General features: G+C 69.8%; 109 protein-coding genes and 1 pseudogene (1 of these 110 cut by a window edge). 40 read left to right on the top strand and 70 right to left on the bottom strand.

Annotated features, from left to right (window positions below; genetic code table 11):
• The 3 genes in view from WG923_RS10770 to WG923_RS10780 are tightly spaced (at most 28 nt apart) and all read left to right on the top strand, a layout consistent with a single transcriptional unit that may run on beyond the window.
• Positions 1–509, top strand: the 3' portion of a protein-coding gene (locus WG923_RS10770) for a hydroxymethylglutaryl-CoA lyase (protein WP_340350956.1). It extends 445 nt beyond the left edge of the window; 509 of the gene's 954 nt are visible here — the last part of the coding sequence; the start codon falls outside the window, past its left edge; its stop codon occupies positions 507–509.
• Positions 502–1707, top strand: coding sequence for a CaiB/BaiF CoA transferase family protein (locus WG923_RS10775; RefSeq protein ID WP_340350957.1), 1206 nt, complete (start codon positions 502–504; stop codon positions 1705–1707). The genes WG923_RS10770 and WG923_RS10775 overlap by 8 nt, the downstream gene beginning before the upstream one ends.
• A 28-nt stretch (positions 1708–1735) precedes the next feature.
• On the top strand, positions 1736–2725 hold the full coding sequence (locus tag WG923_RS10780; protein ID WP_340350958.1) for a Bug family tripartite tricarboxylate transporter substrate binding protein: 990 nt from the start codon (positions 1736–1738) through the stop codon (positions 2723–2725).
• A gap of 566 nt (positions 2726–3291) precedes the next feature.
• On the opposite strand, the gene WG923_RS10785 is transcribed toward WG923_RS10780, so the two are convergent.
• Positions 3292–3507 (bottom strand): hypothetical protein, encoded by a 216-nt coding sequence (locus tag WG923_RS10785; protein ID WP_340350959.1) that lies wholly within the window; start codon positions 3505–3507, stop codon positions 3292–3294.
• 130 nt (positions 3508–3637) lie between these two features.
• Between WG923_RS10785 and WG923_RS10790 the strand changes: the two genes are divergently transcribed.
• On the top strand, positions 3638–3868 hold the full coding sequence (locus tag WG923_RS10790; RefSeq protein WP_340350960.1) for a hypothetical protein: 231 nt from the start codon (positions 3638–3640) through the stop codon (positions 3866–3868).
• Here WG923_RS10790 and WG923_RS10795 read toward each other — a convergent pair.
• On the bottom strand, positions 3853–7023 hold the full coding sequence (locus tag WG923_RS10795; RefSeq protein WP_340350961.1) for a PAS domain-containing protein: 3171 nt from the start codon (positions 7021–7023) through the stop codon (positions 3853–3855). The genes WG923_RS10790 and WG923_RS10795 overlap by 16 nt on opposite strands.
• A 10-nt stretch (positions 7024–7033) precedes the next feature.
• Entirely contained in the window at positions 7034–7942 is a 909-nt protein-coding gene (gene rocF / locus WG923_RS10800; protein ID WP_340350962.1) for an arginase, read from the bottom strand.
• A 143-nt stretch (positions 7943–8085) separates the two neighbouring features.
• On the opposite strand from rocF, the gene WG923_RS10805 reads away from it, so the two are divergent.
• Positions 8086–9291: a zinc-dependent alcohol dehydrogenase gene (locus tag WG923_RS10805; protein WP_340350963.1), complete on the top strand. Its 1206-nt coding sequence runs from the start codon at positions 8086–8088 to the stop codon at positions 9289–9291.
• A gap of 10 nt (positions 9292–9301) precedes the next feature.
• Positions 9302–9838: a hypothetical protein gene (locus WG923_RS10810; RefSeq protein ID WP_340350964.1), complete on the top strand. Its 537-nt coding sequence runs from the start codon at positions 9302–9304 to the stop codon at positions 9836–9838.
• A gap of 36 nt (positions 9839–9874) precedes the next feature.
• On the opposite strand, the gene WG923_RS10815 is transcribed toward WG923_RS10810, so the two are convergent.
• Positions 9875–10888 (bottom strand): asparaginase, encoded by a 1014-nt coding sequence (locus WG923_RS10815; protein ID WP_340350965.1) that lies wholly within the window; start codon positions 10886–10888, stop codon positions 9875–9877.
• 88 nt (positions 10889–10976) lie between these two features.
• Between WG923_RS10815 and WG923_RS10820 the strand changes: the two are divergent.
• Both WG923_RS10820 and WG923_RS10825 read left to right on the top strand, forming a co-directional pair.
• Positions 10977–12827 (top strand): annotated as a pseudogene (locus tag WG923_RS10820) (carboxyl transferase domain-containing protein); the annotation flags it as partial.
• Positions 12828–12996: 169 nt separating this feature from the next.
• Positions 12997–14256 (top strand): phospholipase D-like domain-containing protein, encoded by a 1260-nt coding sequence (locus WG923_RS10825; RefSeq protein WP_340350966.1) that lies wholly within the window; start codon positions 12997–12999, stop codon positions 14254–14256.
• Between the two features lie 9 nt (positions 14257–14265).
• Here WG923_RS10825 and WG923_RS10830 read toward each other — a convergent pair whose 3' ends face one another.
• The 4 genes from WG923_RS10830 to WG923_RS10845 all read right to left on the bottom strand — a co-directional run bounded on the left by WG923_RS10830 (position 14266) and on the right by WG923_RS10845 (position 16608).
• Positions 14266–14646 (bottom strand): hypothetical protein, encoded by a 381-nt coding sequence (locus WG923_RS10830; protein ID WP_340350967.1) that lies wholly within the window; start codon positions 14644–14646, stop codon positions 14266–14268.
• A gap of 34 nt (positions 14647–14680) precedes the next feature.
• The gene (locus WG923_RS10835; protein ID WP_340350968.1) at positions 14681–15025 is read right to left on the bottom strand and encodes a hypothetical protein; all 345 of its coding nucleotides are present in this window, start codon (positions 15023–15025) and stop codon (positions 14681–14683) included.
• Positions 15022–15435: a DUF1877 family protein gene (locus WG923_RS10840; protein ID WP_340350969.1), complete on the bottom strand. Its 414-nt coding sequence runs from the start codon at positions 15433–15435 to the stop codon at positions 15022–15024. The genes WG923_RS10835 and WG923_RS10840 overlap by 4 nt, the downstream gene beginning before the upstream one ends.
• Before the next feature lie 198 nt (positions 15436–15633).
• Positions 15634–16608: an AEC family transporter gene (locus WG923_RS10845; RefSeq protein WP_340350970.1), complete on the bottom strand. Its 975-nt coding sequence runs from the start codon at positions 16606–16608 to the stop codon at positions 15634–15636.
• 124 nt (positions 16609–16732) lie between these two features.
• On the opposite strand from WG923_RS10845, the gene WG923_RS10850 reads away from it, so the two are divergent.
• A complete protein-coding gene (locus WG923_RS10850; protein ID WP_340350971.1) occupies positions 16733–18817 on the top strand; it encodes an ATP-dependent helicase in 2085 nt (694 codons plus the stop codon).
• Entirely contained in the window at positions 18814–19209 is a 396-nt protein-coding gene (locus WG923_RS10855) for a hypothetical protein (protein WP_340350972.1), read from the top strand. Before WG923_RS10850 ends, WG923_RS10855 begins: the two co-directional genes overlap by 4 nt.
• Positions 19210–19267: 58 nt before the next feature.
• Here the strand turns inward: WG923_RS10855 and WG923_RS10860 are convergent, their stop codons facing one another.
• Entirely contained in the window at positions 19268–19870 is a 603-nt protein-coding gene (locus WG923_RS10860; RefSeq protein WP_340350973.1) for a Spy/CpxP family protein refolding chaperone, read from the bottom strand.
• A gap of 153 nt (positions 19871–20023) precedes the next feature.
• On the opposite strand from WG923_RS10860, the gene WG923_RS10865 reads away from it, so the two are divergent.
• The 4 genes from WG923_RS10865 (at position 20024) to WG923_RS10880 (ending at position 23555) form a co-directional block, all read left to right on the top strand.
• A complete protein-coding gene (locus WG923_RS10865) occupies positions 20024–20749 on the top strand; it encodes a response regulator (RefSeq protein WP_340350974.1) in 726 nt (241 codons plus the stop codon).
• Entirely contained in the window at positions 20749–22155 is a 1407-nt protein-coding gene (locus tag WG923_RS10870) for an ATP-binding protein (RefSeq protein WP_340350975.1), read from the top strand. Before WG923_RS10865 ends, WG923_RS10870 begins: the two co-directional genes overlap by 1 nt.
• 10 nt (positions 22156–22165) lie before the next feature.
• Positions 22166–23260, top strand: coding sequence for a phospholipase A (locus tag WG923_RS10875; RefSeq protein ID WP_340350976.1), 1095 nt, complete (start codon positions 22166–22168; stop codon positions 23258–23260).
• Between the two features lie 76 nt (positions 23261–23336).
• Positions 23337–23555 carry a CsbD family protein gene (locus WG923_RS10880; protein ID WP_340350977.1) on the top strand — a complete coding sequence of 73 codons (219 nt, stop codon included), beginning with the start codon at positions 23337–23339 and terminating at the stop codon, positions 23553–23555.
• Positions 23556–23593: 38 nt separating this feature from the next.
• Here WG923_RS10880 and WG923_RS10885 read toward each other — a convergent pair whose 3' ends face one another.
• From WG923_RS10885 to WG923_RS10925, 9 genes are all read right to left on the bottom strand, one after another.
• Complete coding sequence (locus tag WG923_RS10885; RefSeq protein ID WP_340350978.1) at positions 23594–24532, bottom strand: bestrophin family protein; 939 nt, start codon at positions 24530–24532, stop codon at positions 23594–23596.
• 92 nt (positions 24533–24624) lie between these two features.
• A complete protein-coding gene (locus WG923_RS10890) occupies positions 24625–25401 on the bottom strand; it encodes a ParA family protein (RefSeq protein ID WP_340350979.1) in 777 nt (258 codons plus the stop codon).
• 61 nt (positions 25402–25462) lie between these two features.
• The gene (locus WG923_RS10895; protein WP_340350980.1) at positions 25463–25909 is read right to left on the bottom strand and encodes a periplasmic heavy metal sensor; all 447 of its coding nucleotides are present in this window, start codon (positions 25907–25909) and stop codon (positions 25463–25465) included.
• Between the two features lies 1 nt (position 25910).
• Positions 25911–26375, bottom strand: coding sequence for an anti-sigma factor family protein (locus WG923_RS10900; RefSeq protein ID WP_340350981.1), 465 nt, complete (start codon positions 26373–26375; stop codon positions 25911–25913).
• Positions 26372–26971, bottom strand: a complete 600-nt coding sequence (locus WG923_RS10905; protein WP_340350982.1) for an RNA polymerase sigma factor — start codon at positions 26969–26971, stop codon at positions 26372–26374. The genes WG923_RS10900 and WG923_RS10905 overlap by 4 nt, the downstream gene beginning before the upstream one ends.
• 122 nt (positions 26972–27093) lie before the next feature.
• Positions 27094–27732 carry a DUF6448 family protein gene (locus WG923_RS10910; protein WP_340350983.1) on the bottom strand — a complete coding sequence of 213 codons (639 nt, stop codon included), beginning with the start codon at positions 27730–27732 and terminating at the stop codon, positions 27094–27096.
• A 163-nt stretch (positions 27733–27895) separates the two neighbouring features.
• Complete coding sequence (locus WG923_RS10915; protein ID WP_340350984.1) at positions 27896–28711, bottom strand: Crp/Fnr family transcriptional regulator; 816 nt, start codon at positions 28709–28711, stop codon at positions 27896–27898.
• Between the two features lie 57 nt (positions 28712–28768).
• Positions 28769–28942: a hypothetical protein gene (locus WG923_RS10920; protein ID WP_340350985.1), complete on the bottom strand. Its 174-nt coding sequence runs from the start codon at positions 28940–28942 to the stop codon at positions 28769–28771.
• A 177-nt stretch (positions 28943–29119) separates the two neighbouring features.
• On the bottom strand, positions 29120–29911 hold the full coding sequence (locus WG923_RS10925) for an exodeoxyribonuclease III (RefSeq protein ID WP_340350986.1): 792 nt from the start codon (positions 29909–29911) through the stop codon (positions 29120–29122).
• Positions 29912–29921: 10 nt separating this feature from the next.
• Between WG923_RS10925 and pyrE the strand changes: the two genes are divergently transcribed.
• A complete protein-coding gene (pyrE, locus tag WG923_RS10930; protein ID WP_340351065.1) occupies positions 29922–30602 on the top strand; it encodes an orotate phosphoribosyltransferase in 681 nt (226 codons plus the stop codon).
• A gap of 15 nt (positions 30603–30617) precedes the next feature.
• Complete coding sequence (locus WG923_RS10935) at positions 30618–31331, top strand: DUF4124 domain-containing protein (protein ID WP_340350987.1); 714 nt, start codon at positions 30618–30620, stop codon at positions 31329–31331.
• Positions 31332–31395: 64 nt separating this feature from the next.
• On the opposite strand, the gene gatB is transcribed toward WG923_RS10935, so the two are convergent.
• The 3 genes from gatB to gatC form a co-directional block, all read right to left on the bottom strand.
• Positions 31396–32844: an Asp-tRNA(Asn)/Glu-tRNA(Gln) amidotransferase subunit GatB gene (gene gatB, locus WG923_RS10940; protein ID WP_340350988.1), complete on the bottom strand. Its 1449-nt coding sequence runs from the start codon at positions 32842–32844 to the stop codon at positions 31396–31398.
• Between the two features lie 95 nt (positions 32845–32939).
• On the bottom strand, positions 32940–34403 hold the full coding sequence (gene gatA / locus WG923_RS10945; RefSeq protein ID WP_340350989.1) for an Asp-tRNA(Asn)/Glu-tRNA(Gln) amidotransferase subunit GatA: 1464 nt from the start codon (positions 34401–34403) through the stop codon (positions 32940–32942).
• The gene (gene gatC / locus WG923_RS10950; protein WP_340350990.1) at positions 34400–34699 is read right to left on the bottom strand and encodes an Asp-tRNA(Asn)/Glu-tRNA(Gln) amidotransferase subunit GatC; all 300 of its coding nucleotides are present in this window, start codon (positions 34697–34699) and stop codon (positions 34400–34402) included. Before gatC ends, gatA begins: the two co-directional genes overlap by 4 nt.
• 172 nt (positions 34700–34871) lie before the next feature.
• On the opposite strand from gatC, the gene WG923_RS10955 reads away from it, so the two are divergent.
• The 4 genes from WG923_RS10955 to mrdA are packed head-to-tail and all read left to right on the top strand — an operon-like array spanning position 34872 to position 39744.
• Positions 34872–35915, top strand: coding sequence for a rod shape-determining protein (locus tag WG923_RS10955; RefSeq protein ID WP_340350991.1), 1044 nt, complete (start codon positions 34872–34874; stop codon positions 35913–35915).
• 45 nt (positions 35916–35960) lie between these two features.
• Complete coding sequence (gene mreC / locus WG923_RS10960; RefSeq protein ID WP_340350992.1) at positions 35961–36881, top strand: rod shape-determining protein MreC; 921 nt, start codon at positions 35961–35963, stop codon at positions 36879–36881.
• 13 nt (positions 36882–36894) lie between these two features.
• Positions 36895–37413: a rod shape-determining protein MreD gene (gene mreD / locus WG923_RS10965; RefSeq protein WP_340350993.1), complete on the top strand. Its 519-nt coding sequence runs from the start codon at positions 36895–36897 to the stop codon at positions 37411–37413.
• A 15-nt stretch (positions 37414–37428) separates the two neighbouring features.
• A complete protein-coding gene (mrdA, locus tag WG923_RS10970) occupies positions 37429–39744 on the top strand; it encodes a penicillin-binding protein 2 (RefSeq protein WP_340350994.1) in 2316 nt (771 codons plus the stop codon).
• Here the strand turns inward: mrdA and WG923_RS10975 are convergent.
• The 3 genes from WG923_RS10975 to WG923_RS10985 are packed head-to-tail and all read right to left on the bottom strand — an operon-like array spanning position 39683 to position 41950.
• Positions 39683–40747 carry a YheT family hydrolase gene (locus WG923_RS10975; RefSeq protein ID WP_340350995.1) on the bottom strand — a complete coding sequence of 355 codons (1065 nt, stop codon included), beginning with the start codon at positions 40745–40747 and terminating at the stop codon, positions 39683–39685. The two genes, mrdA and WG923_RS10975, sit on opposite strands and share 62 nt — an antisense overlap.
• Complete coding sequence (locus WG923_RS10980; RefSeq protein WP_340350996.1) at positions 40725–41174, bottom strand: YybH family protein; 450 nt, start codon at positions 41172–41174, stop codon at positions 40725–40727. The genes WG923_RS10975 and WG923_RS10980 overlap by 23 nt, the downstream gene beginning before the upstream one ends.
• A gap of 35 nt (positions 41175–41209) precedes the next feature.
• Entirely contained in the window at positions 41210–41950 is a 741-nt protein-coding gene (locus tag WG923_RS10985; RefSeq protein ID WP_340350997.1) for a hypothetical protein, read from the bottom strand.
• Positions 41951–41996: 46 nt separating this feature from the next.
• Between WG923_RS10985 and WG923_RS10990 the strand changes: the two genes are divergently transcribed.
• Genes WG923_RS10990 through WG923_RS11000 form a run of 3 tightly spaced genes read left to right on the top strand, consistent with a single transcriptional unit; the run spans position 41997 to position 44144 of the window.
• Positions 41997–42620 carry a LemA family protein gene (locus WG923_RS10990; protein ID WP_340350998.1) on the top strand — a complete coding sequence of 208 codons (624 nt, stop codon included), beginning with the start codon at positions 41997–41999 and terminating at the stop codon, positions 42618–42620.
• Positions 42621–42633: 13 nt separating this feature from the next.
• Positions 42634–43635, top strand: coding sequence for a TPM domain-containing protein (locus WG923_RS10995; RefSeq protein WP_445322918.1), 1002 nt, complete (start codon positions 42634–42636; stop codon positions 43633–43635).
• Positions 43635–44144: a TPM domain-containing protein gene (locus WG923_RS11000; RefSeq protein WP_340351000.1), complete on the top strand. Its 510-nt coding sequence runs from the start codon at positions 43635–43637 to the stop codon at positions 44142–44144. Before WG923_RS10995 ends, WG923_RS11000 begins: the two co-directional genes overlap by 1 nt.
• A gap of 46 nt (positions 44145–44190) precedes the next feature.
• Here the strand turns inward: WG923_RS11000 and WG923_RS11005 are convergent, their stop codons facing one another.
• A complete protein-coding gene (locus WG923_RS11005) occupies positions 44191–45288 on the bottom strand; it encodes an ABC transporter substrate-binding protein (RefSeq protein WP_340351001.1) in 1098 nt (365 codons plus the stop codon).
• Positions 45289–45476: 188 nt separating this feature from the next.
• On the opposite strand from WG923_RS11005, the gene WG923_RS11010 reads away from it, so the two are divergent.
• Both WG923_RS11010 and WG923_RS11015 read left to right on the top strand, forming a co-directional pair.
• Positions 45477–46238, top strand: coding sequence for a histidine phosphatase family protein (locus WG923_RS11010; RefSeq protein ID WP_340351002.1), 762 nt, complete (start codon positions 45477–45479; stop codon positions 46236–46238).
• Positions 46235–47110: an NAD(P)H-hydrate dehydratase gene (locus WG923_RS11015; protein ID WP_340351003.1), complete on the top strand. Its 876-nt coding sequence runs from the start codon at positions 46235–46237 to the stop codon at positions 47108–47110. The genes WG923_RS11010 and WG923_RS11015 overlap by 4 nt, the downstream gene beginning before the upstream one ends.
• A gap of 61 nt (positions 47111–47171) precedes the next feature.
• Here the strand turns inward: WG923_RS11015 and WG923_RS11020 are convergent, their stop codons facing one another.
• From WG923_RS11020 to WG923_RS11070, 11 genes are all read right to left on the bottom strand, one after another.
• Entirely contained in the window at positions 47172–49124 is a 1953-nt protein-coding gene (locus WG923_RS11020) for a hypothetical protein (RefSeq protein WP_340351004.1), read from the bottom strand.
• 2 nt (positions 49125–49126) lie between these two features.
• Positions 49127–52090, bottom strand: a complete 2964-nt coding sequence (locus WG923_RS11025) for a caspase family protein (RefSeq protein WP_340351005.1) — start codon at positions 52088–52090, stop codon at positions 49127–49129.
• Positions 52091–52332: 242 nt separating this feature from the next.
• Entirely contained in the window at positions 52333–52761 is a 429-nt protein-coding gene (locus WG923_RS11030) for a F0F1 ATP synthase subunit epsilon (RefSeq protein ID WP_340351006.1), read from the bottom strand.
• 3 nt (positions 52762–52764) lie between these two features.
• Positions 52765–54174, bottom strand: coding sequence for a F0F1 ATP synthase subunit beta (atpD, locus tag WG923_RS11035; RefSeq protein WP_340351007.1), 1410 nt, complete (start codon positions 54172–54174; stop codon positions 52765–52767).
• Between the two features lie 18 nt (positions 54175–54192).
• Positions 54193–55059, bottom strand: coding sequence for a F0F1 ATP synthase subunit gamma (atpG, locus tag WG923_RS11040; RefSeq protein ID WP_340351008.1), 867 nt, complete (start codon positions 55057–55059; stop codon positions 54193–54195).
• A gap of 77 nt (positions 55060–55136) precedes the next feature.
• Positions 55137–56690 carry a F0F1 ATP synthase subunit alpha gene (gene atpA / locus WG923_RS11045; protein ID WP_340351009.1) on the bottom strand — a complete coding sequence of 518 codons (1554 nt, stop codon included), beginning with the start codon at positions 56688–56690 and terminating at the stop codon, positions 55137–55139.
• 36 nt (positions 56691–56726) lie between these two features.
• Positions 56727–57257: a F0F1 ATP synthase subunit delta gene (locus WG923_RS11050; protein ID WP_340351010.1), complete on the bottom strand. Its 531-nt coding sequence runs from the start codon at positions 57255–57257 to the stop codon at positions 56727–56729.
• A gap of 4 nt (positions 57258–57261) precedes the next feature.
• A complete protein-coding gene (locus WG923_RS11055; RefSeq protein WP_340351011.1) occupies positions 57262–57735 on the bottom strand; it encodes a F0F1 ATP synthase subunit B in 474 nt (157 codons plus the stop codon).
• Between the two features lie 68 nt (positions 57736–57803).
• The gene (gene atpE / locus WG923_RS11060; RefSeq protein WP_445322915.1) at positions 57804–58067 is read right to left on the bottom strand and encodes a F0F1 ATP synthase subunit C; all 264 of its coding nucleotides are present in this window, start codon (positions 58065–58067) and stop codon (positions 57804–57806) included.
• Between the two features lie 67 nt (positions 58068–58134).
• The gene (gene atpB, locus WG923_RS11065; protein ID WP_340351012.1) at positions 58135–59007 is read right to left on the bottom strand and encodes a F0F1 ATP synthase subunit A; all 873 of its coding nucleotides are present in this window, start codon (positions 59005–59007) and stop codon (positions 58135–58137) included.
• Between the two features lie 7 nt (positions 59008–59014).
• Positions 59015–59482 carry an ATP synthase subunit I gene (locus tag WG923_RS11070; RefSeq protein ID WP_340351013.1) on the bottom strand — a complete coding sequence of 156 codons (468 nt, stop codon included), beginning with the start codon at positions 59480–59482 and terminating at the stop codon, positions 59015–59017.
• Positions 59483–59660: 178 nt separating this feature from the next.
• On the opposite strand from WG923_RS11070, the gene WG923_RS11075 reads away from it, so the two are divergent.
• The 9 genes from WG923_RS11075 to WG923_RS11115 all read left to right on the top strand — a co-directional run bounded on the left by WG923_RS11075 (position 59661) and on the right by WG923_RS11115 (position 67292).
• A complete protein-coding gene (locus WG923_RS11075; protein WP_340351014.1) occupies positions 59661–60107 on the top strand; it encodes a CopD family protein in 447 nt (148 codons plus the stop codon).
• Entirely contained in the window at positions 60098–61231 is a 1134-nt protein-coding gene (locus tag WG923_RS11080; protein WP_340351015.1) for an MBL fold metallo-hydrolase, read from the top strand. The genes WG923_RS11075 and WG923_RS11080 overlap by 10 nt, the downstream gene beginning before the upstream one ends.
• Before the next feature lie 10 nt (positions 61232–61241).
• Positions 61242–62129, top strand: coding sequence for a D-amino acid aminotransferase (locus WG923_RS11085; protein ID WP_340351016.1), 888 nt, complete (start codon positions 61242–61244; stop codon positions 62127–62129).
• Positions 62130–62435 (top strand): YbeD family protein, encoded by a 306-nt coding sequence (locus tag WG923_RS11090; RefSeq protein WP_340351017.1) that lies wholly within the window; start codon positions 62130–62132, stop codon positions 62433–62435. It begins immediately after the preceding gene.
• Positions 62436–62710: 275 nt separating this feature from the next.
• Entirely contained in the window at positions 62711–63478 is a 768-nt protein-coding gene (lipB, locus tag WG923_RS11095) for a lipoyl(octanoyl) transferase LipB (RefSeq protein ID WP_340351018.1), read from the top strand.
• Positions 63479–63493: 15 nt separating this feature from the next.
• On the top strand, positions 63494–64480 hold the full coding sequence (gene lipA, locus WG923_RS11100; RefSeq protein WP_340351019.1) for a lipoyl synthase: 987 nt from the start codon (positions 63494–63496) through the stop codon (positions 64478–64480).
• Between the two features lie 102 nt (positions 64481–64582).
• A complete protein-coding gene (locus tag WG923_RS11105) occupies positions 64583–65986 on the top strand; it encodes a YncE family protein (protein WP_340351020.1) in 1404 nt (467 codons plus the stop codon).
• 91 nt (positions 65987–66077) lie between these two features.
• Positions 66078–66383 (top strand): DUF305 domain-containing protein, encoded by a 306-nt coding sequence (locus WG923_RS11110; protein WP_340351021.1) that lies wholly within the window; start codon positions 66078–66080, stop codon positions 66381–66383.
• Positions 66384–66470: 87 nt separating this feature from the next.
• Positions 66471–67292, top strand: a complete 822-nt coding sequence (locus tag WG923_RS11115) for a DMT family transporter (RefSeq protein WP_340351022.1) — start codon at positions 66471–66473, stop codon at positions 67290–67292.
• Here the strand turns inward: WG923_RS11115 and WG923_RS11120 are convergent.
• From WG923_RS11120 to WG923_RS11220, 21 genes are all read right to left on the bottom strand, one after another.
• Positions 67289–67918 carry a phosphatase PAP2 family protein gene (locus WG923_RS11120; RefSeq protein WP_340351023.1) on the bottom strand — a complete coding sequence of 210 codons (630 nt, stop codon included), beginning with the start codon at positions 67916–67918 and terminating at the stop codon, positions 67289–67291. The two genes, WG923_RS11115 and WG923_RS11120, sit on opposite strands and share 4 nt — an antisense overlap.
• A 75-nt stretch (positions 67919–67993) precedes the next feature.
• Positions 67994–68698 (bottom strand): ABC transporter ATP-binding protein, encoded by a 705-nt coding sequence (locus WG923_RS11125; protein WP_340351067.1) that lies wholly within the window; start codon positions 68696–68698, stop codon positions 67994–67996.
• A 10-nt stretch (positions 68699–68708) separates the two neighbouring features.
• A complete protein-coding gene (locus tag WG923_RS11130) occupies positions 68709–69452 on the bottom strand; it encodes an ABC transporter ATP-binding protein (RefSeq protein WP_340351024.1) in 744 nt (247 codons plus the stop codon).
• Positions 69449–70474, bottom strand: a complete 1026-nt coding sequence (locus tag WG923_RS11135; RefSeq protein ID WP_340351025.1) for a branched-chain amino acid ABC transporter permease — start codon at positions 70472–70474, stop codon at positions 69449–69451. Before WG923_RS11135 ends, WG923_RS11130 begins: the two co-directional genes overlap by 4 nt.
• A gap of 10 nt (positions 70475–70484) precedes the next feature.
• Entirely contained in the window at positions 70485–71369 is an 885-nt protein-coding gene (locus WG923_RS11140) for a branched-chain amino acid ABC transporter permease (RefSeq protein WP_340351026.1), read from the bottom strand.
• A 13-nt stretch (positions 71370–71382) separates the two neighbouring features.
• A complete protein-coding gene (locus tag WG923_RS11145) occupies positions 71383–72639 on the bottom strand; it encodes an ABC transporter substrate-binding protein (protein WP_340351027.1) in 1257 nt (418 codons plus the stop codon).
• The gene (locus WG923_RS11150; RefSeq protein WP_340351028.1) at positions 72608–73852 is read right to left on the bottom strand and encodes an FAD binding domain-containing protein; all 1245 of its coding nucleotides are present in this window, start codon (positions 73850–73852) and stop codon (positions 72608–72610) included. The genes WG923_RS11145 and WG923_RS11150 overlap by 32 nt, the downstream gene beginning before the upstream one ends.
• A gap of 144 nt (positions 73853–73996) precedes the next feature.
• Positions 73997–76405 carry a xanthine dehydrogenase family protein molybdopterin-binding subunit gene (locus tag WG923_RS11155; protein ID WP_340351029.1) on the bottom strand — a complete coding sequence of 803 codons (2409 nt, stop codon included), beginning with the start codon at positions 76403–76405 and terminating at the stop codon, positions 73997–73999.
• 91 nt (positions 76406–76496) lie between these two features.
• Positions 76497–76997: a (2Fe-2S)-binding protein gene (locus WG923_RS11160; protein WP_340351030.1), complete on the bottom strand. Its 501-nt coding sequence runs from the start codon at positions 76995–76997 to the stop codon at positions 76497–76499.
• 22 nt (positions 76998–77019) lie between these two features.
• The gene (locus WG923_RS11165) at positions 77020–77895 is read right to left on the bottom strand and encodes an FAD binding domain-containing protein (protein WP_340351031.1); all 876 of its coding nucleotides are present in this window, start codon (positions 77893–77895) and stop codon (positions 77020–77022) included.
• Positions 77892–78554: a CoxG family protein gene (locus WG923_RS11170; protein WP_340351032.1), complete on the bottom strand. Its 663-nt coding sequence runs from the start codon at positions 78552–78554 to the stop codon at positions 77892–77894. Before WG923_RS11170 ends, WG923_RS11165 begins: the two co-directional genes overlap by 4 nt.
• Before the next feature lie 16 nt (positions 78555–78570).
• Positions 78571–79284, bottom strand: a complete 714-nt coding sequence (locus WG923_RS11175; RefSeq protein ID WP_340351033.1) for an ABC transporter ATP-binding protein — start codon at positions 79282–79284, stop codon at positions 78571–78573.
• Positions 79274–80014, bottom strand: a complete 741-nt coding sequence (locus tag WG923_RS11180) for an ABC transporter ATP-binding protein (RefSeq protein WP_340351034.1) — start codon at positions 80012–80014, stop codon at positions 79274–79276. Before WG923_RS11180 ends, WG923_RS11175 begins: the two co-directional genes overlap by 11 nt.
• Positions 80011–81012: a branched-chain amino acid ABC transporter permease gene (locus tag WG923_RS11185; RefSeq protein WP_340351035.1), complete on the bottom strand. Its 1002-nt coding sequence runs from the start codon at positions 81010–81012 to the stop codon at positions 80011–80013. The genes WG923_RS11180 and WG923_RS11185 overlap by 4 nt, the downstream gene beginning before the upstream one ends.
• On the bottom strand, positions 81009–81869 hold the full coding sequence (locus WG923_RS11190; RefSeq protein ID WP_340351036.1) for a branched-chain amino acid ABC transporter permease: 861 nt from the start codon (positions 81867–81869) through the stop codon (positions 81009–81011). The genes WG923_RS11185 and WG923_RS11190 overlap by 4 nt, the downstream gene beginning before the upstream one ends.
• A gap of 92 nt (positions 81870–81961) precedes the next feature.
• On the bottom strand, positions 81962–83209 hold the full coding sequence (locus WG923_RS11195; protein WP_340351037.1) for an ABC transporter substrate-binding protein: 1248 nt from the start codon (positions 83207–83209) through the stop codon (positions 81962–81964).
• A 132-nt stretch (positions 83210–83341) separates the two neighbouring features.
• Positions 83342–83794: a VOC family protein gene (locus WG923_RS11200; RefSeq protein WP_340351038.1), complete on the bottom strand. Its 453-nt coding sequence runs from the start codon at positions 83792–83794 to the stop codon at positions 83342–83344.
• A gap of 230 nt (positions 83795–84024) precedes the next feature.
• On the bottom strand, positions 84025–85788 hold the full coding sequence (gene ptsP / locus WG923_RS11205; protein WP_340351039.1) for a phosphoenolpyruvate--protein phosphotransferase: 1764 nt from the start codon (positions 85786–85788) through the stop codon (positions 84025–84027).
• Positions 85789–85867: 79 nt separating this feature from the next.
• On the bottom strand, positions 85868–86137 hold the full coding sequence (locus WG923_RS11210) for an HPr family phosphocarrier protein (RefSeq protein ID WP_340351040.1): 270 nt from the start codon (positions 86135–86137) through the stop codon (positions 85868–85870).
• Positions 86106–86561, bottom strand: a complete 456-nt coding sequence (locus tag WG923_RS11215) for a PTS sugar transporter subunit IIA (protein ID WP_340351041.1) — start codon at positions 86559–86561, stop codon at positions 86106–86108. The genes WG923_RS11210 and WG923_RS11215 overlap by 32 nt, the downstream gene beginning before the upstream one ends.
• The gene (locus tag WG923_RS11220; protein ID WP_340351042.1) at positions 86558–87778 is read right to left on the bottom strand and encodes an MFS transporter; all 1221 of its coding nucleotides are present in this window, start codon (positions 87776–87778) and stop codon (positions 86558–86560) included. Before WG923_RS11220 ends, WG923_RS11215 begins: the two co-directional genes overlap by 4 nt.
• Before the next feature lie 75 nt (positions 87779–87853).
• Between WG923_RS11220 and WG923_RS11225 the strand changes: the two genes are divergently transcribed.
• From WG923_RS11225 to WG923_RS11235, 3 genes are read left to right on the top strand one after another with little or no spacing between them, the layout of a single operon-like run.
• The gene (locus WG923_RS11225) at positions 87854–89089 is read left to right on the top strand and encodes a CaiB/BaiF CoA transferase family protein (protein WP_340351043.1); all 1236 of its coding nucleotides are present in this window, start codon (positions 87854–87856) and stop codon (positions 89087–89089) included.
• Positions 89089–89826 carry an alpha/beta hydrolase gene (locus tag WG923_RS11230; protein WP_340351044.1) on the top strand — a complete coding sequence of 246 codons (738 nt, stop codon included), beginning with the start codon at positions 89089–89091 and terminating at the stop codon, positions 89824–89826. The genes WG923_RS11225 and WG923_RS11230 overlap by 1 nt, the downstream gene beginning before the upstream one ends.
• Before the next feature lie 43 nt (positions 89827–89869).
• On the top strand, positions 89870–90373 hold the full coding sequence (locus tag WG923_RS11235) for a TlpA family protein disulfide reductase (protein WP_340351045.1): 504 nt from the start codon (positions 89870–89872) through the stop codon (positions 90371–90373).
• A 111-nt stretch (positions 90374–90484) separates the two neighbouring features.
• Here the strand turns inward: WG923_RS11235 and WG923_RS11240 are convergent, their stop codons facing one another.
• Positions 90485–90937, bottom strand: coding sequence for a c-type cytochrome (locus tag WG923_RS11240; protein WP_340351046.1), 453 nt, complete (start codon positions 90935–90937; stop codon positions 90485–90487).
• A 125-nt stretch (positions 90938–91062) separates the two neighbouring features.
• Here WG923_RS11240 and WG923_RS11245 point away from each other — a divergent pair, with 125 nt between their 5' ends.
• Together WG923_RS11245 and WG923_RS11250 are read left to right on the top strand one after the other, a co-directional pair.
• Complete coding sequence (locus tag WG923_RS11245; RefSeq protein ID WP_340351047.1) at positions 91063–91758, top strand: cytochrome b/b6 domain-containing protein; 696 nt, start codon at positions 91063–91065, stop codon at positions 91756–91758.
• A gap of 79 nt (positions 91759–91837) precedes the next feature.
• Positions 91838–92353 (top strand): GNAT family N-acetyltransferase, encoded by a 516-nt coding sequence (locus WG923_RS11250; RefSeq protein ID WP_445322916.1) that lies wholly within the window; start codon positions 91838–91840, stop codon positions 92351–92353.
• Between the two features lie 136 nt (positions 92354–92489).
• Here the strand turns inward: WG923_RS11250 and WG923_RS11255 are convergent, their stop codons facing one another.
• From WG923_RS11255 to rplC, 11 genes are all read right to left on the bottom strand, one after another.
• The gene (locus WG923_RS11255; protein WP_340351049.1) at positions 92490–92996 is read right to left on the bottom strand and encodes a peroxiredoxin; all 507 of its coding nucleotides are present in this window, start codon (positions 92994–92996) and stop codon (positions 92490–92492) included.
• 182 nt (positions 92997–93178) lie between these two features.
• Positions 93179–93448, bottom strand: coding sequence for a 30S ribosomal protein S17 (rpsQ, locus tag WG923_RS11260; protein WP_340351050.1), 270 nt, complete (start codon positions 93446–93448; stop codon positions 93179–93181).
• Between the two features lie 5 nt (positions 93449–93453).
• Complete coding sequence (gene rpmC / locus WG923_RS11265; RefSeq protein WP_340351051.1) at positions 93454–93666, bottom strand: 50S ribosomal protein L29; 213 nt, start codon at positions 93664–93666, stop codon at positions 93454–93456.
• A gap of 13 nt (positions 93667–93679) precedes the next feature.
• Positions 93680–94096 carry a 50S ribosomal protein L16 gene (gene rplP / locus WG923_RS11270; RefSeq protein WP_340351052.1) on the bottom strand — a complete coding sequence of 139 codons (417 nt, stop codon included), beginning with the start codon at positions 94094–94096 and terminating at the stop codon, positions 93680–93682.
• A gap of 23 nt (positions 94097–94119) precedes the next feature.
• Positions 94120–95031 carry a 30S ribosomal protein S3 gene (gene rpsC / locus WG923_RS11275; protein ID WP_340351053.1) on the bottom strand — a complete coding sequence of 304 codons (912 nt, stop codon included), beginning with the start codon at positions 95029–95031 and terminating at the stop codon, positions 94120–94122.
• Between the two features lie 8 nt (positions 95032–95039).
• Positions 95040–95372: a 50S ribosomal protein L22 gene (gene rplV, locus WG923_RS11280; RefSeq protein ID WP_340351054.1), complete on the bottom strand. Its 333-nt coding sequence runs from the start codon at positions 95370–95372 to the stop codon at positions 95040–95042.
• Positions 95373–95381: 9 nt separating this feature from the next.
• The gene (gene rpsS, locus WG923_RS11285) at positions 95382–95660 is read right to left on the bottom strand and encodes a 30S ribosomal protein S19 (RefSeq protein WP_340351055.1); all 279 of its coding nucleotides are present in this window, start codon (positions 95658–95660) and stop codon (positions 95382–95384) included.
• 12 nt (positions 95661–95672) lie between these two features.
• A complete protein-coding gene (gene rplB / locus WG923_RS11290; RefSeq protein ID WP_340351056.1) occupies positions 95673–96497 on the bottom strand; it encodes a 50S ribosomal protein L2 in 825 nt (274 codons plus the stop codon).
• A 2-nt stretch (positions 96498–96499) separates the two neighbouring features.
• Positions 96500–96817, bottom strand: coding sequence for a 50S ribosomal protein L23 (gene rplW / locus WG923_RS11295; RefSeq protein ID WP_340351057.1), 318 nt, complete (start codon positions 96815–96817; stop codon positions 96500–96502).
• On the bottom strand, positions 96814–97434 hold the full coding sequence (gene rplD, locus WG923_RS11300; protein ID WP_340351058.1) for a 50S ribosomal protein L4: 621 nt from the start codon (positions 97432–97434) through the stop codon (positions 96814–96816). Before rplD ends, rplW begins: the two co-directional genes overlap by 4 nt.
• The gene (gene rplC / locus WG923_RS11305; protein WP_340351059.1) at positions 97435–98136 is read right to left on the bottom strand and encodes a 50S ribosomal protein L3; all 702 of its coding nucleotides are present in this window, start codon (positions 98134–98136) and stop codon (positions 97435–97437) included. It abuts the gene before it with no gap.
• A gap of 283 nt (positions 98137–98419) precedes the next feature.
• Here rplC and WG923_RS11310 point away from each other — a divergent pair, with 283 nt between their 5' ends.
• Positions 98420–98623 carry a hypothetical protein gene (locus tag WG923_RS11310; RefSeq protein ID WP_340351060.1) on the top strand — a complete coding sequence of 68 codons (204 nt, stop codon included), beginning with the start codon at positions 98420–98422 and terminating at the stop codon, positions 98621–98623.
• Positions 98624–98707: 84 nt separating this feature from the next.
• Here the strand turns inward: WG923_RS11310 and rpsJ are convergent, their stop codons facing one another.
• Positions 98708–99019, bottom strand: a complete 312-nt coding sequence (rpsJ, locus tag WG923_RS11315; RefSeq protein WP_145895499.1) for a 30S ribosomal protein S10 — start codon at positions 99017–99019, stop codon at positions 98708–98710.
• Positions 99020–99022 lie beyond the last annotated feature (3 nt).

A 99022-nucleotide genomic window follows, 5' to 3' on the forward strand; every position in this document is an offset into this window, starting at 1 on the left:
TGGGCATCAGCACCGCCTTCGGCTGCACGCTGCAGGGCCGCGTCGCGCCGGAGGAAGTCGTGCGGCTGGTGCAGGCCGTGCTCGACGCCGGGGTGGACGCGGTGAGCCTGGCCGACACGGTGGGCTACGCCGATCCGGCGATGGTGTCGCGCCTGTTCGAGCGCGTGCTGCGCGTGGCCGGCGACAGGCTGGTGTGCGGCCATTTCCACGACACGCGCGGCCTGGGTCTCGCCAACGTCTTCGCCGCGCTGCAACTGGGCATCGCGCGCTTCGACGCCTGCACCGCCGGCATCGGCGGCTGCCCGCACGCGCCGGGCGCGAGCGGCAACGTCGCCACCGAGGACCTCACGTACATGCTGCACAGCATGGGCATAGCAACCGGCCTCGACTTCGAGCGGCTGCTCGCGCTGCGCGCGCGCGTCGCGCAGTGGCTCGCCGGCGAGCCCACCCACGGCACGATCTTCAGGACGGGCCTGCCGAAACCCATGATGGAGGCCCTGCATGCCTGAGACCCAGCCCGCCACGCCGCAGCCGCTGAACGGCCTGCGCGTCGTCGAATTCACCCACATGGTCATGGGTCCCACCTGCGGCATGGTGCTGGCGGACCTGGGGGCCGAGGTGATCAAGGTCGAGCCGATCGACGGCGACCGCACGCGGCGGCTGCTCGGCGCCGGCGCCGGCTTCTTCCCCATGTTCAACCGCAACAAGAAGAGCATCGCCATCGACCTGCACCAGACTGAGGGCGCGGCGCTGGCGCGCCGGCTGTGCGCCAGCGCCGACGTGGTGGCGGAGAACTTCAAGCCCGGCACGATGGGCAAGTACGGCCTCGACTACGCGTCGCTGAGCGCCTCCCATCCGAAACTGATCTACGCCACCTGCAAGGGCTTCCTGCCCGGTCCCTACGACCACCGCACCGCGCTCGACGAAGTGGTGCAGATGATGGGCGGCCTGGCCTACATGACCGGCCGCCCCGGCGATCCGCTGCGCGCCGGCACCAGCGTCAACGACATCATGGGCGGCCTGTTCGCCGCCATCGGCGTGCTGGGCGCGCTGATCCAGCGCGGCATCACCGGCCGCGGCATGGAAGTGCAGTCGGCCCTGTACGAGAACAACGTGTTCCTCATGGGCCAGCACATGCTGCAGTACGCCGTCACTGGCAAGCCCGCCGCGCCGCTGCCCGCACGCGACAACCCCTGGGCCGTGTACGACGTCTTCACGGTCAAGGACGGCGAGCAGATCTTCCTGGCGGCGGTGAGCGATGCGCAGTGGCTCAAGTTCTGCGACGTGCTCGGCTTCCCCGACCTGAAGTCCGAGCCGGAGTACGCCACCAACAACCAGCGCGTGGTCCAGCGCCCGCAGCTGCTGGCCACCCTGCGCGAGCGCCTGCGGGAGCGCAGCGCCGCCGAGCTTGCAGCGCGGATGGAGCAGGCCGGCTTGCCCTTCGCGCCCATCCGCCGGCCCGAAGACCTGTACGATGACGAGCACTTGCTGGCCACCGGCGGGTTGGCCGATGTCCGGCTGCCCGATGGCGCGAAGGCCGGCGAGACCGTCAAGACCACCCTGCTGCCCTTCACCCTGGGCGGGGAACGCCTCGGCGTGCGGCTCGATCCGCCCGTGCTCGGGGCCCACAGCCAGGAACTGCTTCGCTCCGTCGGCCTGGCCGACGCCGAGATCGAGGCACTGAAGGCGCACGCGGTGGTGGCTTGACAAGACAGATGCGTTTCCAGGAGACAAATTGAGCCATACCCCTTCCTTCCCCTTCACCCGCCGCAACGTGCTGGCGGCCGGCGCGGCGTTCGCCGCCGGCGCGCTGCCGCTGGCCACGCTGGCCCAGTCCGGCACCGTGAAATTCATCCTGCCCAACGCCACGGGTTCCGGCGTCGACGCGATCACGCGCGCCGCCGCGCCGGCATTGTCGAAGGCGCTCAACGCCAACGTCGTGGTCGACAACCAGCCGGGCGCCGGCGGCGTGGTCGGCCTGCAGGCGCTGGCGCGCTCGGCGCCGGACGGCAACACGCTGTCGGTGGTGTCGAACAACGTCGTGATCTTCCCCAGCGTGCTGAAGTCGCTGCCCTTCGACATGCCCGGCGACTTCACGCCGATCGCCGTCGTGGGCGCCACGCCGATGGTGCTGGTGGCCAACCCGCAGAAGGTTGCGGCCACCAACGCGCGCGATTTCTTCGCGCTGCTGAAGTCCAGGCCGGGTGAATTCAACTTCGGCTCCGGCGGCAACGGCACCATCCTGCACCTGGCCGCGGAGCTGGTGCTCGAGGCGGCCGGCGTGAAGGCCCGGCACATCCCGTACAAGGGCGTCGGCCCGATGGTGACGGACCTGATGGGCGGGCAGATCGACTTCGCAGTCGCGGCGCTGCCCAGCGTGCAGGGCCAGATCAAGGCGGGTGCGCTGCGCCCGATCGGCATGCTGACGTCCCAGCGCACGCCGGCGGCGCCGGAGGTGCCGACCTTCGCCGAGCAGGGCCTCGCCAACTTCTCGGTCGAAGCCTGGTTCGCCGTGATCGGCCCCAAGGGCATGAGCGCCGCGAGCGTGAAGAAGGCGCACGACGCCGTCGTGGCCGCGTTCAACGATCCGGCGGTGAAGGACGCGATGGCCAAGCAGGGCAACAGCATCCACGTCAGCACGCCGGAGCAGGCGCATGCGGCCTTCCGCAGCGAACTTTCGAAGTACGCCGCGCTGGTGAAGAAGGTGGGCCTGGAGCCGCAGTAAGGCCGTCGCGCCCGCGAGGCAGGTCGGTGCAGACGGGGCCGCAAGCCGTCATCCCCGCGCACGCGGCCGATGGGTTGATCTGGACCGGCAAGCGCTTATGAGCCGTGCTCGGTGGACGTCGCGCCGCCCGGGCCGGACCAGCCCGTGTCTGTCCGTCTCAGCGACTGTCCCCCGGCGCGGATGGGAACCGTTGCCCGTGCTGGCGCCGCGCCCGCGCCTCCTCCTTGATGTCGCTGAGCCGGACAGCCACGGACTGGTCCTGCAGCGTGTCGACCGCAAGGGTGTGGCTTCGCTTGGCGCCGTCCCCGCCGCTCGAGCGAGCTCACCGACGGACGCTGCGCTCGCACCCGCGCGGGGGAGGACCAGGGCGTGACCGTCCGACTCGGCGACATCAAGGAGGAGGCGCGGGCGCAGTGCCAGCACGAGCAACGGTTCCCATCCGCGCCGGGGGACAGTCGGCGAGGCGGACGGTCACGTCCTGGTCCGGGTCGCAGGCAACGGGAGAACTGTGGCTTCCGTCGGCCGGTCGCCCCGAAATCGGACGGTTGGTTGGAAGGGTACGCCCCTCAGCGGGCGCCGGGATGCTCCAGGTTGCCCGGCTTGGCGGGCGTCGTCTGGACTTCGATGGCGGGCGAGACGGCCTGCGAAGCGGCGGCGGACTCGCCGCCCGGCTTGCGCAGGCGCAGCCGCCTCAGGTCGTCGTGCAGCAGTTCCTTGCGTTTCCACTCCGGCAAGGATTCGTCCGTCCAGGTGCCGTTGGAAATCTTCACGTGGGTGGTCATGACGGGTACTGCTCTGCTGACGCGCCGAACGTATCGCCGTCCGCGTCCGGATCGCGTCGGCCGCGGCCCCGTCACGACCGGGAAAGCGTCCTACAAACGCTGGTCCGATTCACATCTAATGTGTGTCGCCATGAGCGAGCCCGCAGACGCAGACCCCGACAAGGACGCGCCCGCCCTGCAACCTGCGCCCGTCGGCAGGCACGGGAATTCGGGGGAAGGGGCGGCCAGCGTGCTGCGGGCGCTGCGCCAGGGCCCGGGCCAGCGGACCAACGCGGCGCCGGAGCGCGAGCGCCAGCCCAAGGACGACGCACCCGGCGCGCCGGAATCCTCCCGCCACGGCAGCCCTCATCCGCGCGCCTGAACGATCGTCGCGAACTCCTCGAAGGCCCGCTCCAGCTCGTCGAGCAGCTTGCCCAGCTCCTGCGCCGGCGCCTTCGCCGCGCGCTCCTCCAGTGCCGCCGCGATCGCGGCATAGCGCTCCGCCGACACCATGAGACCGCCGCCCTTGGCCGAATGCGCCAGCAGCCCGAAGGCCTGCCGGTTGCCCGATGACAAGGTCGCGCGCAGCTTCGCCATGAGCGCGGGCGTGGCCTGCCGGAAGGTCCCGAGCGCCACCTGCTGCAGTTCCGCGTCGCCGCCGAAGCGCGTGTCGAGGTCGCCGGGCGAGAACAGCGGCAGGTCTGCCAGCCGCGACGTCTGCCCGCTCGCCCAGCGCGCCAGCACCCCGCGCAGCAGCCGGATGTCGATCGGCTTGGTCAGGTAGTCGTTCATGCCGGCGTCGAGGCAGCGCTCGCGGTCGCCCTTGATCGCGTTGGCGGTCATCGCCACGATCGTCGCCGTGCAGCCGGCCGCGCGCAGCCGCCGCGTGGCCTCGTAGCCGTCCATCTCCGGCATCTGGCAGTCCATCAGGATGATGTCGAAGGGCTCGGCGCTGGCCATCTGGTAGGCCTCGATGCCGTTGCTGGCGAGGCGCACGTTCTCGTACCCCAGCTTGCGCAGCATGCCGAAGGCGACCACCTGGTTGGTGGTGTTGTCCTCGGCGATCAGGATGCTCGTGTCCGACGAGGGGGGCGGCAGGTCCTGCCACACCGAGGCGGGCGCGGCCTCCTGCGCGACCCGCACCGGCAGCGTGACGACGAAGCGCGAACCGTGGCCCGGCGCGCTGCGCACGCGCACCGCCCCGCCCATGAGGTGCACCAGCTGCTGCACGATCGCCAGCCCGAGGCCGGTGCCGCCGAACTTGCGCGTGGTGGCCGAATCGGCCTGCATGAAGCGCTTGAACAGCTGCGGCTGCACCTCCGGCGGGATGCCGATGCCGGTGTCGGCCACGGTGAATTCCAGCAGGTAGGCCGCCGGCTCGGTGGTGGCGCGCAGGTCCAGCGCGATCGAGCCGGCGTGGGTGAACTTCAGCGCGTTCCCCAGCAGGTTGACCAGCACCTGGCGGATGCGCGTCGGGTCGCCCTGCACGAACTGCGGCACGCCCGGCTCCATCCGCACGCGGAACAGCAGGCTCTTCTCGGTGGCGCGCAGCCGGTACAGCGTGGCCAGGTCCTCGACCAGCTCGTGCAGGTCGAAGGCCACGCTCTCGATCTCCATCTGCCCCGCCTCGATCTTCGAGAAGTCGAGGATGTCGTTGACCAGCGCCAGCAGCGAATGCGCGCTGCGGTCGACGAGGTCCGCATGACGGCGCACCTCGGCCGACAGCGGCTCGTCCAGCAGCAGCTTGGTCATGCCGATGATGCCGTTCAGGGGCGTGCGGATCTCGTGGCTCATGGTGGCCAGGAACTGGCTCTTGGCCCGGCTGGCCGCATCGGCCGCATCGCGCGCTTCGCGCAGGTCGTGCTCGGCCTGCTTGGCCTGCGTGATGTCGCGGTTGGTGCCCACCATGCGCAGCGGCATGCCCTCGGGCGAGCGGTCGGCCACGCGGCCCTCGCTGTGGATCCACAGCAGCGTGCCGTCGCGCCGGTGCACCCGGTGTTCCACCGCATAGCGCGCGGAGCGGCCGCCCAGCACGAGTTCCAGCCCTTCCTGGATGCGCGCCAGGTCCTCCGGCGGCACGAGGTCCAGCAGTTCCTGCGCCGTGCAGTGGGTCTCGCGGGGTTCGCCGCCCAGCATGGCGGACCAGGTCGCCGAGAGATAGATGCGCTCGGCCGGCACGTCGAGGTCCCACAGCGCGAGGCCCGAGCCTTCCAGTGCCCGGTGCAGCCGCTCCTGGCTCTGCTCCAGCGCCACGCGCGCGCGCTGGCTTTCCGTCACGTCCTGCAACGCGCCCACCAGCAGCGCGGGCCGGTGGTCGCGGTACTCCACCTGGCCGATCGAACGCACCCAGACCTGCCGCCCGCGCGCCGTGCGCATGGGCAGCTGCACGTCCCACGGTTCGCCGGTGGCGATGGCATGTTCCGCGGTGCTGCGGATGACGCGCTGCGCATCCGGCGCGAAGTAGCGCAGGTGTTCGTCGCCCACCGGCACGTAATCGGGCGGCAGCTCGTAGATGCGCCGCGTCTGCGACGTCCACAGCAGCTCGCGCGTGTGCAGGTCCAGCCGCCAGCCGCCGACCCCGGCGATCTGCTCGGCGCGTGCCAGGAAGTCGTTGCTCGCCTCGAGCTGCCGGCGCGTGGCGACTTCGTCGCTCACGTCGATCACCGAGCCCACGTAACCCCCGGGCGAGCCGCCCGGCAGGGCGATGGCGCGGCCGCGCGCGCTGACGTGCAGCACCTGGCCGTCGGCGCGCAGCACGCGGAACATGCGGTCGAAATTGCGGCCGCTCGCCGCCACTTCCTGCCAGCTGGCCAGCAGGCCCGGGCGGTCGTCCGGATGGATGGCGCGCACCCAGCCCTCGCCCAGCGACTCCTGCAGGGACAGCCCGAAGATCTGCTGCCACTGCGGGTTGGTGTAGATGCAGTGGCCCTGCGCGTCGGTGTGGAAGATGCCCACCGGGCAACTCTCCGACAGCTCGCGGAACATCTGCTCGCTCGACGAGTGCAGCGCGCGGTGAGCGGCCTGCCGCAGCAGCAGGGCGTGCATGGTGGCCGCAGCCAGTTCCTGCAGCGCGGTGCGCTGGCCCGGTGCCAGCGCGGGGCGCGCCACGGTGTCCAGGACGCACAGCGTGCCGATCACGTGGCCGTCAGGCGTCGTTAAGGGAGCCCCGGCGTAGAACACGAAGTGTGGCTCCGAGCAGACGCAGCTCTTGCCCGCCGTGCGCGCGTCGATGCGCGCATCGGGGATCTCGACGTACGCGCGCGCCGCGAGCACCGTGGTGCACAGGGCCTCGGCGCGCGGCAACTCGCCCAGGCCGCCCGGCACGCCGACCTGCGCCTTGACGTACTGGCGGTCGGCATCGAGCAGGGTGACGAGCGCCATGGGCGTGCCGCAGGCCGCGGCGGCGCTGCGCGCGAGGCTGTCCAGGAGGGCTTCGGCGGGGGTGTCCAGGATGCCCAGGCGGCGCAGCGCCGCGAGGCGTGCGGCTTCGTCGGTTTCGCTGGGGAGCGCGGTCGGCGCGGGCTGGGCTGGATCCACCCGCCGAACTCTACCGTGCCAGGGTCGATGCGCCAAACAGGCTCTGGATGAATTCCACGGCCAGTTCGGCGGTCCGGTTGCGCACGTCGAGGGCCGGATTGATCTCCACCACGTCGATGGAACCGAGCCGGCCGGTGTCCGCGATCATCTCCATGCAAAGCTGCATCTCGCGGTAGGTAGGCCCGCCGCGCACGCCGGTGCCCACGCCGGGGGCCTCCATGGGATCGAGGCAGTCGAGGTCGAAGCTCACGTGCACGTGCGTGTTGTCGTCGACGTCCTGCAGCACCTCCGTCATCGTGTAGCGCATGCCGTGCTCGTCGATGTGGCGCATGTCGAAGACCTGCAACCCGAGTTCGCGGATCGCCTTCTTCTCGTCGGCGTCGACGCTGCGGATGCCCACGAAATCGATGTTGCCGGCATCCAGCGCCGCGCGCTCGCCGCTCCAGCCCACCAGGTCCGCGGGCCCGTGACCGAGCAGGCAGGCGACCGGCATGCCGTGGATGTTGCCGCTGGGGCTGATCGCTTCCGTGTTGACGTCGGTGTGCGCATCGAGCCAGATCACGCGCAGGTTCTTCTGCTCCTGCCGGCACTGGCGCGCCACGGCGCTGATGGAGCCGATGGCCAGGCAGTGGTCGCCGCCCATGAGCAGCGGCACGTGGCCCATGGCGAGCGCGGTGGACACGGCGTCGAACACGGCGCGGTTCCACGCGGTCACCTCCGGCAGGTGCCGGATGCCCTGGACCGGCGTCAGCCACGGGTTGGGCGGGCCCGCGAGGTTGCCGCGGTCGATCACCTCGCAGCCGTGCGCGCGCAGCGTTTCGGCGAGGCCGGCGACGCGCAGGGCGTCGGGCCCCATGCCCGCGCCGCGCACGCTGGCCCCGACGTCGGTCGGGGCACCGATGAGGCTGACAGTGGTCATCGTTGGAAGCTTGTGCAGCGGGCATTGTGTCGCAAGCACGGCGCAGCGGGGCCGCTTGCAACGGGATGCTTCCAGTGCCCCAATGGCTGGGTTCGAATCGGGAGAATGGTTTGCTCCGAACGAAAACACCCAGGAGCAGACGAATGCTGGCGATGCAATACCGCGGGCCCTACCGCGTGCGGGCGACACAGAAAGCGGAACCCCTGATCGAACATCCCAACGATGCGATCGTGCGCGTGCTGCGCTCGTGCATCTGCGGCTCCGACCTGCACCTCTATCACGGGCTGGTGCCGGACACGCGGGTCGGGCACACGTTCGGCCACGAATTCGTCGGCGTCGTCGAGGAGGTCGGCCCGTCGGTGCGCAGCCTGCAGAAGGGCGACCACGTGCTGGTGCCCTTCAACATCTTCTGCGGCACCTGCTTCTTCTGCCAGAAGGAGCTGTTCTCCAACTGCCACAACGTCAACCCCGAGGCCACGGCCATCGGCGCCATCTACGGCTATTCGCACAGCGCCGGCGGCTACGACGGCGGCCAGGCCGAGTACGTGCGCGTGCCGCTGGCGGACATCGGGCCGCTGAAGATCCCCGCCGACCTCACGCTCGACGACGCGGTGATCCTGACGGATGCCTGCCCCACCGGCTACCAGGCCGCGGAAATGGGCGAGGTCGCGGAAGGCGACACCGTGGTGGTGTTCGGCTGCGGGCCGGTCGGCCTGTTCGCCGCGAAGTCCGCCTGGCTCATGGGCGCGGGCCGCGTGATCATGGTCGACCACGTCGACTACCGGCTGGAGTTCGCGCGCCAGTGGGTGCCCTGCGAGGTCGTGAACCTGAAGGAAGTGAAGGACATGGCGGAGCACCTCAAGGGCATGACCGACTGGCTCGGCGCCGACGTGTGCATCGACGCCGTGGGCGCCGAGGCCGTGGGCAGCATGCTGCAGCAGCTGTCGGGGCGGTACCTGAAGCTGCAGGCCGGCGCGGCCACCGTGCTGCACTGGGCGATCAACTCGGTGCGCAAGGGCGGCAACGTCTCCATCGTCGGCGTGTACGGGCCGACCGGCAACATGGTCCCGATCGGCAACGCGCTGAACAAGGGCCTGACGATCCGTGCCAACCAGGCGGCCGTCAAGCGCCACCTGCCGCGCCTGATCGAGCACGTCCAGGCCGGGCGCCTGAAGCCCAGCGAGATCATCACGCACCGCTTCCCGCTGGAGGAGGTGGCCGACGCGTACCACATCTTCTCGAGCAAGCTGGACAACTGCATCAAGCCGGTGCTGATCCCGCCCGGCGCGCGCGAATACGAGCGGCAGCTGGCGGCCACGCAGGTGCAGGCCCAGGCGCACGTTCATTGAGGAGGCGGGCATGAGCAACCATCCGGAAGACATGACGGTCCACGTCGAGAAGACGACGCCCGAGGAGCACCAGCGCCGGCCGCCGGAAGGCATCCCCGGCTGGGGCGCCGACCTCGACCCGCAGGCGCGCCCCGCGTATCCCATGGAGCGCACGCCGCCACGCTTCATCCACAAGCACTGGGACGACCTCGAGCACCAGCCGCGGACGGTGAAGGTGCTCCACTCCACCGAGCGCCCCGGGCTCACCCCCGTGTTCGGTACCGCGCAGCCGCCCTCCGGCGTGTCGGGGATGATCCGCTCCGGCGCCTTCCGCTACAGCGAGAACGACCTGCGCCACTGGCTGATGCTGCTGTTCGCGGACCGCGTGAACGTGGTCGAAGGCATCATCGACGACCTGGCGCACGGCTACGTGCCGAACTTCTTCACCGAGATGGGCGGCCCGGCCGAGTGGCGCTACAACCGCAACGGCTTCCTGCGCAAGGCAGCGATCTTCGGCGGCGTGGCCGCGCTGCTGCTGTACGCGAACAGCCGGCGCAAGCGGCGCTGAGATAGCTGTCCTTCCCGCGCAGGCGCGAATCCAGGCTCACCCCCGGCCGGCCAGCCGGAACACCGCGCAGCGCTCCCCCACCGGGGCGCCGCGGATGCTCGCGATCGTCTCGGAGCGCCAGGGCCGCAGCGCCTCGCGCTGCTGCGCGTCCAGCCATCCGAGCTGGTCGAGCGCCTCGACGGTCGCGGCGAACAGGGCGACCTTGTTGCCGTCGCTGATCTTGATCGCCAGCGCCTGCGCGCGGCTGCGGCTCGCCACGACCTGCACGCCATCGGCGCCCACCTTGGTCACCCAGTCGCCGCCGCCCAGGCGCATGAAGGCGAGGTCGTTGCGGCCCGTGCCGGAGACGAGCTCCGGATGCGCCGTCATCGCCTCGGCCAGCAGCGCGAAGCTCTCGCCGAAGCGGGTGTCGCGCCCGCCCGTGCCCAGCCGGGCGAAGCCGCGCGCCAGGTGCGACAGCGGCATCGCATAATTGGGCGCCGAGCAGCCGTCGATGCCCATGGCGAGCTGGTGCTCCTGCAGGCCCACCGCCTCGGCCACGGTGCAGCGGATCGCCTGCTGCAGCGGATGCGAAGGCTCCAGGTAGGTGTCCAGGGGCTGCCCGTGCTGGACGCACCACGCGAGAAAGCCGCTGTGCTTGCCGCTGCAGTTGTGGTGGCGCTCGTCGTAGCTCCCCGGCGCCGGTGGCGGCCAGGTGCCCAGCTCCGCGTAGTAGGGCACGTGGCAGCCGCATTGCAGGCGCTTGTAGCCGACGCCGGTCTTGGCCAGGATCTGGTCCACCTGCTCCACGTGCATCGGCTCGCCGCTGTGGCTGGCGCACAGCAGGGCCAGGTTGCCGCTGCTCAGGCCGAAGTGGCGCACGCCGCCGCCCTGCACGAAGGGCAGCGCCTGCAGCGGCTTGAGCGTGGACCGCGTGAACGTGGTCCAGTGCGGGTCCCCCGCGTGGGCAACCACCTGCCCGTGCGCTCCCGTGACGGCGATCGCGCCGAAGTGCACGCATTCGCGCGTGCCGCCGCGGAAGGTTTCGACCAGGGGGATCAGCGATGCCATGGGGCCATTGTGCGCGCCGCCGCTGTCGCGTGAGGGATGCCGCCCGGGCCATCGCCCACCGCACAATCCCGCCATGACCGAACTCCGTTCCCCCTTGCAGGCCCAGGTGGCGCAGTGGCTGGTCGCGCCCGGCGACGCGGTGCGCGCGGGCGACGTGCTCGTGATCCTCGAGGCGATGAAGATGGAGCACGAGGTGCGGGCGCCGGCGGAAGGCAAGGTGCGGGAGTGCCTGTTCGCGCCAGGGGAGACGGTGAACGAGCGGGAAGTGCTCCTGGTCCTGGACGCCCTTGCCACGCCCGTTCCGGCAGTTCCTCCCTCCCCCTCCGGGGGAGGGCCGGGGTGGGGGCGCTCCGGAGCGCCTTCCTCCGCCGCTCCTTCCTCCCCCGCCGCACCCCGCCCCGACCTCCAGCGCGTCCTCGATCGCCACGCCCTCACCCTCGACACCGCCCGCCCCGAGGCCGTCGCGAAGCGCCACGCCCTGGGCCTGCGCACCGCGCGCGAGAACATCGCCCACCTGTGCGACGACGGCAGCTTCAGCGAATACGGCGCGCTGGCCGTCGCGGCGCAGGGACAACGGCGCAGCGCGGACGATCTCGCGCGCAACACGCCGGCCGACGGCATGGTCACCGGCATCGGCCGCATCAACGGGGCACTGTTTCCACCCGAGCGCTCGCAGGCCGTCGTCATGGCCTACGACGCCACCGTGCTGGCCGGAACGCAAGGTTTCCGCAACCACCAGAAGACCGACCGGCTGCTCGGCATCGCGCTGAAGCACCGGCTGCCGGTGGTGCTGTTCGCCGAAGGCGGCGGCGGCCGGCCCGGCGACGTCGACATGCCGATCGTGGCGGGCCTGCACGTGCCCACCTTCGCGAGCTTCGCGCGCCTGAACGGGCAGGTGCCGGTCGTCGGCATCGTCGCCGGCCGCTGCTTCGCCGGCAACGCCGCCCTGCTCGGATGCTGCGACGCGATCATCGCGACCAGCGCCAGCAACATCGGCATGGGTGGCCCGGCGATGGTGGAAGGCGGCGGCCTCGGCGCCTTCCGCCCGGAGGAGATCGGCCCCGCGCCCGTGCAGCACGGCAACGGCGTGATCGACGTGCTGGTCGAGGACGAGGCCGAAGCGGTCGCGGCGGCGCGCCGCTACCTGGCCTATTTCCAGGGCAGCGTGGCGCGGTACGAGGCGCCCGATGCGCTGGCGCTGCGCGACGTCGTGCCGGAGAACCGGCTGCGCGTGTACGACAGCCGCGCGGCGCTGCTGGGCCTGGTCGATGCGGGTTCGCTGATGGAACTGCGCACCGGCTTCGGCGTCGGCATCCACACCGCGCTCGGTCGCATCGAGGGCCGCCCCGTGGGCCTGATCGCCAGCAATCCGCTGCACCTGGGCGGCGCGATCGACCCCGACGCGGCGGACAAGGCCGCGCGCTTCCTGCAACTGTGCAACGCACATGGCCTGCCGGTGGTGAGCCTGGTCGACACGCCCGGCTTCATGGTGGGCCCGGCGATCGAGGAGCGCGCCCAGGTGCGGCATGTCAGCCGCATGTTCATCGCCGCGGCCCACCTGCGCGTGCCGCTGTTCGGGATCGTGCTGCGCAAGGGCTACGGCCTGGGCGCGATGGCCATGGTGGCCGGCGGCTTCCACGCGCCGGAGTTCACCGTTTCGTGGCCCAGCGGCGAGTTCGGCGGGATGGGGCTGGAAGGCGCGGTGCGCCTGGGCTACCGCAAGGAGCTGGAAGCGGTGCCCGAAGGGGCCGAACGCGAGGCGCTGTTCGAGCAACTGGTCGCGCAGAAGTACGCCGAAGGCCAGGCGATGAACATGGCCGCCACGCTGGAGATCGATGCGGTGATCGATCCGGCGCAAACGCGGGCGTGGCTCCTGCGCGGGCTGGCGGCGGCGCGGGTGGCGGATGCGGCCCGGCCGCGGGTGATCGACGCGTGGTGACGCCGGGCGCGGGCCGCGTTTTCGCTCCCGCTCCTGCACACCAAAGTTCACGCATGCTCCCTTCGTCGGAAGGACACGCCGTCAAACCTGCAAGGTCCTGCCCATCCGTCGTCGGGCCGGTCCCCCGCGATGTGCGCGGCATGGCTAGCATCGGCCCTTTGGTCCCCGCATGTTCGTCGCCCTCGGTGTCTTCCTCGCGCTGCTCGCCGCCCTGCTCTATGTCAACCTGAGCGCGGGCGAGCGCCGCGTCACGCACGAGATCGCCCACCTGTACCCGGTGGACGACCCGCAGTTCTTCCGCGCGATGGGCATGCTGCTGGGGCCCGACATCGTGCCCGGCAACCGCGTGCAGGCCCTCAACAACGGCGACGAGATCTTTCCGTCCATGCTGCAGGCGATCCGCGGCGCCCGCAGCACGATCCTGTTCGAGACCTTCATCTACTGGTCGGGCGAGATCGGCGACGAGTTCGCGCAGGCGCTGTCGGAGCGCGCCCGCGCCGGCATCAAGGTGCACGTCTTGCTGGACTGGCTGGGCAGCATCAAGGTGGAGGAAAGCCTGGTGCAGGCCATGAAGGAGGCCGGCGTCGAGGTCTACCGCTTCCACCCGCTGCGCTGGTACAACCTGGGCCGCATCAACAACCGCACGCACCGCAAGCTGCTGATCGTCGACGGCGCCATCGGCTTCACCGGCGGCGTCGGGATCGCACCGCCGTGGACGGGCCACGCGCAGGACGCGGACCACTGGCGCGACTCGCACTATCGCGTCGAGGGCCCCGTGGTCGCGCAGATGCAGAGCGTGATGCTCGCCAACTGGACCAAGGCCAGCGGCCGCATCCTGCACGGGCAGGCCTACTTCCCGCCGCTGCAGCCGGCGGGCGACCAGCAGGCGCAGGTGTTCCACAGCTCGCCCAGCGGCGGCAGCGAGAGCATGCAACTGATGTACCTGATCGCGATCACGGCCGCCGTGAAGACGATCGACATCGCCAGCGCCTATTTCGTGCCCGACGAGATGACGCGCGTCGCGCTGATCGCAGCGCTCGAGCGCGGCGTGCGGGTGCGCGTGATCACGCCCGGCCGCCAGATCGACACGCAGACGGTGCGGCACGCCTCGCGGGCGCTGTGGGGCGACCTGCTGGAAGCGGGCATGCAGATGCACGTGTACCAGCCGACGATGTTCCACTGCAAGACGGTGATCGTCGACGGCCTGCTCGCCTCCGTGGGCTCGACCAACTTCGATCCGCGTTCCTTCCACCTGAACGACGAGGCGAACCTGAACGTCTACGACGCGGAATTCGCGGCGCACCTCACGCGCATCTTCGAGCAGGACCTGGAGCGCTGCAAGCCTTGCACCCTCGAGCAGTGGCGCAGCCGCTCGCTCGCCGAGAAGGTGCGCGAGCGCGTGACGTCCTGGCTGGCGCCGGTGCTCTGAGGCGCGCGTTCAGCGGTTCGCGGCGAGCCGCGCCTTGCGAGGCGCGAGCAGGACGAGCGTAAGCAGCAGCAGCACGAGCGCGACCAGCGTGGGAGCGCCCGGCACGTGCCCGAGGTGCCCTCCCTGCACGTACGCGCTCACGATGCGGAACACGCCGAAGGCCGCCGCCGCGACGCCGAGCCACCAGGCCCAGGCCTGCCGGCCGAACAGCCCGATGGTGACGAGCAGCGCGAGCAGCAGCACGATCCACAGCTGCGGCTGCATCAGCCCGCGCAGCAGCACGCGCAGGCTGCCGGTGCGCTGGAAATGGTGGACGAGGCCGCTCACGGCGAGCAGCGCATAGGCGATGGCGCACAGGGCAGCGAGGCGGAGTTGGGTCAGGCCGGTCATGGGAGTACTTCTGCTTCAAGGAAAAGGATGCGCGTCAGAGGACGGCGGGCGGCTCGGGCGGCAGCGAAGGCGGCACCCGCTCGCCGCTGCGCGCGCAGTTGCCCTGCTTCTCCAGCCAGTACACGACGTTGCCGACGACTGCGATGGTGCCGGAAACGACCATGCTGGCAGCGGCCGTCGCGCCCGCCGCGGCGAGCAGCACGCCGCAGCCGCTGTTGCTGCAGCCGGCGATGCTGGCCACCTGCACGGCCTGCAGCGTCATCTGGCGCGCCACCACGTGGCATTCGGGGTCGTAGCCCACCACCGTCCGCGGGACGACCACGCAGGCACCGAGCAGCGCGGCGAGCGCCGCGGCGAGGAGGTGGAGGGCACGCGTCACGCCACGCGGAACAGCACGGCGTCCTTGTTCGCCGCCGCCCGCTGGTAGAAATCCTTGAGGTCGCGCACCGCCTGCAGCACCTGGTCGGGCGTCGCCTCCATCAGGGCGCTCTCGCAGCGCGAGCGCACTTCGGCATCGGCCAGGGCTGCAAGGCGGGCGGCCGTCGACTGCACCTGGGGCGCGAACGAATAGCCCACCATCTCGGGGATGCTGTCGGTCTGCTCGGTGCCGCACGCGGCTTCCCCCTGCAGCACCTGGCTCAGCTCGTACCACACGCTCGCGGCCTGCGAATAGGTTTCGCGCGGCTGCTCCCCTCCTCCGGGCGCGAGGAAGCCCGCGTGCGCCAGCTCGCCGGAGAGCAGGCGCCGCAGCTGGTCGTCCGACAACGCGAAGAAATGGCCTCCTTGCATGCGTCCCCTCCTCCATCCGGTGCGGCCTGTCCGTCCCGCTTCTGGCGGCGACTATCGCCCAGGGGCGCGCCGAAGGGAAGTCCCACGCTCCGCGCTCGCCACGCGATGGCGGGCAAAGTCGGCAGCCCGCACCGTTCGTCCGCCGGCCGGCGCCGCCCGCGGTGGCCGGGCGTGGCGCACGCGCCGACGTGCTCGCGCTCAGCGACCCGTGTCCAGCAGCGCCACCGCCGCGGAGAAGGTGACGAAGGCCGCCGCCGTCGTCAGCAGGATGATGCGTGCGATGCGCCCCGTGTCGGCGCCGAAGCGCTCCGCCAGCAGCGACACGTTGCTCGCGCTGGGCAGGGCGGCCACCAGCACCATCACGGTGAGCGTGAACGCATCCAGCGGCAGGCCCGCGGCGCGCGCCGCCATGCCGAGGCCCCACACCAGCAGCGGATGCACCAGCAGCTTGGCGAGCGCCACCGGCACGAAGTCGCGCGCGGGCAGCGGGCCGTGCTCGCCCGCCGCGCCGACGGCCTGGGAGCGCGCCAGCACGGCACCGATGGTGAACAGCGCCACCGGGGAAGCCGCGTCCGCCAGCAAGCCGATGGTGTTCATCAGCGGCGCGATCGGCTTGCGGCCCATGGCGGAGGCGATGCCCCCCAGCAGGATCGCCCACGGCATCGGGTTGAGTGCCACGCCCTTGAGCGCCTTCTTCGCGGCCTCCGCGGCCCCGTGTTCGTCCGCGCTGTCCAGCCGCGACAGGGCGATGCACAGCGAGCTGGTGATCACCAGGTCGATCAGGATGGTCAGGATGGCGGGGCCGGCCGCGCGCGGCCCCAGCAGCGCCACCAGCAGCGGCACGCCCATGAAGCCGGTGTTGGGGAATGCCGCCACGAGCGCGCCGAACGAGGCATCGTTCCATCGGATGCGCGCGTTCATGCTGAATTTCACGGTTCCCGCGACCATCATCAGCGCGCACGCGAGCCACACCGCCATGCCGGAGGGGTCCAGCATCTGCGCGATCGGCGTGTTGGCGCCGAAGCGGAACAGCATGCAGGGCAGCGCGAAGAACAGCACGAAGCTGTTCAGCCCACCGATCGCCTCGAAGGGGAGCATGCGCCGGCGGGCGGCAATGTAGCCGGCCAGGACCAGGGCGAAGAAGGGGAAGGTGACGAGCAGGACATCTAGCACGGGCGGTATTGTCCCTGCAACCGCAACCGGGGCCCTGTCCGGGCTTCGCGACAGCTTGCGACCGCCGGCGCGCCCCGCCGCTTATGATTCGGCGCTCTCCCGTTGTCCCCTGCCCCCTCCCCCGATGTCCGCCGGCCTGAATCTCGCCCAGCAAGAAGCCGTCAACTACATGCATGGTCCCTGCCTGGTGCTGGCCGGCGCCGGCTCGGGCAAGACGCGCGTCATCACCCACAAGATCGCGCGCCTCATCCAGGCCGGCCTGGAAGGCCACCGCATCGCGGCCATCACCTTCACCAACAAGGCGGCCGCGGAGATGCGCGAGCGCGCCAAGGCGCTGGTGGGCAAGCCCGCGAAGGACATCCTGATCTGCACCTTCCACGCGCTGGGCGTGCGCCTGATGCGCGAGGACGGCAAGGTGCTGGGCCTGAAGCCCCAGTTCTCCATCCTCGACTCCGACGACGTCACCGGCATCCTGAAGGACGCCGGCGGCACCACCGATGCCGCCACGGCGCGCCAGTGGCAGTGGGCCATCAGCCTGTGGAAGAACCTGGGGCTGAACGCCGCGCAGGCGCTGGCGCAGGCGAAGGACGAGAACGAGCGCGTCACCGCCACCGTGATGGCGCGCTACGAGGAGCGCCTGGCCGCCTACCAGAGCGTGGACTTCGACGACCTGATCGGGCTGCCGCTGAAGCTGCTGCGCGACTTCCCCGAGGTGCGCGAGAAGTGGCAGAAGAAGCTCGGTCACGTGCTCGTGGACGAATACCAGGACACCAACGCCACGCAGTACGAACTGCTCAAGCTGCTAGTGGGCGAGCGCGGCCGCTTCACGGCGGTGGGCGACGACGACCAGTCGATCTACGGCTGGCGCGGCGCCACGCTGGACAACCTGCGCCGGCTGCCGCAGGACTATCCCACGCTGAAGGTGGTGAAGCTGGAGCAGAACTACCGCTCCACCAGCGCGATCCTGCGCGCCGCCAACAACGTCATCCAGCCCAATCCGAAGCTGTTCCCGAAGACGCTGTTCTCCGAACTGGGCGAGGGCGAGCCGGTGCGCGTGGTCGACTGCGACAACGAGGAGCACGAGGCCGAACGCGCCGTGCGCCGCATCCAGTCGATCCGCGAGGCGGGCGGCGGCAAGGACTGGAAGGACTTCGCCATCCTGTACCGCGCCAACCACCAGGCGCGCGTGCTGGAGCAGGCCCTGCGCAAGGCACAGATCCCCTACAAGGTCTCCGGCGGCCAGAGCTTCTTCGACCGCGCCGAGATCCGCGACCTGTGCGCGTGGCTGCGCCTGTGGGTCAACAACGACGACGATCCCGCCTTCCTGCGCGCGGTGACCACGCCCAAGCGCGGCATCGGCCACCAGACGCTGCAGGCGCTGGGCACGTTCGCGGGCCAGTACAAGCTGTCGCTGTTCGAGGCGCTGTTCTCGTCCTCGCTGGGCAGCGTGCTGAGTGCGCGCGCGGTGGGCAGCCTGCACGAGTTCGGCCGCTATGTGAACGACCTCGAGTTCCGCGCCCGCCACACGACGGGTGCCGAAGCCGCCAAGACCTTCATCGCCGACTGGCTCAAGGACATCGGCTACGAGAAGCACCTGTACGACAGCGAGGAGAACGAGAAGATCGCCGCCGCGCGCTGGACCAACGTGCTGGACTTCTGCGAATGGATGGCGGCGCGCTGCGGCGGCGAGATCGACGACGCTTCGGGTGCGAGCATCGCCTCGGAGCGCAAGACGCTGCTGGAGGTGGCGCAGACGATCTCGCTGCTGTCCACCATCAGCGAGCGCGAGAAGGACCAGAACGTCGTCACGCTCTCCACCCTGCACGCCTCCAAGGGCCTGGAGTGGCCGCACGTCGTGCTGGCCGGCTGCGTGGAGGGCATGCTGCCCTTCAAGCCGGAGGACGCCGACGGCGGCGTGGCGAGCGAAGCCTTCGCGCAGCGGCTGCAGGAGGAGCGCCGCCTGATGTACGTCGGCATCACGCGCGCACAGCGTTCGCTGGTCGTGAGCTGGAGCAGGAAGCGCAAGAAGGGCCGCGAGATGGTGGCGGCGCAGCCGAGCCGCTTCATCGCGGAGATGGCGCTGGACAAGGCCACGACCAAGGAAGACCCGCGCGAGAAGCTCAAGGCGCTGCGCGCCGAGTTCGCGAAGAAGAGCGCGGAAGCCGCGGCCGCCGCAGCGGCTGCGGCAGCCACGCCCCGCGCCGCATGAAGGGATTCGCCCTCGCCCTGCTCGCGTGCGCGGGCCCCGTCCTCGCGCAGGTCGAATGCCCGCACGCCAGCGAAGTCACCGCGGCGCACCTGCTCGGGCTCTGGCGGGCCGAGTTCACCGGCCAGGGCCACGCCGGCACGCTGCTGCTGGAAAAGCACGCGCTCTACGCGGCCAGCGTGAGCGGCACCATCAACCGCAACGGCGACCGCAGCAAGCTGGCCGGCGACGTGGAGGACGGCGAATTCACGCTGGAGGAATCCGCCGACGGCGTCCACATCGCGGCGACCTGGCTCGGCGAGGTGGTGGAGGGCTCGTGCGGGCGCGAGATCCGCGGCACCTGGAAGGCCGAGGGCGACGCGAAGGAGCGGACCTTCGTGCTGCGCAAGGACTAGCGTCCCCCTTCCAGATCACCGGCTCTCGCTGCCCTTCTCGGGCCGCGGACTTTGCCGCTCAACGGTGACGCCAGCCGCGCGGGCCCCAGCCGCCGCCGGCCAGCGCCTGCTGTTCGGGCGTGAGCGCCGCGAACAGGTCCGTGCGCGCCTTTTCCTGGGCCTGCCAGGCGGACTCGCGCGCCGCGAACATTTCCTGGCGATGCGCCGCCATGTCGGGCGCCGCCTCGCCGGGCTTGGCGTTCTGCCACTGGGCGTGGAACTTGTCGCGCAGGGCCTGCATCGCGGTCGCCTGCTGCGTGACGGTGCTCTCGTAGGCCTTCCAGGCGGATTCCTGGGCGGGCGTGATCTTCAGCTGGCTCTTGAGGGCCGCCAGCCGGCTGGCCGTCGCGGCGCCCATGTCCGCACCGCCGAAACCCATCATGCCGGGGCCATAGCCCCCCATCGTGCCGGGCCCGCCGCCCATCATGCCGGGGCCGTAGCCGCCCATCATGCCGGGGCCGCCCCCCATCATGCCGGGGCCGTAGCCGCCCATCATGCCCGGCCCCATGCCGAAGCCGGGGCCTCCGCCGGGCCCGAACCCCGGGTGGCCGAAAGCTGCGCCCGCGAGCGCGAGGGCCGCCGTCGCCGTCACGGCCGCAAGGATCTTGGTGGTGGTCTTCATCTCGGACTCCTGTCGTTGGTTGGCCCTTCGATTCAAGCGCGGGCGCGCCGCCGGCGAATGTCAATGGCCGCCCGTTTTGTCGCCCACTGCGACAGCGCGTTTGTTTGACATGCTGTGTTACGCGCCGGCGGCCGATCGGGCTGTAATACGGCCATGGAGCGGACCGACCACATCCTGATCGTCGACGACGACGCCGAGATCCGCACCCTGCTGCAGCGGTACCTGGAGAAGAACGGCCTGCGCGCCACCGCCGTCGCCGACGGCCGCGCCATGCGCCAGGCCCTGGACCGCGGCGCCTTCGACCTGGTGGTGCTGGACGTGATGCTGCCCGGCGACGACGGCTTCACCCTGTGCCGCGAGCTGCGCGCGCGCTCGGACATCCCGATCGTGATGCTGACCGCGCGCGGCGAGGAGATGGACCGGGTGGTCGGCCTCGAGATGGGCGCCGACGACTACGTGCCCAAGCCGTTCAGCGCGCGCGAGCTGCTGGCGCGCATCAAGGTGATCCTGCGGCGCGCCCGCAGCCTGCCGCGCAACCTGCAGCCGGAGGAGGAGCGCAGCATCCGCTTCGGCGGCTGGACGCTCGACACCGTGCACCGGCACCTCGTGTCGCCCACGGGCGTCATCACGCCGATCGGCGGCGCCGAATACCGGCTGCTGCGCATCTTCGTCGAACACCCGAACCGGGTGCTCACGCGCGACCAGCTGGTGGAACTCACCCAGGGCCGCGAAGCCGACGCGCTCGATCGCAGCATCGACGTGCAGGTCAGCCGCCTGCGCCGGCGCCTGGGCGACCACGCCGACGAAGCCGTGATGATCAAGACGGTGCGCGGCGAAGGCTACGTGCTGACGGTGCCGGTGGAAAAGGAAGGCGCCTGATGCGCGGCCTGGCGCGCTGGCTGCCGCAGTCGCTGTTCGGGCGGCTGGTGCTGGTGCTCGCCGGCGGCCTGCTGGTGGCACAGCTGCTCAGCGCGGCGATCAACCTCGCCGAGCGCGACCGCCTGCTGGTCGCCGCCGGCGGCATGCAGCAGGCGCAGCGCATCGCCGACGTGGTGAAGCTGCTCGATTCGCTGGCGCCCGCCGAACGCGCGCGCATCGCGGCGGTGATGAACGTGCCGCCGCTGGTGGTGACGCTGCACGACGCGCCGGCCCCCGCGGCGAGCGGCGAAGCGCCGCGCGCGCTGATGTTCACCGCGCTGTTGCGCGCTTCGCTCGGCGCCGAGCGCGAGGTGCGGGTCGAAACGGGCCCGGTGCCCGCCGGCGCGCCATGGCCGCCCGGCCCCGGACCCGGCCGCCACCACATGATGATGGGTGCCGGCGCCGGCGCCGGCGGCGGCCCGCCCGGGCCGGTGCTGCGCACGCAGGTGCAGCTGGGCGACGGCAGCTGGGCGCGTTTCGACACGCAGCTGCGACCGAGCGCGAGCACGCCGCCGTGGCGGCTCGCGCTGACGCTGGCCATCCTGCTGTTCGCCGTGCTGCTGCTGGCCTACGTCGCCGTGCGCTGGGTGACGCGTCCCCTGCACGTGCTGGCCGATGCGGCCGATGCGCTCGGGCACGACATCCACCGGCCGCCCCTGCCCGAGGACGGCCCCACCGAGATCCGGCGCGCGGCGCAGGCGTTCAACAGCATGCAGCAGCGGCTGGTGCGCTTCATCGAGGACCGCACCCGCGTCTTCGCGGCCATGTCGCACGACCTGAAGACGCCGATCACGCGCATGCGCCTGCGCGCCGAGCTGCTGGAGGACGACGAGCAGCGCCAGCGCTTCGAGGCGGACCTGCGGGAGATGGAAACCATGGTCACGCAGACGCTGGAGTTCATGCGCGGCATGGGCGGCACCGAGGCGCGGCAGGACGTCGACATCAATGCGTTGCTGGAGAGCCTGCAGTCGGACAACGAGGCCATGGGCCGCGAGGTGCGCCTCGAGGGACAGGCCCGGGCCGCCTACCCGGCGCGCGTTTCGCTGCTGCGGCGCTGCCTGGCCAACCTGGTCGACAACGCGGTGCTCTACGGCGAGCGCGCGACCGTACAGGTGGACGACGGTGCGGACGCGCTCGTGATCCGCGTGCTGGACGAGGGCCCCGGCATTCCTGCAGCGGAACTGGAGAAGGTGTTCGAGCCCTTCTACCGCCTCGAGCAGTCGCGCAGCCGCGCGACGGGCGGCACCGGTCTCGGCCTGGCCATCGCGCGCAATGTCGCCCACATGCACGGCGGCGAGATCGCCCTGCGCAACCGCGAGGTCCGCGGACTGGAGGCGATCCTCACGCTGCCGCGCGCGCTTCGCTAGCATTGCGCGGATGCGCCTTTCGATCGCCTGCCTCGCCGCCGTCCTGCTGCCCCTCGCTGCCGCCGCGCAGCAACCAGATTCCGCGTGGCAGGCCTGCACCGCGCTGGTCGACGGCGTGCAGCGCCTGGCCTGCTTCGACGCCTGGGCGAAGAGCCAGCGCGCGCCCGCGCCCCCGCCCGAAGTCGCGGCGGCCGCACCGCTGGCCGAGCCGCCGACGCGCCGCGGCCTTTCGCTCACCGCGTCGGACGGCTGCCGCGACACCCGCTATTCGGAGCTCTCGCGCTTCTGGGAGCTGGAGCCGGGCGCGGACTGCGGCACCTTCGGCCTGCGCGTTTACCGGCCGGTCTCGCTGGACCTCGTCAACGCGGGCACGATCAACCGCGAGCCCACTTCGGACAATCCGCGCAACAACGCCACGACCACGCTCGACTACCGCACGACGGAAACGCGCCTGCAGCTTTCGGTGCGCACCAAGATCGCGCAGGGCCTGCTGGTCGGCCGCCCCGACGCGATCGATTCGCTCTGGTTCGCATACACGCAGCAGTCCTACTGGCAGATCTTCACGCCGCGGCTGTCGCGGCCCTTCCGCAGCACCGACCACGAGCCGGAAGTGTTCTACGTGATGCCGCTGCAGCCCGCGCAGGCGGACCAGTGGCGGCTGCGCTTCGGCGGGCTGGGGATCGTGCACCAATCGAACGGCCAGTCGCTGCCGCTGTCGCGCAGCTGGAACCGCGTGTACCTGATGGCCGGCGCCGAGCACGACCGCCTGCAGCTGCAGGCGCGCGTGTGGCGCCGGCTGCACGAGAGCGCGGGCAATGACGACAACCCCGGCATCAGCAACTTCATCGGCCGCGGCGAGGTGACGGCGACCTGGCATCACAGCCGCTCCAACCTGTTCGCCGCCACCGCGCGCCACGCGCTGCGCGCCCGGGGACGCGGCTCGCTGCGGCTGGAGTGGTTCCGCACGCTGGCCGACCCCGGCGAAGGCCCGCCCAGCGGGCTGCAGCTGCACACGCAGCTCTTCACCGGCTACGGCGACACGCTGCTCGATTACAACCGCAGCCGCACCGTGTTCAGCATCGGCCTGAGCCTGGTGGAGTGGTGACCCTGCGGATGCGTCCGCTACCGCACCGACAGCGCCCCGCCCCGCGCGCAGAGTGCATGGACCACAGGAGATCACCATGAACTGGGACAGGATTCAAGGCAACTGGAAGCAGGTGACCGGCAAGGCGCGCACGCAATGGGGCAAGCTGACCGACGACGACCTCGCCGTGGTGGCCGGCCACCGGGACCAGCTCGCCGGCAAGATCCAGGAGCGCTATGGCGTGGCCAAGGACGAGGCCGAGCGGCAACTCGCCGAGTGGGAGAGCAAGGCGGACGACTCCTGGTTCAAGGGCTAGGAGCCCTAGCGCAAGGCACCTTGCGCGGGTGACGGTCCTCAGGTGAGCCGCGAGCCCACGGGCCGCAGCGGTTCGGGCAGCGCCGTCTCGCCCAGCGCCTCGCGCAGGTTGATCTCCACCTCGCGGCACATCGCGTCCAGCGGCAGGTGGTTGTCGGCGAGCCCGAACGGCTCCTCGATCTCGTCGCCCAGCGCGTCGAGGCCGAAGAAGGTATAGGCCACGATCGCCACCACGAAGGGCGTCATGAAGCCGACCTGGTCGACCAGCCCGAACGGCAGCAGGAAGCAATACAGCCAGGCCGTGCGGTGCAGCAGCAGCGTGTACGGGAAGGGGATCGGCGTGTTCTTGATGCGTTCGCACAGTGCGGCGACGGCGGCGAGCGCCGACAGCGTCTGGTCCAGGTCGGCGGCCAGCGGCGCATCGAGCCTGCGCTGGCGCAGCCAGGCGCCGACGTCCTGGCCGCTGCGCCGCAGCAGCCAGTCGGTGCCGCAGCGCGCGGCCTCGAAGGCGCGCGCCTCCTCGGGCGGCAGCAGCCTGCGCATCTCCTCGCGCGCGTCGGTGCCGCGCAGCTGGTGCCGCAGCGCGGAGGCGAAGGCGATGGTGCGCAGGATCGCGAGGCGCCGCGGATCGTTCGCGTCGTCCGGCCCGACGGGCGCCTCGAAGTGCAGCAGCGTCTGCACCTGGCGCGCGAAGCTGCGCGAACGGTACAGCAGCTCGGCCCAGAGCCGGCGCGCTTCCCAGTAGCGGTCGTATGCCGCGTTGTTGCGAAAGCCCAGGAAGATCGCCAGCGCCAGGCCGATCAGCGAGAACGGCACCGTGGTCAGCGTCACCTTCCACTGGTAGACGAAGCCGTGCGTGAGCGTCACCAGCGTGGCGACGGCCATGCAGGTGACGAGTTCCCACGCGATGTGCGGCAGCACGGAGCCACGCAGGATGTAGAACAGCTGGAGGCCGCGCGGGCGGTCGCGAACGATCACAGCGCGAGATCGTACTCGCTCAGGCGGCGAGCAGCCGCGGGAGCGGCAGGGCGGCGCCCGCGAGACCGCGGATGTCCGGCGCGGATTCGCGCCTAGCGGGCCGGCCTGCCTACCTGCGCATGCAGCGCGACGAACTCCTGCGTCACCTTGTGGCGCGCGTCCATGTGGATCATGGGGCGCGCGAGATCGTGCGATTCCCTGATCTTCACCGAGGCGCTCAGGTACGGCTGCAGCACCGGCAGTCCCTCGTCGACCAGCTCCTGCACCAGGCGCTGCGGCAGGTTGGCCCGGGGCTGGAACTGGTTGACGACGATGCCGCCGACTTCGAGCCCGCGGTTGTGATCGGCCTGGATCTCCTGCACCTGGTCCAGCAGGCCGTACAGCGCGCGCCGCGAGAAGTCGTCGCAGTCGAACGGGATCAGGCAGCGTTGCGCGGCGATCAGGGCCGAGCGCGTGTAGAAGTTCAGGGCCGGCGGGGTGTCGACGTAGACGTCGTCGTACGCGTCCTCGAGTGCGGCCAGCGCATCGCGCAGCTTGTAGATCTTGTAGCGCGACTCGAGCTTGCCGTGCAGTTCCTCGAGCTGCGGGTGCGACGGCATGAGGTGCAGGCCCTCCCACGCCGTCTCGACGATGAACTCCGCGGCTTCCCTGGCACGCACGGTGAACTTCAGGGACTCGCCGAAGAAACCGGCCGCGCCTTCGCCGGCGTCGTCGGCCTGAGCACCGAGCAGGTAGCGCGTCGAGTTGCCCTGGGCATCCAGGTCCACGACCAGGGTGCGGCGTCCCTGCTGCGCGCCGATCGCCGCGAGGTTGCAGGTGATCGTGGATTTCCCCACGCCGCCCTTCTGATTGAACACGACGTATCTCATTCGGCCTTTCGCTTCACCCGGGTTGCAGGGGTTGTATTGTGCACCGCACAATCGCGCGGGTTCACGAGCCGTGCAGTTCGCGCTCCGGGGAGGTGGGCGGCGGTTCGCGCAGCAGCAGTTCCAGCAGCCGCTGGCGCTGCCGCGCATCGAGCAGCTGGCGCTCGCGTTCGAGCTGCGCGATCACGCGCCGTTGCTGCACGGCCTGCAGCTGCGCGATGCGCGCGCGTTCCTCCTCGATGCGGCGCGGGTCGGGCTGCTGCGAGAAGATCTGCCGGATCAGCACCTCGCGGTGCCGTGCGACTTCGCGCCAGCCGGTCTCCAGTTCGGCGAGGAACGGCGCCTCGATCTCGTGCCACCGTTGCCGCTGCGCGGCATCGAGCTGGAGCTGGCTCGCCAGGTCGACGCTGGCGGCGGCGCGATCGCGCGCCTGGTACGCCGCGGCACCGAGCACGCCGAAGTTGACCAGGACCGACAGCACCAGCAGGTAGGTCAGGCGGGAGCGCTGCATGTCACCTCCCCCGCGGTCCGCATGACGGCAGCCCGGCGCACAACACGCTCGCCCGCTCGGCGTCGAAGACCGTCATGCCGGCCGGCCGCGGGGCCGCTCCCGACCCCGCCAGCAAGGCCAGCCCCAGATAGACGCCCACGCCGAACGCCAGCGCGCCACCCATCGCCTGGGGGCCGGCGCCCCGAAGGCGGGCCAGCGACAGGCCGCGCCATCGCTGCTGCTGGCGGGCGGACTCCGGCAGCCCGCGAAGACGCGCGAGCACGATCGCCGAGAGGTCCGTCTCCACCGTTCGCTGCCGCAGCAGGAGCAGGTCCGAGCGCAGTGCGCCGAACTGCCGCAGCGTTGCGCCGCAGGCCGGGCACAGGAGCGCGTGCCGGCGGACCTCGGAGCGGCGGTGCGGCGCGAGCTCGCCGTCGATGAGGGCGGAGAGGTCCTCCGCGGCAGGGCAGCCGGATTCCTGTTTCATGTCTGCATCCTCGTGTAGATCTGCGCCAGCGCCGCGCGGCCGCGCGCCAGGCGCGACTTCACCGTGCCTTCGTCGATGGCCAGTGCCGCCGCGAGCTCCTCGTAGCTCAGGCCCTCGACTTCGCGCAGCAGCACGATCTCCCGCTGCTCGGGGGGCAGGCGGGCCAGCGCCGCATCCAGCTGCCCGATGGTCTGCTTGGCGTGCAGCCGCACTTCCGGGCTGTCGGTTTCCGCTGGCGTGTCGTGGTCTGGCGGCAGCGGTTCGAACGAGACCAGCTGCCGCCGCCGCAGCAGGTCGTAGGCGACGTTGGACGCGATGCGATACAGCCAGGTGTGGAACCTGGCCTCGGGACGCCAGGAGGGCAGCGCCTCCCACGCCTTGAGGAACACCTCCTGCGAGAGCTCCAGTGCCTCGTCGCGCGAGCCCGTGAGGTTCAGCAGGTGCCGCAGGATCCTGCCCTGGTTGCCGCGCACGAGTTGCGCGTACGCCGACGGGTCCCCGCGCTGCGCCCGCCGGGCGAGGTCCCGTTCCGCGGCGGCCTCGTCGGCCGGGGCGCGGATCGAAGCCTCCGCGGTGCTCGAGGTTTCCAGGACCAAGGTGCTCCCTTCGGGCGGCGCAAGGGCAGTATGGTGCGGCCGGCAACACCGTCCTTGCATTGCGTCAAGGTCGCGGGCGCGCGCCCGCGGCGGGCCCTCGCAGGCCGGCTGCACCGGTCACCTCAGTGCTTGTGCGCGGTGGCGGCTGCCGCCGCGGGGGCGCCGGCGGCCGCATGGCTGTCGCCCGTCCGGGCGGCGTCGTGCAGCCGCTCGACGTAGTGCACGTACTCGACGTACGCCCCGACATGGGCGCGCGCGGCCTGCACGTCGTTCGGGTCGTGCTTCTTCGTGCGCAGCACCACCTCGAACTGCCGGTGCAGGCCGTGCTCGACGCTCTCCCCGATCATCGCGGCCACCGGCTTGAGCTTGCCGGTTTCGATCGCCTTGTCGGCGGCGGCCACCGCGGGCTCGATCTGGCCGGCCGGCTTGAGCCCCGTGTACGGGGCACCTTCGCCGGCGCGGTGCACGCGCACGAGCGTCTCGAGGAACGCGTAGTCGGCCAGCTCGCGGGCGGGGCCGCCGGCCTTGCGCACGGTCACGCTCTTCTGGAAGGCACTGCGGATCTCGGCCTCGTCCTTCGGCTGGACCCAGCCGAGGACGAGATTGACGTTGCCGCTGTCCAGCGCCTTGCGGGCATCGCCCACGACGGGGCCGTCGAGCGTGTCGCAGTGGGCCTGCGCGGCGGTCCCCCACGAGAGGGCGGCAGCGGCGATGAGGGCTCCGAAGAGCCTGGCGAGGCGGGGACGATTCAGGTGGATCATGGCTTGCTCCAGGAAAGGAAACGAAGGGTCGGGAAAGCCTGGGGCTGCGCAAAGCTCAGGCTCGCTCATGAAACGGCCCGGGCGCGGCAATGTGCCGGCCGGTGTTCCCGTCCTTAGCAAACATCAAGACTGGCGCCCGCCGCGGGCACCGTGCGCCGCGCCCTCAGTCGCGCGGGAGCGTGACCGTGGGGATGTCGCCGGCATCCGCGATCACCTGCCGTTGCGGCAGGTAGTGCAGCAACAGGTCCGTCTCCTTCTTCACCACCCGGTAGCACTCGCAACTCAGCGCCTCGAGCCGCGGGCGGTCCAGCACGTTGATCAGGCCGCGCTGGTACGAGATCACCCGCAGCTGCTCCAGCTTCGACGCTGCCTGGGTCACCCCGGAACGGCGGACGCCGAGCATGTTGCTGATGAACTCCTGCGTCATCGTCAGCCGGTTGTCCGAGAGCCGGTCCATCGACAGGAGAAGCCAGCGGCACAACTGCTGGTCGATGGTGTGGTGGCGATTGCACACGGCGGTCTGTGCCACCTGCGTGATCAAGGCCTGGGTGTAGCGCAGCATCAGCAGCAGCAACTCGCCGTGCCGGTCGAATTCCTCCTTCACCCGCGCCCGCGGCAGGCGATAGGCATGGCCCGCGCTCTGCACCAGCGACCGGCTGGGGGTGCTCTCCCCTCCCATGTAAAGCGTGACCCCGAGCAGGCCCTCGTTGCCCACCACGGAGATCGCCGTGGAGGCGCCGTTCTCCATGAGGTACTGCATCGAAATGATGGCGTCGGTCGGGAAGTAGACGTGCCGCATGATGTGTCCCGACTCGTACATGAGCGCGCGCAACGGCAGTTCCGCCAGTTCCAGGTGCGGGAACAGGCGGCTTTGCACTGCCGGCGACAGCGCTGCCAGCAGGTGGTTCTGCCTGGGGTGCGGTTCGGGCGTGTGCTTGCCACCGGCCGGGCCAGGACCGTCATGTCTTGTCTTCGCCATGGGCCTCCCGGTCATGTGCACGTTTCGGCGGGCCGGGCATCCGGTGCGGCCGTCGCGTCAGGTCGGCGCGCCGCCATCCTGGCTCGCGTTCGCCGTCGGCTCTTCCAGCTTCGGTGCGCGTGGGTGCTGCTCCTGCCGGTCGGCAGGCAGATGCGGGACGATGCTGGCCGCGCCCTCTCCACTGTGACCGTGGATGGTCTGATCGGTCTCGTTGCTGGGGTCGGTCGTCATGCAATCCTTCGTTGAGCCTCAGCGTGTTCCACTGCCACGGACAATGATGTAGTCCGGGAGGCCGACGCCGCGCGTCTGCGACGCCGTCGAAAGCGGTGAGGGCGGGGGCGGGACTCTGCGCTGCCGACGCCACGGCTGGCTTCGGCCCGCGCGCCCGCGACACAGGGACTCCAGGCTTCAGAGCGGCAGGTCGTAGTGGATCGTCAGCGGCGCGTGATCGCTGAAGCGCGTCGCCTTGTAGATGGAAGCCTCGCGGGCCGCCTGCGCGATGCCCGGAGTGGCCACCTGGTAGTCCAGCCGCCACCCCACGTTCTTCGCATAAGCCTGGCCGCGGTTGCTCCACCACGTGTAGCAGTCGTCCGTGGTGTCCGGGTGCAGGTGACGATATACGTCCACCAGGCCCGTTTCGGACAACAGTTTTGTCATCCAGGCCCGCTCCTCGGGCAGGAAGCCGCTGTTCTTGCGGTTGCCCTTCCAGTTCTTCAGGTCCTTTTCCTGGTGGGCGATGTTGACGTCGCCGCACAACACGAACTCGCGCTGGTGCCTGAGCGCCACCAGGTGCGGATCGAACACGTCGAGGAAGCGGAACTTGGCCTGCTGGCGCTCCTCGCCGGAGGAGCCCGAGGGGAAGTAGCAGCTGATGATGGAGAACCTGCGCTGCGGCGTGTCGAAGCGCAGTTCGAGGTAGCGGCCCTCGGCGTCGAACTCCTCGCAGCCGAAACCGACGATCACGTCGCTCGGCTCGTGCCGGCTGAAGGCGCCCACGCCGGCATAGCCCTTCTTCTGCGCGAAATGGAAATGGCCCTTGAGGCCGGCGAGCGCGTCGTACTTGCCCTGCACGTCCGGCGCCTGCGCCTTGACTTCCTGCACGCAAATACAATCCGGGCTGGTCTGTGCAAGCCATGCCTCGACCCCCTTGCTGGCCGCCGAGCGGATGCCATTGAGGTTCAGGCTGGTCAGTTTGAACAAGGAATTTCCCATGGTGTCGGATGGCAGCCAGGACGCCCTGGCGCAGGATTTCGTGGAGTTCGCGGTGCGGTCGGGCGTCCTGCGGTTCGGCGAGTTCAAGACCAAGGCAGGGCGCCTCTCGCCCTACTTCTTCAACGCGGGCCTGTTCGACGACGGCGCGAAGCTCGGGCGGCTGGCGCAATTCTATGCAGGCCGCATCCTGGCGTCCGGCGTCGAGTTCGACATGATCTTCGGCCCGGCCTACAAGGGCATCCCGCTCGCCGCGGCCGTGGCCATCGAACTGGCCCGCGCCGGCCGCAACGTCCCCTACGCGTACAACCGCAAGGAAGCCAAGGACCACGGCGAGGGCGGCACGCTGGTGGGCGCCCCGGTGCGCGGGCGGGTGCTGATCGTCGACGACGTGATGTCCGCCGGCACCGCGGCGCGCGAATCGATCGCGCTGATCCAGGCGGCCGGCGCCACCCCCCACGCCGTGGCGATCGCCCTGGATCGCCAGGAGAAGGCGACGGAGGATGGCCACGACGTGCCGTGGAGCGCCGTGCAATATGTCCGCGAAAGGCTGGGCTTGCAGGTCTGCGCCATCGCCAGGCTGGCCGATCTCTTGCATTATCTGCGGGTGCATGCCGGCGAAGAACTCGGGGAGCATTACGAGAAGGTTGTCGCCTACCGGGATCGCTACGGAGCCGGCTGAAGAGGAAAACCCCTGGTGCCTGCCAAACGCCCATTCCGCCTTTTTCTCGGCGCCCTCGCGGCGGCCGGAGCGCTCGCGCCCGCCTGGTCGCAGCCGTCCGCTCCGGCCGGCAGCATCTTTACCTGCATCGATGCGCGCGGCCAGCGGCTGACGTCGGACCGCCCGATCGTCGAATGCCTGGACCGCGAGCAGAAGGAACTGAAGAAGGACGGCACGGTGCGGCGCACCCTCGGCCCGTCGCTGACGGCGCAGGAACGCGCGGCCTACGAGGAGCGCGAGCGCAAGCTCGCCGAGGAGCGCCAGCGCCAGACCGACGAACGCCGGGCCCAGAAGGCGCTGCTCACGCGCTACCCGAACCAGGCGGCGCACGACGCGGAGCGCGCCAAGGCGCTGCGGGCCGCGCAGGACGTGATCGCCGCGGGCCAGCGCCGCGTGGCCGACCTGGAGGAACAGCGCCGCAAGCTGGTCCAGGAGACCGAGTTCTTCAAGGAACCCTCGAAGTGGCCGGCCAAGCTGAAGCGCCAGATCGAGGAGAACGAGCAGCAGATCGCCGCCCAGCAGCGCTTCGTCGAGAACCAGGAAGAAGAGAAACGGCGCATCGACGCCCAGTTCGACGAGGAACTGGCGCGGCTGAAGGTGCTGTGGGCCCAGCTGGCGCCGCCGACCGCGACCTCCGGTGCGGCCGGCGCGTCCCCCGTGCCCGTGGCGCCGACATCGCGCAAGCGCTGAGCCTCGTCGCCGCGGCGACATTCCCATCCCCGGAACCGGGGGCCAGCGCCCCCAGCCACGGGGACTAGATTCCCAGCTTGCTGCGCAGGAGGTCGCCGACCTGCTGCGGGTTCGCCTTGCCCTTGCTGGCCTTCATCACCTGGCCGACCAGGGCGTTGAACGCCTTGTCCTTGCCGGCGCGGACCTGTTCGACGTTGGCCGCGTTCGCCGCGAGCACCTCGTCGACGATCTGCTCCAGCGCGCCGCTGTCGTTCATCTGCCTGAGGCCCTTGGCCTCGATCACCGCATCCACGGCCGATCCCTCGCCGCTCCACAGCGCGTCGAACACCTGCCGGGCGGCGTTGTTGGAGACGGTGCCGTCCTGGATGCGCCGGATCAGCGCGGCGAGCGTCGCCGCGGCCACCGGCGCCTGCGCGATGTCGATCTCCTGCGCGTTCAGGCGGCGCGAGACCTCGCCCATGATCCAGTTGCTGGCCAGCTTCGGCTGGCCGCTCGCGCGCGCCGCGTCCTCGAAGTAGGCGGCCATGGCCTTGCTTTGCGTCAGCGTCGTGGCATCGTATTCCGGCAGGCCGTAGTCGGCGACGAAGCGCGCGGCCATGGCGCGCGGCAGCTCCGGCATCTCGCCGCGGATGCGCGCGACCCACTCGTCGGCGATCACCAGCGGCGGCAGGTCCGGATCGGGGAAGTAGCGGTAGTCCGCCGCGTCCTCCTTGGTGCGCATCGCGCGCGTCTCGCCGGTATCGGGGTCGAACAGCACGGTGGCCTGCTCGATGGCCAGGCCGTCCTCGATCCGATCGATCTGCCAGCGCACCTCGAAGTCGATCGCCTCCTTCATGAACTTGAAGGAGTTCAGGTTCTTGATCTCGCGCCGCGTGCCCAGCGGCTGCCCCGGCTTGCGCACCGACACGTTGGCATCGCAGCGGAAGCTGCCTTCCTGCATGTTGCCGTCGCAGATGCCGATCCAGGTGACGATCTTGTGCAGCTCCTTGGCGTACGCCACCGCCTCGTCGGAGGAGCGCATGTCGGGCTCGGTCACGATCTCCAGCAGCGGCGTGCCGGCGCGATTGAGGTCGATGCCCGACATGCCGACGAAGTCCTCGTGCAGCGACTTGCCGGCGTCCTCCTCGAGGTGCGCGCGCACCAGCCGCACGCTCTTCTTCTCGTCGCCGAGGAAGAAGCCGATCTCGCCGCCCTGCACCACCGGGATCTCGTACTGCGAGATCTGGTAGCCCTTGGGCAGGTCGGGGTAGAAGTAGTTCTTGCGCGCGAAGATGCTGCGCGGCGCCACGTGCGCGCCGATCGCCAGGCCGAAGCGGATCGCGCGCTCCACCGCGCCTGCGTTCATCACCGGCAGCGTGCCGGGCAGCGCCAGGTCCACCGGGCAGGCCTGCGTGTTGGGCTCGGCGCCGAACTTCGTCGGCGCGCGGCTGAAGATCTTGCTTTCGGTGGAAAGCTGGGCGTGGGTCTCGAAGCCGATGACGACTTCGTAACCGTGGATCAGTTTTGCGGTCATGGTGTCCAACGCTGTGGTTCGCTGCCGCTCACCGCCAGCCTACGAAGGGCATCGGCCGTAGGCTGGTGGTGAGCGCAGCGAACCCCAGCTTCATCTCAGAAATCTTCCGGCTGGCGGAGGTGGAAGTCCGTGGCCTGCTGGAACCGGTGCGCGGCATTCAGCAGCTTGCCCTCGCCGAAGTAGTTGCCGATCAACTGCAGGCCCACCGGCATGCCGGCCTCGCCGAAGCCGCAGGGGATGCTCATGCCGGGCAGGCCCGCGAGCGATCCCGGCAGCGTGAAGATGTCGGCCAGGTAGTCCGCCACCGGATCGCCGCCGTGCTCGCCCAGATGCCAGGCCACGGTCGGCGCGACCGGGCCGGCGATCACGTCGCACTCCTTGAACGCGGCCTGGAAATCGTCGGCGATCATGCGGCGGATCTTCTGCGCCTGCAGGTAGTAGGCGTCGTAGTAGCCGTGCGAGAGCACGTAGGTGCCCACCATGATGCGGCGCTGCACCTCGGCGCCGAAGCCTTGCGCGCGCGTCTTCTTGTACATGTCCAGCAGGTCGCCGTAGTCCTTGGCGCGGTGGCCGAACTTCACGCCGTCGAAGCGCGAGAGGTTCGAGCTCGCTTCGGCCGGCGCGATGATGTAGTAGACCGGGATCGCCAGCTCGGTGCGCGGCAGCGAGATCTCGACGCGCCTGGCGCCCAGCTTCTCGTACTGGCGCAGGGCCGATTCGATCGCGGCGCGCACGTCCGCCGACACGCCTTCGGCCAGGAATTCCTTCGGCACGCCGATGCGCAGGCCCTCGATGGAATCCTGCAACGGGCGCGTGAAATCTTCCGCCGGAACGTCCAGCGAAGTGGAATCGCGGTCCGGATCCGGCCCGCAGAGGGCGGACAGCAGCAGCGCGCAGTCTTCCGCCGTGCGCGCCAGGGGCCCGGCCTGGTCGAGGCTGGAGGCGTACGCGATCATCCCGTAGCGCGACGCGCGCCCGTACGTGGGCTTGATGCCGGTGATGCCGCAGAAGGAGGCCGGCTGGCGGATCGAGCCGCCGGTGTCGGTGCCGGTCGCCGCTGCCGCGAGGCCCGCCGCCACGGCCACGGCGCTGCCGCCGGAGGAGCCGCCGGGGATGCGGCTCTTGTCCCACGGATTCCTGACCGGCCCATAGGCGGAATTCTCGTTGGAGGAGCCCATGGCGAACTCGTCGCAATTGAGCTTGCCCAGGGTCACGGTGCCCGCGTCGGCCAGCCGCCGCACCACCGTCGCATCGAAGGGCGAGCGGTAGCCGGCGAGCATCCTCGAGCCGGCGGTGCTCGGGAAATCGCGCGTGACGAAGATGTCCTTGTGGGCGATCGGCACGCCGGTGAGCGGCGCGCCCTCGCCCGAGGCGATGCGCTCGTCGGCGGCGCGCGCCTGCTTCAGCGTGCATTCCTCGTTGGTGGCGAGGTAGGCGCCGAGGTCCGCATGCGCCCTGACGCGCCCGAGGTAGTGGCCGGCCAGTTCGACCGCGGACACCTCCCTGGCTTTCAGCCTGCGCGCCAGTTCGGCGACGGTCAGTTGGTGCAATTGCTTCACTCGATCACCTTCGGCACGAGGAACAGCCCGCGCTCCACGGCCGGCGCGCTCCTCTGGTTCGCCTCGCGCGCGTTCGGCTCGTTCGCGACGTCCTCGCGCAGGCGCAATGCGACCTCGCGCACGGCGGCCACGGGGTGGGTGAGCGGCTCCACGCCGGAGGTGTCCACCGCGCGCATCTTCTCGACGATCGCGAAGAAGCCGTTGATCTGGGAGAGCATGCGCTCGCTCTCCTCGGGATGCAGGTCCAGCCGGGCCAGGTGCGCGATGCGCGCGATGTCTTGGGAGTTCAGGGACATGGTGAGAAATAGTCTTGCGCCACAACGGCTTGTAACGCGCGCGCACGGTGCGCACGGCGGGTCCGGCACAGGGGATCGGGTATTATCCCGCCTTCGGCGAGCGGTGCTCCGCCGCCCGGTGCAACGGCCGCGCAAAGCGGCCGCTTTCGCAGAAGAAACGAGGAATTCCCCAATGTTCGGAGCTTTCCGACGCTACTTGTCCACGGACCTGGCCATCGACCTGGGTACCGCCAACACCCTGATCTTCGTACGCGACAAGGGGATCGTTCTCGATGAGCCTTCCGTGGTGGCCATCCGCCACGAGGGTGGCCCGCAAGGCAAGAAATCGATCCAGGCCGTCGGCCACGAGGCCAAGGCCATGCTGGGCAAGGTCCCCGGCAACATCGAGGCCATCCGCCCGATGAAGGACGGCGTGATCGCCGACTTCACCGTCACCGAGCAGATGCTCAAGCAGTTCATCAAGATGGTCCACCCCCGGTCCGTCCTGAGGCCCAGCCCGCGCATCATCATCTGCGTGCCCTGCGGTTCCACCCAGGTGGAGCGCCGCGCCATCCGAGAATCGGCGCTGGGCGCCGGCGCCTCCGAGGTGTACCTCATCGAGGAGCCGATGGCCGCCGCGATCGGGGCCGGCCTGCCGGTGTCCGAGGCCTCGGGTTCGATGGTCGTCGACATCGGCGGCGGCACCACGGAGGTCGGGGTGATCTCCCTGGGCGGCATGGTCTACAAGGGCAGCGTGCGGGTGGGCGGCGACAAGTTCGACGAAGCCATCATCAGCTACATCCGCCGCAACTACGGCATGCTGATCGGCGAGCCCACCGCCGAAAGCATCAAGAAGCAGATCGGCTCCGCCTTCCCCGGCAGCGAGGTCAAGGAGATGGAAGTCAAGGGCCGCAACCTCTCCGAGGGCGTGCCGCGCAGCTTCACCATCAGCTCCAACGAGATCCTGGAAGCGCTGACCGACCCGCTGAACAACATCGTGTCGGCGGTGAAGAACGCGCTCGAGCAGACCCCGCCGGAACTGGGCGCCGACATTGCCGAGCGCGGCATGATGCTCACGGGCGGCGGTGCGCTGCTGCGCGACCTCGATCGCCTGCTCGCCGAGGAAACCGGCTTGCCGGTGCTGGTGGCCGAAGACCCCCTGACCTGCGTGGTGCGGGGCTGCGGCATCGCGCTGGAACGCATGGAACGGCTGGGTTCGATCTTCACGAGCGAGTGATCGTCTGACGTCCCCGCCTCAGCGGGGCGGGGCACAATCGCGACCATGCCCTTAGGCACCCTCGATCGCACGCCTCCGCCGTTTTTCAAGCAAGGACCCTCGGCTCTCTCGAAGCTGATGGTCTGCAGCGCGCTGGCGCTGTTCCTGATGGTCGCCGACGCGCGCTTCAAGATCACGCAGCCGGTGCGCTCCGCCATGGCCACGGTGCTGTTCCCGGTGCAGTGGGTCGCGATGCGGCCGGTGCTGGCCGTGCGCACCGCGCAGGACTACTTCACCACCCTCAACACCGCGCTGCGCAACGAGGAGGCGGCCCGCCGCAAGCTGGTGCTGCAGTCGCAGCGCGCCAACCAGGTGGAACAGCTCGCGCTGGAGAACGCCCAGTTACGCAAGTTGCTCCAGCTGCGCGAGCGCCTGAACACGCCGACGCAGGCGGCCGAAGTGCTCTACGACGCCGCCGACCCGTACACCCGCCGGGTGATCATCGACAAGGGCATGGCGCAGGGCATCGACGCCGGCTCGCCGGTGATCGACGAATCGGGCGTGCTCGGCCAGGTCACGCGCGTGCATCCGCTCATCAGCGAAGTGACCCTGGTCACGGACTCCGAGCAGGCCATCCCCGTCATCAACACCCGCACCGGCGTGCGCGGCATCACCTATGGCGATGCGGGCCGCTACGGCAGCGGCGGGCTGGAGCTGCGCTACATGGCCGCCAACGCGGACGTGCAGGCCGGCGACCTGCTCACCACCAGCGGCGTGGACGGCGTCTACCCGCCCGGCATCCCGGTGGCCAGGGTGACGCGGGTGGAGCGCCGGCCGGATTCGGCCTTCGCCAAGATCGTCTGCAACCCGCAGGCGCTGGTGGACGGCGCGCGCCACGTGATGGTGCTCAAGCCGCTGCTGTCGCAGATCCCGCCGCGGCCCGCCCCCGAGGATCCCGCGCCCGTCGCCAGGAAGGGCCGCAAGTGAGGGAAGCGAACGCATGATCATGCGACCCGGGCAGCCGCTGCTGCTGCCGGCCAACCCCTTCTTCATCTGGCTCACGCTGATCTTCGCGATGATGATCAACATGCTGCCCCTCGGCCGCCTGCCCTGGATGCCGGACGTGCTGGCGGTGGTGGTCGTGTTCTGGAGCGTGCACCAGCCGCTGCGCATCGGCGTGATCGCCGCCTTCGTGTTCGGCCTGGCCGTGGACGTGCACCAGGCCTCGCTGCTGGGCCAGCATGCGCTGGCGTACACCACGCTGAGCTACTTCGCGATCACCATCCACCGGCGGCTGCTGTGGTTCACCGTGCCGTCGCAGGCGGTGCAGGTGCTGCCCCTGTTCGCGGCCGCGCACGGCATCGAGCTGGCCATCCGCATGATCGGCGGCGCGCCCTTTCCCGGCACCAGCTTCCTGCTGGCGCCCGTGGTCGAGGCGGCGCTGTGGCCGGTCGTGAGCGTGCTGCTGCTGCTGCCGCAACGCAGGGCGCCCGATCCGGACGAGAATAGGCCGCTCTAGAAGGTCTGAAGTCCCATGACCGAACTGCGCAACGTCGAAGCCGACCTCTCCCGATTCCGGGCGCGCGTGCTGGTCGCGAGCGTCGCCGTGCTCGTCCTGTTCGTGCTGCTGCTCACCCGGCTGGTGGTGCTGCAGGTCGTGCGCCACGAGGAGCTCGACGAGCAGGCCGAGGCGAACCGCACGGCGATCGTGCCGATCGTGCCGAACCGCGGCCTGATCCTCGATCGCAACGGCATCGTGCTGGCGACCAACTACTCCGCCTACACGCTGGAGATCACGCCGTCGCGCCTGGCGCGCCCGCTGGACACGGTGGTCGACGAACTCGCCCAGATCATCGAGATCCAGGCGCGCGACAAGCGCCGCTTCAAGAAGCTGCTGGAGGAAAGCAAGAGCATCGACTCGCTGCCGATCCGCACCAAGCTCACCGACGAGGAGGTGGCGCGCTTCACCGTGCAGCGCTTCCGCTTCCCGGGCGTGGACATCAAGGCCCGCCTGTTCCGCAACTACCCCTACGGCGAGCTCGCCAGCCACGCCATCGGCTACATCGGCCGCGTGAACCAGGCCGAGAAGAAGCAGATGGAGGACTGGGAAGAGGAAGACCAGGCCAACTACCGCGGCACCGAATACATCGGCAAGCTCGGCGTGGAGCAGAGCTACGAGAAGCAGCTGCACGGCATCACCGGCGTGGAGCAGGTCGAGACCTCCGCCGGCGGCCGCGCGGTGCGCAAGCTGGCGTCGACGCCGGCCACGCCCGGCAACACCGTGCGGCTGTCGATCGACATCAAGCTGCAGAAGCTGGTGGAGGATCTGTACGGCGACCGCCGCGGCGCGCTGGTCGCCATCGACCCGAAGACCGGCGAGGTCCTCGCCTTCGTCAGCAAGCCCACCTTCGACCCGAACCTGTTCGTCGACGGCATCGACCAGGAGAACTGGGCGGCGCTCAACGAGTCGATCGACAAGCCGCTGCTCAATCGCGCGCTGCGCGGCACCTACCCGCCGGGATCGACCTTCAAGCCCTACATGGCGCTCGCCGCGCTGGAGACCGGCAAGCGCCGCCCCGAGCAGGCGATCTCCGACCCCGGCTTCTTCTGGTTCGGCGGCCACCAGTTCCGCGACGACAAGCCGGGCGGCCACGGCACGGTGGACATGTACAAGTCCATCGTCCAGTCCTGCGACACCTACTACTACATCCTGGCCAACGACATGGGCGTGGACCTGATGCACGAGCAGCTGTCGCACTACGGCTTCGGCGAGATCACCGGCATCGACATCCAGGGCGAATCCAAGGGCCTGCTGCCCTCCACCGAATGGAAGCGCAAGGCCTACCGCCGGCCCGAGCAGCAGAAGTGGTACGCGGGCGAGACCATCTCGCTGGGCATCGGCCAGGGCTACAACAACTTCACGCCGCTGCAGATGGCCACCGCGATGGCGACGATCTCCAACCCGGCGGGCGCGCGCATGCAGCCGCACCTGGTCAAGGAGATCGTCGACACCACGACCAAGAAGGGCGAACCGGTGGCGCCGCAGCAGGTCGGCCAGCTCACGGCCAAGCCGGAGAACCTGGCGATCATCCGCAAGGCGATGGTGGGCGTGACGATCGAGGGCACGTCGGCCGCCGCCTTCCGCGGCGCCGGCTACACCAGCGGCGGCAAGACCGGCACCGCGCAGGTGGTGGGCATCGCGCAGGGCGCGAAGTACAGCCACGCCAACACCGAGGAGCGGCACCGCGACCACGCGCTGTACATCGCCTACGCGCCGGCCGAGGACCCGAAGATCGCGATCGGCATGATCGTGGAGAACGCCGGCTTCGGCGCCGCCGCCGCCGCGCCGATCGCGCGCCGCGCCTTCGACTACTACCTGCTGGGCCAGTACCCGAGCGAGGAAGACATCGCCGCGGTGAAGGTGGGCAAGGCCACCACGCCGATCGGCACGCCGCGCCCCGCTGCCGAATTCGCCTGGCCGCCCGCCAACAGCGCCGCCGCCGGCGCGCCCGCCACCCCGGCGAGCGCCGGCGCCATGCCCGTGGCCGCGGTGCCGACCGGCCAGCTGATCGCGGCCGCCTTCTCGCCGGTCGCGCATGCCACGGTGGGCATCCCCACCGCGGGCACGACGCTGTGGGTGCCGCGCTGGCGCGAGGCGCCGGCCTACGGCCCGGGCGCAGGCGCGAAGCCCGCGGCCGCAGCCGCGAAACCCGCGACCGCCGCCGCCTCGGCCGCCAAGCCGCTGCGCATCGCGAACCGGAATGCGCCCGCGCGGCCCGCGCCGCCGCTCAGAGCGCCGCCGGAACCGTCATCGGGTGGTCCGGCCACTCCTGCGGCACCTGCGGAGTGATCCCCGAGGCCTGCAGCAGCCAGGTCGTCACCGCTTCCGGCATCGCCATCACGTGGCCCGGGAAGCCCCCGGAGGGGAAGCCCACGTGGCCGCCTTCGGGCGGCTGCCAGAGCGTCATCGAGCTGCTGACGTCCTTCGGCTTCGGCAGGCTGGCCGCGGGCACGAAGGGGTCGTTGAGCGCGTTGAGCGCCAGCGCCGGGATGCGGATGCGGTGCAGGTGCGGCTTGGCCGAGGCGCGCGACCAGTAGTCCTCGGTGCTGGTGAAACCGTGCACCGGCGCCGTGAAGATGCTGTCGAACTCGTAGAGGTCGCGCGCGCGCATCAGCGCGTCGCGGTCGAACAGGCCCGGGTGCTGGGCCCACTTCTGCAGCGCCTTGGGCTTCATGGTGTGCAGGAACATGGTCGTGTAGACCATCCGGTTGAAGCCGCGGCCGATCCGGTACCCGCCCGCCATCAGGTCCAGCGGCGAACTGACCGCCGCCACGGCCTGCGCGATCTCCGCTCCCCGGTCGCCGACTTCCGCCGCCCACCGCAGCAGCGCATTGCCGCCCAGCGACACGCCCACCGCCACGATCGGCCCCTTGTGCTGCTGGCGCAGCCGCCGCAGGATGAAGTCGACCTCCTCGTGGTCGCCCGAGTGGTAGGCGCGCGGCGCCAGGTTGGGCTCGCCGCTGCAGCCGCGGAAGTGCGGCACGACGTAGGTGAGCTTGCCGCGCCAGGCGACGTCCGCGAAGGCCTCCGAGTAGTGGCTGCGCGACGAGCCTTCGAGGCCGTGGAACAGCACGATCAGCGGCCGCCGCGTGGAGACGTCGTTGGCCAGGAAATCGAGGTCGACGAAATCGCCGTCGGGCGTGGGCCAGCGGGCGCGCCGATAGGCCGGCACCGGCCCGCGCGTGCGATGCGCGAACACGGCCGGCCAGATCGTCTGCAGGTTGCCCCCCGGCAGCCACCACGGCGCCGAGTAGGCCTGCATGAACTCGCTAGTGAAGGACCGATGGCGCATCCGACACTTCCTGGATATCGCTCGTGGTGCCCGGGCTGGCATGGTGGGCCACCAGCCGCCAGCCCTGGGCGGTGCGGTGGTAGATGTTGGTCGCGATCACCCAGGCGTTGCCGGGGCCGGCGGGCGTGAGCACCTCCACCCGTTCGACCAGGTTGTGCACGCTGGCGGCCACGGAGACGATCTTGCGCACCCGCTCCGGCCAGGCCCGCACGGGGCCTTCGGCGAACATGGCCTCGAAGGTCGCCCGAATGGCTGTTGCGCCGACCACACGGGGGCCGCCGGGGTGAATACAGAAGATTTCATCTTCATCCGCCCAGCATGCCATCAGCTTCTCGATGTCCCCACGCTGGAGGGCATCGTAGAACGCGGCTTCCACCTCGTCGGCATCACCGTCGAGACTGGCCGCCTGGAGCTTCGACTTGCGCATGGTTACATGTTTCTCCTGATTGTGCCCAAGCTTGCTCATCCAAGCCAGCGGCGCACCACGTCGTCCATCTCGCCTTGTGAAGCCTGCCACACCAGTTCCGGCGCCGCCACGTGGATGCCGGGGCGGGCACGGCGCAGCGCGAGCGCCAGCAATTGGGCCACCTTGACCGCCCGCACCGGCTGTTCGGCCGACGGCACCATGTACTTGAACACGCCGAGCATCCAGTGCGCCAGCCGCGCCAGGGGGTGCGAATGCCGCTGCAGCACCGGTTTGCGCGCCGAGCGCACGATCAGCAGCCGCTCGAAGCCGAGGCTGGCCACCGCGTGCTCGTCCAGGCTGGCAAGCCCCCGCTTGAGCGCGTCCGGAAGGCGCCCTGGCGCGTGCGGCAGCACCACGGCCAGCGTGCGCACGCCGCTGACGCGCAGCCAGCGAGCGAGTGACGGCAGTTGCCCGGGCGCGGGCGTCCACAACGCGCGTTCGCGGTCGTAGAACAGCCGCGGCGGATCGAACAGCACCACGCCGATGTCGGCCCGCGCCAGCGGCCACTGCTGCGGATCGTCCCCCGGCACGAGCAGCGTCTGCACGTTGCGCATGCCTTCGGTGACGGGCTCGCGCGCGAGCACCTGCGTGTTCGCATACACCGACGAGCCGGCGAGCCGGCGCAACACTTCGTTGCCGAGTGCGCCCGTCGCGCCGGCGATGAGCAGTCGCGGCCCGGCCACGGAGGGCGCGACGCGCGAAGCCGCTTGCAGCACTTGAAGCGGGTCCTGCCGCATCCCAACTATGCTACCGTTTGATGTTCTGCCGAGGTAAGGAACCGACATGAAGAAGTGGCTGCTGATCCTGGCCTTGCTCGCATCCCTTTCCGGTTGCGGCTACAACGACTTCCAGCGCCTGGACGAACAGACCAAGTCCGCCTGGAGCGAGGTGCTCAACCAGTACCAGCGCCGCGCGGACCTGGTGCCCAACCTCGTGGCCACCGTCAAGGGCGAGGCGAACTTCGAGCAGGACACGCTCACCAAGGTGATCGAGGCGCGCGCCAAGGCCACTTCGGTGCAGGTCACGCCCGAGACGCTCAACAACCCCGAGGCGTTCCAGAAGTTCCAGCAGGCGCAGGGCGAACTCTCCAGCGCGCTGTCGCGGCTGCTGGTGGTGAGCGAACGCTACCCGGACCTGAAGGCCAACCAGTCCTTCCGCGACCTGCGCGTGCAGCTCGAAGGCACGGAGAACCGCATCACCGTGGCGCGCAACCGCTACATCCAGGCGGTGCAGCAGTACAACGTGCTGGCGCGCAGCTTCCCGACCAACCTCACGGCCATGGTGTTCCACTACGAGCCGAAGGCCAGCTTCACGGTGCAGAACGAGGCGCAGATCTCCGTGCCGCCGAGCGTGGACTTCAGCAAGCCGGCGGCCCCCGCGACGGCGCCCGCTTCTCCCGCGCGCTGAGGCGATGCCCATGATGCGGAGGCTGGGCTGCGCGCAGCGCACACCAGCTGCGGCGCCGGTGGACACCATCGGTGCTGGTGTTCGCGGCGCGAAGACCGGCCTGCGGGCTTTCGCGGCCCTGCTCCTCCTGTGGGTGGCCGGTGCCTGCTTCGCGCAGGACGTGCTGCCCGTGCCCGAGCTCTCCGCCCGCGTCGTCGACCAGACCGGCACGCTCGATGCCATCCAGCGCAAGGGCCTGGAAGACAAGCTCGCGGCCTTCGAGCAGAAGAAGGGCACGCAGATCGTGGTGCTGCTGGTGCCCACCACGCAGCCGGAGGACATCGCCAGCTACGCGAACCGCGTCGCCAACGCCTGGAAGATCGGCCGCAAGGAGGTCGGCGACGGCATCGTCGTGATCGTGGCGAAGGACGACCGCAAGGTCCGCATCGAGGTCGCCAAGACGCTGGAAGGCGCGGTGCCGGACCTTGCCGCCAAGCAGATCATCGACGACGCGATCACGCCGCGCTTTCGCCAGGGCGACTTCGCGGGCGGCCTGCAGGCCGCGGCCGACCAGCTGATCGCGCGCATCTCGGGCGAGGCCCTGCCCGCGCCGGCGCAACCGAAGACGCCCGGGCAAGAGCAGGGCGGCGACGGCTTCGACTGGTTCGACCTCGCGATCCTGCTGTTCATCGCGGTGCCCGTCGCCGGCGGCGTGCTGCGCGGCATGTTCGGGCGCAAGCTCGGCTCGCTGGTCACCGGCGGCGGCATCGGCTTGCTGGCCCTCCTGTTCACGTCCAGCGTGGTGGTGGCGGCGATCGCGGCCATCGTGGCCCTGCTGTTTTCCATCCTGTCCGGCGGCAGCGGGCCCCTGGGCGGCCGCCGCGGCGGCTGGGGCGGCCCGGTCATCTTCCCCGGCGGCGGCGGCGGCTGGGGTGGTGGCGGCGGCGGCGGCTGGGGCGGCGGCGGCGGCGGCGGCGGCTTCAGTTCGGGCGGCGGCGGCGACTTCGGCGGCGGCGGCGCGTCGGGAGACTGGTGATGATGCAACGCATCCGGCGCCTGCTGCGCCACCGCTGGCTCGACGAATCCGACACGCGGCGCGCGATCCCGCCCGCGCTCGCGCAGCGGCTGGCCGAGCGCGTGGCCGCGAGCGAGCGCCGCCACACGGGTGAGGTGCGCATCTACATCGAAGCCGGCCTGCCCCTGAGCTACCTCTGGCGCGGCGCGACACCGCGCGAGCGGGCCATCGCCATGTTCGGCAAGCTGCGCGTATGGGACACCGAGCACAACAACGGCGTGCTCATCTACCTGCTGCTGGCCGAACACGCCATCGAAGTGGTGGCCGACCGCGGCCTGGCGCGCCACGTGCCGCAGGAGCAGTGGCAGCAGATCGTGCAGCGCATGGGCGGCGCCTTCCGCGCGGGCCGCTACGAGGAAGGGCTCGCGCAGGCCGTCGACGCCGTCTCGGCGGTGCTGGTGCGCCATTTTCCGCTGCGCGACGGCGAGGCGAATCCGAACGAATTGCCGGACCGACCCGTGCTCGGTTGACCGCCGCGCCGTGCGCCTGACGGGCGCGCGTCGCCTTCGGCGGGTTCTAGTCGCGCACTTCGCCGTTCGGCTTGAGCAGCGCCATGCCCACGTAGCTGCCGCCGTGGCGGAAGTTGGGCTTGAAGTCGACGATGTAGCCGCCGGCGTCGTAGCGCCCGAGCGCGGACAGCGACTTGTGCAGGGAAGCGCGCGTGACGTTGCTGCCGGCGCGCCGCATGCCTTCGGTCAGCACCTTGGCGGCGATGCAGGACTCCAGGGCCGTCACCGACATCAGCTCCTTGTAGCCGGCGCCGGTCCAGGCCTCGTTGCACTCGCGCACCACGGCCACCGAGTGCGAACGCGGGGTCGGCACCGTGATCGCCACCGACACGCCGCTCGCGTCCGGGCCCAGCGCCTTGGCGAGCTGGCTCGCGCCCGCGAACGACAGGCTGGTGGTCATGTAGGCGCGGCCCTGCGCCTTGAGCTTCTTCAGCATCTGCGCGGCGGGTGCATAGAGCGTCGTCACCACCAGCACGTTGGGTTCGGAGGCGATCACGTCGCGCACGTTCGCATCGGTCACGTCGGCATTGCGCTTGATCGCCACCGAGACCGGCTTGCGGTCGTACTTCTTGAGCACCTGGGCCACGGTCTCGAAGTTCTGCTTGCCCACGGTGTCGTCGTAGTGCAGCACCGTCACCTTCGTGTTGCCGAGGTTGCCCCAGAAGTTGATGATCTTGCCGATCTCGTCGGCATAGGTGGCGCGCACCGTGTAGACGTAGTCGTTCTGCTTGCGGATGGTGTCGGCGCCGGTGAACGGCGCGAAGAAGGGCACCTTGTGCTCGGCCACTTCCGGCATCGCGGGAATGCTGAGGGTGGACGACGCATACCCGAACAGCGCCACGGCGTTGTTCTCCTCCACCAGCTTCTTGGTGTTCTCGGCCGACAGCTTGGTGTCGTTGCGGTCGTCGAGCGTCACCAGCTTGATCTTGCCGCCGGCGACGCCGCCGGCGTCGTTCACCTTCTTGAAGTAGGCCAGCGCACCGTTGCGGATGTCGTTGCCGAGTTCGGCGTTGCCGCCGGTGAGCGGCGCCGACTGGCCGACGACGATGTCCTGGGCCAGGGCCGGCGCTGCGGCGAGCAGCAGCGTGCAGGCAAGGATACGCATGGGGGGAATTCTCCTCACAACGAGCAGGAAAGCCGTCTGGAGCGGCCGTTTGGGCCAAGCTTACTCCTGCTCGGCGGTCCGCACGCTCGGGACAGACCCGAACTGCCAAGGATGAGCCAGCGGCGGGGCGCGCGCGCAACACGGCGCGGCGCGCCTGCGGCAGCATTGGGGCGTCCCACTGCAGCACCATGAGTGATCCCTGGCCCCGCACCCTCTGGATCGTCCGCCACGGGCAAAGTGCCGGCAACGTCGCGCGCGACGCCGCCGAGGCGGCCGGCCACGCGCTGATCGACATCGAGCACCGCGACATCGACGTGCCGCTGTCGCCACTGGGCGTGGAGCAGTCGAGGGCGCTCGGCCGATGGTTCGCCGGCCTGCCCGCGCAGCACCGCCCGCAGGTCGTGCTGTGCTCGCCCTACGTGCGCGCCCGCCACACGGCAGGGCTGATCCTGGAGGAGGCGAGGATGCGGCCCGGGGCGGACGTGCGCCTGCGGGTCGACGAGCGCCTGCGCGAGAAGGAGTTCGGCATCCTGGACCGCCTGACCAAGGTCGGCATCCAGCAGAAATACCCGGAGCTCAACGACCAGCGCTCGCACGTCGGCAAGTTCTACTTCCGCCCGCCCGGCGGCGAAAGCTGGTGCGACGTGATCCTGCGCCTGCGCAGCCTGACCGAGATGATGACCCGCGAGCATTGCGGCGAGCGCGTGCTGGTGGTGGCGCACCAGGTGATCGTCAACTGCATGCGCTACCTGCTGGAGAACCTCGACGAAGGGCAGATCCTGGCGATCGACAAGCTCGGCGACGTGCCCAACTGCGCCGTGACGTCCTACCAGCTCGATCACGTCGCGCGCTGCCTGCAGCTGGACCTGGTCAACTTCGTGGCGCCGCTGATCGAGGCCGGCGCCCCCGTCACAGCGGAAAAGGACGTGCCCGCGGCGCCGAAGCCATGACCGATGCCGTCGACGAAGACCTGCTGCGCGCCTGGCCGCTGCCCGAGCCGGACGGCGACGCCGACAAGGAGGACCGCGGCCGGGTGCTGGTGCTGGCCGGCAGCCGCGAGATGCCCGGCGCGGCGATCCTCGCGGCGACGGCGGCGCTGCGCGCCGGCGCCGGCAAGCTGGTGATCGCCACGCCGCAGTCGGTGGCCACGGTGGTGGCCGCGGCCGTGCCCGAGTCGCGCGTGATCGCGCTGCCCGAAGGCTCCGAAGGCGCGCCGACCCTGGCCGGCCTGCCGGCGCTGCAGGCCATCGCGCCGTCGCTGGGCGCGGTGCTCATCGGCCCCGGCATGATCGGTCCGCAGTCGACGATCCTCTTCGTGCAGGCGGTGCTGCCCCTGTTCAGGCACGCCGTGGTGCTGCTCGATGCACTGGCGATGGATGCCGTGCAGGCGATGACGCGCTTCTCCCAGCCCGTGATCCTCACCCCGCACGCGGGCGAGATGGCGCACCTCACGGGGGCCGAGAAGGAGGACCTGCAGGAGGAACCGCAGTCCTGCGCCTGCCGGCGCGCGGCGGCCTGGAACGCGGTGGTGGCGCTCAAGGGCGCAACCACCTGCATCGCGCGAGCGGACGGCCGCTGCTGGATCCACCGCACCCATGCGCCGGGGCTGGCCACCTCCGGCTCCGGCGACGTGCTGGCGGGGATCATCGCGGGGCTGGCCGCGCGGGGCTGCCCGCCCGAGCAGGCGGCGGTGTGGGGCGTGGCCCTGCATGCGCGCGCCGGCGAGGCGCTGGCGCAGCGGCAGGGGACGCTCGGCTACCTCGCGCGCGAACTGCCGGCGCAAGTGCCGGCCCTCCTGCAGGCGCTGCGGCCGCGGCCTTGAGCGACGGCTAGGAGCCTGGGCGGCAGAGAAACGGGCCTGCGTTTCTCTGCCGCCCAGGCTCCTAGGAGGCCTTGGCGCGCTGCGCGTCGCCCGTGGCGAGCACGTCGTCGTGCACCAGCCGGAACACGCCCTTGCGCGGCTGCAGCCGCTGCCCATCGAGCTCCCAGAACCTGCGCCCCAGCGGGGTGAGCAGGAATTCGCGGCGGCGGTCCACGCGCCCCGCGCCCAGCACGCTCTTGAGCACCACGTAGCGGATCTCGCCCAGCGGCGACAGGATCACCGTGCAGCCCCCATGGTGCGTGAACCCCGGCCCGTCGGCGCTCGGCGCGACGTGCATGGCCTGCGTGACCTCCGCCACCAGGTCGAACACGATCTGGCCGTTGGGCCCTGCGCGCCGCGCGGTGCGGATCGATTCGACGGTGGGCGGGTCCACGCGGTGCGGGCCGAGCCGCTTGTCGTCCGGCGCCGCCAGCCCGAACTCCTCCAGCCGCTCGGGCTGCGTGACGAAGCGGCCCAGGGCGGCGGCCTGCCGCCGCAGCTCGTCGACGCTGGCCGCCTGGGCCGGATCGCCCTGGAAGCGCAGCGTGGCGAAATCGAGGCCGCGCACGGGCGGCAGGTCGATGCGAGGGCCCCTCCACACCAGCGAATCCTCGGACAGGTGCTGTGCCGAGCGCGGGTAGATGCGGCGCCGGCGGAACGCGTCGATCAGCGCGCCGCGGTAGTCCCAGGTGTCGTCCGGCACCAGGTCGCAGTCCGCCGTGATCAGCGCCCGCAGGTAGTCGCCGAACATCATCCCGGTGGGCGGGCAGTAGTCGATCGCGCGGATGCAGATCGAGAGGAACTGGCTGGCGATCTTGCCGGCCCTGGCCGCGAGCAGCTGCTGCAGGTCGTGCGGCAGTTCGCCGGGCGGCAGCACGCCGGTGCCGCCGGTGGCCAGGCGCACCATCGCCGCGGTCTTGCGGCGGAACACGGTGCCGAAGGCCTCGAAGATCGCGCTCACCAGCACCGCGCCGAGTTCGTGCGGCTCCAGGTTGTCGCGGTACTGGCGCGGCTCGCCATGCTGCTCCAGCGCGGTGCGCAGCGGCCCCTGGCGGCCGCCCGCGCGGCTGAACTGGCTGGCGACCTGGCCCAGGAGTTCCGCCTGCTCCACTGCGCCGTGGCACTGGCGGATCGCGGTGCGCACCACTTCCGGGTAGCTGAAATGCTGGAACACGGCCATCAGGTCCGCGAAGGCTTCGTGGAAGGCGATGATGTCCGGGTTGGTGGGGGCCATGAAGTGCGCGCGCAGGCCGTCCAGCAGCGCGTGCGTCATCTCGTGCACCACGATGTCGTGCGACAGGCAGGTGAACACGATGCCGCCGGCGAGCGTGCGGTCGGCCGGGTGCTCGCCCGCGGGGAAGTAGCCGAAGTGCAGCTCGCCGTGGTCGTCCACCCGCTCGTAGTAGGCATTGGCCTCCTGCGCGTAGTGCGGGCGGATCACCAGCCGCGCCGGCGCGACCGGCCCGCCGAAGCTCCAGCCCGGCGTGCGCCCGAGCGCCGTGCGGAACGTGGAGTACACGTTGCTGCACACCGCGTACACCATCTGCTGGTGGAAGCGCGGGTCCGACGGCGAGGGATCGTAGCCGTCGGCCATCAGCACGTTGCGCTCGTCGAGGTTCGCCTGGCGCAGGCTGCGTCCGCTGGCGGGATCGGTGTCCACCACCTCCAGCAGGCTGCCGACCGGGCCCGGCTCCAGCGGCTCGTACGCCACGTTGACCGTGGCGATGGCCGCCTCGAGCCGGGACTGTGCCGGGTCGACGGTGAAGATGCGCAGCGGCCGGTACAGCGGCTCGTCGGCCTTGCGTTCGTGCGGCTTGACCGGCGCCCGCAGCACGCCCGCGCCGATCGTGTAGAGGCCGCCTTCTCCCGGGTAGCGCGTGCCCGCGGGCAGGAGGCTCTCGACATCCTGCGCGACGCGGCTGGCCGCATCGGCGGCCACCGCCTGCGACGTGCTCGCCACGGGCTCCTGCGCCATGCTCAGCGCCCGGCCAGCGCCTGCACGGACTGCGCCAGTGCCTGCACGGCCTGCACCAGCGCGGCTTCGCGCGAGCCAGCGCCGGGCGGGCACGCGTCCACCGCACGGCCGCCGCCGGCGAGCGGCAGCAGCAGCGGCGCCGCGCGGGCGCCCGAGGCGCAATCCAGCATCGGCCGCTGCTGCGCGTTGCTGCCGAACTCGGTGAGCACCGCCTGCAGGAAGGCCTCGTTGCTCAGGCCCTGGATGCCGCGCCCGAGCACGCGCGCCGCGCGCCGCGTGAACTCGCCGTTGCCCCCGCTTTCCAGCGCCACCTCGGTGTCGAGGCAGGCGGAGAACTTCACGTGCCGCATCGCCTCGGCCCCGCCGGTACCGCCGGCGCGCACCTCGCGGGTGAGCGAGGCGTTCTGCTGCCGGAACTCCGCATGCGCCTGGTCGAGTGCCGGGCTCGGCGGCACGTAGCGCGCCTTCGTCCCCGGCGGCACGGCCAGCGCGCCCGGCTCCAGGCCGACGGCGAAACGGGTGTTGGTGCCGGAGTGGCAGCAGTCCATAAACACGGTGAGGTTGACGCCCTCCGGCAAGGTGGCGAACACGCGCGCGATGTCGTCGTCGATGAAGAGCGCGCCGCTGGCGAAGTCCACCGGGCACAGCGCCTCGTCGCGCCCGTCGGTCTCGTCGCCGTCGAGGTCCGCGACATTGGTGCCGTGACCCGCGTACTGCAGGACGATCACGTCGCCGGCGCGGCTCTGGCCGATCAGCTCGCGCAGCGCGGCGTCGATGCCGGCGCGCGTGGCCTGGCCGTTGACCAGCATGCGGGTCTGGAAGCCCAGCCGCGTGAGCGCGCCAGCCCAGGTCTGCGCGTCGTTGACGCAGCCGCTCAGGCGGTGCTGCGGGTTGGGGTACTCGTCGACGCCGATGCACAGCGCGATGCGGCGGCCGTCGCCGGCAGGCGCAGCAGCGATCGCAGGCGGCTGCGGGGCGGCGGGCTCCAGCGGCGGGACGTAGGGCGGCACCGGCGCCGGGGCGGGACTCGTCGCCCAGGGCGGCGTCCATTTCCAGCCCCAGCGGCTCGCCGGCGCCGCGGGCGCCTGGAAGCCGGCCGGCCAGTCCACCTCCTCCACCCAGCCGCGCTGCCCCTGCACGGGGGGCCGGTACTCGGTGATGGGGTCGGCGTCGGCCTTGTCCAGCACGCGGCGCACGATGCTGTTCATCGTCGGCGCATCGTCGTCGAAGTCGCCGTGCTTGTGCGACCGGCTGGCCGAGCGCCCGCTATCGGAATCGGTGACGGACCAGATCACTTCGTTGCTGCCTGCCTGGGGAGCATCGAGGCCGAAGAAGGCGCGCAGGTCGGCGTCGCGGCGCAGGCTCTCCTCGAGGCCGAGGATCGGCGTCCTGCGCCTGTCCTCCAGCGCGTGGTGGATCAGGTACAGCAGCGACTTGCGGTAGACCTCGGCGCAGTTGTCCTTCAGCTCGAAGTCGCGCAGCATCGTGTAGATCGTCGTCTTCGCGGCCAGCCCCTGCTGCAGCCGCTGCAGCAGCTGCGCCTTGAAGGTGTCCACCCGGATCGCCGGCGCCATCAGGTGCAGGGACTGGAAGGCGGGCACGCCGAGGTCCTGCGCGGCGGGCAGGAACCAGGCGTGGAAGATCGAGCCGGCGCTGTGCCCCACGGCGTGCAGGTCGACGCCCTTGCCGTTGCCGTCGCAGAACTTCTTGAGCTGCTGCGCGACGTACCAGGCGCCGCCGATGGGGGCACCCGGGCTCGGCTTGTCCGCGGCGCGCTCGGCGCTCCATTTCATGCTGCCCCAGATGCGCACGCCCTGCAGCGCGCGCGCCAGCTCCTCGATCATGAAGTCGCTCACATCGGCGAGGCCGCGGCGGCCGCCGACGGCGCGCTCGAGGATCTGCCCGATGGTCTCGAAGAAGCCCGTCTCCCAGAGGAAGTAGATCGGGTAGACGCCGTTGTCCTTCCACCATTGCACGTGCTTGTGCGCGATGCGCAGCCCGCTGCTCTCCGACACCAGGCCGCCGTGGGCGAAGAAGACGACGCGCGCCTTGCCGCCCTGGTGCTGCGCCAGCCAGCGGGGCAGGTGCTGCTGGAAGATCGCGTCCACGTCCTCGGGCGTCGAGCTCATCTCGCCTTCGCTGGAGAACTTGCCGGCGCGCAGGTTCACCAGGTGCGGCCGCAGCGCCGCGAGCGTGGCGGGGTCGAGGCCGGAGTCCCGCGGCTGCGCGCCTTGGAGTTCCACCAGCGCGCCTTCGCGGCCCTGCGCTTCGAGGTGGTCTTCGGCGCACACATGGTCCGCGTCGGCGCGTTCGCCGCCGAGGTCGGTGACGCGGCCCAGCGCACGGATCGCCTGCTGGATTGCGAGGTCGTCGTCGTCGGGGAACGGGGAGCGGGCGCCCGCCGCCTCCACCTCGCGTGCACCCTGCGCTGCCTGCAGCGCCTGCCCCGCCTGGGCGACGCCCTGCAGCACGTCCTGGTACCGGATGGCCGAACCCGGGCAGGTCTTGGGACCCATCATGTTGTGCAGGCGCAGCGTGCCGGGCTCGAGGCCGAACTGCTGCTGCACGAGCGCGATCACCTTGAACGCCGTGTCGCGCTGCGGGCCGTCGAAGGTGTCGTGGCCGGGGCCGGCATCGAAGTCGCCGACCATCTCGAACATGAACGGCCCCGCGGTGCTGTTGCCGTTGTGCCCGCTGGCGCTGGCGGGCGGCAGGTTCCAGTTGCGGCCCAGCCAGATCAGGCCCTGCGGGTCGATCGTGATGTGCTGCGCGATGTCGCTCCACCCGTTGGTCTGGGTGTGGAAGCGCCACATCGCGACGATCGAATCGTGGCCCTTGAACTGCTGGCGGTTCGGCCGCCAGGTGTGGTGCATGTGCACCGCGTTGATCCGGCGGTGGAATGGAAACTTCTGCAGCAGCGCAGCGAACTGCTCGAGGGTCAGGCGCTGGAAGGTGGGCGTGGGCATCGCGTTCTCTCCTCCGGGGGTCCCTGCCGCAATGTAAGTGCCGATGCTCAGGGGGGCCACCCTCGGATGGACGAGAACCTTAAGAGAAACACCTAACACCCGCCCCTCCCAGCCGCCCCTCCAAAGGGGGAGGGGCAACCGCAATAAAAAAGCCCCGACCTTTCGATCGGGGCTGCAGTGCGCGGGTTTTTAGCGCGTTCTTGTTTCGTGAGAGCGATTCTTCTTCTTCGTCGTGGTTCTTCTTATTTCTTGCGCAGGTACTTGCGCAGCGCCGCCATTTCGGCGGCCGCCACGGCAAGCTCGGATTGGGCGCGGGCGATGTCGATGTCGCTCTTGGCGTTCTTCAACGCCTCTTCGGCTGCACGCTTGGCCTCGTTCGCCTTCTCCTCGTCCAGGTCCTTGCCGCGGATGGCGGTATCGGACAGCACGGTCACGCGGTTCGGCTGCACCTCCAGGATGCCGCCGGCCACGAAGATGAACTCCTCGTTGCCGTCGGCCCGCTCGATGCGCACCGAGCCGGGCTTCACGCGCGTGATCAGGGGCGTGTGGCGCGGGTAGATGCCCAGTTCGCCGGCTTCGCCGGGCAGCGCGACGAAGCGCGCTTCACCGGAGAAGATCGACTCCTCGGCGCTCACCACGTCGACGTGGATGGTGTGCGTGGTGTCTACCATGGCTTACGCCGCCAGCTTCTTGGCCTTCTCGAAGGCCTCGTCGATGGTGCCGACCATGTAGAAGGCCTGCTCGGGCAGGTGGTCGCATTCGCCGGCCACGATCATCTTGAAGCCGCGGATGGTCTCGGCCAGCGGCACGTACTTGCCGGGCGAGCCTGTGAACACTTCGGCCACGTGGAAGGGCTGCGACAGGAAGCGCTGGATCTTGCGGGCGCGGGCCACGGCCAGCTTGTCTTCCGGCGACAGTTCGTCCATGCCCAGGATGGCGATGATGTCGCGCAGTTCCTTGTAGCGCTGCAGGGTGGCCTGCACGGCGCGGGTCGTGGTGTAGTGGTCTTCGCCGACGACGTTGGGGTCGACCTGGCGGGACGTGGAGTCCAGCGGGTCCACCGCGGGGTAGATGCCCAGCGAGGCGATGTCGCGCGACAGCACCACGGTGGCGTCCAGGTGGGCGAAGGTGGTGGCGGGGGACGGGTCGGTCAGGTCGTCCGCCGGCACGTACACGGCCTGGATCGAGGTGATCGAGCCGACCTTGGTGGACGTGATGCGCTCCTGCAGGCGGCCCATTTCCTCGGCCAGCGTCGGCTGGTAGCCCACGGCGGAAGGCATCCGGCCCAGCAGGGCGGACACTTCCGTGCCGGCCAGCGTGTAGCGGTAGATGTTGTCCACGAAGAACAGCACGTCGCGGCCTTCGTCGCGGAACGATTCGGCGATGGTCAGGCCGGTCAGCGCCACGCGCAGGCGGTTGCCCGGTGGCTCGTTCATCTGGCCGTACACCATGGCCACTTTCGACTCGGCCAGGTTCTCCAGGTTCACGACGCCGGAATCGGCCATCTCGTGATAGAAGTCGTTGCCCTCGCGGGTGCGCTCCCCCACGCCGGCGAACACCGACAGGCCCGAGTGCGCCTTGGCGATGTTGTTGATCAACTCCATCATGTTCACGGTCTTGCCCACGCCGGCGCCGCCGAACAGGCCGACCTTGCCGCCCTTGGAGAACGGGCACATCAGGTCGATCACCTTGATGCCGGTTTCCAGCAGTTCCTGCGAGGGCGACAGTTCGTCGTACGCGGGGGCCTTGCGGTGGATCGGGGCGGTCAGGGTCTGGTCGACCGGGCCGCGCTCGTCGATCGGGTGGCCCAGCACGTCCATGATGCGGCCCAGCGTGGCCTTGCCCACCGGCACCGTGATCGCCGCGCCGGTGTTGTACACCGTGTAGCCGCGACGCAGGCCCTCCGAGGAGCCCAGCGCAATGGTGCGGACCACGCCGTCACCCAGCTGCTGCTGCACCTCCAGCGTCAGCGCGCTGCCTTCCATCTTCAGCGCGTCGTACACGCGCGGCATCTGGTCGCGCGGGAACTCGACGTCGACGACGGCGCCGATGCACTGAACGATCTTTCCTTGACTCTGAGCCATCTCTAACGCTCCAATTATTTAAACGGCCGCGGCCCCGGACACGATCTCCGAAAGTTCTTTCGTGATCGCCGCCTGGCGCGTCTTGTTGTAGACCAGCTTGAGCTCGTTGATCAGGTTGCCGGCGTTGTCCGTGGCCGCCTTCATGGCGACCATGCGGGCCGACTGCTCGGAGGCCATGTTCTCGGCCACCGCCTGGTACACGAGGCCCTCGACGTAGCGCAGCAGCAGCTCGTCGATCACGGACTTCGCGTCCGGCTCGTAGATGTAGTCCCAGCCCGGCTCGCCCTTGTCGGCCTGCAGCTTGCCCTCGTCGAGGGGCAGCAGCTTCTCGAGCACCGGCTCCTGGCGCATGGTGTTGATGAACCTGGTGTACGAGATGTACACCGCGTTCAGCTTGCCTTCCGCGTACTGGTCCAGCAGGACCTTCACCGGGCCGATCAGGCGCTCGAGGTGGGGCGTGTCACCGAGCTGGGTGACATGCGAGACCACCGGGGCGCCGATGCGGTTCAGGAAGCCGAGGCCCTTGTTGCCGATCGCCACGCTCTGCACGCTCGAGCCCTGCTCCTGCAGTTCGCGCAGCTTCTGGGTCACCATCCGCAGCACGTTGGTGTTCAGGCCGCCGCACAGCCCCTTGTCGGTGGACACCACGATGATCCCCGCCGCCTTCGCGTCGCTGTGGCGCATGAAGGGGTGGTGATACTCGGGGTTGGCCTTGCCGAGGTTGGCGGCGATGTTGCGCACCTTGTCGCTGTAGGGGCGGGCCGCACGCATGCGTTCCTGCGCCTTGCGCATCTTGGACGCGGCCACCATTTCCATGGCCTTGGTGATCTTCTTGGTGTTCTCCACCGATTTGATCTTGCCGCGTATTTCCTTGCCTGCAGCCATTGCCGTCCTTTAGTCAGTTGGGGACAGAGCAGTCGCTCCGCTTCCTGGTCTGTCCCGCAAAGTTGCTGGATGTGGCCTTAAGCGAAGGTCTTCTTGAACGCTTCGATCGCGCTGGTCAGCTCGGCCTCGGCATCCTTGTCGAGGGCCTTGCTGGTTTCCAGCTTGTTCAGGAGCGCCGCGTTCTTGTCCTTCAGGAAGGCGTGCAGGCCGTGCTCGAAGGGCAGCACCTTCTTGACGTCGATGTCGTCGAGGTAGCCCTTGTTCACCGCGAACAGCGAGGCGGCCATCAGCGAGATCGGCAGCGGGCTGTACTGCGGCTGCTTGAGCAGTTCCGTCACGCGGGCACCGCGATCGAGCTGCTTGCGCGTGGCCGCGTCGAGGTCGGAGGCGAACTGCGCGAAGGCGGCCAGCTCGCGGTACTGCGCCAGGTCGGTACGGATACCGCCGGACAGGCCCTTGATCAGCTTCGTCTGCGCGGCACCGCCCACCCGCGACACCGAGATACCCGCGTTGATGGCGGGACGGATGCCGGCGTTGAACAGGTTGGTTTCCAGGAAGATCTGGCCGTCGGTGATCGAGATCACGTTGGTCGGCACGAACGCGGACACGTCGCCGGCCTGCGTCTCGATGATCGGCAGCGCGGTCAGCGAGCCGGTGCGGCCCTTGACTTCACCCTTGGTGAAGGCTTCCACGTAGTCGGCGTTCACGCGCGCGGCGCGCTCCAGCAGGCGGGAGTGGAGATAGAACACGTCGCCGGGATACGCTTCGCGGCCCGGGGGACGGCGCAGCAGCAGCGAGACCTGGCGGTAGGCGACGGCCTGCTTGGACAGGTCGTCATAGATGATCAGCGCGTCCTGTCCGCGGTCGCGGAAGTACTCGCCCATCGTGCAGCCGGAGTACGCCGAGACGTACTGCATGGCGGCGGATTCGGAGGCGGACGCGGCGACCACGATGGTGTATTCCATCGCGCCGTTGGCTTCCAGCGCGCGCACGATGTTCTTGATCGTGGACGCCTTCTGCCCGATCGCGACGTACACGCAGGTCATGTTCTGACCCTTCTGGTTGATGATCGTGTCGACCGCGACGGCGGACTTGCCGGTCTGGCGGTCGCCGATGATCAGCTCGCGCTGGCCCCGGCCGATCGGCACCATGGAGTCGATGGCCTTCAGGCCGGTCTGCACCGGCTGGTCGACCGACTTGCGCGCGATCACGCCGGGAGCGACCTTCTCGATCACGTCCGACATCTTGGCGTTGATCGGGCCCTTGCCGTCGATCGGCTGGCCCAGGGCGTTCACCACGCGGCCGATCAGTTCGGGGCCGACGGGCACTTCGAGAATGCGGCCCGTGCACTTGACGGTGTCGCCTTCGGAGATGTGCTCGTACTCGCCCAGGATCACCGCGCCGACGGAGTCGCGCTCCAGGTTCAGCGCGAGGCCGAACGTGGGCGTGCCATCCGCGGTGGCGGGGAATTCCAGCATTTCGCCAGCCATCGCATCGGACAGGCCGTGGATGCGGACGATGCCGTCGGTCACGGAGATGACCGTGCCCTGGTTGCGGATGTCGGCGCTGGCGGCCAGGCCTTCGATCCGGCTCTTGATCAGTTCGCTAATTTCAGCGGGATTGAGCTGCATGACTCGTTCCTTGTGTCCTTGGGAGCGGGGACAGCCTCAGGCCGTCAGCGCAACTTTCATTTGTTCCAGGCGGGCGCGGACCGAGGTGTCCAGCACTTCGTCTCCCACCACGACACGGATGCCGCCGATGAGGGACGGGTCTTCCTGCACGGTGAGATTGAGCTTACGGCGAAAACGCTTCTCGAGTGCCTGAGCAACGGAGCCCAGTTGCTCCTGCGGGATCGGGAAGGCGCTGTACACCATGGCATCGGATGAGCCGCTCTGCGCGTTCTTCATCTCGCGGAACTGGCGCGCGATTTCCGGCACGGCAGCCAGGCGCCCGTTGTCGATCACCGTGCGCAGGAAGTTCTGCGCCGGCGCGGGCAGCTGCACGCGCGCGACATCGCTGACGACGTCGTACACCTGCTCGTTGCCGACCTTGGGGTTGTCCGCGAACTGCAGCAGCTGGGGCTGGCTCGCCACGACAGCGAGCGCATCCAGCCACTGCGCGGTTGCGGCCAGGTCCTGGCCGGCCGACTTGAACAGCGCTTCGGCGTAGGGGCGGGCGATGGTGGCGAGTTCGGCCATGGCTTCAGGCGAGTTCGGTCTGCAGGCGGTTCAGCAACTCGGCGTGCACGCCGGCGTTGACTTCTCGCTTCAGGATCTGCTCGGCTCCCTTGACGGCCAGCATCGCGACCTGCTCGCGCAGGGCTTCGCGGGCGCGCACGGTCTGCTGCTCGGCATCGGCGCGGGCGGCGGCGACGATCTTGTTCGCCTCTTCCGTCGCACGGCCCTTCGCCTCTTCCACGATGGCCTGCGCGCGGCGCTCGGCATCGGCCAGCAGCTGCGCAACCTCGGCGCGAGACTTCGCCAGTTCCTGCTCCACCTTCTTGTCGGCTTCCTGCAGCTCGGCCTTCGCCTTGTCGGCGGCCGCCAGGCCTTCGGCGATCTTGCGCGCGCGCTCGTCGAGCGCCACGGCGATCGGCGGCCACACGAACTTCATCGTGAACCCGACCAGGATCAGGAAGACGATGATCTGAATGATGAGGGTACCGGTGATGCTCACTTTGTCATCCTTGTTCCCGCGAGCCTCTCGGGTGGCGCGGAAAGGGGTTGGACCATCAGGATGGCGACTTACTTCGGCAGGTTGGCGATCTGGGCCAGGAACGGGTTGGCGGTGGCGAACCACAGCGCGATACCCGTGCCGATGATGAAGGCCGCGTCGATCAGGCCGGCCAGCAGGAACATCTTGGTCTGCAGTTCGTTCATCAGCTCGGGCTGGCGGGCGGCCGACTCGAGGTACTTGCTGCCCATGACGCCGATGCCGATGCAGGCGCCGATGGCACCCAGACCGATGATCAGGCCGGCGGCCAGGGCGACAAAGCTGATAACTTCCATGATTGCTCCTAAGGACTTGGGTTTACGAGGGGAAAAGGGGTAAGCGGGACGGGGGGACGCGCCGTTCTCAGTGCGCGTCGTGGGCCTGGCCGACGTACACGAGCGTCAGCATCATGAACACGAAGGCCTGCAGGGTGATGATCAGGATGTGGAAGATCGCCCAGGCGGAACCCGCGATGATGTGGCCGATGGCCAGGCCGATGCCGGTGGCGGTGAGCGAGAAGGCCCCACCCATCAGCGCGATCAGCAGGAAGATCAGTTCGCCGGCGTACATGTTGCCGAACAGTCGCATGCCGTGCGAGACGGTCTTGGCGACGAACTCGATGACCTGCATCAGGAAGTTGAACGGCCACAGCAGCGGGTGGGCGCCGAAGGGCGCGGTGAACAGCTCGTGCACCCAGCCGCCCAGGCCCTTGATCTTGACGTTGTAGAACAGGCAGATCAGCAGCACCGAGATCGACAGGCCCATCGTCATCGAGAGGTCGGCGGTCGGCACCACGCGCATGTAGGCATGCTCGGGGTCGTGGCCGGCGGCGCCGTACAGCTTCTGCCAGATCCACGGCAGCAGGTCGACCGGCAGCAGGTCCATCGCGTTCATCATGAAGATCCAGACGAACACGGTCAGTGCCAGCGGTGCCACGAACTTGCGGCTGGTGGCGTTGTGCACGATGCCCTTGGCCTGCGCGTCCACCATCTCCACCAGGATTTCCACGGCGGCCTGGAAGCGCCCCGGCACGCCGGAGGTCGCCTTGCGCGCCGCCTTCCAGAGGAAGAAGCAGGTGAAGACACCGATCACGATGCCCCAGAACAGCGAGTCCCAGTTGAACACGGAGAAATCGACCACGTTGGCCGGCTTCTTGTTCTGAAGGAACGTCAGGTGGTGAACGATGTATTCGCCCGCGGTGGGACCGTGCCCCGCGGCAACGATTTCAGCAGCCATGTTTCTTTCAGCTCGATTGCGTCTTCGGGCGCGGCGCGAACGCCAGGGCGACCCAGTAAACCTTCATCGCGAGGATCAGGCCCACCAGCAGCGCCGGCCAGCTCAATCCCGCAACCCACCTCGGCGCGACCATCAGGAGGCCGATCGTCAAGGCGATCTTCACCATCTCCCAAAGCAGGAACCCGACTGCCGCTGTGCCCGCATTGATCGATGAGAACCTTCCGGTCAAGCCCCGCGCGAACACCGCGGCGGGAATGACCACCGCGAAAGCGCCGTACAGGACGGACCAGCCTACGCTCTGCCTTCCAGTCAGGAGCCACCCCAGCAGGGCGGCCACGAGGCCCACGCCTGCCTGCCCGGCGACCACCCACCAGGGTGAAACCGGGGGGTTTTGCTCGCGCACGCGTCGCGCCTGTTCGGCGGTCAGCGGCTTCGGGAGGGATTCCTGCTCGTCGTCTTCAGGAAGCGGGGCCAAGCTCTTGGCATCTGTTCTTGTTGGCATGCCGGCCGCCGGTGTCCTGAATTTCTGGAAAGCCGCTCATTATAGGTAGAAACCACGAGCGGGCTCCAGCCCCCGGACATCAGTTCCCCGTCAGGCTGTCGTGGCTGCACCGCGGCGCCACAATCCGCGGACAACAAGAAACGGAGCCCCCATGCGCAACCTGCTGCTGTTCTTCCACCTCGCCGGCGCCATCTTCTGGATCGGCGGCATGGCCTTCGCCGTGATGGCCTTGCGGCCCGCACTGCACGCGCAGCTGCAGCCCCCGCAGCGCCTGCCGCTGATGGTGCTGGTGCTGCGGCGCTTCTTCGTGGTGGTGATCGTGAGCATCGCCCTGCTGCTCGCCACCGGCGTGCCGCTGCTGCTGCAGGTGCCCGGCGCCGTGGCGCCGCGCGGCTGGCACGCGATGGCGGGGCTCGGGATCGTGATGATGCTGGTGTTCGGCCACATCTTCTTCTCGCCCTGGCGCGGGTTGCAGCGCGCGGTGGAACTGGGCGACTGGCCCGCGGGCGGCAAGCACATGGCGCGCATCGTGCTGCTGGTGAAGATCAACCTCGGGCTGGGCTGGGCCGCCATCGCGGCGGTGATGCTGTGGCACTGAGGGCCTGCGCGCTCGCCGCGGCCGCCGCGCTGCTGTCGCTGGCCGCGCACGCGCACCACGGATACGACGCGGCCCGGCCGCACCACACGCCGGAGGGCTTTCGCAACGTCACCGGAGCGCAGGTGGCCAAGCCCTTCTCGTCGCTGCTGCGGTGGAAGTGGGACGCCTGGCGCGAAGGCCTGCCGCCGGATCCGGGGCAGCCGACGCCGGTCGTGCTGCCGGCGGTGCAGTTGTTGAAGGCCAACACCGAGCCGGTGCGGCGCGTCGGCGCGCAGGCCGCGCGGCCGCCCCTGCCCTCGGCCACCTGGATCGGGCACGCGACCGTCCTGGTACAGAGCGCCGGCCTGAACATCCTGACCGACCCGGTGTTCAGCGAGCGCGCCTCGCCGGTGAGCTTCCTCGGGCCGAAGCGCGCGCAGCCGCCCGGCATCGCGCTGGCGGACCTGCCGCCGATCGACGTGGTGCTGGTCTCGCACAACCACTACGACCATCTCGACCGCCTGAGCGCCGTGCAACTCAACGAGCGCTCGGGCGGCCGCACCCTCTTCCTGGTGCCGCTGGGCATCAAGGCCTTCCTCGAGCGCCAGGGCGTGACCAACGTGGTCGAACTCGATTGGTGGGACGTGCACCGCTTCCAGGGCGTGGAGTTCCACCTGGTTCCCGTGCAGCACTGGTCCGCGCGCGGGCTGGACGACCGCTACCAGACCTTGTGGGGCGGCTGGTCGGTGTTCGCCCCCGACCTGCGCTGGTATTTCTCCGGCGACGCCGGCTACAGCATGCATTTCGCGCAGACGCGCGAGCGCTTCGCCTCGCACGCGCGCGAGGGCACGCTGTTCGACCTCGCCCTGCTGGCCATCGGCGCCTACGCGCCGCGCTGGTTCATGGCCGACCAGCACATGGACCCGGCCGACGCCGTGCGGGCGCACAAGGATCTGGGCGCGCGGCGCAGCCTGGGCATCCACTGGGGCACCTTCCAGCTCACGGACGAGGCACTGGACCAGCCGCCGATCGCCCTGGCCGCGGCGCGCCAGGCGCAGGGCGTGGCGGAACAGGACTTCTTCGTGCTGCCGATCGGCGGCACGACATGGCCCGCCGGCGCGCCCGCCGCCCACGCGAAGCAGTGACAATCGAGGCATGAGCGAAGCCATTCCAGCCCTGCCCTGCTGGCTCAACGGAGAGATGGGCAACATCCGCGATGCCAAGGTGAGCGTGCTCGACCGCGGCTTCATCTTCGGCGACGGCGTCTACGAGGTGGTGCCCGCCTACCAGGGCCGGCCCTTCCGGTTCAACGAACACATGGCCCGGCTGGAGCGCAGCCTGGGCGAACTGCGGATCCGCAACCCGATGGACCGGGCCGGCTGGCGCCAGGTGGTCGACCAGCTGATCCAGGCCTATGCGCAGCACGTGGGCAAGCGGGTGGAGGAGACGAACCAGCTCGTCTACCTGCAGGTGACGCGCGGCGTGGCCATGCGCGACCACGTGATGCCGGCGGACATCGAACCGACGGTGTTCGCCATGGTCAACCGCCTCTACATCTACACGCCCGAGGAGCGCTCGCGCGGCGTGGAGTGCTACACCGCCGACGACTTCCGCTGGAAGAAGGCGCACATCAAGAGCACTTCGCTGGTGGGCGCCGTGCTGGCGCGGCAGATCAGCGCCGACCACGGCGGCAACGAGACCCTCATGTTCCGCGACGGCTGGCTGAGCGAGGCGGCCGCCTCCAACGTGTGGGTGGTGAAGAACGGGGTGGTGCTCGGCGCGCCCAAGGACAACCTGGTGCTGGAAGGCATCCGCTACGGCGTGTTCGAGGAAATCTGCATGCAGCAGGGCATCCCGTTCGAGCTGCGGCGGGTGTCGCGCGAGGAGGTGTTCGCCGCCGACGAGATCCTGCTGTCGTCGGCGACCAAGGAGGTCCTGCCCTGCACGAAGCTGGACGGCAAACCGGTTGGAAACGGCCGGCCCGGCCCTATCTACCAGAAGCTGTTCGACGGCTACCAGCAGGCCAAACGCGCAACTTCCTGAATGTCCGCCTCCATCCATCCGCCCCCATCCGCCCACGACGATCCCCGCCGGGACTCGCTGATCGAGTACCCCTCGCGCTTTCCCATCAAGGTGATGGGCGCGAAGGTGGACGGCTTCGTCCACGCCATCACCACCCTGGCGCGCGAGTTCGACCCGAGCTTCGACGCGTCGACGGTGGAACTGCGCGACAGCCGCGAAGGCAAGTACCTGGGCATCACCATCACCATCACCGCGACCAGCCGCGAGCAGCTGGACGGCCTCTACCGGGCGCTGACCTCGCACCCGATGGTCAAGGTCGTCCTGTAACCAGTGCTCTCCCCAGGGGAAATCAGGCATTTCGTTCGGAGTCATGCGGCGATGATCGGTCGTTGGGCGCGGAGGGCTAAGACTGGACGTCTTAGCCCTTCGCGCACGACGGCCGAGGGCGCCGCAGGGCCCGAACCCTTCGGGCTGCGCCGTATCGGGGCGCATGCCGCGTTGCCGACACAGGCCAATACGTCAAGTATTGGCCTGCGCCGGCGCCTTGCCTGCGCCCCGATACGGCGCAGCGAAATGCCTGATTTCCCCTGGGGAGAGCACTAATGCAGGTCAAGGTGCTGGGGCAGGTCGACTACCTGTCCACGTACCGGGCGATGCAGGCCTTCACGGAGGCCCGCGGCGCCGGCACGCCCGACGAGATGTGGATCTGCGAACACCCGCCGGTGTTCACGCAGGGGCTGGCCGGCAAGGCCGACCACGTCCTGGACCCGGGCTCCATTCCCGTGGTCTCGACCAACCGCGGGGGCCAGGTCACGTACCACGGGCCCGGGCAGGTGGTCGTGTACCCGTTGATCGACCTGCAGCGGGCGGGGTACTTCGTCAAGGAGTACGTGTACCGGCTGGAGGAGGCGGTGATCCGGACGCTGGGGGACGATGGGGTGACGGGGCATCGGGTGCGGGGGGCGCCTGGCATCTATGTCCGGTTGTCGAATCCGTTCTCGCACGAGCGCCTGGGAGTGCCCCCACCCCAGCCCTCCCCCGGAGGGGGAGGGAGTGAAGGCACGGGGCAGTTGCTCCCTCCCCCTCCGGGGGAGGGCTGGGGTGGGGGCACTCCCGCCGCCGGAATACCCCCGATATCCTTCAACGGCCTGGGGAAAATCGCCGCCCTCGGCATCAAGATCACCCGCCACTGCACCTACCACGGCCTTGCCTTCAACGTCGCCATGGACCTGGAACCCTTCCGCCGCATCAATCCTTGCGGTTATGCAGGTCTGGAAACCGTGGACCTTTCTACAATCGGGGTTTCCACCACATGGAACGAGGCGGCCGAGCGGCTGGCCAACAGGCTGCAGGCGCTGCTCGCCCCCTGACCCCCCAAGGACCCCATGAGCTCCACGAACGTCGTGCGCGAGGCGCAATCCGTCGAGACCTACGAAGCCGGCGCCAAGCAGAAGGCCGCCGCCAAGCTGTCGCGCATCCCCGTGAAGGTGGAGCCCGGCGAAATCCTGAAGAAGCCGGACTGGATCCGCGTCAAGGCCGGCTCCGTCAACACCCGCTTCTACGAGATCAAGCAGATCCTGCGCGAGCAGGGCCTGCACACCGTGTGCGAGGAAGCCTCCTGCCCCAACATCGGCGAGTGCTTCGGCCACGGCACGGCCACGTTCATGATCATGGGCGACAAGTGCACGCGGCGCTGCCCCTTCTGCGACGTGGGCCACGGCCGCCCCGACCCGCTGGATGCCGCCGAGCCCGCGAAGCTGGCGAAGACCATCGCCGCGATGAAACTCAAGTACGTGGTGATCACCAGCGTGGACCGCGACGACCTGCGCGACGGCGGCGCCGGCCACTTCGTCGACTGCATCCGCCAGACGCGCGAGCTCTCGCCGGCCACGCGCATCGAGATCCTGGTGCCGGACTTCCGCGGCCGCGACGACCGCGCCCTGGAGATCCTGAAGGCCGCGCCGCCGGACGTCATGAACCACAACCTCGAGACGATCCCGCGCCTGTACAAGGAAGCACGGCCCGGCTCGGACTACCAGTTCAGCCTGAACCTGCTGAAGAAGTTCAAGGCCCTGTTCCCGCACATCCCGACCAAGAGCGGGCTCATGGTCGGCCTGGGCGAGACCGACGAGGAGATCCTCGAGACGATGCGCGACATGCGCGCGCACGACATCGAGATGCTCACCATCGGCCAGTACCTCGCCCCGACCACCTCGCACCTGCCGGTGCGGCGCTACGTGCACCCGGACACCTTCAGGATGTTCGAGGCGAAGGCGAAGGAGATGGGCTTCACCCACGCGGCCGTGGGCGCGCTCGTGCGCAGTTCCTATCACGCGGACCAGCAGGCGCACGCGGCCGGCGTCGGCGCCTAAGCCTTTTCCTCAACCCGGCGATCTTCCCGCGACGGGGCGGATGGAATAAAACGCGCGTTCGCAGCGTTTTTCCCCTGACCCCACCCTCCCGGAGAGCATCGCATGCAAGAAGAACAGGGCCGCCCGGCCTCCGCCAGCCGGCGCGATTTCCTCAGGATCGCCGGCGCCCTGCCGCTCGCCGCCGGCCCCGCGCTGGCCCAGGCGCAGGCCCCCGCGGCGGGCGCGCGCGTGCCGGGCATCGAGGAGGCCGACCGCGTCTTCATCACCAACGAGGACTCGAACACCATCGTCGTGATCGACCCGGCCACCAACACCGTGGAGCGGACGATCAACCTCACCAGCTTCGACGAAGACCCGCGCCCGCCCTTCCGCTACGTGACCGCCGGCGTGGCGCCCAGCCACGCGGCCATGATCCACAAGCCGCTGTACCACGGCTGCATCGATGCGCACGGCGCCGTGCCCTCGCCCGACGGGCGCCTGCTCGCCACCAGCGGCCGCGGCTCCAGCAACATCTACCTCACCGATGCCGCGCAGCGCCGCGTGATCGGCAACACGCCGAACCCGGCGGCGGGCGCCAGCACGAGTCCCGAGCGCCTGACCACCGGCATCCTGGTGGGCCGCGAGCCGCACGAGCCCACCTTCTCGCGCAACGGCAAGGAACTGTGGGTCACGATCCGCGGCGAGGACCGCATCGCGATCCTCGACGTCGACGGCGCGCTGCGCAGCCTGCGCGGCGACGCCTCGGCGCAGGCGATCCGGATGTACGTGGGCACGCTGCCCGGGCCGGCGCAGGTGTGGTTCAACCGCGAGAACACGGTCGCCTTCGTCGCCAGCCAGAAGGTCTCCAAGGTCGACGTGTTCGAGCTGCGCATGGGCGCCGACGGCTTCACCTTCCCGCAGCGGCGCGTGACGCTCGACATCGCGGGGCAGGACAAGCCCGGCTTCACGCCCTTCCTGAAGACCACGCCGGATGGCAACGAGGTGTGGTTCTCGCACAAGCTGGCCGATGCCGTGTCGTGCCGCTCGACGCGCCCCGAGTTCGGCCTGCTCGACGCGGTGCCGCTCGGCGCGAACGCGCGGCCCAACCACGTCGAATTCGTGGAGAACGCGCGCGGCAAGGTGACCTATGCGAGCCTGGCGCGCGTCGACGACAACGGGCCTGGCGGCGTGGCCTCGAGCCAGATCGCGATCATCGACCGCTCGGCGCCGCCGGGCGCGCGCAAGGTCGTCGGCACCTTCTTCACGCACGGCCGCGAGGCGCATGGCCTGTGGACCAACCCCGAGAACACGCTGCTGTACGTGGCGCACGAGCAGGACGAGCTTCCCGGCACGCCGGCCGCGGGCCAGACCGTGTGCACCGCCTTCGACGTGCGCGACCCGCTGCGGCCTGCCTTCATCGCACAGATCCCGCTCGGCTCGCTGGCGCTGCCCTCGGGCGAACTGCGCAACAAGAAGAGCATCAACCTGGTGTACGTGCGCGTCGGCGCGCGGGGGCAGACGGGATGAGGAGCGCCGCACGGCCGCCCGAAGGTGCTCACCCCCTCCGCGTGCGGAGGGGGGAGGCGGAGCACGCAGTGCGGAGCCTGGGGGAGGTTCGATGAGTTTTGCGAGTGAAATGGAGGAAGGCATGGCGCGGATGATGGGCGCCATGCACGCGGCCGCGGCGACCGGCGACCCGGACATCGACTTCCTGGCGATGATGATCCCGCACCACGCGGGCGCGGTGGACATGGCGCGTGCCGTGCTGCGGCACGGGCGCGATGCGGCCACGCGGCGGCTGGCCGAAGACATCATCGCGGGGCAGACCATCGAGATCGAGGGCATGCAGCGCAGGCTGGCGATGCTGCGCCAGCCGCAGCGGGGGCCGGAGTTCCCGGCCCTGGGCGGCACGCGCGGGCCCTGATGCATTTCCTCCCTCCCCCTCCGGGGGAGGGTCGGGGTGGGGGCGCTCCGGCGCTCCGGTTCGCGCGACACGTTAAAGTCCGCGCCCATGTCCCCCCACTGGTACGCCCTGGGCGCGATCGCGCTCTGGGCCTCGCTCGCCGCCCTCGGCGTCACCCTGCGCCACGTCCCGCCCTTCCTGCTCACCGGCCTCGCGCTCGTGATCGGCAGCCTGCCGGCATGGCCGCTGGTGCGGCACTGGAGGGTGCCGCCGCGCACGCTGGCCCTGGGCGTCTACGGCCTGTTCGCGTACCACTTCCTGCTGTTCATCGCGCTGCGCATGGCGCCGCCGGTCGAGGCCAACCTGGTGAACTACCTCTGGCCGCTGCTGATCGTGCTGCTCGCGCCGGTGCTGCTGCCTGACGTGCGCCTGAAGCCCGCGCACGTGCTCGCGGGGCTGGCGGGCTTCGCCGGCGCGGCGATCGCCATCCTGGGCGGCGGCGGCGCGACCGGCACCTGGTCCTGGGGCTACCTGCCCGCGCTGGGCGCGGCCTTCATCTGGTCCAGCTATTCGCTGTGGACGCGCCGCGTCGCGTCCTTCCCCACCGCCGCCGTCGGCCTGTTCGGCCTGGTGTCGGGGCTGCTCTCGCTGGCCTGCCATGCGGTGCTGGAAGACCCGGCGCAGCTGTCGGCGCGCGACCTTGCGCTGATCGCTCTCCTGGGCCTGGGCCCGCTCGGCGCCGCCTTCTTCCTCTGGGACAAGGCGCTGAAGACCGGCGACGCGCGCCACATCGGCATCCTGAGCTACCTCACGCCGCTGGCATCGACGACGCTGCTGGTGCTGGTGACTGGCCGCTCCTTCAGCATCAGCATCGTCGCCGCCGCGGCGCTGATCATCGGCGCGGCGGTGATCGGGACGCGGGTGCGCTAATCGAAGCGGTAGCGCAGCCCCACGAAGGCGTGGTTGCGGCCGATCGACAGCACCAGCGGCGTCTCGCGTCCGCCGGCGTAGTACCCCACGCCGGCGCCGATCGCCCCGCCGGCAACCACGTCGGTGAGCCAGTGCGCCTGCGCCGCCATCCGGCCCTTGGCCATGGTCAGCGGGATCGCCGCCAGCGCCCAGGCCCCGGGGTTGTCGGCGTGGTACTCGCGGATGAAGGGCGTGACGAAGGCCGCCATCATCGCCACCTCGCCGCTCGGGAAACTCCGGTTCTTCGAGCCCGCGAACCAGACGCCCGGGTCGGGGTTGTCGATCGGGCGCGGCCGGTGGAACACGCGCTTGAGCGTTTCCGTGCTCGCGGCCGTCATCAGGGCTGCGTCCATCGACTGCCAGGCCGTGCGCCCGAGCCGCGTCTCGCTGCCCTCCCACAGCGCCAGCCCGACGACGCCGCCGATCGCCAGCAGGTCCGCCCGCTTCTGGTTGGCGCGCGAGAAGATGCCGCCGTCCTCGCGCTCGTCGAAGCGGTCGATCGTCTTCCAGAAATCCGCGCGTGCGGGTGCTGCCGCCACCACGGCGAGCAGCGCCGCCACGCACGCAGCGCGGTATGCCTTGCCCAAATGGCCTCCTGCGCCGCATCGACGGCGCGGGGCGACTGTGGAAGCGAGAACTTAAGCGCTGCTTAAGGGCGGGCCTCAGACCGCGCAGTAGCGATTCTGGATCTCGGTGTCCGCCAGCAGGTCCTCGGCGCGGCCTTCGTGCACCACGTGGCCCTGGTCGAGGATGTAGGCGCGGTCGGAGATCGACAGTGCGCGCTCCACGTTCTGCTCGACCAGCAGGATCGTGGTGCCCTGCTCCTTCATGCGCACGAACAGGCGGAACATCTCGGTCACCAGCAGCGGCATGATGCCCTCGGAGGGCTCGTCCAGCAGGATCATCTTCGGCCTGGCCATCATCGCGCGCGCGATGGCCAGCATCTGCTGCTCGCCGCCGGAGAGCGACGTGGCCTCCTGCGCCAGGCGTTCCTTCAGCCGCGGAAAGGTTTCCGCGATCTCGTCGATCATCGCGTTCGTCTCGCCGCGGCGCCCGCTGGCGAGCAGCCCGAGCTGCAGGTTCTCGCGCACGCTCAGGCCGGCCACGATCCGGCGGTCCTCCGGCACGTAGGCGAGCCCCTGGTGGTAGCGCGCGTGCGCCGGCTGGCGGTGCAGCGGCTGGCCGTCGAAGACGACCTCGCCCGCGCTGCGCGCGAGCAGGCCCATCACGGTGCGCAGCGTGGTGGTCTTGCCCGCGCCGTTGCGCCCCATCAGCGTCACGATTTCGCCGCGGCGGACCTCGAACGCGATGTCCTGCACCACGTGGCTGTGGTCGTACCAGGCGTTGAGGCCGCGGACTTCGAGCAGCGCCGCCATGTCAGCCCTGCCCCAGGTACACGCTGCGCACCTGGTCGTTGGCGCGGATGGCCTCCGGCGTGCCTTCGGCCAGGAACTCGCCGTGGTGCAAGACGATCAGGCGCTGGCAGATGCCCATCACCAGCTTCATCTTGTGTTCCACCAGGATCACGGTGCGTTCGGCCGCGAGGCTGGTGATCAGGTCCATCATCACCGTGGTCTCCTCGGGCGACATGCCGGCCGTGGGCTCGTCCAGCAGCAGCAGCTGCGGGCGCGCGGCCAGCGCCATGGCCACTTCGAGCGCGCGCTGCTGGCCGTGCGCGAGGTCGCCGGCCGGCTTGCCGCGCCAGGGCGCCAGCCCGACGCGTTCGAGCAGGGCGTCCGCCTCCTCCTTCGCCTGCGGCCAGTCCTCGCGCGACTTCAGGAAGTTGAAGCGCACGTGTCGCATCTGCGCGGCCACGCGCACGTTCTCGTGGGCGCTCAGCTGCTTGAACACGTTGGTGATCTGGAAGCTCTTGGCGATGCCCAGCCGCGCATATTCGTGCTGCGGCAGCGCCGTGACGTCCTCGCCGCGGAACAGCACGCGGCCGCTGCTGGGCGCCAGCGAGCCGCTCAGGATGTTGAAGAAGGTGCTCTTGCCGGCGCCGTTCGGGCCGATGATCGCGCACAACTCGCGCTCGCGGAAGCCGGCGGTGACGTTGGACAGCGCCTGGAAGCGCCCGAAGCGCATGCCGATGCCGCGGGCTTCGAGGATCGCGTCGCTCACGGGCGCACCTCCCCGGCCGGCGCGGCTTCCACGGGGGCGCCCACGCCGCGCGCGGCGGCAGCCTCGCTGCGCTGCGTGCGCCGGTGCAGCACGTGCAGCACCGTGCCCCAGATGCCGCGCGGGAAGAACAGCACGAAAGCCATGAAGACGATGCCCACCACCAGCATCCAGTGCTGCGTCAGGGTGGTGACGACATCCTCCAGGTACAGGAACACGCCAGCGCCCACGAAGGGGCCGAAGAAGGTGCCCATGCCGCCCAGCAGGCACATCATCACCGCGTGCCCGGAAGTCAGGTAGTGCAGCGAATCGATCGGCACCACCGACAGGTGGATGGCCCGCAACGATCCGGCGAGCCCGCACAGGCCCGCGGACAGCACGAACACCAGCAGCTTGGACCGCGGCACGTCGTAGCCGCAGGCCGCCGCGCGGCGGTCGTTCTCGCGGATCGCCTCCATCACGGCGCCGAACGGCGAGGCCAGGATGCGCGAGACGAGCCACAGCGCCGCCGCGACGAACACCAGGATGACGTAGTACTTGGTGGTCGGGTTGGTGAAGTCCAGGCGCAGGCCGGCGAACTCGATCGGGTCCACGCGCACGCCGCGCAGCCCGTTCTCGCCGCCGGTCCAGCGCTCGGCCTTGTAGAAGCCGTAGTACACGATCTGCGCGAGCGCCAGCGTGACCATGGAAAAGTAGATGCCGCGGCTGCGGATGGCCAGGAAGCCGACCGCCGCGCCGACCACGAGCGAAGCGGCGACACCCGCGGCGATCGCCACCGGCCACGGCAGCCCCGCGTGCACGATCGCGATCCCGGTGAGGTAGCTGCCGACGCCGAAGAAGGCGGCGTGGCCGAAGGACAGCAGCCCGGTGTACCCGAACAGCAGGTTGAAGCCGACTGCGTACAACCCGAACACGAGGATGTTCACGGCCAGCGCCTCGTAGGGCATGAGCAGCGGGAACACCAGAAGGAACAGCAGCACCGCGGCGACGCGGTGGCGTTCGACGAGACGGACGAAGCTTGCCAAGGGGGCGCCCTCAACTCATGAGCCCGGCCTTGCCGAACAGGCCCTGCGGCCGCACGAGCAACACCAGCGCCATCAGCACGAAGATGGAGAGTTCGGCCAGGTCCGGCGCCAGCAGCGAAGTGAGGCTGAACACCACGCCCACCAGCAGGCCCGCCACCACCGCGCCGGGCAGCGAACCCATGCCGCCCACCACCGTCACGACGAAGGATTCGGCCAGCACCGTGATGCCCATCTCCGCGTTGACGGCGCGGGTGGGCGCGGCCAGCACGCCGGAGATGCCGGCAATGGCCGTGCCGATGCCGAACACCATCCACCACACGCGGGCGACGTCGATGCCCAGCACGCGCACGATCTCCGGGTCGCGCGAGCCGGCGCGGATGATCAGGCCGTAGCGCGTCTTCTCGATGAACAGCCACAGCGCGCCGACCACGACCGCCGTCGCGAGGATCAGGAACAGCCGGTACAGCGGAAAGTGGCCGAAGCCCAGGTCCACCGCCCCGCGCAGCGCCGCCGGCGTGCTGGAGGCCATGCCCTCGATGCCGAACACGATGCGCACGCCTTCGATGATCACGTAGCTCAGGCCGAAGGTGAGCAGCAGCGGATAGTCGATCCCGCGCCCGTACAGGGGCCGCACCAGCAAGCGCTCGGTCACGAGCCCCACCGCGCCCACCACCAGCGGCGTGATCACGAGGCTCAGCACGAAGCTGCCGGTGAGGCCGTAGAACCAGACGCCCAGGAAGGCGCCCAGCATGAAGAAGGCCCCGTGCGCGAAGTTCACCACCGTCAGCATGCCGAAGATCAGCGACAGGCCCACCGCCAGCAGCGCGTAGATCGCGCCGAGGGCGATGCCGGTCACGAGCTGCAGCGCCAGCAGCGACAGGGTGAGGTGCTCCACGGGGCGCGCGGCCTCAGACCTTGTGGCCCAGCTCCGCGCAGGTGCGCAGATTGGCTTCGTTCGGCTCGTCGACGTGCACGACGTTGAACACGTCGTTCTTGTCCTTGTTCCCCTTGCTCTTCGACTCGATGATGAAGACCGACTGCACCGCCTGGTGGTCGCAGGCGCGGTAGTACTCGGGGCCCTTGTACCAGTTGTACTTCATGCGCGTCATCGCCGCGCTCACCTGGTCCGACTGGGTGGTCTTCGCATCCAGCACCCCCTGCAGCACGCTGCGCACGCCGGCGTAGGCGAGCGAACCGTAGTCGGAAGGCACGGCACCGTTGTAGGCCTTGCGGAACTTGTCGTTGAAGACCTTGGCCGCGGGCACGTGATCCTCGATGCCCCAGTAGTAGGACGTGCCGCCGACCACGCCGTCGAACACGTCGGCGCCGCCGGTCTGGCGCGCCGTGAACAGCAGCACCGGCGTGATGATGCGGGTGGTGGACTTCAGGCCGAAGTCCGTGGCCTGCTTGAGCGCGTTGAGGAAGTCGCGGCCGAAGTTGTTCATCACCAGGATGTCGGGCTTGAGCGCCTGGATGCGCGGCAGGAAGGCGGAGTAGTCGGAGGTGCCCAGCGGATGCCGGATGTCCGCCAGCGTGGTCGCGCCGAAGGCCTTGCCGGCGCGCTCGAAGCCGCGCACCATCTCGTGCCCGTACGCGTAGTCGGCGGTGAGGTAGGCGATGCGCTTGCCGAACTTCGGGAAGGCGTAGCGCGCGACGGCGCCGGAGGTGACGTGCGGGTTCAGCGCCTCGTGGAAGGTGTAGGGGCTGAAGTCCTTGACCTCGTTGATCGCATCGGACTGGCTGATCGAGACGAAGATCACCTTGCGCTCGCGCGTGACGGCGTTCATCGACAGCTGCGTGGCCGCCGACAGCGAACCCGCCATGAAATCCACCTTGTCCTTCTCGATCAGTTCCAGCGTGCGCGTGGCGGCCTCGCCGGCATTGAGCTTGTCGTCGCGCACCAGCAGTTCGGCCTTGCGGCCGTTGAAGCCGCCGGCGTCGTTGAATTCCTTCACCGCCAGTTCGGCGGCGCGCACCTGGTCCTGCGCTTCCGGCGCGTAGGGGCCGGTGAGCGGGACGAGGAAGCCGACCTTGATGGGAGCGCCCTGCGCCCGCACGAGGTTCGCGGCGAAGGGGGATGCTGCCAGCGCAGCGCCGGCGGCGCCGGCCTGCAGCAATCGACGGCGGGAAGGTTCAGGCGTGCGGGGCGGTTGCGGTGCGGTCATTCGTGTTCTCCTCGTTCAGGTCCAGGGTGTCGAGTTCGACGGCGGTTTCGTTCATCGCGGCCAGCGCGTCGCGCTCGTGCACCACGCCGTCCTGGCCGCAGGCCTGCATGTAGGCGCCCAGGCGCCGGCCGCGCCGCACCACCTGCAGCGCGATGCCGGCGCGCTCCTGCGCGTAGGCCTGCAGCGCGCGCGGCGTGGCGCCGTGGGTGCGCAGGGCGCCTTCGAGCGCCAGTGCGTCCTGCATGGCCTTGGTCACACCCATGCCCACGTGCGGTCGCGCCACGAAGGCCGCGTCGCCGAGCAGCGCGATGCGGCCGCGCGCGATCTCGCGCGAGGCCACGTCGTGGATCGGCTGCAGGAAAGGCTGGCCGCATTTCTCCACGACCTCGGCGAACTGCGGCGCGAGCAGGCGGCGCGCGTCCTCGCGCATCGCGGCGACCTCGCGCCACGACACCTTGTTCGGCGGGATGCCCTGCGGATAGTGCGTGCCGTCGGCATCGGTGAGCAGTTGCGCGAGCCGGTCGGGCGCGGGCGCGGCGCGGTACCAGACGAAATTCCAGGAGCGGTGGCCGGGCTCCATGCGATGGCCCGGGCCGGCCACCGGGTAGCCCAGCATCTGCTCGCCCGGGGGCGTGCAGAAGGCGAACTGCGGAAACAGCGTGGCGTGCGCGCCGCGCGAGAGCACGGCCTCGTCGCACAGGCCGCGCCAGGCGACGTAGCCGGCGTATTCCGGCTGCACCTCGGGCCAGCACTGCTGCCGGATCGCGGAGCGGATGCCGTCGGCGGCGACCAGCAGGTCGGCCTCGAAGGCGCCGGTGTTCGTGTGCAGCCGCACGCGCTCGCCGACCTCCTCCACGCGCTGCGCCGTGGTGCCCTGGCGGTAGGTCGCGGAGTCGGGCAACAGGCCGTGCAGCAACTGGTACAGGCGGCCCCACGACGTGAGGATCTGCGGCATGTCCAGCGAGCCGAGGACGCGGCCGGTGCTGTCGAGGGTGATGCGGCCCGGCACGCGGATGCCCAGCGCGGTGTCCGCCGGCATGTCGCAGCGGCGCAGCCCTTCCTCCAGCACGCGGTGGCTCACGATGCCGGCGCCACGGCCCTCCATCGGGCCGGCGGCCTTCTCCAGCACGGTGACTTCGTGCCCGGCGCGCGCGAGCAGGTTCGCGGCCATCAGCCCGCCGAGCGATCCCCCCACGACGAGCACTTGCGCCATTCAGCCTCCGCCGAGCCGCCTCAAGGAGGCTGAAGCCCCCTCGGGGGGCAGCGACGACACGAAGTGCGGAGCGTGGGGGTGCATGTTCCGCGGCATTGTTGGAGGGGGGTCCTGGAGCGGCATCGGGATCAACCCGTAAGACCTTCAGGGCACCACGCCCAGCGCGCGCAGGATCTTCTGAGGCGTGATCGGCTGCGACCAGACCTGCGCGCCCAGCGGCGCCAGCGCGTCGTTGATCGCGTTCATCACCGCGGCCGGCGCACCGGCGGTGCCGGCCTCGCCCGCGCCCTTGGCGCCGAGCTGGCTGGTGCGCGTGGGCGTCTGCACGTGCGCCACCTCGATGTCCGGCATCTCGGCGCACATGGGAACCAGGTAGTCCGCGAGATTCGCATTGAGCATCAGCCCCTGGTCGTCGTAGAGGCACTCCTCCAGCAGCGCGCCGCCGATGCCTTGCACGATCGCCCCGCGCATCTGCTCGTCGACGAGTTGCGGGTTGAGCACGCGCCCGCAGTCCTCCACCACCCAGTGCCTGAGCAGGCGCACGAAGCCGGTGTCGGTGTCGACCTCCACGTACGAGGCCTGCACGCCGTTGGTGAAGATGAAGGGGTAGTCGCGCTGCGCGTAGTGGCGCGTGACCATCAGTTCCGGCGTGCAGTCGCGCGGCAGCGTGTCGGAACGGTAGTAGGCGACGCGCCCCAATTCCGCCAGCGGCAGCAGCGGCTCCTGCGTGGCCGCATCGACCACCTGGCCGCGGCGCACGGCGAGCGTGGCCGCATCGCGCTGGAGCATCACCGCCGCGAGCTTGAGGATGTTGGCGCGCAGCGCCTGGCCGGCCAGCAGCACCGCCTCGCCGGCGATGCCCGCGCCGCGCGAGGCCCAGGTGCCGCCGCCATAAGGGGTGATCTCGGTGTCGCCGGTGACCACGCGCACGCGCTCGAGGTCCACGCCCACCGCATCGGCGGCGATCTGGCGGAAGATGCCTTCCGCGCCCTGGCCCTGCTCGCCGACGCCCACCATCGCCACGACCGCGCCGGAGGGATCGAGCCGCAGCGTCGCACCGTCCTGCGAGGCGATGCGCGCACCGCCCACGCCGTAGAAGGCCGCGCTCGGATTGGTCAGCTCGATCACGGTGGCAAAGCCGATGCCGCGATGGATGCCGCGCTCGCGCAGCCTGGCCTGCTCGGCGCGCAGCGCGCCATAGTCGATCATCTCCTCGATGCGGCGCAGGCAGGCCTGGTGCGACAGCACCTCCAGCTTGATGCCGCTGGCCCCGGTGGCCGGATACGCATCGTCCGGGATCACGTTGCGGCGGCGGAACTCCAGCGGGTCGATGCGCAGCTTGCGCGCGGCGAGGTCCACCAGCCCTTCGGTCACCGAGCAGGCGATCGGATGGCCGACGCCACGGTACTGGCAGGTGGGCGTCTTGTTCTGGAACACGACGTCCACGCGCGCGCGGTACTGCTGGTGCCGGTACGGGCCGCCCACCAGGTTCACCACCTGGTTGCCCTCGATGGCGCTGGTGCGCGGGAACATGGAATACGGGCCGATGCCGGTGAGGTCGTCGATCTCGAAGGCGAGGATTTCGCCCTCGCGCGTGGCGGCGATGCGGCCCTTGACGCGGTGGTGGCGCGCGTGGATGTCGCTGGTGAAGGACTCGATGCGGTCGGCGACGAACTTCACCGGCCGGCGGCACAGCAGCGCCAGCGCCACCGTCGCGAAGTCGTCGGGGTAGGCGTGGACCTTGATGCCGAAGGAGCCGCCCACATCCTTGCAGATCACCCGCACCGAGGACTCGGGCAGGTCGAACTGGCGCGCGTACAGGTCCTGCATCATGTGGGGCGCCTGGCAGGAGTGGTACACCGTCAGGCGCTGGTCGGCCGCGTTCCAGTCGGCCACCTGGCTGCGCGGCTCCAGCGTCACGCCGGTGTGGCGGCCGAAATCGAAGGTGGCTTCGACGACGGCGTCGGCGCGCGCGAAGGCTTCGTCCACCGCGCCAGTCGCCAGCGAGCGGGTGAAGCACAGGTTGTCGCCGAGCTCCGGGTGGATGACCGGCGTGCTCGCGGCGAGCGCCGTTTCCATGTCCACCACCGGCGGCAGCTGCTCGAAATCGACCTGCACCAGCTGCAGCGCGTCCTCCGCCTGCTCGCGCGTTTCGGCCACCACCGCGACCACGGCCTCGCCCTGCCAGCAGGCGCGCTCGATCGCGAGCGGAAACTGCGGCGCCGACTTCATGCCGGCCAGGTGCGCCAGCGTGGCGACCCATGGCTTGCAGACGGTGGCGATGTCGCGGCCGTCGGCCACCAGGATCACGCCGGGCATCCCGCGCGCCGCGTCGGCGTCGATCGCCAGGATGCGGCAATGCGCGACGGGGCTGCGCCAGAACACCACGTGCGCCATGCGCGGCAGCTCGATGTCGTCGACGTAGGTGCCCTGGCCCTGCACCAGGCGGCGCACGCCGGGGCGCTCGTGCGTGCTGCCGATGTAGCGCGAGTCGTCCGTGACGGGGGCCAGCGGCTGCTCGCGCTGCCCGGGGCGTTCGACGATCTCGGTCATTGGGAAACCTCCCCCAGGCTGCGCACTTCGTGCTCCGCCTCCCCCCTCCGCGAGCGGAGGGGGCGAGCGCCTTCGAGCGGCCGTGCGGCGCTCATCTCACGACTCCCGTGCCTGCGCGCCCGGCACGCGCGTCCAGCGTTTCGCAGATCGCATCCACGATCGCGTGGTAGCCGGTGCAGCGGCAGTAGTTGCCGCCCATCCACGCGCGCACCTCGTCTCGCGTGGCGTCCGGCTTGTGCTCCAGCAGTTCCTTGGCGGCCATCACCATCCCGGGCGTGCAGAAGCCGCATTGCAGCGCGTTGCGCCGCACGAAGGCCTCCTGCAGGTCGGTGGCGTCGCCGTCCTGGCTCACGCCCTCGATGGTGCGCACACTGCGGCCGTCGGCCTGCACCGCCAGCGTGAGGCAGCCGCGCACGATGCGGCCATCGACTTCCACCGTGCAGGCGCCGCAGACGCCGTGCTCGCATCCGAGGTGCGAGCCCTTCAGGCCCAGCGCCTCGCGCAGGAAGTCGACCAGGTGCTGGCGCGGCTGCACCGCGCGGCGCACGGCCTGGCCGTTGACGGTCAGTTCGATGGTGCGGGGATCGGCCATGCGTGTTCCTCCGGGATGCGGGTCAGCCTGCGAGCGCCGCGCGGCTCGCGTGCGCGGCGGCCAGCAGGCGACGCGCCAGCACGCTGGCGAGGTGCCGCTTGGTGGCGCTGGCGTGATGCAGGTCGGCCACGGGATCGAGCTCCGCCTTCAGCGAGGCGAGCGCGATTTCGACCGTCGCCGTCGTGAGCGGTTTGCCCGCGAGCAGGGCCTCGGTGCGCCGCGCGCGCAGGGGCGTGGCGCCCATGCCCAGGAACGCGAGGCGCACCTGCTGCGCGACCGCGCCCTGGAAGCGCGCCGCCACCGCCAGCCCCGCCACGGCATAGTCGCCATGCCGGCGCGCGAGTTCGTCGAAGCCGAACCAGTCGGCCGCGGTGGCGATGGGAACATCCGCGCCCAGCAGCAATTCGTCGGGCCGCAGGTCGGTGGTGTAGAGGTCGCGGAAGAAATCGGCCGCCGCCACGCGCCGCTCGCCGGCCGGCCCGCGCAGCGTGAGGACGCCATCGAGCGCGAGCAGGCAGCAGGGCCACTCCGCCGCCGGATCGGCGTAGGCGAGCGAGCCGCCCCAGGTGCCGGCATTGCGGATCGCGCGGTGCCCGATGTGCGGCGCCGCGGCGCACAGCAGCGGCGCTGCTTCGGCGACCAGCGCCGAGGCCTCGATCTCGCTGTGCGTGGCGAGCGCGCCGATGTGCAGGCGCTCGCCACGGCGCTCGATGCCGCGCAGGCCAGCGATGCCGGTGATGTCGACCAGCAGCGCCGGCTCCGACAGGCGCATGTTCAGCGTGGCCAGCAGGGTCTGGCCGCCGGCCAGGATGCGCGCGTCGTCGCCGTGGCGCGCCAGCAGCGCCAGCGCCTCGTCGACGCTGCCCACCTTTACATAGTCGAAGTCGGATGCCTTCATCCGAGCACCTTGGCGAGCCAGACGCCGAAGCCGGTGGAGGCGGCGCCCAGCAGGAACCACAGGACGCGCGTGGCTTCGGTGGTGAGGCCCGGGGCGGAGGCGACGGCAACCGGCAACGGGGGAGCGGCGGCGGCCACGGGTGGTGCGGTGGCTGCAACGCCAGCCGGCGCAGCCGCGGGAACCACTTCGGGGGCGGGCAAGCCCTCCGGCACCGCCGCAGGCGGCGCGAGCCGCACCCGCAGCGCCTCGAAGAACTGGTCGGCCAGCTGCTTGGCGGACGCATCGATCATTCGGCCGCCGACCTGCCCGAGCCGGCCTCCCACGGAGGCCTTCACCGTGTACGTGAGGTGCGTGTCGCCGTCCTGCTCGCGCAGTTCCACCTGCGAGCTGCCGGACGCCACGCCGGCCGCCCCGCCCGAGCCTTCGAAGCCCATCACGCAACGCTCGGGCGCCTCGACCTCGGACAGCGTCATCCGGCCGCTGAAACGCGCCCGCACCGGGCCCACCTTCACCATCACGCGCGCCTTGCGCACGGTGGCCGACTCCTCGACGACCTCCTCGCAGCCGGGGATGCACGCCTGCAGCACGGCGGGGTCGTTGAGCGCCGCCCACACCCGCTCGCGCGAGGCGGGGATGGCGACTTCGCCGGTCAGTTCCATGTCGTTCCTTCCGCCTTCAGAAGACGCCCAGGTGGCGCGTCGCCGATTCCGGATCGGCGAGCACCTCCTGCGCCGTGCCGCTCATGGCCACGGCGCCGGTATGGAGCACCACCACGTCGTCGGCCAGCCGCATGGCCAGGTTGAAGTTCTGTTCGACCAGCAGGATCGAGAGCCCCTCCTCCTTCAGCCGCGCGATGCCCTGCGCCACTTCGTGCACGATCATCGGCGCCAGGCCCTCGGACGGCTCGTCGAGCAGCAGCACCTCGGGATTGCCCATGAGCGCGCGGCCGATCGCCAGCATCTGCTGCTCGCCGCCGGAGAGCGTGCCGGCGCGCTGGCGCACCCGGGGCTTCAGCAGCGGGAACAGCTCGTACACGCGTTCGGCCGTCCACTCGCGCGGGCCGGGCTTGCGCTGCGCCGCCACCGACAGGTTCTCCTGCACGCTCAGGCTGGGGAACAGGCGCCGCCCCTGCGGCACCAGCCGCACGCCGCTGCGCGCGATGGCCTCCGGCGCCAGCGCCTCGATCGCGCGGCCCTCGAAGGCGATGCGGCCGCCGGTGGGCTTGAGCAGGCCGGCGATGGCCATCATCGTGGTGGTCTTGCCGGCGCCGTTGCGCCCCAGCAGCGCCAGCACGCCGCCGCGGCGCACCCGCAGGCTCACGCCGTGCAGCACGTGGCTGCGGCCGTAGTGCGCGTGCACGCCCTCCAGCACCAGCGCGTCAGCCGCCAAGGTACACCTCCCGCGTGCGGGGATGCGCCACCACCGTCTCGCGGTCCCCTTCGACGATCAGCTCGCCGTAGTGCAGCACAGAGATCTGCTCGGCGAAGGCCAGGGCCACGTCCATGTCGTGCTCGATCATCACGATCGTGGTTTCGCGCGGGATGCGGGCGATCAGGTCGCGCACCAGCGCGCGCTCGTCGCGCGAGAGGCCGGCCAGCGGCTCGTCGAGCAGCAGCAGGCGCGGCTTCTGCGCCATGGCGACGGCGATCTCGGCGCGGCGCTGCTCGCCGTACGCCATCTCGCCCGCGGGGACGTGGGCGCGATGCGCCAAGCCCACCGTCTCCAGCACCTGGAAGGCGCGCGCGTGCAGTTCGTCCTCACCCGCCAGCCGGCGCAGCGGCCGCAAGCGCAGCGCGTGGACGCCGAGCATGCCCAGCACCACGTTCTGCAGCAGCGTGTCGCGCGCGAACAGGGTGATCACCTGGTAGGTGCGGCTCACGCCGAGGTGCGCGCGGCGGCGCACGGGCAGGTGCGTCACGTCCTCGCCGAAAACGTGGATGCTGCCGCCGTCGCTGCGGATCTCGCCGGCGATCTGGTTGAACAGGGTGGTCTTGCCCGCGCCATTGGGGCCGATGATCAGGCGCCGCTCGCCCGGCTGCACCGTCAGCGACACGTCGTGCGTCACCGGCACGCCGCCGAAACTCTTGCGCAGCTTGCGCACTTCGAGGGCGGCGGTCATGCGCCTTCCCCCGCGGGGCGCTCCGCTTCGGGCGAGGGAAGCCGCTGGGCCCCCGCCGGCGCGGGGACGACGTCCTGCGGAGCGCGCCGGCGCAGCCACGGCAGCCCCGCGGCCAGCCCGCCCGGCATGAACACCACGATGAAGATGAACACCAGCCCCAGCATCAGGTTCCAGCGCTCGACGAAGGCCGACGCGTAGTTCTTCAGCAGCACGACCACCAGCGCACCCAGCGCCGGCCCGTACACCGTGCCCGGCCCGCCGGCGATCACGCTCAGGAGCGCCTCGGCCGACACCGAAACCGACATCACGCTGGGATGGATGTACTTGTGGAAATACACGTACAGCAGCCCCGCCACCGCGCCGAAGAAGCTCGCCGCGACGAAGGTGGTCCAGCGGATCGCCCACACGTGGAAGCCGAGCGCCTCCATCCGGCGCGGCTGCTCGCGCGTGCCGCGCAAGCTGGCGCCGAAGGGCGACTCCACCAGCCGCTTCATCGCCCACAGGCAGGCGCAGGTCACGACCAGCGCGAACCAGTAGAAATTGCTGCTCGCATCCAGGTTCCAGCCGAAGGGATGCGGGCGCGTGAGGCCGGACAGGCCGTTGTCGCCGTTGGTGACGGACACGAAGCGGTAGCCCAGGCCCCACACGATCTGCGACAGCGCCAGCGTGAGCATCAGGAAGCCCAGGCCGCTGGCGCGCAGCGCGATCCAGCCGAACACCATGCCGGCGGCCGTGGTGACCAGCAGCGCGGCCGGTGCCGTGACGGCATGGCCCAGGCCCAGCTTCAGCCCGAGCCAGGCGCTCACGTACGCGGAGATGCCCAGGAAGCTCGCATGCCCCAGCGACGTCAGCCCGCCGTAGCCGGCCAGCAGGTTGAGGCTGGAGGCGAACACCACCGCGATCAGCACCTGGCTGCCCAGGTTGACGAAATACTCGCCGGCGGCCAGCGGCAGCAGCGCGAGCAGCAGGGCGACGGCGACGGGCAGCCAGCGCTTCATGCGAGGCTGCGCCCGAACAGGCCGTGCGGCCGGAAGGCCAGCACCACCACCATCGGCAGGAACAACACCACGTACGCCAGGTCCGGCACCAGGAAGATGCCGAAGGTGTAGATGAAGCCCACGATGAAGCTGGCGTAGAAGGTGCCGGCCAGGCTGCCGATGCCGCCGAGGATCACGACAATCAGCGCCAGCGGCAGCATCTCCGCGTCCAGCCCGGGATACGCATTGAAGATGGGGCCGGCGAGCGTGCCCCCCAGCCCGGCCAGCCCCGCGCCGATGCAGAACACGGTGGTGAACAGGCGCGAGGCCGGGATGCCCGCGGCGCGCGCCATCGGCATGTCGTCGACGCCGGCGCGGATCATCGCGCCCAGGCGCGTGCGCTCGATCATCAGGTACAGGCCCAGCGCGATCAGGACCGCGATCGCGAGCACCACCAGCCGATAGGTCGGGAAGCTCATGCCTGCCAGGCGCAGCGGCGCCTGCAGGATCGCGGGCGTCGGCACCGGGATCGGGTCGCCGCCCCAGATCATCAGGCACACGTCCGCCGCCACGAAGGACAGGCCCAGCGTGGCGAGCACCTGGCCCTGCGCGTTGCCGCCCAGGCGCCGCAGCAGCACGCGCTCCACCACGCCGCCGAGGAAGGCCACGGTGAGCATGGCCACCAGCGCGGCGAGCAGCAGGCCGGCGCCGGTGCGCACCATGGTCGCGGCCACGTAGGTGCCGATCATGAACATCGAGCCGTGCGTGAGGTTGGCCACGCGCATCAGCCCGAAGATCAGGGCGAATCCCGACGACAGCATGAACAGCAGCCCGCCCAGCGCGAGGCTGTTCAGCGTCTGGATCGCCCAGATCTGCATCTCAGCGCCCACCCGGCCGCCCGAAGGGCGCCGACGGCCCCCTCGGGGGGCAGAGGGTTGCACGAAGTGAACGAACGTGGGGGCTCATTCCTTCAGTTTTCCAGGTTCTTCGCCGGCGGCCAGTCGCGCGAATAGACCGGGTTGGCCAGGAAGTCCTTCGGGCTGTACTTCCAGAACTGGCTCACGCCGGGATAGGTCTTCTCCACCGCGTTGACCAGCCGGCCGTCCTTGCGCACCACGCGGCGGATGTAGACGTCGCCCACCACGTTGCCGTACTCGTCGAACTTCACCGGGCCGCGGGCGGTCTGCACGTCGGTCTTGCGCAGGGCCGCCATGAAGGCGTCCTTGCTGGCGATGTTGCCGTTCACGGCCTTCATCGCCGCTTCCAGCACCGCGCCGTTGGTGTACGTGGCCGCGGCGTAGAAGCCGGGGTCGTAGCCGAACTGCTTGCGGAAGGCCGGCGCGAACTTCGCGTTGATCGGGTTGGCCAGTTCGGCCGAATACCAGCACGCGGTCTCGATGCCCAGCGCCTCGTCGCCCATGTTGCGCAGCACCGATTCGTCGATGGCCGTCATGCCGCCCACGATCGTCATCTTGCCGCGCAACCCGTACTCGTTGAACTGGCGGATGAAGCGGAAGCCGTTGGAACCGGCGAAGCCGAGGAAGATGGCGTCGGCGTTCGTCTTCAACTGCGCCAGGAAGCTGCCGTAGTCCGGCGCGGTGAGCGGCGGGAACATCTTCTGCACCACCTTGCCGCCGTTCTCCTCGAACACGCGCTGGAAGCCGGCGTTCATCTCCTGGCCGTAGGCGATGTCGTCGGCGATCACCACCATGCGCTTGTACTTCAGGTCCTTCGCGCAGTGGTCGGCCATCACGTGCGCGCACTGCGCCGAGGTGGAGGTCGCGCGCACGAACCAGGGATTGGGCTTGCGCTGCGTCATGTCTTCCGCCGCGGCGACGGACAGCGTGGGGACCTTGTGCTCGCGCAGGTAGTCGTCGATGGCCAGCGCCTCGAAGGCCGCCAGCGGGCCGATCAGGACGTTGACCTTGTTCAGCTCCACCAGCTCCTGCGTCTTGGCCTTGGCGTTGGCGGGCACGCCGCCCGTGTCGGCGACAACGAGCTGGACCTTGCGGCCGGCCAGCATGTTGCTGCGCTCGGCCAGGTACATCTGCAGCGCGCGCTCCATGTCGATGCCGCCGGAGGCCAGCGGCCCCGTCTTGACGGTGAGCAGGCCCACGCGGACTGTCTCGCCCGCGGCCTGCGCCTGCGCGAGGCCCGGCACCGCCACCGTGGCGGCGGCGGCGGCCGCGCCCTTCACGAAATCGCGTCTGTTGTGCATGGATGTCTCCTTGTGGTCGCGTCGTCGAGGAACCGGATCCCGCTCGGCATGCCGGCGGGATCACGGGCAGCAGGAGCCATGCGGCATGGCGACGGGCACGTCCCGGTCGATGGCGATCGCCGGGGCCATGGCTCAGGCCGCGGGCGTGGCGTGTTCGGCAGCGGGGTAGTTCAGTTCCACGACCACGCCGTTCGGGTCGTCGAGGAACAGCTGGTGCAGGCCCAGGGCGGGCACGGTGCGCTCGCGGGCCTCGATGCCTTCGGATCGCAGGTGCTCCCGCATCTGCGCCAGGCCGGTGGCGAAGAAGGCGACGTGGTCCACCGCGCCGCTTCCCCGCAGCGACGACACGTCGCGGTCGCCCAGGTACTTGCGCAGCCCCACGGGATCGTTCGGGTCCATGCCGATGATGTGCACGACCGCGTTGGCGTAGTCGCCGTGGTCGCCGCGGTACATCCACAAGCCGGGGAACGGAAACGGCGGGCGCGGGCCCACCGTCAGCTGGAGCACGCGCTCGTAGAAATCGCGCGTGGCGGCCATGTCCAGCGTGCGGATCGAGAAATGATTCAGCGTGAGGCCCACGTGCATTCCCCCTTTGGCGGTGCATGGCGCGCGACACGCCAGCTCGCCTCACGCGGGAGTCGGCGGGGCACCATGCGGGGGCATTGTTGGAGGCGGCGCCCGCCGCCTGCATCGGGGCCAACCCGTAGGCTGGCGGTGAGCGCCGAAGGCCGAACCCCAGCGCTGCCGGTGCCGCGAACGCCGGGGTTCGCGCAGCTCGCCTTCGGCGGCTGTCGCCGCCCCAGCCTGCGAAATCCTCAGCTCGCCATCGCCTGCGCCGGATCCTCGGAGTCCACCACCTCGCGCGCCCAGGTCTCCAGCCGGCTGGCGTCGGCGCGCAGCACCTCCTGCTTGACCGCGAGGATCTGCGCCGGGTGCATCGAGAAGCTGCGCAGGCCCAGCCCCAGCAGCAGGCGCGTGAACTGCGTGTCGCCGGCCATCTCGCCGCACACGCTCACGCCCTTGTTCTGGCGCCGGCATTCCGCGATGGTGTCCGCCACCAGCCGCAGCACCGCGGGATGGCAGGGGTCGTACAGGTGCGCCACCGATTCGTCGGAGCGGTCGATGGCCAGCGTGTACTGGATCAGGTCGTTGGTGCCGATCGACAGGAAATCGAAGTACTTCAGGAAGGTGCGCAGCGACAGCGCCGCCGCCGGGATCTCGATCATGGCGCCGATCTCCGTCGGCCCGTAGGGCACGCCGCGGTTGTCCAGTTCGGCGCGCGCGAAGTCGATCAGCGACAGGGTCTGCCGGATCTCGGTGGCGTGCGCGATCATGGGGATCAGCAGGCTGACCTTGCCGTGCGCGGCGGCGCGCAGGATCGCGCGGACCTGCGTGCGGAACATGTCGGGCTCGGCCAGGCTCAGGCGGATGGCGCGCAGGCCCAGCGCGGGATTGAGGTGGGCGAAGTCGCGCCGCGATTCGTCCAGCGGCTTGTCGGCGCCCACGTCCAGGGTGCGGATCGTGACCGGCAGGCCCTGCATGCCTTCGATCGCGCGCCGGTACGCCTCGTACTGTTCGTCCTCGTCCGGCATGTCGCCGCCGCGGCCCATGAACAGGAACTCGCTGCGGAACAGGCCCACGCCCACCGCGCCGGCCTTCAGCGCGCCGACGGCGTCTTCCGGCAGCTCGATGTTGGCGAGCAGCTCCACCTTCTGGCCATCGAGCGTGACGGCCGGCGTGTGGCGCAGGCGGTTGAGGCGGCTGCGTTCCAGTTCGGCCTGGCGCTGCTTGAAGCCGTATTCGGCCAGGATGATGGGCGACGGGTCGACGATCATCACGCCGGTGTCGCCGTCGATGATCACCCAGTCGTCCTGCCGCACCAGGTTGCTGGCGGAGCGCGCGCCCACCACGGCAGGGATGTCCAGGCTGCGCGCGACGATCGCCGTGTGCGAGGTCTTGCCGCCCACGTCGGTCACGAAGCCGGCGAACACGCTCTGCTTGAACTGCAGCATGTCCGCGGGCGACAGGTCGTGCGCCACCAGCACCAGGGGCACGTCCACGTTGTCGTCGAGCAGCAGGTCCTGCTGCGTCTTGCGCCGCACCGGCGGCTGCGTGACGGGCGAAGGGATGCCCTTCATGTAGCGCAGGATGCGCTCGGCGACCTGTTCGAGGTCCGCCTTGCGCTCGCGCAGGTACTCGTCCTCCATGTCGTCGAACTGGCGCGAGAGCACCTCGAGCTGCGTCGTCAGCGCCCATTCGGCGTTGTAGAGGCGGTCGGTGATCCAGTGCTTGACGCCCTCGATCAGTTCCTCGTCCTGCAGCAGCATCAGGTGCACGTCCAGCAGCGCGGAGAGTTCGTGCGGCGCCTCCTTGGGGCCCATCGTGGTGATGGTCTGCTGCAGGCGCTGGATCTCCTCCACCACCGCATCGCGGCCGACGCGGATGCGCTCGATCTCGGCCTCGACCTGGTCGGGCTGGATGAAGTAGTGGACGACGTCCGCGCGGCCGGAGCCGGTCACGACCGCGCGCCCGATGGCGATGCCACGGGCCACCGCAATGCCGTGGATCGCGAAGGTCATGGAGCCCCCACGCTTGTCACTTCGTGCATTGCGCTGCCCCCCAGGGGGGCTTTCGCGCCTTCGGGCGGCCGTGCGGCGTTCACTCGCCCTCTCCGAACTTGTCCGCGATCAGGTGCAGCAGCGCGTCCATCGCTTCCTGCTCCTTGTCGCCATTGGTCTCGATCGTGATGTCGGCGCCCATGCCGGCGGCCAGCATCATCACGCCCATGATGCTCTTGCCGTTGACGCGCCGCTCCCCGCGGCTGACCCAGACCTCGCACGGGTAGCTGCCCGCCAGCTTGGTGAGCTTGGCCGAGGCGCGCGCGTGCAGGCCGAGCTTATTGCTGATGGTCGTTGTGGTCTTGATCATGGTTGCGTCGGGGCTGGTTCTGCGGTGCCGTGATGGCCACCTGCATCACGCCCTGGGTGCCGCCGATCACCGCGCGCGAGACCAGCGTGTCCAGGCCCTCGTTGCGGTAGCTCACGCTGCGCAGCAGCATCGGCAGGTTCACGCCCGTGATCAGGCGCGAGGACACGCCGTCGACGAGCTTCTGCGCGACGTTGCTCGGCGTGGCACCGAAGATGTCCGTGAGCACCAGCACGCCCTGCACGTTGCCGGCGGAGGTGAGCTGCTCCATCGCGATGCGCGCGGCCGCCAGCGTTTCGTCCGGCGAGAGATTGGGCTGCACGTCGATGGCCGTCACCGCCGCGCCGCAGTCCGGGAAGACGTGCAGCGCGCACTGCCGCAAGGCGTTGGCCAGCGGCGCGTGGGCGATCAGCAGGATGGCGTTCATGGGCTGTGTGACCGATTATGGCTTTTGCTCCACAGGAACCATGCGTAGGACAGCATGCAGCACGCGAGGAAGATGGCGAAGGCGAAGCGAAATGCAGACACTTCGACCGCCCCGAGGGCCACGAACAGGTCCACCAGCAGCCCGATGCCCCACTGGATGACAAAGACGCCCAGGAAGATCACCAGGTTGTACGCCGACAGCGCCCGGCCGGCCACCGCGGCCGGGAAGGCCATCCCCACGGCCGGCTGCGCCAGCGACACGAAGGTGGCGCTCACGCAGTAGAGGGCCAGCAGGCCGGCGCCGGCCGCCGGCCCGGCGACGATGACGGCCGCCGTCGCCACGAAGTGCAGGGGCACGCCCCAGGCGATCAGCGTGTCGGCTTGGATGCCGCGGCGCTGGAACCAGGGCGTGACCCACCCCCAGCTCCAGAACGTGGCCAGCATGCTCAGGTTGATGGTGAACAGGCCGCCTGCCGCGGCGACGGCGTCGTAGCCCGCAACGCGCACCATCCAGGGCCCGGCCCACAGGGTCTGCACCGCGATCAGCCCGCCGTAGACGAAGAAGCCGATCGGCGCCATCTGGCGGAAATAGCGATGCCGCCACACCTCGCGGTAGCTGGCGCTCGCCGCGCCCGGCCGGGCGGCGGCCTGCCAGCCCGGAACGAACAGGGCGATCACCACCATGGACAGGCCCAGCAGGCCGGCCAGCGCCCAGAACAGCGGCCGCCAGCCGGCCAGCGGCAGCAGCCATTGCACCGGCAGCGTGGAGGCGAGCATGCCCAGCGAGCCCGTCATCAGCATCCAGGAGTTGGTGCGCAGCTGGGTGGCCGGCGTGAACCAGCGCCGGAACCCGGTCAGCGGCGCCATCAGGCAGGCGCCCAGCCCGGCGCCACAGAGGACGCGCGCCGCCAGCAGCGCCTGGAAGCTGGTCGCCAGGGCGAAGGCGAGGCAGCCCAGCACCGCCAGTACCATGAACCACAGCAGCACCTGCTTGGGCCCGTGCCGGTCGAGCCAGGTGCCCAGCGGCAGCTGGATGGCGGAAAACCCGAGGAAGTAGCCGCCGGCCAGCAGGCCGAGGTCGCGGGCATGGAGGTGGAATTCCTGCGTCAGCGTCGGCGACAGGGTGGCCGTCACCGCCCGCAGCAAGGCCGAGAAGAAATAGGTGAAGGCGAACGCGAGGAAGACGGCCACCGCCTGGCGGCCCGCGAGCAGGGACATGGATGTTTCTTGGAATGCGGCCGCGGCCTGCGCCGGACCGCTGGTGCCATTATCCGTTTCCCCATAATGGCATGCATGAATGCTCTCGATGGAATCCGCGTGCTCGACCTGTCGCGCGTGCTGGCCGGCCCCTGGTGCACGCAGACGCTTGCGGACCTCGGCGCCGACGTGATCAAGATCGAACGGCCCGGCACGGGCGACGACACGCGCGGCTGGGGCCCGCCCTTCCTGAAGGACCGCGCCGGCCAGGACACGCACGAGGCCGCCTACTACCTGGGCACCAACCGCAACAAGCGCTCCGTCACCTGCGACATCGCGCAGCCCGAAGGCCAGGCGCTGGTCCTCGAGCTGGCCAGGCACTGCCACGTCTTCGTGGAGAACTTCAAGGTCGGCGACATGGCACGCTACGGCCTCGACTACGCCGCGTTGAAGGCGGCGAACCCGGCCATCGTCTACTGCAGCGTGACGGGCTTCGGCCAGACCGGTCCCTACCGCGAGCGCGCCGGCTACGACTACGCGATCCAGGGCATGGGCGGCCTCATGAGCGTGACGGGCGAGCGCGACGACATCGGTGGCGGCCCGCAGAAGGTGGGCGTGGCGGTGGCCGACCTGTTCACCGGCATGTATTCGTGCGTGGGCATCCTGGCCGCCCTGCGGCATGCCGAGCGCACCGGCGAGGGCCAGCACCTCGACATGGCCCTGCTCGACACGCAGGTGGCCATGCTCGCCAACCTCGGGGCCAACTACCTCGTGAGCGGCAAGGTGCCCGGGCGCGCCGGCAACGCGCACCAGAACATCGTGCCCTACCAGGTGTTCGAGGTCGCGCCGGCCGAAGACGGCCACAAGGACCACATCATCCTGGCCGTGGGCAACGACGGCCAGTACGCGAAGTTCTGCCAGGTGGCCGGCCGGCCGGAGCTGGCCACCGACCCGCGCTTTGCCAAGAACCAGGACCGCGTGCGCAACCGCGCCATCCTGGTGCCGATGCTGGAGCCGGTGATGAAGGCGCGGCGCAAGGCCGACTGGCTGGCGGCGCTCGAGGCGGCCAAGGTGCCTTGCGGCGCCATCAACAGCATCGGCGAGGTGTTCGCCGATCCGCAGGTGCGCGAGCGCGGCATGGTGCACCAGTGGGAGCATCCGCTGGCGGGTTCGCTGAACCTGGTTGCCAGCCCCCTGAAACTCAGCGCGACCCCGGTCCGCACCGACCTGCCGCCGCCCTTGCTGGGGCAGCATACGGAGCAGGTCCTGGGCGAAGTCCTGGGCTGGGGCGAGCAGCGCATGCGCGAACTGCGCGCCAAGGAGGTGATCTGATGGCGAATTTCGTCCTCGTGCACGGCGCCTGGCATGGCGCCTGGGCCTGGCGGCGGGTGGTCGATGCGCTGCATGCGCAGGGCCACCGCGCGATCGCGGTGTGCCTGACCGGCGTCGGCGAGCGCGTGCATCTCATGTCCTCACTGATCACGCTGGAGACGCACATCGCGGACGTCGCCAACACGATCGAGGCGGAGGAACTGCAGGACGCGGTGCTGGCCGTGCACTCGTATGCCGGGATGATAGGCACGGCGGTCGCGGACCGCATGCCGCAGCGCCTGAAGCACCTGGTCTACGTCGACGCGGTGGTGCCCAAACCGGGCGAGAGCTGGAGCAGCACGCATGCGAGCGCCACCCGCGAGGTGCGGCTGGCCGCGGCCCAGGCCTCGCCGGACTTCGCCTTCCCGCCGCCCGACCCCTCGGTGTTCGGGCTGGCGGCCGCGGACCACGACTGGGTGCAGCGCCGGCAGACGCCGCATCCGGGCCACACCTACCAGGCGCCCCTGCAGTTCGATCCGAAGCGCGTGGCCGGCGTGCCGCGCACCTTCATCGACTGCGTGCAGCCGCGGCTGGCGACGATCGACTCGATCCGCCCGCGCGTGCGCGACGCGAACTTCTGGGACGGCGAGTGGATGCGGGGCGGCGGCGCGCGGGTGCTGGAGCTGGCGACCGGGCACGACCCCATGGTCAGCGCGCCGCAGGAGCTGGCGCGCCTGCTGGTGGGCTGCGCGGGCTGACCTGCATCAGGCAGGCGATTCCGTGTTGCGCGAGAATCGGCCCATGGCAGCGCGCAGGCAATGGATCCTCGGTGCGGCCGCGGTGGCGATCGCCGCCGCGGGCGCCTTCTTCGCGGTGGGCGGCACGCAGGCGGCGCCGCAGACCACCTTCGTGCTGCTGGATGGTTCGAAGCAGACCACGGCGGACCTGAAGGGCAAGGTCACCCTGGTGAACTTCTGGGCGACGAGCTGCGTGACCTGCGTGGCGGAGATGCCCCGGATGGTCTCCACCTACGAGAAGTACCACGCCCGGGGCTACGAGCATGTCGGGGTGGCCATGAGCTACGACCCGCCCAGCTATGTCGTCAACTTCACCGAGACGCGCAAGCTGCCGTTCAAGGTCGCGATCGACAACACCGGCGCGGTGGCCAGGGCGTGGGGCGAGGTGCAGCTCACGCCGACTTCGTATCTCGTGAACCGCAAGGGCGAGATCGTCAAGCGCTATGTCGGCGAGCCGAACTTCGCCGAACTGCAAGAGTTGATCGAGAAGCTGTTGGCGGAGTCCTAGGTTGTCACCCCCGCGCAGGCGGGGGCCCAGGACTTGCAGAAGAAAAGCGGCCGTCGGCCGCTTTTGCATTGGGGCGCCCTGGATTCCCGCCTCCGCGGGAATGACGGGGGCTTACTGGTTGCGGAAGTTGTCGTGGCAGTTCTTGCAGGTGCCGGCGGTGTCCTGGAAGGCGGCCTTCAAGGTATCCATGTTGTTGGTCTTGGCGGCGGCGGCCAGCTTCGGTGCCGCGTTCTGCAGCCGCTCGGAGGCTTCCTTGAACTTGGCGGCGTCGGTCCAGATCTCGGACTTCGCCTTCTGCGACAGCTTGTCGGTGTTGGCCACGAAGCCGGGCCAGGGGAGCCTGGCCATCTCGGCGACGATCTCGGCGCTGAGGGCGGCGGCGGCCGGATCGTACGGCGCCTTGCCGTTGACCATGGCGCCGATGCGGCCGAAGTTCTGCCCCATGATGAACATGGCGCTCTGGCGGTACTTGACCGCGTCCTCGGGCTTGGCGAACTGGGCGGACGCCGGGGTGGCGAGGGTGAACGCTGCGGCGGCGACGGCCAGGGTGGCGACAACTTTCATCGATTCTTCTCCGTGGTTAGAGTGGCGGGTGCCACAGCGGCAGACTACAGGGCGTGATAAAAGTTCGCCTCGGCGTTTGCCAGTGCGGGAATCTACTGAGCAAACCCGCTCCTTGCGAAATACCTATGTCACTTGACAACGACAAGCACCGCAACTCCCCGCCCCACCGGGTGCGCGTGTGGGACCTGCCCACGCGTTTATTCCATTGGTTACTCGCGATTTGCGTCATCGGGCTCGTGGTCACGGGCAAGGTGGGCGGCCCCGCCACCGAGTGGCATGCGCGCATCGGGGCGACCGTGCTGGCGCTGTTGCTGTTCCGGCTGGTGTGGGGTTTCATCGGCGGGCGCTGGTCGCGCTTCCGCACCTTCGTCTACGCCCCCGGCAGCGTGATGGCATACATCTCCGGGCGCGCGCACCCGGACCACCTGGTGGGGCACAACCCCCTGGGCGCGGGCTCGGTGTTCGCGATGCTGCTGGTGCTGCTGGCGCAGGCCGCCACGGGCCTCTTCACCGACGACGAAGCCGGCTTCACGGGCCCGCTCAATCGCTTCGTCTCCACGGCGCGCGGCCTGGCGCTGACTTCCTATCACCGCAATGCGGGCCAGTGGCTGGTGCTGGCGCTGGTGGCCCTGCACATCGCCGCCATCGTGTTCTACGAACGCCGCAAGCGCGAGCAGCTGGTGCGGCCGATGATCACGGGCGACAAGGAGGTCGCGCACCCGGCGCCCTCCGCCCGCGACGACGCCACCTCGCGCACCGTGGCGGTGGCGGTGGCGCTGGCCTGCGCCGGCCTGGTCACCTGGATCACCCGGCTAGGATAAAAACGTAAAGCTCATCCATGTCGACCGGCTAAAATTCGCCGTCCATGGACTTGCTTTCCGGACCTTGGACACTGCCCCCTTGCCGGTCATCGAGCTGACCACTCCCGCGGGGCGCGAACTCGACGAGGTGCGCGCCATCTTCCGCGAATACGCCGAAGGCCTCGGCGTCGACCTCTGTTTCCAGAACTTCGAGGAGGAACTCGCCGTGCTGCCCGGCGAGTACGCACCGCCGCGGGGCGCCCTCTTCCTGGCGCGGGTCGACGGCGAAGTCGCCGGCTGCTGCGCGCTGCGTCCGATGGACAACGCCGACTACCCCAACGCCGCCGAAATGAAGCGCCTGTACGTGCGCCGGGCCTTCCGCGGCTTCGGCCTGGGCCGCCAGCTGGCGGAAGCGGCGCTGGATGCCGCACGCCGCGCCGGCTACGACTGCGTGCTGCTGGACACGCTGGACGACATGGAGGCGGCGCGCGCCCTGTACGGCGAGCTGGGCTTCGAGGAAATCCCGCCCTACTATCACAACCCCATTGCGGGGGCGCACTACCTGAAGGCGGACCTTTGGGTGACCGGGCCCGCGCCGCTGAGCAGCCGGAGCTAGGCCTCCACTCCCTCCCCCTCCGGGGGAGGGTTGGGGTGGGGGCGCTCCCGGTGCCCCCGAAGAGCACGGTGATCGTACGGGCCCCGCAGCGCCCCCACCCTGCCCTCCCCCGGAGGGGGAGGGAAACAGAGAGCCTTTACGCCTTCACCTGCGACAGCAGCGTCCCCGCGTCGCTCACCTCGAACTTGCCCGGCGCTTCCACGTTCAGGCTGGCCACCTTGCCGTCCTTCACGAGCATCGAGTAGCGGTTGCTGCGCAGGCCCATGCCGCGGCCGGTGAGGTCCAGCGTCAGGCCCGTTGCCTTGGCGAAATCGGCGCTGCCGTCGGCCAGCATGCGGACCTTGCCGCCGCTCTTCTGGTCGCGCGCCCAGGCGCCCATCACGAAGGCATCGTTGACGCTCACGCACCAGATCTCGTCGACGCCGGACTTCTTCAGCTCGTCGAACTTCTCGACATAGCCCGGCACGTGCTTGGCCGAGCAGGTGGGCGTGAAGGCGCCGGGCAGCGCGAACAGCGCGATGGTCTTGCCCTTGGCGGCCTCGCGCACCTTCACGGGGTTGGGGCCGATGGAGCAGCCATTGCCCTCCACTTCCGAGTATTCCTGCAGGGTGACGTCAGGGAGTTGGTCGCCGACCTGGATCATGTTGCTCTCCTCGTGCAAAGTTTGCGGACAAAACAAAAACGGCCCACGATTGTGGGCCGTTTCCGCATTGCCTGCAGGGCAGCGAGGGTTCTCGGGCTCCTCCCCCAGGCTATGCACTTCGTGCTACGCCTCCCCCCTCCGCAGGCGGAGGGGGCGAGCGCCTTCGGGCGGCCGTGCGGCGCTCAGACCGCCTCGGCCTTCTCGACCAGCCGGGTCGCGACCCAGTTCTTGGTCTTGGAGATCGGCTTGCTCTCCTGGATCTCGATCACGTCGCCAGTGTGGAACTGGCCCGTCTCGTCGTGCGCGTGGTACTTGCTCGACTTGATCACGATCTTCCCGTACAGCGGGTGCTTCACGCGGCGCTCGACCAGCACGGTCACGGTCTTGGCGCGCTTGTCGCTCACCACCTTGCCGACCAGAGTGCGCTTCAGCGACGTTTTGGCTTCCGTCATGTTGTTCACTCCTTCGCCTTGGCGGATTCCGCACGCTTTTGCGCCAGGATGGTCTTGGCGCGGGCGATGTCACGGCGCGTGGAACGCAGCGTGGCGGTGTTGTTGAGTTGTTGCGTGGCCTTCTGCATGCGCAGGCCGAAATGGGCCTTCTGCAGCGACTTCACTTCGGCTTCCAGGCCGGCGACGTCCTTCTGGCGGAGATCATTGGCTTTCGACATTTGCATCTCCTCCTCAGGCGCCGATCATGCGGGTGACGAACGTGGTGCGCAGCGGCAGCTTGGCGGCAGCCAGCTTGAACGCTTCGCGCGCGAGTTCCTCGGGCACGCCGACGATCTCGAACACGATCTTGCCCGGCTGGATCTCGGCCACGTAGTACTCCGGGTTGCCCTTGCCGTTACCCATCCGCACCTCGGCGGGCTTCTGGGAGATCGGCTTGTCGGGGAACACGCGGATCCAGATGCGGCCGCCACGCTTGACGTGACGGGAGATCGCGCGACGCGCGGCCTCGATCTGGCGGGCGGTCAGGCGGCCGCGGTCGGTGCACTTCAGTCCGAAGTCGCCGAACGCCACGGAATTGCCGGTGGTGGCAATGCCCGTGTTGCGGCCTTTTTGCTCTTTGCGGTATTTCCGGCGAGCAGGTTGCAGCATTTCTTCTCTCCTTTACCGTCGGGTCAGCTCTTGCTGCCCGGCGCGGGACGGGCCACGCGCTTAACGGTAGATTTCGGCGCTTCCGCGCCTGGGGTTGCTTCAGCGGGCTTGTCGCTGCCTTCGGCCGGCGCGACGTTGGTGGTGCCGACGTCGCGGCGGGGGCCGCCACGTCCGCCACCGGGGCCGCCACGGCCACGATCGCCGCCAGGGCCGCCACGGCGGTCGCCGTCACGGCGCGGGCCGCGCGGGCCACGGCGCTCTTCGCCTTCGGGACGCGGCGTGGAGTCGAGCGACGGCAGGTCGGTGCGACCGAGCGTGTCACCCTTGTAGACCCACACCTTGACGCCGATGACGCCGTAGGTGGTCTTGGCTTCGGAGAAGCCGTAGTCGATGTCGGCGCGCAGCGTGTGCAGCGGCACGCGGCCTTCGCGGTACCACTCGGTGCGCGCGATCTCGATGCCGTTCAGGCGGCCCGACGACATGATCTTGATGCCCTGCGCGCCCAGGCGCATGGCGTTCTGCATCGCGCGCTTCATCGCGCGGCGGAACATGATGCGCTTTTCGAGCTGCTGGGTGATCGAGTCGGCGATCAGCTGGGCATCGACTTCGGGCTTGCGCACTTCCTCGATGTTCACCGCGACCGGCACGCCCAGGCGGGTGGCGAGTTCCTTCTTCAGGTTCTCGATGTCCTCGCCCTTCTTGCCGATCACCACGCCGGGACGGGCGGAGTAGATCGTGATGCGGGCGTTCTTGGCCGGACGCTCGATCAGCACGCGGGAGACGGCCGCGTTCTTCAGCTTGGTCTTCAGGTACTCGCGCACCTTGATGTCCTCGGCCAGCATGCCGCCGAAGTCGCGGTTGCTCGCGTACCAGCGGGAGTTCCAGTTGCGCGTGACGGCCAGGCGGAAGCCGGTCGGATGGATCTTCTGTCCCATGTTCTTCCTTAGTTCCCGACGGTCACGTACACGTGGCACGTGCCCTTGCTGATGCGGTTGCCGCGGCCCTTGGCGCGCGCGGTGAAACGCTTCAGCACGGTGCCTTGTTCCACGTAGATGCTCTTCACGCTCAGCTCGTCGATGTCGACACCATCGTTGTGCTCGGCGTTCGCGATCGCGGACTCCAGCACCTTCTTGATGATGACGGCACCCTTCTTCTGGGTGAAGTTCAGGACGTTCAGGGCCTGGTCCACCTTCTTGCCGCGGATCAGGTCGGCCACGAGGCGGCCCTTGTCGACGGACAGGCGCACGCCGCGGAGGATCGCTTTGGTTTCAGCCATGGTTCATCCTCACTTCTTCTGGACTTTCTTGTCCGCGGGGTGACCCTTGAAGGTGCGCGTCAGGGCGAATTCGCCCAGCTTGTGGCCCACCATCTGGTCGGTGATGTAGACCGGCACGTGCTGCTTGCCGTTGTGCACGGCGATGGTCAGCCCGATGAAATCGGGCAGGATCATCGAGCGGCGCGACCAGGTCTTGATCGGCTTCTTGTCCTTGGTGGAGACGGCCTTGTCGACCTTGGCCACCAGGTGGTGGTCCACGAACGGACCCTTCTTGAGAGAACGCGTCATGTTGCGGACCCCTTACTTCTTGCGGCGCGAGACGATGAACGTCTGCGTGCGCTTGTTGTTGCGAGTACGGTAACCCTTGGTCAGGTTGCCCCACGGGTCGACCGGCTGGCCGCCGGTGCCGGTGCGGCCCTCACCACCACCGTGCGGGTGGTCGATCGGGTTCATCGCGACGCCGCGCACCGTCGGGCGGATGCCCATGTGGCGCTTGGTGCCGGCCTTGCCGATCTGGCGCAGGCTGTGTTCTTCGTTGGCCACTTCGCCGATGGTGGCGCGGCATTCGATGTGGATGCGGCGCACTTCACCGGAGCGCATGCGGACCTGCGCGTAGGTGCCTTCGCGCGCCAGCAGCGTCGCGGAGGTCCCGGCGGAACGCGCGATCTGCGCGCCCTTGCCCGGCATGATCTCGATGCAGTGGATCGTGGAGCCCACCGGGATGTTGCGGATCGGCAGCGTGTTGCCCGCGCGGATCGGGGCCTCGGCACCGGACAGCAGCGTCGCGCCGACTTCCAGGCCGCGCGGGGCGATCACGTAGCGGCGCTCGCCGTCGGCGTACACCACCAGGGCGATGTGGGCCGTGCGGTTCGGGTCGTACTCGATGCGCTCCACCTTCGCCGGGATGCCGTCCTTGTTGCGGACGAAATCCACCACGCGGTAGTGGTGCTTGTGGCCGCCGCCCTTGTGGCGAACCGTGATGTGGCCGTTGTTGTTGCGGCCGGCCTTCTGGAACTTCTTCTCCAGCAGGGGCGCGTACGGGTCACCCTTGTACAGGTGATCGCGCGAGATCTTCACCACGGCGCGCTGGCCGGGCGAAGTCGGTTTCATCTTGATGACTGCCATGATTAAGCGGTCTCCCCGGAGAAGTTCAGCTCCTGGCCGGCGGCGAGCGACACATACGCCTTGCGGATGTTGTCGCGGCGGCCGACCGAGCGCGCCGTGCGCTTCGTCTTGCCCTTGATGTTGGCAACCGAGACGCCCGTCACCTTCACGTTGAACATCAGTTCCACGGCGGCCTTGATCTCGGGCTTGGTCGCATCCTGCAGGACCTTGAAGGTCACCGCGTTGGTCTTGTCCGCGACGTGGGTGGCCTTCTCCGAGATGATCGGGGCGACCAGCACCTGCATCAGGCGGCCTTCGTCGTACTTCTTGGGAGCGCTCATGCGAACATCTCCTTGAGCTTGTCGATCGCGCCCTTGGTGACGAGCACTTTCTTGTAATGGACAAGCGACACCGGGTCGGCGTAGCGCGGCTCGACGATCAGGACGTGCGGCAGGTTGCGCGACGCCAGGAACAGGTTCTCGTCGACTTCGTCGGCGATCACCATCACCGACTCCAGGTTCATCTTCTTGAACTTGGCGGCCAGCTGCTTGGTCTTGGGGCTGTCGACCGTCAGCGACTCGACGACCGCCAGGCGGCCATCGCGCGCGAGCTGGGAGAAGATGGACGCCATGCCGGCGCGGTACATCTTCTTGTTGATCTTCTGGGTGAAGTTCTCTTCCGGGCTGTTCGGGAAGATGCGGCCGCCCCCGCGCCACAGCGGCGAGGAGGTCATGCCGGCGCGGGCGCGGCCCGTGCCCTTCTGGCGGAACGGCTTCTTGGTCGAGTGCTTGACCTGCTCGCGGTCCTTCTGGGCGCGCGTGCCCTGACGGGCGTTCGCCTGGAAGGCCACCACGATCTGGTGCACCAGCGCTTCGTTGTATTCGCGGCCGAACACCGTCTCAGGAGCGTCGAACTTGGACGCTGCCTGGCCTTGCTCGTTCAGGAGTTCGAGTTGCATTTACTTCTTCCCCTTCTCGGCCTTCGCCGTCGGGGCGGCAACCGGCTTCGGCTGGCCCTTGGCGGCGAGGCGCACGGTCACGAAACCGTTCTTCGCGCCCGGAACCGCGCCGCGGACCAGCAGCAGGCCACGGGCCTCGTCCACGCGGACGACGTCGAGGTTCTGCACGGTCACGGTCACGTCACCGAGGTGGCCGGACATCTTCTTGCCCGGGAACACGCGGCCCGGGTCCTGCGCCATGGAGATCGAACCCGGCACGTTGTGCGAACGGCTGTTGCCGTGCGAGGCGCGCTGGGAATGGAAGTTGTGGCGCTTGATGGTGCCCGTGAAGCCCTTGCCGATCGAGGTGCCCTGCACGTCGACCAGCTGGCCGGCGGAAAAGACGTCCTGCACCGGCACGGTCTTGCCGGCGGCGTACTTGCCGGCGGTGTCGGCGTCGACGCGGAATTCACGGATGATTTCACCGGACTCGACCCCCGCCTTGGCGAGGTGTCCGGCGATCGGCTTGGTGACGCGCGAGGCCTTGCGCGCACCGTACGTGACCTGCAAGGCCACGTAGCCGTCGTTGTCCTGGTTCTTGACCTGGGTCACGCGGTTGTTGGACACGTCCAGCACCGTGACGGGGACAGCATCCCCCTCATCGGTGAACAGGCGCATCATGCCCACCTTGCGGCCCAGCAACCCGAGGCTGCTCAGACTCATGTTGTTACTCCGTTGCTCTCGCCGCGGCCGCTGCAATTGGCTGCCACGTTTGGGGTACGAGAGAGGGTTGAAAAAAGCTTCGCGCGCTGCAAAACGAGCGAAGCCGACTATTGTAGCAGTCTTCCCGAAGACCTGCCACCCTGCCCGGCGGGAGGGCTCGCTGGTGGCTGCGTAGCAGAAAACGCCGCGCTTGCCGAGAGGGATCCGGGAAGGAGGGGCCCGGCATTTCTCTGCTTTACCTCGGCCGTTGGCGCGCTACGCTCGCACCACTGCCGAGATCATCATGAGCCATTCGTCCATCCTCCCCGCCTTCGAGGACAGCCAGGCCCCCGCCGCAGTCCTCCCGGAGGACCTTGCCATCGTCGAGGGCCAGGGCCGCCACGATCCCGCGAGCCACGCCGTCACCCGCTTCCTTCTCCTGCGCCTGGCGCCCTGGTCCGTCCTGCTGCTGTCGGTGGTGGCGTCGGTCGCGACCCTGCGTCACTGACTCCCCGAATCGCTTCCCGCGCAGGGCCACCCGCCAGAAAAAAGGCCGCCCGGAGGCGGCCTTTCTCGGGGGCAAGCGGCAGAGTTACTGCAGCTTGATCTCCACATCCACGCCCGCCGGCAGGTCCAGCTTCATCAGGGCGTCGACCGTCTTGTCGGTCGGGTCGACGATGTCCATCAGGCGCTGGTGCGTGCGGATCTCGAACTGGTCGCGGCTCGACTTGTTCACGTGCGGGGAGCGCAGGATGTCGAAGCGCTTCATGCGCGTCGGCAGGGGCACGGGGCCCTTGACGATGGCGCCGGTGCGCTTGGCGGTGTCGACGATCTCGGCGGCGGACTGGTCGATCAGCTTGTAATCGAAGGCTTTGAGGCGGATGCGGATCTTCTGCTGTGCCATCTC

This window comes from Ramlibacter sp. AN1133 (genome assembly GCF_037890035.1).
Taxonomy (GTDB): domain Bacteria; phylum Pseudomonadota; class Gammaproteobacteria; order Burkholderiales; family Burkholderiaceae_C; genus Ramlibacter.

What these genes read in the sequence shown, in the direction of transcription:
- gatC (WP_340350990.1), bottom strand. Translation starts at nt 34,699, where the DNA reads ATGTCCCTGAACTCCCAAGACATCGCGCGCATCGCGCACCTGGCCCGG.
- lipA (WP_340351019.1), top strand. Translation starts at nt 63,494, where the DNA reads ATGAGCTCCACGAACGTCGTGCGCGAGGCGCAATCCGTCGAGACCTAC.
- WG923_RS10815 (WP_340350965.1), bottom strand. Translation starts at nt 10,888, where the DNA reads ATGGCATCGCTGATCCCCCTGGTCGAAACCTTCCGCGGCGGCACGCGC.
- atpG (WP_340351008.1), bottom strand. Translation starts at nt 55,059, where the DNA reads ATGGCTGCAGGCAAGGAAATACGCGGCAAGATCAAATCGGTGGAGAAC.
- WG923_RS11195 (WP_340351037.1), bottom strand. Translation starts at nt 83,209, where the DNA reads ATGCACAACAGACGCGATTTCGTGAAGGGCGCGGCCGCCGCCGCCGCC.
- WG923_RS11030 (WP_340351006.1), bottom strand. Translation starts at nt 52,761, where the DNA reads ATGGTAGACACCACGCACACCATCCACGTCGACGTGGTGAGCGCCGAG.
- rplW (WP_340351057.1), bottom strand. Translation starts at nt 96,817, where the DNA reads ATGAGCGCTCCCAAGAAGTACGACGAAGGCCGCCTGATGCAGGTGCTG.
- rplD (WP_340351058.1), bottom strand. Translation starts at nt 97,434, where the DNA reads ATGCAACTCGAACTCCTGAACGAGCAAGGCCAGGCAGCGTCCAAGTTC.
- WG923_RS11190 (WP_340351036.1), bottom strand. Translation starts at nt 81,869, where the DNA reads ATGCAGATCTGGGCGATCCAGACGCTGAACAGCCTCGCGCTGGGCGGG.
- WG923_RS11255 (WP_340351049.1), bottom strand. Translation starts at nt 92,996, where the DNA reads ATGATCCAGGTCGGCGACCAACTCCCTGACGTCACCCTGCAGGAATAC.
- WG923_RS11170 (WP_340351032.1), bottom strand. Translation starts at nt 78,554, where the DNA reads ATGGAACTGACCGGCGAAGTCGCCATCCCCGCCTCGCGCGAGCGGGTG.
- WG923_RS11020 (WP_340351004.1), bottom strand. Translation starts at nt 49,124, where the DNA reads ATGGCGCAGGAGCCCGTGGCGAGCACGTCGCAGGCGGTGGCCGCCGAT.
- rpsQ (WP_340351050.1), bottom strand. Translation starts at nt 93,448, where the DNA reads ATGACGGAAGCCAAAACGTCGCTGAAGCGCACTCTGGTCGGCAAGGTG.
- WG923_RS11025 (WP_340351005.1), bottom strand. Translation starts at nt 52,090, where the DNA reads ATGCCCACGCCCACCTTCCAGCGCCTGACCCTCGAGCAGTTCGCTGCG.
- mreD (WP_340350993.1), top strand. Translation starts at nt 36,895, where the DNA reads ATGATCATGCGACCCGGGCAGCCGCTGCTGCTGCCGGCCAACCCCTTC.
- WG923_RS11085 (WP_340351016.1), top strand. Translation starts at nt 61,242, where the DNA reads ATGAGCGAAGCCATTCCAGCCCTGCCCTGCTGGCTCAACGGAGAGATG.
- WG923_RS11220 (WP_340351042.1), bottom strand. Translation starts at nt 87,778, where the DNA reads ATGTCCCTGCTCGCGGGCCGCCAGGCGGTGGCCGTCTTCCTCGCGTTC.
- WG923_RS10855 (WP_340350972.1), top strand. Translation starts at nt 18,814, where the DNA reads ATGAAGGGATTCGCCCTCGCCCTGCTCGCGTGCGCGGGCCCCGTCCTC.
- ptsP (WP_340351039.1), bottom strand. Translation starts at nt 85,788, where the DNA reads ATGACCTTCGCGATCCACGGCATTGCGGTGGCCCGTGGCATCGCCATC.
- WG923_RS11185 (WP_340351035.1), bottom strand. Translation starts at nt 81,012, where the DNA reads ATGAAGCGCTGGCTGCCCGTCGCCGTCGCCCTGCTGCTCGCGCTGCTG.
- WG923_RS11110 (WP_340351021.1), top strand. Translation starts at nt 66,078, where the DNA reads ATGAGTTTTGCGAGTGAAATGGAGGAAGGCATGGCGCGGATGATGGGC.
- lipB (WP_340351018.1), top strand. Translation starts at nt 62,711, where the DNA reads ATGCAGGTCAAGGTGCTGGGGCAGGTCGACTACCTGTCCACGTACCGG.
- WG923_RS11235 (WP_340351045.1), top strand. Translation starts at nt 89,870, where the DNA reads ATGGCAGCGCGCAGGCAATGGATCCTCGGTGCGGCCGCGGTGGCGATC.
- WG923_RS11160 (WP_340351030.1), bottom strand. Translation starts at nt 76,997, where the DNA reads ATGGCCGATCCCCGCACCATCGAACTGACCGTCAACGGCCAGGCCGTG.
- pyrE (WP_340351065.1), top strand. Translation starts at nt 29,922, where the DNA reads ATGGTGTCGGATGGCAGCCAGGACGCCCTGGCGCAGGATTTCGTGGAG.
- gatB (WP_340350988.1), bottom strand. Translation starts at nt 32,844, where the DNA reads ATGACCGCAAAACTGATCCACGGTTACGAAGTCGTCATCGGCTTCGAG.
- WG923_RS10805 (WP_340350963.1), top strand. Translation starts at nt 8,086, where the DNA reads ATGCTGGCGATGCAATACCGCGGGCCCTACCGCGTGCGGGCGACACAG.
- rpsC (WP_340351053.1), bottom strand. Translation starts at nt 95,031, where the DNA reads ATGGGACAGAAGATCCATCCGACCGGCTTCCGCCTGGCCGTCACGCGC.
- rpmC (WP_340351051.1), bottom strand. Translation starts at nt 93,666, where the DNA reads ATGTCGAAAGCCAATGATCTCCGCCAGAAGGACGTCGCCGGCCTGGAA.
- WG923_RS11230 (WP_340351044.1), top strand. Translation starts at nt 89,089, where the DNA reads ATGGCGAATTTCGTCCTCGTGCACGGCGCCTGGCATGGCGCCTGGGCC.
- WG923_RS10775 (WP_340350957.1), top strand. Translation starts at nt 502, where the DNA reads ATGCCTGAGACCCAGCCCGCCACGCCGCAGCCGCTGAACGGCCTGCGC.
- WG923_RS10840 (WP_340350969.1), bottom strand. Translation starts at nt 15,435, where the DNA reads ATGCAAGGAGGCCATTTCTTCGCGTTGTCGGACGACCAGCTGCGGCGC.
- WG923_RS10860 (WP_340350973.1), bottom strand. Translation starts at nt 19,870, where the DNA reads ATGAAGACCACCACCAAGATCCTTGCGGCCGTGACGGCGACGGCGGCC.
- WG923_RS10990 (WP_340350998.1), top strand. Translation starts at nt 41,997, where the DNA reads ATGAAGAAGTGGCTGCTGATCCTGGCCTTGCTCGCATCCCTTTCCGGT.
- WG923_RS11005 (WP_340351001.1), bottom strand. Translation starts at nt 45,288, where the DNA reads ATGCGTATCCTTGCCTGCACGCTGCTGCTCGCCGCAGCGCCGGCCCTG.
- WG923_RS10985 (WP_340350997.1), bottom strand. Translation starts at nt 41,950, where the DNA reads ATGCGGCAGGACCCGCTTCAAGTGCTGCAAGCGGCTTCGCGCGTCGCG.
- atpB (WP_340351012.1), bottom strand. Translation starts at nt 59,007, where the DNA reads ATGGCTGCTGAAATCGTTGCCGCGGGGCACGGTCCCACCGCGGGCGAA.
- WG923_RS11145 (WP_340351027.1), bottom strand. Translation starts at nt 72,639, where the DNA reads ATGACCGCACCGCAACCGCCCCGCACGCCTGAACCTTCCCGCCGTCGA.
- WG923_RS11105 (WP_340351020.1), top strand. Translation starts at nt 64,583, where the DNA reads ATGCAAGAAGAACAGGGCCGCCCGGCCTCCGCCAGCCGGCGCGATTTC.
- WG923_RS11000 (WP_340351000.1), top strand. Translation starts at nt 43,635, where the DNA reads ATGATGCAACGCATCCGGCGCCTGCTGCGCCACCGCTGGCTCGACGAA.
- WG923_RS10825 (WP_340350966.1), top strand. Translation starts at nt 12,997, where the DNA reads ATGTTCGTCGCCCTCGGTGTCTTCCTCGCGCTGCTCGCCGCCCTGCTC.
- WG923_RS10890 (WP_340350979.1), bottom strand. Translation starts at nt 25,401, where the DNA reads ATGAGATACGTCGTGTTCAATCAGAAGGGCGGCGTGGGGAAATCCACG.
- WG923_RS10875 (WP_340350976.1), top strand. Translation starts at nt 22,166, where the DNA reads ATGCGCCTTTCGATCGCCTGCCTCGCCGCCGTCCTGCTGCCCCTCGCT.
- WG923_RS11180 (WP_340351034.1), bottom strand. Translation starts at nt 80,014, where the DNA reads ATGACCGCCGCCCTCGAAGTGCGCAAGCTGCGCAAGAGTTTCGGCGGC.
- atpE (WP_445322915.1), bottom strand. Translation starts at nt 58,067, where the DNA reads ATGGAAGTTATCAGCTTTGTCGCCCTGGCCGCCGGCCTGATCATCGGT.
- WG923_RS10865 (WP_340350974.1), top strand. Translation starts at nt 20,024, where the DNA reads ATGGAGCGGACCGACCACATCCTGATCGTCGACGACGACGCCGAGATC.
- rplP (WP_340351052.1), bottom strand. Translation starts at nt 94,096, where the DNA reads ATGCTGCAACCTGCTCGCCGGAAATACCGCAAAGAGCAAAAAGGCCGC.
- WG923_RS11215 (WP_340351041.1), bottom strand. Translation starts at nt 86,561, where the DNA reads ATGAACGCCATCCTGCTGATCGCCCACGCGCCGCTGGCCAACGCCTTG.
- WG923_RS10870 (WP_340350975.1), top strand. Translation starts at nt 20,749, where the DNA reads ATGCGCGGCCTGGCGCGCTGGCTGCCGCAGTCGCTGTTCGGGCGGCTG.
- mrdA (WP_340350994.1), top strand. Translation starts at nt 37,429, where the DNA reads ATGACCGAACTGCGCAACGTCGAAGCCGACCTCTCCCGATTCCGGGCG.
- rpsS (WP_340351055.1), bottom strand. Translation starts at nt 95,660, where the DNA reads ATGACGCGTTCTCTCAAGAAGGGTCCGTTCGTGGACCACCACCTGGTG.
- WG923_RS10850 (WP_340350971.1), top strand. Translation starts at nt 16,733, where the DNA reads ATGTCCGCCGGCCTGAATCTCGCCCAGCAAGAAGCCGTCAACTACATG.
- rplV (WP_340351054.1), bottom strand. Translation starts at nt 95,372, where the DNA reads ATGGCTGAAACCAAAGCGATCCTCCGCGGCGTGCGCCTGTCCGTCGAC.
- atpA (WP_340351009.1), bottom strand. Translation starts at nt 56,690, where the DNA reads ATGCAGCTCAATCCCGCTGAAATTAGCGAACTGATCAAGAGCCGGATC.
- WG923_RS10790 (WP_340350960.1), top strand. Translation starts at nt 3,638, where the DNA reads ATGAGCGAGCCCGCAGACGCAGACCCCGACAAGGACGCGCCCGCCCTG.
- WG923_RS11200 (WP_340351038.1), bottom strand. Translation starts at nt 83,794, where the DNA reads ATGCACGTGGGCCTCACGCTGAATCATTTCTCGATCCGCACGCTGGAC.
- WG923_RS10880 (WP_340350977.1), top strand. Translation starts at nt 23,337, where the DNA reads ATGAACTGGGACAGGATTCAAGGCAACTGGAAGCAGGTGACCGGCAAG.
- WG923_RS10810 (WP_340350964.1), top strand. Translation starts at nt 9,302, where the DNA reads ATGAGCAACCATCCGGAAGACATGACGGTCCACGTCGAGAAGACGACG.
- WG923_RS10980 (WP_340350996.1), bottom strand. Translation starts at nt 41,174, where the DNA reads ATGCGCAAGTCGAAGCTCCAGGCGGCCAGTCTCGACGGTGATGCCGAC.
- WG923_RS11050 (WP_340351010.1), bottom strand. Translation starts at nt 57,257, where the DNA reads ATGGCCGAACTCGCCACCATCGCCCGCCCCTACGCCGAAGCGCTGTTC.
- WG923_RS11115 (WP_340351022.1), top strand. Translation starts at nt 66,471, where the DNA reads ATGTCCCCCCACTGGTACGCCCTGGGCGCGATCGCGCTCTGGGCCTCG.
- WG923_RS10915 (WP_340350984.1), bottom strand. Translation starts at nt 28,711, where the DNA reads ATGGCGAAGACAAGACATGACGGTCCTGGCCCGGCCGGTGGCAAGCAC.
- rocF (WP_340350962.1), bottom strand. Translation starts at nt 7,942, where the DNA reads ATGACCACTGTCAGCCTCATCGGTGCCCCGACCGACGTCGGGGCCAGC.
- rplB (WP_340351056.1), bottom strand. Translation starts at nt 96,497, where the DNA reads ATGGCAGTCATCAAGATGAAACCGACTTCGCCCGGCCAGCGCGCCGTG.
- WG923_RS10785 (WP_340350959.1), bottom strand. Translation starts at nt 3,507, where the DNA reads ATGACCACCCACGTGAAGATTTCCAACGGCACCTGGACGGACGAATCC.
- WG923_RS11150 (WP_340351028.1), bottom strand. Translation starts at nt 73,852, where the DNA reads ATGGCGCAAGTGCTCGTCGTGGGGGGATCGCTCGGCGGGCTGATGGCC.
- rpsJ (WP_145895499.1), bottom strand. Translation starts at nt 99,019, where the DNA reads ATGGCACAGCAGAAGATCCGCATCCGCCTCAAAGCCTTCGATTACAAG.
- WG923_RS10910 (WP_340350983.1), bottom strand. Translation starts at nt 27,732, where the DNA reads ATGATCCACCTGAATCGTCCCCGCCTCGCCAGGCTCTTCGGAGCCCTC.
- rplC (WP_340351059.1), bottom strand. Translation starts at nt 98,136, where the DNA reads ATGAGTCTGAGCAGCCTCGGGTTGCTGGGCCGCAAGGTGGGCATGATG.
- WG923_RS11090 (WP_340351017.1), top strand. Translation starts at nt 62,130, where the DNA reads ATGTCCGCCTCCATCCATCCGCCCCCATCCGCCCACGACGATCCCCGC.
- WG923_RS10900 (WP_340350981.1), bottom strand. Translation starts at nt 26,375, where the DNA reads ATGAAACAGGAATCCGGCTGCCCTGCCGCGGAGGACCTCTCCGCCCTC.
- WG923_RS11075 (WP_340351014.1), top strand. Translation starts at nt 59,661, where the DNA reads ATGCGCAACCTGCTGCTGTTCTTCCACCTCGCCGGCGCCATCTTCTGG.
- WG923_RS11015 (WP_340351003.1), top strand. Translation starts at nt 46,235, where the DNA reads ATGACCGATGCCGTCGACGAAGACCTGCTGCGCGCCTGGCCGCTGCCC.
- WG923_RS11245 (WP_340351047.1), top strand. Translation starts at nt 91,063, where the DNA reads ATGTCACTTGACAACGACAAGCACCGCAACTCCCCGCCCCACCGGGTG.
- WG923_RS11210 (WP_340351040.1), bottom strand. Translation starts at nt 86,137, where the DNA reads ATGATCAAGACCACAACGACCATCAGCAATAAGCTCGGCCTGCACGCG.
- WG923_RS11010 (WP_340351002.1), top strand. Translation starts at nt 45,477, where the DNA reads ATGAGTGATCCCTGGCCCCGCACCCTCTGGATCGTCCGCCACGGGCAA.
- WG923_RS10955 (WP_340350991.1), top strand. Translation starts at nt 34,872, where the DNA reads ATGTTCGGAGCTTTCCGACGCTACTTGTCCACGGACCTGGCCATCGAC.
- WG923_RS11155 (WP_340351029.1), bottom strand. Translation starts at nt 76,405, where the DNA reads ATGACCGAGATCGTCGAACGCCCCGGGCAGCGCGAGCAGCCGCTGGCC.
- WG923_RS10995 (WP_445322918.1), top strand. Translation starts at nt 42,634, where the DNA reads ATGCGGAGGCTGGGCTGCGCGCAGCGCACACCAGCTGCGGCGCCGGTG.
- WG923_RS10830 (WP_340350967.1), bottom strand. Translation starts at nt 14,646, where the DNA reads ATGACCGGCCTGACCCAACTCCGCCTCGCTGCCCTGTGCGCCATCGCC.
- WG923_RS11310 (WP_340351060.1), top strand. Translation starts at nt 98,420, where the DNA reads ATGAGCCATTCGTCCATCCTCCCCGCCTTCGAGGACAGCCAGGCCCCC.
- WG923_RS11225 (WP_340351043.1), top strand. Translation starts at nt 87,854, where the DNA reads ATGAATGCTCTCGATGGAATCCGCGTGCTCGACCTGTCGCGCGTGCTG.
- WG923_RS10895 (WP_340350980.1), bottom strand. Translation starts at nt 25,909, where the DNA reads ATGCAGCGCTCCCGCCTGACCTACCTGCTGGTGCTGTCGGTCCTGGTC.
- mreC (WP_340350992.1), top strand. Translation starts at nt 35,961, where the DNA reads ATGCCCTTAGGCACCCTCGATCGCACGCCTCCGCCGTTTTTCAAGCAA.
- WG923_RS10920 (WP_340350985.1), bottom strand. Translation starts at nt 28,942, where the DNA reads ATGACGACCGACCCCAGCAACGAGACCGATCAGACCATCCACGGTCAC.
- WG923_RS10975 (WP_340350995.1), bottom strand. Translation starts at nt 40,747, where the DNA reads ATGCGCCATCGGTCCTTCACTAGCGAGTTCATGCAGGCCTACTCGGCG.
- atpD (WP_340351007.1), bottom strand. Translation starts at nt 54,174, where the DNA reads ATGGCTCAGAGTCAAGGAAAGATCGTTCAGTGCATCGGCGCCGTCGTC.
- WG923_RS11240 (WP_340351046.1), bottom strand. Translation starts at nt 90,937, where the DNA reads ATGAAAGTTGTCGCCACCCTGGCCGTCGCCGCCGCAGCGTTCACCCTC.
- WG923_RS11165 (WP_340351031.1), bottom strand. Translation starts at nt 77,895, where the DNA reads ATGAAGGCATCCGACTTCGACTATGTAAAGGTGGGCAGCGTCGACGAG.